Annotated in this window: 128 protein-coding genes and 1 tRNA gene (2 of these 129 running past the window's edge); 41 read left to right on the top strand and 88 right to left on the bottom strand. The window is 66.7% G+C overall.

Going from position 1 to position 106,432, the window contains the following annotated elements:
• On the bottom strand, positions 1-118 hold the beginning of the coding sequence (locus OM960_RS03425) for an NAD-glutamate dehydrogenase (protein WP_264771069.1). The gene continues 4,715 nt to the left of window position 1, outside the view; the window shows 118 of its 4,833 coding nt (coding positions 1-118); its start codon is at positions 116-118; the stop codon falls past the left edge of the window.
• Between the two features lie 298 nt (positions 119-416).
• On the opposite strand from OM960_RS03425, the gene OM960_RS03420 reads away from it, so the two are divergent.
• Entirely contained in the window at positions 417-1,730 is a 1,314-nt protein-coding gene (locus OM960_RS03420) for an alpha/beta hydrolase (RefSeq protein ID WP_263335620.1), read from the top strand.
• A 290-nt stretch (positions 1,731-2,020) separates the two neighbouring features.
• On the opposite strand, the gene OM960_RS03415 is transcribed toward OM960_RS03420, so the two are convergent.
• Both OM960_RS03415 and OM960_RS03410 read right to left on the bottom strand, forming a co-directional pair.
• A tRNA-Arg gene (locus OM960_RS03415) sits at positions 2,021-2,097 on the bottom strand.
• A 95-nt stretch (positions 2,098-2,192) separates the two neighbouring features.
• On the bottom strand, positions 2,193-3,593 hold the full coding sequence (locus tag OM960_RS03410; protein ID WP_263335623.1) for a sensor histidine kinase: 1,401 nt from the start codon (positions 3,591-3,593) through the stop codon (positions 2,193-2,195).
• A gap of 294 nt (positions 3,594-3,887) precedes the next feature.
• On the opposite strand from OM960_RS03410, the gene rpmH reads away from it, so the two are divergent.
• From rpmH to OM960_RS03390, 4 genes are read left to right on the top strand one after another with little or no spacing between them, the layout of a single operon-like run.
• Positions 3,888-4,022 (top strand): 50S ribosomal protein L34, encoded by a 135-nt coding sequence (rpmH, locus tag OM960_RS03405; protein WP_128186791.1) that lies wholly within the window; start codon positions 3,888-3,890, stop codon positions 4,020-4,022.
• Between the two features lie 22 nt (positions 4,023-4,044).
• The gene (gene rnpA, locus OM960_RS03400) at positions 4,045-4,464 is read left to right on the top strand and encodes a ribonuclease P protein component (protein ID WP_264771068.1); all 420 of its coding nucleotides are present in this window, start codon (positions 4,045-4,047) and stop codon (positions 4,462-4,464) included.
• Positions 4,461-4,691 (top strand): membrane protein insertion efficiency factor YidD, encoded by a 231-nt coding sequence (yidD, locus tag OM960_RS03395; protein WP_263335630.1) that lies wholly within the window; start codon positions 4,461-4,463, stop codon positions 4,689-4,691. The genes rnpA and yidD overlap by 4 nt, the downstream gene beginning before the upstream one ends.
• Positions 4,692-4,731: 40 nt before the next feature.
• Positions 4,732-5,784 (top strand): PLP-dependent cysteine synthase family protein, encoded by a 1,053-nt coding sequence (locus tag OM960_RS03390; protein WP_263335632.1) that lies wholly within the window; start codon positions 4,732-4,734, stop codon positions 5,782-5,784.
• A 7-nt stretch (positions 5,785-5,791) separates the two neighbouring features.
• Here OM960_RS03390 and OM960_RS03385 read toward each other — a convergent pair whose 3' ends face one another.
• On the bottom strand, positions 5,792-6,742 hold the full coding sequence (locus tag OM960_RS03385) for an alpha/beta hydrolase (protein WP_264771067.1): 951 nt from the start codon (positions 6,740-6,742) through the stop codon (positions 5,792-5,794).
• 118 nt (positions 6,743-6,860) lie between these two features.
• Here OM960_RS03385 and ttcA point away from each other — a divergent pair, with 118 nt between their 5' ends.
• From ttcA to OM960_RS03345, 8 genes are all read left to right on the top strand, one after another.
• Positions 6,861-7,739, top strand: a complete 879-nt coding sequence (ttcA, locus tag OM960_RS03380; RefSeq protein ID WP_264771129.1) for a tRNA 2-thiocytidine(32) synthetase TtcA — start codon at positions 6,861-6,863, stop codon at positions 7,737-7,739.
• A gap of 75 nt (positions 7,740-7,814) precedes the next feature.
• Positions 7,815-9,335 carry a putative bifunctional diguanylate cyclase/phosphodiesterase gene (locus OM960_RS03375; RefSeq protein ID WP_264771066.1) on the top strand — a complete coding sequence of 507 codons (1,521 nt, stop codon included), beginning with the start codon at positions 7,815-7,817 and terminating at the stop codon, positions 9,333-9,335.
• 261 nt (positions 9,336-9,596) lie between these two features.
• Complete coding sequence (gene yidC / locus OM960_RS03370) at positions 9,597-11,417, top strand: membrane protein insertase YidC (RefSeq protein ID WP_264771065.1); 1,821 nt, start codon at positions 9,597-9,599, stop codon at positions 11,415-11,417.
• Entirely contained in the window at positions 11,414-12,169 is a 756-nt protein-coding gene (locus OM960_RS03365) for an MOSC domain-containing protein (protein WP_264771064.1), read from the top strand. The genes yidC and OM960_RS03365 overlap by 4 nt, the downstream gene beginning before the upstream one ends.
• Positions 12,166-12,816, top strand: coding sequence for a ribosome biogenesis GTP-binding protein YihA/YsxC (gene yihA, locus OM960_RS03360; protein WP_264771063.1), 651 nt, complete (start codon positions 12,166-12,168; stop codon positions 12,814-12,816). Before OM960_RS03365 ends, yihA begins: the two co-directional genes overlap by 4 nt.
• An 84-nt stretch (positions 12,817-12,900) precedes the next feature.
• Positions 12,901-13,779, top strand: coding sequence for an acetylglutamate kinase (gene argB / locus OM960_RS03355; RefSeq protein ID WP_263335764.1), 879 nt, complete (start codon positions 12,901-12,903; stop codon positions 13,777-13,779).
• Positions 13,776-14,429, top strand: coding sequence for a ferredoxin (locus OM960_RS03350; RefSeq protein WP_264771062.1), 654 nt, complete (start codon positions 13,776-13,778; stop codon positions 14,427-14,429). Before argB ends, OM960_RS03350 begins: the two co-directional genes overlap by 4 nt.
• A complete protein-coding gene (locus tag OM960_RS03345) occupies positions 14,426-14,944 on the top strand; it encodes a SixA phosphatase family protein (protein WP_264771061.1) in 519 nt (172 codons plus the stop codon). The genes OM960_RS03350 and OM960_RS03345 overlap by 4 nt, the downstream gene beginning before the upstream one ends.
• Before the next feature lie 55 nt (positions 14,945-14,999).
• Here OM960_RS03345 and OM960_RS03340 read toward each other — a convergent pair whose 3' ends face one another.
• The 11 genes from OM960_RS03340 to OM960_RS03290 all read right to left on the bottom strand — a co-directional run bounded on the left by OM960_RS03340 (position 15,000) and on the right by OM960_RS03290 (position 25,344).
• A complete protein-coding gene (locus tag OM960_RS03340; RefSeq protein ID WP_290428525.1) occupies positions 15,000-15,794 on the bottom strand; it encodes an amino acid ABC transporter ATP-binding protein in 795 nt (264 codons plus the stop codon).
• 11 nt (positions 15,795-15,805) lie between these two features.
• Positions 15,806-17,125, bottom strand: coding sequence for an amino acid ABC transporter permease (locus OM960_RS03335; RefSeq protein WP_263335657.1), 1,320 nt, complete (start codon positions 17,123-17,125; stop codon positions 15,806-15,808).
• Position 17,126: 1 nt separating this feature from the next.
• A complete protein-coding gene (locus OM960_RS03330; RefSeq protein ID WP_264771060.1) occupies positions 17,127-18,404 on the bottom strand; it encodes an amino acid ABC transporter permease in 1,278 nt (425 codons plus the stop codon).
• 137 nt (positions 18,405-18,541) lie between these two features.
• Positions 18,542-19,558 (bottom strand): amino acid ABC transporter substrate-binding protein, encoded by a 1,017-nt coding sequence (locus OM960_RS03325; RefSeq protein WP_263335660.1) that lies wholly within the window; start codon positions 19,556-19,558, stop codon positions 18,542-18,544.
• Between the two features lie 203 nt (positions 19,559-19,761).
• Positions 19,762-20,478, bottom strand: coding sequence for an ATP12 family chaperone protein (locus OM960_RS03320; protein WP_264771059.1), 717 nt, complete (start codon positions 20,476-20,478; stop codon positions 19,762-19,764).
• Positions 20,475-21,149, bottom strand: coding sequence for an HAD-IA family hydrolase (locus OM960_RS03315; RefSeq protein ID WP_263335664.1), 675 nt, complete (start codon positions 21,147-21,149; stop codon positions 20,475-20,477). Before OM960_RS03315 ends, OM960_RS03320 begins: the two co-directional genes overlap by 4 nt.
• Positions 21,146-22,192: an RluA family pseudouridine synthase gene (locus OM960_RS03310; RefSeq protein WP_263335666.1), complete on the bottom strand. Its 1,047-nt coding sequence runs from the start codon at positions 22,190-22,192 to the stop codon at positions 21,146-21,148. Before OM960_RS03310 ends, OM960_RS03315 begins: the two co-directional genes overlap by 4 nt.
• Positions 22,189-22,566 carry a fluoride efflux transporter CrcB gene (gene crcB, locus OM960_RS03305; RefSeq protein WP_263335668.1) on the bottom strand — a complete coding sequence of 126 codons (378 nt, stop codon included), beginning with the start codon at positions 22,564-22,566 and terminating at the stop codon, positions 22,189-22,191. Before crcB ends, OM960_RS03310 begins: the two co-directional genes overlap by 4 nt.
• Positions 22,567-22,677: 111 nt before the next feature.
• Entirely contained in the window at positions 22,678-23,988 is a 1,311-nt protein-coding gene (locus OM960_RS03300) for a replication-associated recombination protein A (protein WP_264771058.1), read from the bottom strand.
• A gap of 91 nt (positions 23,989-24,079) precedes the next feature.
• Positions 24,080-24,670: an acyl-homoserine-lactone synthase gene (locus OM960_RS03295; RefSeq protein ID WP_263335674.1), complete on the bottom strand. Its 591-nt coding sequence runs from the start codon at positions 24,668-24,670 to the stop codon at positions 24,080-24,082.
• A 62-nt stretch (positions 24,671-24,732) separates the two neighbouring features.
• The gene (locus OM960_RS03290; RefSeq protein ID WP_411709797.1) at positions 24,733-25,344 is read right to left on the bottom strand and encodes an autoinducer binding domain-containing protein; all 612 of its coding nucleotides are present in this window, start codon (positions 25,342-25,344) and stop codon (positions 24,733-24,735) included.
• A 77-nt stretch (positions 25,345-25,421) separates the two neighbouring features.
• On the opposite strand from OM960_RS03290, the gene OM960_RS03285 reads away from it, so the two are divergent.
• Complete coding sequence (locus tag OM960_RS03285; protein WP_263335676.1) at positions 25,422-25,604, top strand: hypothetical protein; 183 nt, start codon at positions 25,422-25,424, stop codon at positions 25,602-25,604.
• A 99-nt stretch (positions 25,605-25,703) separates the two neighbouring features.
• On the opposite strand, the gene rplQ is transcribed toward OM960_RS03285, so the two are convergent.
• The 33 genes from rplQ to OM960_RS03120 form a co-directional block, all read right to left on the bottom strand.
• Positions 25,704-26,123 (bottom strand): 50S ribosomal protein L17, encoded by a 420-nt coding sequence (gene rplQ, locus OM960_RS03280; RefSeq protein ID WP_263335679.1) that lies wholly within the window; start codon positions 26,121-26,123, stop codon positions 25,704-25,706.
• Between the two features lie 140 nt (positions 26,124-26,263).
• Positions 26,264-27,280, bottom strand: a complete 1,017-nt coding sequence (locus OM960_RS03275; RefSeq protein ID WP_263335682.1) for a DNA-directed RNA polymerase subunit alpha — start codon at positions 27,278-27,280, stop codon at positions 26,264-26,266.
• Between the two features lie 116 nt (positions 27,281-27,396).
• Complete coding sequence (gene rpsK / locus OM960_RS03270; RefSeq protein WP_263335683.1) at positions 27,397-27,786, bottom strand: 30S ribosomal protein S11; 390 nt, start codon at positions 27,784-27,786, stop codon at positions 27,397-27,399.
• Positions 27,787-27,801: 15 nt separating this feature from the next.
• Entirely contained in the window at positions 27,802-28,170 is a 369-nt protein-coding gene (gene rpsM, locus OM960_RS03265) for a 30S ribosomal protein S13 (RefSeq protein ID WP_263335685.1), read from the bottom strand.
• Positions 28,171-28,360: 190 nt separating this feature from the next.
• Positions 28,361-29,008 (bottom strand): adenylate kinase, encoded by a 648-nt coding sequence (locus tag OM960_RS03260; protein WP_264771057.1) that lies wholly within the window; start codon positions 29,006-29,008, stop codon positions 28,361-28,363.
• A gap of 104 nt (positions 29,009-29,112) precedes the next feature.
• Complete coding sequence (secY, locus tag OM960_RS03255) at positions 29,113-30,474, bottom strand: preprotein translocase subunit SecY (protein WP_263335689.1); 1,362 nt, start codon at positions 30,472-30,474, stop codon at positions 29,113-29,115.
• A 102-nt stretch (positions 30,475-30,576) separates the two neighbouring features.
• Complete coding sequence (rplO, locus tag OM960_RS03250) at positions 30,577-31,050, bottom strand: 50S ribosomal protein L15 (RefSeq protein WP_263335690.1); 474 nt, start codon at positions 31,048-31,050, stop codon at positions 30,577-30,579.
• A 215-nt stretch (positions 31,051-31,265) separates the two neighbouring features.
• Positions 31,266-31,706: a GFA family protein gene (locus OM960_RS03245; protein ID WP_263335692.1), complete on the bottom strand. Its 441-nt coding sequence runs from the start codon at positions 31,704-31,706 to the stop codon at positions 31,266-31,268.
• A 204-nt stretch (positions 31,707-31,910) separates the two neighbouring features.
• The gene (locus tag OM960_RS03240) at positions 31,911-32,060 is read right to left on the bottom strand and encodes a hypothetical protein (RefSeq protein WP_263335694.1); all 150 of its coding nucleotides are present in this window, start codon (positions 32,058-32,060) and stop codon (positions 31,911-31,913) included.
• Between the two features lie 225 nt (positions 32,061-32,285).
• Entirely contained in the window at positions 32,286-32,768 is a 483-nt protein-coding gene (locus tag OM960_RS03235; RefSeq protein WP_264771056.1) for a GFA family protein, read from the bottom strand.
• Between the two features lie 236 nt (positions 32,769-33,004).
• On the bottom strand, positions 33,005-33,196 hold the full coding sequence (gene rpmD / locus OM960_RS03230; RefSeq protein ID WP_263335700.1) for a 50S ribosomal protein L30: 192 nt from the start codon (positions 33,194-33,196) through the stop codon (positions 33,005-33,007).
• 12 nt (positions 33,197-33,208) lie between these two features.
• Entirely contained in the window at positions 33,209-33,766 is a 558-nt protein-coding gene (gene rpsE / locus OM960_RS03225) for a 30S ribosomal protein S5 (protein ID WP_263335702.1), read from the bottom strand.
• 123 nt (positions 33,767-33,889) lie between these two features.
• Positions 33,890-34,249, bottom strand: a complete 360-nt coding sequence (rplR, locus tag OM960_RS03220) for a 50S ribosomal protein L18 (RefSeq protein ID WP_263335704.1) — start codon at positions 34,247-34,249, stop codon at positions 33,890-33,892.
• 11 nt (positions 34,250-34,260) lie between these two features.
• The gene (gene rplF, locus OM960_RS03215; protein ID WP_264771055.1) at positions 34,261-34,794 is read right to left on the bottom strand and encodes a 50S ribosomal protein L6; all 534 of its coding nucleotides are present in this window, start codon (positions 34,792-34,794) and stop codon (positions 34,261-34,263) included.
• Between the two features lie 10 nt (positions 34,795-34,804).
• A complete protein-coding gene (gene rpsH / locus OM960_RS03210) occupies positions 34,805-35,203 on the bottom strand; it encodes a 30S ribosomal protein S8 (protein ID WP_263335707.1) in 399 nt (132 codons plus the stop codon).
• Between the two features lie 12 nt (positions 35,204-35,215).
• Positions 35,216-35,521 carry a 30S ribosomal protein S14 gene (rpsN, locus tag OM960_RS03205; RefSeq protein ID WP_263335709.1) on the bottom strand — a complete coding sequence of 102 codons (306 nt, stop codon included), beginning with the start codon at positions 35,519-35,521 and terminating at the stop codon, positions 35,216-35,218.
• 18 nt (positions 35,522-35,539) lie between these two features.
• The gene (rplE, locus tag OM960_RS03200; protein ID WP_263335711.1) at positions 35,540-36,100 is read right to left on the bottom strand and encodes a 50S ribosomal protein L5; all 561 of its coding nucleotides are present in this window, start codon (positions 36,098-36,100) and stop codon (positions 35,540-35,542) included.
• Positions 36,100-36,405: a 50S ribosomal protein L24 gene (gene rplX / locus OM960_RS03195; protein WP_263335712.1), complete on the bottom strand. Its 306-nt coding sequence runs from the start codon at positions 36,403-36,405 to the stop codon at positions 36,100-36,102. The genes rplE and rplX overlap by 1 nt, the downstream gene beginning before the upstream one ends.
• Positions 36,405-36,773 carry a 50S ribosomal protein L14 gene (gene rplN / locus OM960_RS03190; protein ID WP_035714274.1) on the bottom strand — a complete coding sequence of 123 codons (369 nt, stop codon included), beginning with the start codon at positions 36,771-36,773 and terminating at the stop codon, positions 36,405-36,407. Before rplN ends, rplX begins: the two co-directional genes overlap by 1 nt.
• A gap of 83 nt (positions 36,774-36,856) precedes the next feature.
• Positions 36,857-37,090: a 30S ribosomal protein S17 gene (gene rpsQ / locus OM960_RS03185; protein WP_263335719.1), complete on the bottom strand. Its 234-nt coding sequence runs from the start codon at positions 37,088-37,090 to the stop codon at positions 36,857-36,859.
• A gap of 11 nt (positions 37,091-37,101) precedes the next feature.
• Positions 37,102-37,305 (bottom strand): 50S ribosomal protein L29, encoded by a 204-nt coding sequence (gene rpmC, locus OM960_RS03180; RefSeq protein WP_263335720.1) that lies wholly within the window; start codon positions 37,303-37,305, stop codon positions 37,102-37,104.
• A 173-nt stretch (positions 37,306-37,478) separates the two neighbouring features.
• Positions 37,479-38,084 (bottom strand): biosynthetic peptidoglycan transglycosylase, encoded by a 606-nt coding sequence (locus OM960_RS03175; protein ID WP_264771054.1) that lies wholly within the window; start codon positions 38,082-38,084, stop codon positions 37,479-37,481.
• 204 nt (positions 38,085-38,288) lie between these two features.
• A complete protein-coding gene (rplP, locus tag OM960_RS03170; RefSeq protein ID WP_263335723.1) occupies positions 38,289-38,702 on the bottom strand; it encodes a 50S ribosomal protein L16 in 414 nt (137 codons plus the stop codon).
• A gap of 12 nt (positions 38,703-38,714) precedes the next feature.
• A complete protein-coding gene (rpsC, locus tag OM960_RS03165) occupies positions 38,715-39,425 on the bottom strand; it encodes a 30S ribosomal protein S3 (protein WP_263335725.1) in 711 nt (236 codons plus the stop codon).
• On the bottom strand, positions 39,425-39,805 hold the full coding sequence (gene rplV, locus OM960_RS03160) for a 50S ribosomal protein L22 (RefSeq protein ID WP_263335727.1): 381 nt from the start codon (positions 39,803-39,805) through the stop codon (positions 39,425-39,427). The genes rpsC and rplV overlap by 1 nt, the downstream gene beginning before the upstream one ends.
• A gap of 3 nt (positions 39,806-39,808) precedes the next feature.
• Complete coding sequence (gene rpsS, locus OM960_RS03155) at positions 39,809-40,087, bottom strand: 30S ribosomal protein S19 (RefSeq protein ID WP_263335730.1); 279 nt, start codon at positions 40,085-40,087, stop codon at positions 39,809-39,811.
• Positions 40,088-40,090: 3 nt separating this feature from the next.
• Complete coding sequence (gene rplB / locus OM960_RS03150; protein ID WP_263335735.1) at positions 40,091-40,927, bottom strand: 50S ribosomal protein L2; 837 nt, start codon at positions 40,925-40,927, stop codon at positions 40,091-40,093.
• 119 nt (positions 40,928-41,046) lie between these two features.
• Entirely contained in the window at positions 41,047-41,343 is a 297-nt protein-coding gene (locus tag OM960_RS03145) for a 50S ribosomal protein L23 (RefSeq protein ID WP_263335738.1), read from the bottom strand.
• The gene (gene rplD / locus OM960_RS03140) at positions 41,340-41,960 is read right to left on the bottom strand and encodes a 50S ribosomal protein L4 (RefSeq protein ID WP_263335740.1); all 621 of its coding nucleotides are present in this window, start codon (positions 41,958-41,960) and stop codon (positions 41,340-41,342) included. Before rplD ends, OM960_RS03145 begins: the two co-directional genes overlap by 4 nt.
• Positions 41,957-42,838, bottom strand: a complete 882-nt coding sequence (gene rplC / locus OM960_RS03135) for a 50S ribosomal protein L3 (protein ID WP_264771053.1) — start codon at positions 42,836-42,838, stop codon at positions 41,957-41,959. The genes rplD and rplC overlap by 4 nt, the downstream gene beginning before the upstream one ends.
• A 14-nt stretch (positions 42,839-42,852) precedes the next feature.
• Complete coding sequence (gene rpsJ / locus OM960_RS03130; RefSeq protein WP_036639457.1) at positions 42,853-43,161, bottom strand: 30S ribosomal protein S10; 309 nt, start codon at positions 43,159-43,161, stop codon at positions 42,853-42,855.
• A 75-nt stretch (positions 43,162-43,236) separates the two neighbouring features.
• Positions 43,237-44,412 carry an elongation factor Tu gene (gene tuf, locus OM960_RS03125; RefSeq protein ID WP_264771052.1) on the bottom strand — a complete coding sequence of 392 codons (1,176 nt, stop codon included), beginning with the start codon at positions 44,410-44,412 and terminating at the stop codon, positions 43,237-43,239.
• Between the two features lie 92 nt (positions 44,413-44,504).
• Positions 44,505-45,101, bottom strand: a complete 597-nt coding sequence (locus OM960_RS03120; protein WP_263335775.1) for a hypothetical protein — start codon at positions 45,099-45,101, stop codon at positions 44,505-44,507.
• 117 nt (positions 45,102-45,218) lie between these two features.
• On the opposite strand from OM960_RS03120, the gene OM960_RS03115 reads away from it, so the two are divergent.
• From OM960_RS03115 to OM960_RS03105, 3 genes are all read left to right on the top strand, one after another.
• Positions 45,219-46,583: a cytochrome P450 gene (locus tag OM960_RS03115; RefSeq protein WP_264771051.1), complete on the top strand. Its 1,365-nt coding sequence runs from the start codon at positions 45,219-45,221 to the stop codon at positions 46,581-46,583.
• Positions 46,584-46,676: 93 nt separating this feature from the next.
• Positions 46,677-47,006 (top strand): hypothetical protein, encoded by a 330-nt coding sequence (locus tag OM960_RS03110; protein ID WP_264771050.1) that lies wholly within the window; start codon positions 46,677-46,679, stop codon positions 47,004-47,006.
• Positions 47,007-47,153: 147 nt separating this feature from the next.
• On the top strand, positions 47,154-47,522 hold the full coding sequence (locus OM960_RS03105) for a 4-helix bundle domain-containing protein (protein ID WP_264771049.1): 369 nt from the start codon (positions 47,154-47,156) through the stop codon (positions 47,520-47,522).
• Positions 47,523-47,562: 40 nt separating this feature from the next.
• Here OM960_RS03105 and OM960_RS03100 read toward each other — a convergent pair whose 3' ends face one another.
• The 3 genes from OM960_RS03100 to OM960_RS03090 are packed head-to-tail and all read right to left on the bottom strand — an operon-like array spanning position 47,563 to position 52,261.
• Entirely contained in the window at positions 47,563-48,690 is a 1,128-nt protein-coding gene (locus OM960_RS03100; RefSeq protein ID WP_264771048.1) for a M48 family metallopeptidase, read from the bottom strand.
• Positions 48,687-49,892, bottom strand: a complete 1,206-nt coding sequence (locus tag OM960_RS03095) for a DUF898 family protein (protein WP_264771047.1) — start codon at positions 49,890-49,892, stop codon at positions 48,687-48,689. The genes OM960_RS03100 and OM960_RS03095 overlap by 4 nt, the downstream gene beginning before the upstream one ends.
• Before the next feature lie 23 nt (positions 49,893-49,915).
• On the bottom strand, positions 49,916-52,261 hold the full coding sequence (locus OM960_RS03090; protein WP_264771046.1) for a DNA topoisomerase IV subunit A: 2,346 nt from the start codon (positions 52,259-52,261) through the stop codon (positions 49,916-49,918).
• A gap of 136 nt (positions 52,262-52,397) precedes the next feature.
• Here OM960_RS03090 and OM960_RS03085 point away from each other — a divergent pair, with 136 nt between their 5' ends.
• The 4 genes from OM960_RS03085 (at position 52,398) to OM960_RS03070 (ending at position 54,678) form a co-directional block, all read left to right on the top strand.
• Complete coding sequence (locus tag OM960_RS03085) at positions 52,398-52,913, top strand: SH3 domain-containing protein (protein ID WP_264771045.1); 516 nt, start codon at positions 52,398-52,400, stop codon at positions 52,911-52,913.
• Between the two features lie 68 nt (positions 52,914-52,981).
• On the top strand, positions 52,982-53,809 hold the full coding sequence (locus tag OM960_RS03080; protein ID WP_263335794.1) for an SDR family NAD(P)-dependent oxidoreductase: 828 nt from the start codon (positions 52,982-52,984) through the stop codon (positions 53,807-53,809).
• A gap of 87 nt (positions 53,810-53,896) precedes the next feature.
• Positions 53,897-54,106 (top strand): twin transmembrane helix small protein, encoded by a 210-nt coding sequence (locus OM960_RS03075; RefSeq protein WP_263335797.1) that lies wholly within the window; start codon positions 53,897-53,899, stop codon positions 54,104-54,106.
• A complete protein-coding gene (locus OM960_RS03070; RefSeq protein ID WP_263335800.1) occupies positions 54,106-54,678 on the top strand; it encodes a cob(I)yrinic acid a,c-diamide adenosyltransferase in 573 nt (190 codons plus the stop codon). Before OM960_RS03075 ends, OM960_RS03070 begins: the two co-directional genes overlap by 1 nt.
• Positions 54,679-54,766: 88 nt before the next feature.
• Here the strand turns inward: OM960_RS03070 and OM960_RS03065 are convergent, their stop codons facing one another.
• A complete protein-coding gene (locus OM960_RS03065; RefSeq protein WP_264771044.1) occupies positions 54,767-55,126 on the bottom strand; it encodes a VOC family protein in 360 nt (119 codons plus the stop codon).
• Positions 55,127-55,317: 191 nt separating this feature from the next.
• Between OM960_RS03065 and OM960_RS03060 the strand changes: the two genes are divergently transcribed.
• Positions 55,318-56,079 carry an electron transfer flavoprotein subunit beta/FixA family protein gene (locus OM960_RS03060; RefSeq protein WP_264771043.1) on the top strand — a complete coding sequence of 254 codons (762 nt, stop codon included), beginning with the start codon at positions 55,318-55,320 and terminating at the stop codon, positions 56,077-56,079.
• Positions 56,079-57,005 (top strand): electron transfer flavoprotein subunit alpha/FixB family protein, encoded by a 927-nt coding sequence (locus OM960_RS03055; protein WP_263335806.1) that lies wholly within the window; start codon positions 56,079-56,081, stop codon positions 57,003-57,005. Before OM960_RS03060 ends, OM960_RS03055 begins: the two co-directional genes overlap by 1 nt.
• A 56-nt stretch (positions 57,006-57,061) precedes the next feature.
• Here OM960_RS03055 and OM960_RS03050 read toward each other — a convergent pair whose 3' ends face one another.
• From OM960_RS03050 to OM960_RS03040, 3 genes are all read right to left on the bottom strand, one after another.
• Positions 57,062-57,583: a c-type cytochrome gene (locus tag OM960_RS03050; RefSeq protein ID WP_263335809.1), complete on the bottom strand. Its 522-nt coding sequence runs from the start codon at positions 57,581-57,583 to the stop codon at positions 57,062-57,064.
• The gene (gene soxC / locus OM960_RS03045; RefSeq protein WP_263335811.1) at positions 57,570-58,862 is read right to left on the bottom strand and encodes a sulfite dehydrogenase; all 1,293 of its coding nucleotides are present in this window, start codon (positions 58,860-58,862) and stop codon (positions 57,570-57,572) included. The genes OM960_RS03050 and soxC overlap by 14 nt, the downstream gene beginning before the upstream one ends.
• Before the next feature lie 160 nt (positions 58,863-59,022).
• The gene (locus OM960_RS03040; RefSeq protein WP_264771042.1) at positions 59,023-59,820 is read right to left on the bottom strand and encodes a DUF6473 family protein; all 798 of its coding nucleotides are present in this window, start codon (positions 59,818-59,820) and stop codon (positions 59,023-59,025) included.
• Positions 59,821-59,982: 162 nt separating this feature from the next.
• Between OM960_RS03040 and OM960_RS03035 the strand changes: the two genes are divergently transcribed.
• On the top strand, positions 59,983-60,858 hold the full coding sequence (locus tag OM960_RS03035; protein ID WP_263335815.1) for a 3-hydroxybutyryl-CoA dehydrogenase: 876 nt from the start codon (positions 59,983-59,985) through the stop codon (positions 60,856-60,858).
• 13 nt (positions 60,859-60,871) lie between these two features.
• Here the strand turns inward: OM960_RS03035 and OM960_RS03030 are convergent, their stop codons facing one another.
• The 7 genes from OM960_RS03030 to OM960_RS03000 are packed head-to-tail and all read right to left on the bottom strand — an operon-like array spanning position 60,872 to position 66,234.
• Positions 60,872-61,741, bottom strand: a complete 870-nt coding sequence (locus OM960_RS03030) for a lysophospholipid acyltransferase family protein (RefSeq protein WP_264771041.1) — start codon at positions 61,739-61,741, stop codon at positions 60,872-60,874.
• 22 nt (positions 61,742-61,763) lie between these two features.
• On the bottom strand, positions 61,764-62,048 hold the full coding sequence (locus tag OM960_RS03025; protein ID WP_263335817.1) for an HPr family phosphocarrier protein: 285 nt from the start codon (positions 62,046-62,048) through the stop codon (positions 61,764-61,766).
• Positions 62,045-62,446: a PTS sugar transporter subunit IIA gene (locus OM960_RS03020; RefSeq protein ID WP_263335819.1), complete on the bottom strand. Its 402-nt coding sequence runs from the start codon at positions 62,444-62,446 to the stop codon at positions 62,045-62,047. The genes OM960_RS03025 and OM960_RS03020 overlap by 4 nt, the downstream gene beginning before the upstream one ends.
• Positions 62,443-63,363, bottom strand: a complete 921-nt coding sequence (gene rapZ, locus OM960_RS03015) for an RNase adapter RapZ (RefSeq protein WP_264771040.1) — start codon at positions 63,361-63,363, stop codon at positions 62,443-62,445. Before rapZ ends, OM960_RS03020 begins: the two co-directional genes overlap by 4 nt.
• Before the next feature lie 11 nt (positions 63,364-63,374).
• Positions 63,375-63,809 (bottom strand): HPr kinase/phosphorylase, encoded by a 435-nt coding sequence (locus tag OM960_RS03010; RefSeq protein WP_263335822.1) that lies wholly within the window; start codon positions 63,807-63,809, stop codon positions 63,375-63,377.
• Positions 63,806-65,536, bottom strand: a complete 1,731-nt coding sequence (locus OM960_RS03005; RefSeq protein ID WP_263335824.1) for a sensor histidine kinase — start codon at positions 65,534-65,536, stop codon at positions 63,806-63,808. Before OM960_RS03005 ends, OM960_RS03010 begins: the two co-directional genes overlap by 4 nt.
• Positions 65,533-66,234 carry a response regulator transcription factor gene (locus OM960_RS03000; RefSeq protein WP_263335826.1) on the bottom strand — a complete coding sequence of 234 codons (702 nt, stop codon included), beginning with the start codon at positions 66,232-66,234 and terminating at the stop codon, positions 65,533-65,535. The genes OM960_RS03005 and OM960_RS03000 overlap by 4 nt, the downstream gene beginning before the upstream one ends.
• Positions 66,235-66,608: 374 nt before the next feature.
• On the opposite strand from OM960_RS03000, the gene OM960_RS02995 reads away from it, so the two are divergent.
• Positions 66,609-68,207, top strand: a complete 1,599-nt coding sequence (locus OM960_RS02995; protein ID WP_263335827.1) for a phosphoenolpyruvate carboxykinase — start codon at positions 66,609-66,611, stop codon at positions 68,205-68,207.
• 96 nt (positions 68,208-68,303) lie between these two features.
• Here OM960_RS02995 and OM960_RS02990 read toward each other — a convergent pair whose 3' ends face one another.
• Positions 68,304-69,062: a sulfite exporter TauE/SafE family protein gene (locus OM960_RS02990; RefSeq protein ID WP_264771039.1), complete on the bottom strand. Its 759-nt coding sequence runs from the start codon at positions 69,060-69,062 to the stop codon at positions 68,304-68,306.
• A gap of 164 nt (positions 69,063-69,226) precedes the next feature.
• Between OM960_RS02990 and OM960_RS02985 the strand changes: the two genes are divergently transcribed.
• The gene (locus OM960_RS02985; RefSeq protein ID WP_263335831.1) at positions 69,227-70,891 is read left to right on the top strand and encodes an acyl-CoA dehydrogenase family protein; all 1,665 of its coding nucleotides are present in this window, start codon (positions 69,227-69,229) and stop codon (positions 70,889-70,891) included.
• 14 nt (positions 70,892-70,905) lie between these two features.
• Here the strand turns inward: OM960_RS02985 and OM960_RS02980 are convergent, their stop codons facing one another.
• Positions 70,906-72,132, bottom strand: a complete 1,227-nt coding sequence (locus tag OM960_RS02980) for an MFS transporter (RefSeq protein ID WP_264771038.1) — start codon at positions 72,130-72,132, stop codon at positions 70,906-70,908.
• Between the two features lie 133 nt (positions 72,133-72,265).
• Here OM960_RS02980 and OM960_RS02975 point away from each other — a divergent pair, with 133 nt between their 5' ends.
• Entirely contained in the window at positions 72,266-72,664 is a 399-nt protein-coding gene (locus OM960_RS02975) for an META domain-containing protein (protein ID WP_263335834.1), read from the top strand.
• On the opposite strand, the gene recO is transcribed toward OM960_RS02975, so the two are convergent.
• The 12 genes from recO to folK all read right to left on the bottom strand — a co-directional run bounded on the left by recO (position 72,655) and on the right by folK (position 82,332).
• Positions 72,655-73,377 carry a DNA repair protein RecO gene (recO, locus tag OM960_RS02970; protein WP_263335837.1) on the bottom strand — a complete coding sequence of 241 codons (723 nt, stop codon included), beginning with the start codon at positions 73,375-73,377 and terminating at the stop codon, positions 72,655-72,657. The genes OM960_RS02975 and recO overlap by 10 nt on opposite strands.
• Positions 73,378-73,485: 108 nt before the next feature.
• Entirely contained in the window at positions 73,486-73,827 is a 342-nt protein-coding gene (locus tag OM960_RS02965) for a DUF1491 family protein (protein ID WP_264771037.1), read from the bottom strand.
• The gene (gene era / locus OM960_RS02960) at positions 73,817-74,740 is read right to left on the bottom strand and encodes a GTPase Era (RefSeq protein WP_264771036.1); all 924 of its coding nucleotides are present in this window, start codon (positions 74,738-74,740) and stop codon (positions 73,817-73,819) included. Before era ends, OM960_RS02965 begins: the two co-directional genes overlap by 11 nt.
• Entirely contained in the window at positions 74,733-75,422 is a 690-nt protein-coding gene (gene rnc / locus OM960_RS02955) for a ribonuclease III (protein WP_263335843.1), read from the bottom strand. The genes era and rnc overlap by 8 nt, the downstream gene beginning before the upstream one ends.
• On the bottom strand, positions 75,419-76,201 hold the full coding sequence (lepB, locus tag OM960_RS02950; RefSeq protein ID WP_263335845.1) for a signal peptidase I: 783 nt from the start codon (positions 76,199-76,201) through the stop codon (positions 75,419-75,421). Before lepB ends, rnc begins: the two co-directional genes overlap by 4 nt.
• Positions 76,202-76,257: 56 nt before the next feature.
• Positions 76,258-76,668 carry a holo-ACP synthase gene (gene acpS / locus OM960_RS02945; RefSeq protein WP_263335847.1) on the bottom strand — a complete coding sequence of 137 codons (411 nt, stop codon included), beginning with the start codon at positions 76,666-76,668 and terminating at the stop codon, positions 76,258-76,260.
• Positions 76,665-77,648: an NADPH:quinone reductase gene (locus tag OM960_RS02940; RefSeq protein WP_264771035.1), complete on the bottom strand. Its 984-nt coding sequence runs from the start codon at positions 77,646-77,648 to the stop codon at positions 76,665-76,667. Before OM960_RS02940 ends, acpS begins: the two co-directional genes overlap by 4 nt.
• A complete protein-coding gene (locus tag OM960_RS02935; RefSeq protein WP_263335851.1) occupies positions 77,645-78,391 on the bottom strand; it encodes a pyridoxine 5'-phosphate synthase in 747 nt (248 codons plus the stop codon). The genes OM960_RS02940 and OM960_RS02935 overlap by 4 nt, the downstream gene beginning before the upstream one ends.
• Positions 78,392-78,469: 78 nt before the next feature.
• Complete coding sequence (locus OM960_RS02930; RefSeq protein ID WP_263335853.1) at positions 78,470-79,138, bottom strand: DUF2062 domain-containing protein; 669 nt, start codon at positions 79,136-79,138, stop codon at positions 78,470-78,472.
• 21 nt (positions 79,139-79,159) lie between these two features.
• Positions 79,160-81,280, bottom strand: coding sequence for a RelA/SpoT family protein (locus tag OM960_RS02925; RefSeq protein WP_263335855.1), 2,121 nt, complete (start codon positions 81,278-81,280; stop codon positions 79,160-79,162).
• 30 nt (positions 81,281-81,310) lie between these two features.
• On the bottom strand, positions 81,311-81,664 hold the full coding sequence (rpoZ, locus tag OM960_RS02920) for a DNA-directed RNA polymerase subunit omega (RefSeq protein WP_263335858.1): 354 nt from the start codon (positions 81,662-81,664) through the stop codon (positions 81,311-81,313).
• A gap of 80 nt (positions 81,665-81,744) precedes the next feature.
• Positions 81,745-82,332: a 2-amino-4-hydroxy-6-hydroxymethyldihydropteridine diphosphokinase gene (folK, locus tag OM960_RS02915; protein ID WP_354003539.1), complete on the bottom strand. Its 588-nt coding sequence runs from the start codon at positions 82,330-82,332 to the stop codon at positions 81,745-81,747.
• 103 nt (positions 82,333-82,435) lie between these two features.
• Here folK and OM960_RS02910 point away from each other — a divergent pair, with 103 nt between their 5' ends.
• The 5 genes from OM960_RS02910 (at position 82,436) to OM960_RS02890 (ending at position 85,729) form a co-directional block, all read left to right on the top strand.
• Positions 82,436-83,008: a LabA-like NYN domain-containing protein gene (locus OM960_RS02910; protein ID WP_263335864.1), complete on the top strand. Its 573-nt coding sequence runs from the start codon at positions 82,436-82,438 to the stop codon at positions 83,006-83,008.
• Positions 83,009-83,112: 104 nt separating this feature from the next.
• Positions 83,113-84,060, top strand: coding sequence for a 4-hydroxy-3-methylbut-2-enyl diphosphate reductase (gene ispH, locus OM960_RS02905; RefSeq protein WP_264771034.1), 948 nt, complete (start codon positions 83,113-83,115; stop codon positions 84,058-84,060).
• A complete protein-coding gene (locus OM960_RS02900) occupies positions 84,057-84,650 on the top strand; it encodes a class I SAM-dependent DNA methyltransferase (protein WP_264771033.1) in 594 nt (197 codons plus the stop codon). The genes ispH and OM960_RS02900 overlap by 4 nt, the downstream gene beginning before the upstream one ends.
• On the top strand, positions 84,643-85,122 hold the full coding sequence (rnhA, locus tag OM960_RS02895) for a ribonuclease HI (RefSeq protein WP_264771032.1): 480 nt from the start codon (positions 84,643-84,645) through the stop codon (positions 85,120-85,122). The genes OM960_RS02900 and rnhA overlap by 8 nt, the downstream gene beginning before the upstream one ends.
• Positions 85,109-85,729 (top strand): trimeric intracellular cation channel family protein, encoded by a 621-nt coding sequence (locus OM960_RS02890; RefSeq protein WP_264771031.1) that lies wholly within the window; start codon positions 85,109-85,111, stop codon positions 85,727-85,729. The genes rnhA and OM960_RS02890 overlap by 14 nt, the downstream gene beginning before the upstream one ends.
• Here OM960_RS02890 and OM960_RS02885 read toward each other — a convergent pair.
• The 5 genes from OM960_RS02885 to def (OM960_RS02865) all read right to left on the bottom strand — a co-directional run bounded on the left by OM960_RS02885 (position 85,726) and on the right by def (OM960_RS02865) (position 88,584).
• Entirely contained in the window at positions 85,726-85,968 is a 243-nt protein-coding gene (locus OM960_RS02885; RefSeq protein WP_264771030.1) for a GlsB/YeaQ/YmgE family stress response membrane protein, read from the bottom strand. The two genes, OM960_RS02890 and OM960_RS02885, sit on opposite strands and share 4 nt — an antisense overlap.
• Before the next feature lie 75 nt (positions 85,969-86,043).
• The gene (locus tag OM960_RS02880) at positions 86,044-86,493 is read right to left on the bottom strand and encodes a YybH family protein (protein ID WP_263335879.1); all 450 of its coding nucleotides are present in this window, start codon (positions 86,491-86,493) and stop codon (positions 86,044-86,046) included.
• A 105-nt stretch (positions 86,494-86,598) separates the two neighbouring features.
• A complete protein-coding gene (gene fmt / locus OM960_RS02875; RefSeq protein ID WP_264771029.1) occupies positions 86,599-87,495 on the bottom strand; it encodes a methionyl-tRNA formyltransferase in 897 nt (298 codons plus the stop codon).
• Positions 87,496-87,562: 67 nt separating this feature from the next.
• Positions 87,563-88,066, bottom strand: a complete 504-nt coding sequence (gene def, locus OM960_RS02870; protein WP_263335883.1) for a peptide deformylase — start codon at positions 88,064-88,066, stop codon at positions 87,563-87,565.
• A complete protein-coding gene (gene def / locus OM960_RS02865; protein ID WP_264771028.1) occupies positions 88,063-88,584 on the bottom strand; it encodes a peptide deformylase in 522 nt (173 codons plus the stop codon). The genes def (OM960_RS02870) and def (OM960_RS02865) overlap by 4 nt, the downstream gene beginning before the upstream one ends.
• A 98-nt stretch (positions 88,585-88,682) precedes the next feature.
• Here def (OM960_RS02865) and OM960_RS02860 point away from each other — a divergent pair, with 98 nt between their 5' ends.
• On the top strand, positions 88,683-89,855 hold the full coding sequence (locus OM960_RS02860) for a MalY/PatB family protein (protein ID WP_264771027.1): 1,173 nt from the start codon (positions 88,683-88,685) through the stop codon (positions 89,853-89,855).
• Positions 89,852-90,400 (top strand): L,D-transpeptidase family protein, encoded by a 549-nt coding sequence (locus OM960_RS02855; protein WP_263335889.1) that lies wholly within the window; start codon positions 89,852-89,854, stop codon positions 90,398-90,400. Before OM960_RS02860 ends, OM960_RS02855 begins: the two co-directional genes overlap by 4 nt.
• Positions 90,401-90,468: 68 nt before the next feature.
• Here OM960_RS02855 and OM960_RS02850 read toward each other — a convergent pair whose 3' ends face one another.
• Entirely contained in the window at positions 90,469-90,819 is a 351-nt protein-coding gene (locus tag OM960_RS02850; protein WP_263335892.1) for a hypothetical protein, read from the bottom strand.
• Positions 90,820-91,039: 220 nt separating this feature from the next.
• On the opposite strand from OM960_RS02850, the gene OM960_RS02845 reads away from it, so the two are divergent.
• Positions 91,040-92,011, top strand: a complete 972-nt coding sequence (locus OM960_RS02845) for a glutathione S-transferase family protein (RefSeq protein WP_264771026.1) — start codon at positions 91,040-91,042, stop codon at positions 92,009-92,011.
• A 6-nt stretch (positions 92,012-92,017) separates the two neighbouring features.
• On the opposite strand, the gene OM960_RS02840 is transcribed toward OM960_RS02845, so the two are convergent.
• Positions 92,018-92,380 carry a response regulator transcription factor gene (locus OM960_RS02840; RefSeq protein WP_264771025.1) on the bottom strand — a complete coding sequence of 121 codons (363 nt, stop codon included), beginning with the start codon at positions 92,378-92,380 and terminating at the stop codon, positions 92,018-92,020.
• Between the two features lie 159 nt (positions 92,381-92,539).
• On the opposite strand from OM960_RS02840, the gene OM960_RS02835 reads away from it, so the two are divergent.
• Positions 92,540-93,703, top strand: coding sequence for a lytic murein transglycosylase (locus tag OM960_RS02835; RefSeq protein ID WP_264771024.1), 1,164 nt, complete (start codon positions 92,540-92,542; stop codon positions 93,701-93,703).
• Between the two features lie 66 nt (positions 93,704-93,769).
• On the opposite strand, the gene OM960_RS02830 is transcribed toward OM960_RS02835, so the two are convergent.
• Together OM960_RS02830 and smc are read right to left on the bottom strand one after the other, a co-directional pair.
• Positions 93,770-94,843, bottom strand: coding sequence for a Hint domain-containing protein (locus OM960_RS02830; protein ID WP_264771023.1), 1,074 nt, complete (start codon positions 94,841-94,843; stop codon positions 93,770-93,772).
• 234 nt (positions 94,844-95,077) lie between these two features.
• Positions 95,078-98,533 (bottom strand): chromosome segregation protein SMC, encoded by a 3,456-nt coding sequence (smc, locus tag OM960_RS02825; RefSeq protein WP_264771022.1) that lies wholly within the window; start codon positions 98,531-98,533, stop codon positions 95,078-95,080.
• A gap of 192 nt (positions 98,534-98,725) precedes the next feature.
• Between smc and OM960_RS25630 the strand changes: the two genes are divergently transcribed.
• A complete protein-coding gene (locus OM960_RS25630; RefSeq protein ID WP_432759505.1) occupies positions 98,726-99,574 on the top strand; it encodes a GNAT family N-acetyltransferase in 849 nt (282 codons plus the stop codon).
• 83 nt (positions 99,575-99,657) lie between these two features.
• Complete coding sequence (locus OM960_RS02810) at positions 99,658-100,203, top strand: NADPH-dependent FMN reductase (protein ID WP_263335905.1); 546 nt, start codon at positions 99,658-99,660, stop codon at positions 100,201-100,203.
• On the opposite strand, the gene OM960_RS02805 is transcribed toward OM960_RS02810, so the two are convergent.
• Positions 100,200-101,240, bottom strand: a complete 1,041-nt coding sequence (locus tag OM960_RS02805; protein WP_264771021.1) for an NAD(P)/FAD-dependent oxidoreductase — start codon at positions 101,238-101,240, stop codon at positions 100,200-100,202. The two genes, OM960_RS02810 and OM960_RS02805, sit on opposite strands and share 4 nt — an antisense overlap.
• 44 nt (positions 101,241-101,284) lie before the next feature.
• Here OM960_RS02805 and mnmC2 point away from each other — a divergent pair, with 44 nt between their 5' ends.
• Both mnmC2 and OM960_RS02795 read left to right on the top strand, forming a co-directional pair.
• Positions 101,285-101,971, top strand: coding sequence for a tRNA (5-methylaminomethyl-2-thiouridine)(34)-methyltransferase MnmC2 (gene mnmC2 / locus OM960_RS02800; RefSeq protein WP_264771020.1), 687 nt, complete (start codon positions 101,285-101,287; stop codon positions 101,969-101,971).
• Entirely contained in the window at positions 101,968-102,840 is an 873-nt protein-coding gene (locus tag OM960_RS02795) for a DMT family transporter (RefSeq protein ID WP_264771019.1), read from the top strand. Before mnmC2 ends, OM960_RS02795 begins: the two co-directional genes overlap by 4 nt.
• Before the next feature lie 2 nt (positions 102,841-102,842).
• Here OM960_RS02795 and OM960_RS02790 read toward each other — a convergent pair whose 3' ends face one another.
• Complete coding sequence (locus OM960_RS02790) at positions 102,843-103,811, bottom strand: DMT family transporter (protein WP_263335914.1); 969 nt, start codon at positions 103,809-103,811, stop codon at positions 102,843-102,845.
• Positions 103,812-103,909: 98 nt separating this feature from the next.
• On the bottom strand, positions 103,910-105,856 hold the full coding sequence (locus tag OM960_RS02785) for a lytic transglycosylase domain-containing protein (protein WP_263335917.1): 1,947 nt from the start codon (positions 105,854-105,856) through the stop codon (positions 103,910-103,912).
• Positions 105,857-106,002: 146 nt separating this feature from the next.
• On the opposite strand from OM960_RS02785, the gene dapA reads away from it, so the two are divergent.
• Positions 106,003-106,432 carry the 5' end (the start) of a 4-hydroxy-tetrahydrodipicolinate synthase gene (dapA, locus tag OM960_RS02780; protein WP_264771018.1) on the top strand. It continues 446 nt past the right edge of the window, so the window shows 430 of its 876 coding nt (coding positions 1-430); its start codon is at positions 106,003-106,005; its stop codon lies off the right edge, out of view.

Genomic DNA, 106,432 nt, shown 5'->3' with positions numbered 1-106,432 from the left:
AAAGCTGATCCAGGGCCTTAAGGAAGCTCTCGCGTTCCGCCTTGCCGAGCCGCTCGGCGCCGATCTCGCGAACCGCCTGGAGTTTTTCGGTCAGAAGGCTTTGATCTTTCTGGCCCAAGGCTTGTCCCCCGCTGCTTGCATGTCTGTTACGCCGCAGGGAATCTCACCCTGTCTGGGGTCCGGGATCGCTGCGACCTTTCTGGGCAGGTTCAGGTTGTGCCGCAATTGCGCTTGGCGTCAAGTTCCGCGTTCCGACAAGGCCGATCGCCGCCATCGGCGCTCCCTTTCCCGACGCGCAGTCAAGCCGAAAACCGGCTGTACTCAGTGCCCGGAAACTTGACGCCGGTCAGTTTTACGGCCCAACCTCAACAGGCCCGACAGAACGCACGCAGTCCGGACCACAAACGGGGAAGACCGTGAAAGCAGAACAAATTGTCGCGACGATATCGCATGTGGCGCTCGTGGTTTCCACATTTCTCCTCGCGGCATGCGGCCCCAATATCTACGACGTGGTCGAGCTCATGCCGTCGCCGACGATCTACGCAGAGGCCAATGCCGACCCCTTCGAAGGCGTCAACGCCGGAAACGTGTACGACCGCGCCAAGCTCTTCTACGCGACGGACAGGGCACCTTCGGGACGGGATGATCCGCAAGCGTATTACTCGAACGAGCGAGGACACGTCCTGCGGGGCGGCGTCGCCAGGGTTAGGATCGACCCGCCGCTCGACACCTGGGCTGATATCCGGCGGGTGACCCTGGTGAGCGACCGCGACGCGACCTACAGGCTGCGGCTGTCCGAGGTGCAGGAGTTCGGCGTCTTTCCCTTTAGCCTCACGCGTTACTTCGCGGATGCACCCTCGCAACAGGAGATGCAGTCCGCCGGTCGCGAGTTCGCCGCCCAGATCGACGCGCAACTGGCGAGGTCCCGAAACAAGGACATCTTCATCTACACCCACGGCTACAACGTGGACTTCGACTACTCGACCCTTGTCTCCAAGGAGTTGCAGCACTTCCTGGGGTATCAGGGCGCCTTCGTCAGCTACAACTGGACGGCGACACCAAGCCGGTTCGCCTATTTCCGGGACCAGGAATCTGTTCTTTCGACACGCCGCAATCTGCGGTCACTGATTGAATACCTGTCGGCGAATACCCGTGCGCGCCGCATCCACCTCGTGGGCTACAGTGCCGGCACACGGCTCGCGTTCGAAGCCGCCTATCAGATCGCGCTCCAGCCCGAACCGAAACCCCGGCTGGGACGGCTGATCCTGATCGGGAGCGATCTCGACGCCTCCTTCGTGCTGCAGGCGCTCGAGGACGGTCTTATGGATGCAGTCGAGGACGTGACGTTCTATCAGTCGCAGACCGACTCGGCGCTCGCCATGTCGCGCTTCGTTTTCGGGCGCCAACGGATCGGCCAGACGGCAACGAAAGGTACGGTTGCTCGGTCGATCGCGGAGGGCCTGGCGAAGACCGACGGCCTGCACATCATCGATGTAACCGCCGCCGAGGCGGCAGATACGGGCAACGGCCACTGGTACTTCCGGTCCTCGCCCTGGGCCAGCAGCGACCTGTTCATTTCGCTGCTGACAGACCGAAATCCAGGCCAGCGCGGTCTGGTACGCGCGCCAGGTGAGGTGGTCTGGAGATTCCCGCCCAACTACCCGGAAATCTTGAAGTCTCGGAAATCAGTTGCGACCGCGTCGACGCTGCGGAACGCACAACCGTTCTAGTCGCGTCCGTCGAACCTGGACCGGCGACTCACTGCGGATATCCGAGAGGTTTCCTTGCAGAGATCACTCTGCAGCCGTAACCAATTGTTGGTGCCGGCGCGGTCAGCCGGCCTCGGGAAGATAGGCCACGACTTGCCGCAACATCTGCCAGAACGCCTCGGGGCGCACCGCTGTCTTGAGACAGGGCGCACTTACAATACGACGGCGACGGGCACGCCGCCATGCTGGCGCAATAGCGCTGTCGCACAAAGGGAGGATCGTCCCTGCAAACGATTGTAATTCAGGAAAAATGGCGCACCCGAAGAGATTCGAACTCCTGACCCCCAGATTCGTAGTCTGGTGCTCTATCCAGCTGAGCTACGGGTGCGTGGCGTGGCATTTAGCTGCCCGTTCGCGGCAATGCAAGGGCAAACCTCGCGAAATCGACACGAAGATTGCAGGAGCTTTCAAAGCGCGCTGCGGTCAGTGCACGGCCGAAGGGACAAGCTCGCGCGGCAGGTGGATCATGAACTCGGAGCCCTCGGAATCGGAGCGCACCAGCTCCAGCCGCCCGCCGTGGCCGCGGACGAGTTCCGCCGAAATCGCGAGACCGAGGCCGCTGCCGCCCTTGCGGGTGCCGCCCTGGAACGGCTGGAACAGGTGCTCACGCGCGCGCTCGGGCAGGCCGGGACCGGTGTCGCCGACCCGGATCCACCAGCCCTGGTCGTCCTCGCCGGCGGCGATCTCGATCGTGCCGGCGGTTCCGGTCGCCTCGATCGCCTGCCGCGCGTTGCGCACGAGGTTGGTGAGAACCCGGTGCAACTGCTCGTGATCGGCGCGGATCGAGAGATTGGCGGGAACGTCGGTCACGAACTCGGCGCCGGATGCTTCCGACGCCAGCGTCTCGCTTTCGACCACGTCCTTGACGAGCGTCGACAACATGAAGCGGGTCAGCACCGGCGGCGGCTCCTCGGCTTTGCCAAAGACGAGCGTCGATTCGCAGAGGCCGACGGCCCGGCTGATCGAATTCACGAGCTTCGGCGCGGCGCGCTTGACCATCGGGTCGGCGCTCGACTCCATCCGGTCGGCGAAGAGCTGCGCGGTGGTGAGGATATTGCGCAGGTCATGGCTGATCTTCGCCACCGCGCCGCCCAGCTGGGCCAGCCGATCCTTCTGCCGGAGCGCGCCGGTCAGCTGGCGCTGCATCGACTGCAGCGCCTCCTCGGCCTCGCGCAGTTCGACCACGCGCGCCTGCGGCTCGATGAAGCGGCGGGCATCCTCGGGGGCCTCGGCATAGACGCTCATGTGGCTGACGACCCGGTGAATCGGCGCGACCAGAAGCCGCCGTACAGCGAGGAAGAGAAGGACGGCCGTCACGCCGGAGATCACCAGCGACAGCAGGAAGATCCGGAACCCGTACTCGATCATCGCGGTCCGCAGCGGCGCGGTCTCCATCGTCGCCTCGATCAGGAGGCCGGCTTGGCGCACCGGCGCGCCGATCACCCGGATGATTCGGTTCCTGGGATCGACGAGGGTCACCAAAGCATCGCGGATCAGCTCCCAGGCCGGGGCGTCGCGCAGGTCGTAGCTCGCCTCGATCGGCGCGGGGATCGGCGAGGAGAGGACGAGCTGGCGCACCTCGTCGCGGCGCAGGACGACGTTGAACACCTCGGCATTGTCGAGAAGCTCGCGTTCGAGGTTCGCGTCGATCATCTCGTCGGTGGCCAGAAGCGCGAGCGAGGCAATCTGGGCGCGTTCGAGACGCGACAGGATGTAGTCCTCGCGAAACCGCGCCACCGACGGCACGAAGATCAGCACTTCGGCCAGCATGACGAAGAGCATCGTCAGGAGCAGGAAGCGGCCGGACAGTGTGTTGAACAACATCAAACGATTCCGTTTCCGACGTCCGCTATCCATGCCCCGGGGTGCAATTTCCGATTGTGCAATCCTTCGTCCGATCCGAAGATAGCCCTTCGCTGCGGCGTGTTAAACCTCCGATTGCCGAAGTCGTTCTGGCGACACGCGAAATCCGCCCTGACGATTCGGGGCCCACGACGAGGAAAAAACTCCGCCGCCCGAGTTGACTTGATGCGCGGGCCCGTCTAATAGCCGGGCTTCGAATGACAGCGGCCTTCGAATCCCGAAGGGTTTGGGCCGCCCCCAACCGGAGTTGAAGCGATGAAGCGCACGTTCCAGCCGTCGAACCTCGTTCGCGCCCGCCGTCACGGTTTCCGTGCGCGCATGGCGACCAAGGGTGGCCGCAAGGTGCTGAACGCCCGCCGCGCCAAGGGCCGCAAGGTCCTGTCGGCCTGAGGCCAGCCCGACCGCAATCGGCATGACACCGCCGGAGGCACCCGTGCAAGGCCCAATCGGCCGGGGCACGGAAACGCCGCCGGCGGTTTCCGTTTGCCTGATATTGTCCAAACGCGCCGATTTCCTGCGCGCCGCGCAGGCCCGCCGCCAGGGCACGCCGGCCTTCCTCCTCCAGGCCCGCCAGCGCCGCGAGGGGGAGGCCGATCCGCAGGTGATCCGCGTCGGTTTCACCTGCTCGAAGAAACTCGGCAATGCCGTGGCCCGCAACCGTGCCAAGCGGCGGCTCAGGGAAATCGCCCGCGCCGTGCTTCCGGCGCAGGGTCAGCCCGGCTGGGACTATGTGCTCGTCGGCCGCCCTGAAGCTACCGCGACCCGCGATTTCGCGCTGATGCGCGCCGATCTTGAGCGCGCGCTCCGCCAGATCCACGGGGCCGGAAAATGACCCCGCTCGCCCATCTCCTCGCCCTGCCGGTGCGCGCCTACCGGCTCCTTCTCAGCCCCTGGCTCGGCCATTCCTGCCGCTACCAGCCGACCTGCTCGGCCTATGCGCTCGAGGCGCTCGAAAAACATGGCGGGCTAAAGGGCGGATGGCTCGCCGCGCGGCGCATTGGCCGTTGCCATCCCTGGGGCGGTTCGGGCTACGATCCGGTACCAGACAAGAAAAAGTGACGGGCGCCGCGTCGCGTGACCGCCCGCGGGGAGGACAGCAATGCGGTCGTGGATGCATGAGGCGATCAACCGGATCGAGGCGGATTTCCAGCGCTCGGCCGACACCCATCTCTTCCGGCTCGACCTACCGGGGATCGAGGGCGTCGATCTCTATCTCAAGGACGAGAGCACACATCCGACCGGCAGCCTCAAGCATCGGCTTGCGCGGTCGCTCTTCCTCTACGCACTCTGCAACGGCAAGCTCCGCGAGGGCCGGCCGGTGATCGAGGCCTCCTCGGGCTCGACCGCGGTCTCGGAGGCCTATTTTGCGAGGATGCTCGGCCTGCCGTTCGTCGCCGTGATGCCGAAGAGCACGGCGCGCAGCAAGATCGCGCTGATCGAGTTCTACGGCGGGCGCTGCCATTTCGTCGACAGTGCGCCCGAGATGCACGACGCCGCCGTGGCACTGGCCGCCGAGACCGGCGGCCATTTCATGGACCAGTTCATGTATGCCGAACGCGCCACCGACTGGCGCGGCAACAACAACATCGCCGAGAGCATCTTCACCCAGATGGCGCGCGAACCGCATCCCGTCCCCGCCGCCATCGTGATGAGCGCCGGGACCGGCGGCACCTCGGCCACGCTCGGGCGCTATGTGCGCTACCGCGGCTACGACACCGAGCTGGTCGTCGTCGATCCCGAGAACTCGGTCTTCTACGACAGCTACATGACCGGCGACCGCACGCTCAGGCGCGCCTGTTCGAGCCGGATCGAGGGGATCGGCCGTCCGAAGGTCGAGCCCTCGTTCCAGCATGACGTGATCGACCGCATGATCCAGGTGCCCGACGCCGCGAGCGTAGCGACGATCCACTGGCTCGAGGAGCGGATCGGCCGCAAGGCCGGGGCCTCCACCGGCACCAATCTCTGGGGGGCGCTCGTGGTCGCGCGCGAGATGATGGCAGCGGGGCGCAAGGGCTCCATCGTCACGCTGATGTGCGACAGCGGGCGACGATATCTCGACACCTATTACGACCCGGACTGGGTCGCGCGCTGCCTGGGCGACCTTGGATCCTATCGTGGCCAGTTGCCCGGCGAGGATGCCGGCCCGATCTGAGCGGCCGTCACGGCGCCTTCAGCGCGAGGTTGCCGAGCGTCGTCGGCGCCCGGGTCGGAAACTCGTGGCGGTCGAGCTGGCCGGAAATTGCCAAGTGGACGTCCTGCATGAAGACCGCATCGTCGAAATACCAGGTATGCCCGGCGGTGATCCCGGTGCCGTAGAGGTGCTGGTTCGCCCGGAAATGCGCGCCGCAATAGACGTTCACGGCCTTCGCGACCGGCGGCTCGTCCAACCCCACGCGCCCCGCCCGCCGCGCCACGCCAATCCGCTTCACCGCCGAGATCGAAAGCACTTCGTCGAGGGGATTGTAGTAGTTCGTAAGCCGCACGCAGTGGCGGTAGAGCGAAGAGGACTTCGGATTGCCATCGTCCAGCGACTGGACCGAGACGTCGGCAGCGAAGAGCAGGACCTGGCTGACCGACCAGTTGTGCGCTGCGACCGCCATCCGGTCGTCGGCATCGTCGAAGGCCTCTCGCACGACGTAGGCCCCCGTCGAATGTGCGAGTACATGCATGTCGATGCGGCAGTCGGGTTCCTGCAGCCTGGCGAAAGGAGCGATGCCCTCGGTCACCAGCTGGTGCGCCGCGCTCTTCGCGTCGTCGCGGTCCTCGAGGTAGTTCAGCGCGGAATCCGCGCTCGGCCAGTCGAAGCTGACCACGATGCCCGCGAACCCCTGCGCCGCCAGCGCCGCGCGGATCTTGCGATGGCGTTCGAGAACCAGCGCCTGGGAATTGTTGAAGCCGTGGACGTAGAACACGATGTCGCCCTTGGTCAGGCCGCTCGGCGTTCCGCCCCTGGCCGCCTCCATCACCGCGCGGCGCCACGCGGTCTTGGCGATTCTGTGGGACCAGAGGATGTCGCCGGAGGTCTCGGGAACCGCCACGAAGTGGCTCGCTGCCGGTTCGTCGCCGAATGAATCGCCCTTCTTGGTGCGGGCCACGAAGAGATAGTCCATCGTCTCCTCCCTTGTCGCCGTTCCGGATCTTCACAGGATGCCACCGCCGGGCGCATTCTCAAAATCCGCGCCCCGACGCCAGCTTGCCCGAACCCCGCCGATGGAGTATCGCAGCGCCATGTTCGACGAAGCCGACGATATCCATCCGCTGTTCCACGGCGCGCCCGCCTCGACGGAGTTCAAGGAGCTGCGCAAGCGGATCGTGCGCGAGGTGCGCGAGGCGATCGAGGCCTACGGCATGATCGAGCGCGGCGCTCGCTGGCTCGTCTGCCTCTCGGGCGGCAAGGACAGCTACACGCTTCTCGCAGTGCTCCACGAGCTGAAATGGCGCGGCCTCCTGCCGGTCGAGCTTCTGGCCTGCAACCTCGACCAGGGTCAGCCGGGCTTTCCGGCCACCGTGCTGCCGGAGTTTTTGACGAAGATGGGCGTCACCCATCGGATCGAGTACGCCGACACCTATTCCATTGTCACCGACAAGATCGCGCCGGGCGGCACGATGTGCTCGCTCTGCTCACGGCTGAGGCGCGGCAACCTTTATCGCATCGCGCGCGAGGAAGGCTGCTCGGCGGTGGTCCTCGGCCATCACCGCGACGACATTCTCGAAACCTTCTTCATGAACCTCTTCCACGGCGGGCGGCTCGCCACGATGCCGCCGAAGCTCGTGAACGAGGATGGCGATCTCTTCGTCTACCGGCCGCTGGCCTTCGTCGCCGAGGCCGATTGCGAGAAGTTCGCCCGCGCGATGAACTATCCGATCATTCCTTGCGACCTCTGCGGCTCGCAGGACGGGTTGCAGCGCCAGCAGGTCAAGCAGATCCTCGATGGCTGGGAGGCGCGCAGCCCCGGCCGCCGTCAGGTGATGTTCCGGGCGCTGATGAACGCCCGGCCCTCGCATCTGCTCGACCCGAAACTCTTCGATTTCGCCGGGCTCGCGCTCGGAGACCCGGATGCGGCGAATTCTAACGAAAACGGCTTCAGATTGCCCGGGCGCGATTAATCTTCCGGTCATGCCGACGGCATAGCGTCGGCGCGACGAGGCCCGGATGGCGGGCCGAAACGGAAGGAACCTGCCATGTTCCGACAGGGTCGCGGCGAATACTGGCGACACCGCGCCGCGCGGCTGATCCAGCCGGATTACCTCGCCCTGGCTCCGGCTCTCGTGCTCGGCTGGCTGTGGTTCGGCCCCGAAGGCGCCGCGATCGCCGCCGCGGGCCTCCCCGCGGTCTGGCTCGCGCGGCGTCCCGCGCGTGCCGGCGGGACAGGATGCGTGCCTCCGGTCGGGACGGATCGCGACGCGATCATCGCGGCGCTCGACCACGCCTATGAGGCCGAGGAGGCGACAGGAAAGAGGTCCGCCTGCCTCGTGGTCGGGCTCGACGAACCGGAAAGGCTGACCGAGACCTACGGGCTGACGGCGCTCGACCGGGTGTTGTCGCGGCTCACGGAGCGGCTCGGCGGCGTTCTGCGCGAGCAGGATGAGATGGCGCGGATCGACGGCAACCGGTTCGCGGTCGCCCTGGCGCCCGCACGTCGGCTGGACCTGGAGACCGTGATCCAGATCGCGGGCCGGCTGAAGTCCGCCGTGGCCGAGCCGGTCAGCATCGACGCCGCCACGGCCTATGTCACCGCCTCGGTGGGCTTTTGCCTGAGCGCGCGGTCGCCGGCACGCTCGGGAACGGATCTGCTCACGGCGGCGGAACTGGCGCAGGAAGAGGCAATCCGCAACGGCCCCGCAGCGATCCGCGCCTATTCGGCCGATATCGGCCGGGCCGCGCGCGACCGCGACGCGCTGTCCGACCGGATCGAGGCGGCGCTGGAGACCGGCGAGATCGTGGCTTATTTCCAGCCGCAACTTTCGACCGATACCGGGGATGTCGACGGGTTCGAGGCGCTCGCCCGCTGGCAACATCCCGAACGCGGCGTGTTGCCGCCCGCCGAATTCCTGCCGGTCGTGCAGGCCGCAGGTCTTGGGGAGCGGCTCGGCGAGGTCATCCTCGGCCACTCGCTGGCGGCCTTGCGCGGCTGGGACAGGGCCGGGATCAAGGTGCCGAGCGTGTCCGTCAACTTCGCGAGGGCGGAGCTGTGCAATCCGAGCCTTGTCGCGAAGCTGAAATGGGAGCTTGACCGGTTTGACTTGGCTCCCCGGCGGCTTACGGTCGAGGTTCTGGAGTCGGTCGTGGCGGAAGCCGGCAACGATCTCGTCGTGCGCAATATCGCCGCACTGGCAGAACTCGGCTGCGGGATCGATCTCGATGACTTCGGCACCGGGCATGCCTCGCTGGCCGCGATACGCCGCTTTTCCGTGCAGCGGATCAAGATCGACCGCTCCTATGTCACCCGCGTCGACCTGGACCCTTCGCAGCAGCGGATGGTCACGGCGGTTCTGTCGATGGCCGATCGGCTCGGCATCAAGACGCTGGCCGAAGGTGTCGAAACGATCGGTGAGCACGCGCTTCTAGCGCAGCTTGGCTGCAGCCACGTCCAGGGCTTCGCGATCGCGCGGCCCATGCCGTACCAGGCGACCGCAGAGTGGCTGCGAAAGCACCGGTCCAAGCTAACGGCAACGCCCGGCATGTCGCGTCGCTCGGGCTGAGGCCGCCCGGCTACCACGGCCGGCCTAGGCCGCCGCCGCCACGCCGCGACGAAAGTAGCTGTGGCCCCGGGGCGCCCGGGTTCGGCGAGATCGTCAGTTCGAATGGACCGGAGGAAAACTGGCCGCCGCCGCCGCGGAGCCCGACGCAACGGGTTCGAATACCGGATCGGGGCCAGTGCAATCAGGGGAAAACCGCTTGACCTTTCGCTGCCCGTTCTGTTGAACCTGCCCAACCCTTTGCCGGACAGGTGGTGTGTCGTCATGGACGATCAGAACAAGAACCTCATCCTCGCGACAGTGCTGTCATTCCTGGTGATCCTGATCTGGTTCACGCTCTTCCCGCCTCCCGAGCAGGCGCCGGCCCCGGACGCTCCGGCCGCGGTTCAGACCGCTGGCGATACCGCGCCCGGCGGCAGCGCGACCGCGCCTGCCGCAACGGCGCCCCAGACAGACGTCGCCGCGGCCGAGATCGCGGCCGCGCCGCGAATCTCGATCGACACGCCGCGGCTGGCGGGGTCGATCTCGCTCCTCGGCGGCAGGATCGACGACCTCTCGCTCAAGGACTACAAGGTCGCGCTCGACGAAGGCTCACCGAACATCCGTCTTCTGGCGCCGATCGGCACAACGGATGTCGAGGCAGTCAAACCCTATTACGCCGTCCACGGCTGGTCACCGGCCGGCGGGCTCGATCCTGCGCTCGTGCCCGGCGCGAAGACGTTGTGGGAGGCGGAGTCCGGCGCGACGCTAGCACCCGGAAAGCCGGTGACGATTCGCTGGGACAACGGCGCGGGACTGGTTTTCCACCGCAAGATCGAAATCGATGACAACTACCTCTTCACCGTCACCCAGTCGGTGGAGAACAACACCGGCGCCGCGGTGCGGCTCGCGCCCTACGGCATCGTCGCGCGTCACGGTATCCCCAAGACCCAGAGCGTCTATGTCCTTCATGAAGGCGTGGTGCGGAGCTCGGATGGCAAGCTCGAAGAGCTGAAATACAAGGAGTTGCCCGATCTGACCGTCGATACCCGCGAGGGTGCCCCGACGTCGGCAGCTGCTGTCGCCGCCGATGGCTGGATCGGTTTCACGGACAAGTACTGGATGACGACGCTCGCCCCTGCCCCGGGACAAGCCTTCACCTCGGTCGTGAAATACGTCCCCACTGCCGACATCTACCAGACCGAGGCGCGGCTGCCTGTCATGGAGGTCGCGCCCGGCGCGACCGCGCAGGCGACGACAATGGTCTTCGCCGGCGCCAAGGAATGGGAAGCGATCAAGCACTACGAGGACGAGACGGGCATCAAGGGCTTCGTCAACTCGATCGACTGGGGCTGGTTCTTCTTCCTCACCAAGCCAATGTTCCGGCTGCTGCACTGGCTCCACGGCGCGATCGGCAACATGGGCTGGGCGATCATCGCGCTGACCGTGATCATCAAGCTCATCGTCTTCCCGCTGGCGCGCAAATCCTATGTCTCGATGGCAAAGATGAAGGAACTGCAGCCCGAGATGGAGAAGCTCAAGGAGCAGGCCGGAGAGGACCGCCAGAAGCTCCAGCAGGGCATGATGGCGCTCTACAAGAAGGAGAAGGTGAACCCGGCCTCCGGCTGTCTGCCGATCCTGCTGCAGATCCCGATCTTCTTTTCGCTCTACAAGGTGATCTACGTCACGATCGAGCTATACCACGCGCCCTGGGTCGGCTGGATCAAGGACCTGTCGGCACCCGATCCGTCCTCGATCCTCAACCTCTTCGGGCTCCTGCCGTACGCCACGCCCGGACAGGAAAGCATCTTCTTCATCTTCTCGCTCGGAGTGCTGCCGATCCTCCTTGGCATCTCGATGTGGTTCCAGCAAAAGCTGAACCCGGCCCCGACCGATCCGACGCAGCAGATGATCTTCGCCTGGATGCCGTGGGTCTTCATGTTCATGCTGGGATCCTTCGCCTCGGGCCTCGTGCTCTACTGGATCGCGAACAACACGATCACGTTCATCCAGCAGTACACGATCATGTCGATGCACGGGAAACGCCCGGACCTCTTCGGCAACATCCGGAGCGGCTTCAAGCGCGACAAGCCGGCCTCGAAGTGACCCCGACCGTCGCCTCCCTGCAGCGCCACCCGCTGAAGTCGCACGGGCGAGAGGCCCTGTCCGCGGTCACGCTGACCGCCGGCGCGGGCCTGCCCTGGGACCGCCGCTGGGCCGTTGCCCATGACGCCGCGAAGATCGTCGAGGGGGAATGGTCGCCGTGCCAGAACTTCTCGCGCGGCTCCAAGGCGCCGAACCTGATGGCGATCAACGCCCGGCTCGACGAGGCGACGGCGACGCTGACGCTCAGCCACCCGGACCGGCCCGATCTGGCGTTCCGCCCCGACGAGGCCGCCGATGTCGCGCGGTTCCTCGACTGGGTTCGCCCGCTCTGCCCGGCGGACCGCGCGCAACCAGCGCGGATCTATGGGGTCGACGGGCGTGGCATGACCGATACCGACTATCCCTCCGTGTCGCTGATATCGCTCGCATCCAACCGGGCGCTCGGGGAGCATCTCGGTGTCGCTCTTTCGCCCTTGCGTTGGCGCGGCAACATTTGGCTCGAAGGGCTGCGGCCCTGGGAAGAGCGCGACTGGATCGGCCGCAGGCTGCGCCTGGGCACGGCGGTGCTGGAGATCGTCGAACCAAAGGAGCGTTGCCTCGCGACGACCGCGAACCCGGCGACCGGGCGTCGCGATGCCGATACGCTCCAGGCGCTCAGGGCGATTCATGGTGACCAGGATTTCGGGCTCTACGCCAAGGTGATCGAGTCCGGATCCGCGAGCGTCGGCGACAGGGCGGAATTACTGGCATGACAATCGCCTTTCCCCTTGCAGAGGATCCCGAGGAAGCTGCGCGCGAAAAAGGCCGGCTGATGTTCGCGGGCCCGGTCGATTTCCTCAAGGGCGTTGTCGCGATGGAGGGCCTGCCGCCGGCCGACCGGGTGGAGGTCTGCTTTGCCGGCCGTTCGAACGTGGGCAAGTCGTCGCTGATCAACGCGCTGACCGGGCGGAAGTCGCTCGCGCGGGCGTCGAACACGCCGGGGCGGACGCAGGAGATCAACTATTTCACCGCCGGCGACAGCCATTACCTCGTCGATCTTCCTGGCTACGGCTATGCCGAGGCGCCCGTCGCGGTGGTGGCGAAGTGGCAGCGCCTGCTCAAGTCCTATCTCGGCGGACGCCAGACGCTGCGCCGCGCCTTCGTGCTGATCGACATGCGCCACGGGATCAAGGCGGTGGACGAAGAAATCCTGACGCTGCTCGACCGCTCTGCCGTGACCTTCGAGGTCGTGCTCACCAAGGCCGACAAGGTGAAGGCCGCCGACCACGACAAGATCATCGCCCAGGTCCGCGCGGCGCTTCAGAAGCATACCGCCGCCTATCCCGAGATCGTCGTGACGTCGTCGGAGAAGGGCGACGGAATCGAAACGCTGCGCGCGATCATCGCGACGATGGCCTGATCCGGCTTTCGCTTGGCAGAGCAGCTCCGGACGGGATAACAAACGATCAGCGCATGAGGTTTTCCGCCAATGAGAAAGCAAGACATGAACCGTGACTGGATCGCCACCGCCCGGACGCTCTCCGAAGCGCTTCCCTATCTGCAGCGCTACACCGGCGCGATCGTCGTCATCAAGTTCGGCGGCAACGCGATGGGCGACGACGAGGCGATGGCCGAATTCGCCCGCGACGTCGTGCTGATGCGCCAGGTCGGCGTGAACCCGGTCGTGGTGCATGGCGGCGGGCCGATGATCAACGACCTGCTGAAGAAACTCGGCATCCAGTCGGAGTTCGTGCGCGGCAAGCGCGTGACCGACAAGGCCACTGTCGAGGTGGTGGAGATGGTGCTGACCGGCCTCGTCAACAAGCGCATCGTTCAGGCGATCATGGATCAGGGCGGCCGCGCAGTCGGTCTGTCGGGCAAGGACGACGACCTCATGGTCTGCGTCGCCGACGACCCGGAGCTCGGCTTCGTCGGCAAGCCGGTCGAGATGAACGTGCAGGTTCTGCGCGACCTCTTCACCGCCGGGATCATCCCCGTTGTCGCCCCGGTGGCGACCGGCATGGATCCGAACGAGACCTTCAACGTCAACGGCGACACCGCCGCAGGCGCGATCGCGGCGGCCCTCAAGGCCGACCGGCTGCTGCTCCTAACCGACGTGTCCGGCGTCAAGAACGAAGCTGGCGAGGTGATGACCCAGCTCACCCCCGAGGAGGTCCGCGAACTGACGGAGAAGGGCGTGATCGCCGGCGGCATGATCCCCAAGACCGAGACCGCGCTCGCCGCGCTCGACGGCGGCGTGCGGGCGGTCGTGATCCTCGACGGCCGGGTGTCGAACGCCTGCCTCCTGGAGCTGTTCACCGATCACGGCGCGGGCTCGCTCATCCGCTCGACCGAGCCGCGCGTGAAGCCCAGAACAAAGTGACGACGCTCGCCGCGATCGCGGAGCGGGCGGCGGCTGAACGGCTCGCCGTCTTCGGGGCGTTCCACCCCGCCGACGGGGACGAGCTCGAAGGCGCCGAGACCTTGATCCTGTTCGGTCCCGCCGAGCCCGGCTTCTGGGGTCACCTCACCTCACAGCCGGAATGGCGCGACGGGGCGCCGGATCCGATCGACCGCTGGTCGGCGCGGGTGCTCGGCAACTTCGCGCAAAGGCTCGGCGGGCGCGCGATCTTTCCCTCCGACGGACCGCCCTACCCGCCTTTCTTCCGCTGGGCGTTGAGGACCGGCCGGGCCTGGCCCTCGCCGGTGCAGCTTCTGGTGCATGACACGGCAGGGCTGATGGTCTCCTACCGGGGGGCGATCGCCCTGCCCCAGCGGCTCGCCCTGCCCGACGCACCGACCGCCTCACCGTGCGCCGATTGCACGGCGCAGCCCTGTCGCACCGCCTGCCCGGCCGCCGCACTGACCCCGCAGCACTACGACCTGCCCGTTTGCCACGCCTTTCTCGACACCCGGGAGGGGCAGGACTGCCTTTCTCGCGGCTGCGGTGTGCGTCGTGCTTGCCCTGTATCGCGCGCCTATGGCAGGCTGGCCGAACAATCGGCCTATCATATGAGGCGCTTTCACCCATGACACCTGCCGGCCATCGCCGACTGATCCTCACCCGCCACGCGAAATCGGCCTGGGACGACCCCGCGCTCGAAGACCACGACCGGCCATTGAACACGCGCGGCAGGCGGGCCGCATTGGAGCTTGGTGAATGGCTCGACTCGCGCGGCTACGAACCGGACGAGGTGCTGTGCTCGACCGCCGCGCGGACTCGCGAGACCTGGACGAAGATCGCCGCCGCGCCGCTCGAGGTGATGCCGGAGGTTCAGTACCTGCGCGCGCTCTATCAGGCTTCTCCCGTCGAGCTGGTCGAAGCCTTGAAGGGCGCGACGGGCGACTGCGTGATGATCATAGGCCACAATCCCGGCATCGCGACCTTCGCGGCCTCGCTGTCGGCCCGGCCGCCGATAGATCCGGATTTCGCCCGCTACCCGACCGCCGCGACCCTGGTCGTCGATTTCCAGATCGAGACCTGGGCCGACGTCCAGCCGGGCTCGGGCAGCGTGCTCGACTTTTTCGTTCCCTCCGGACGCGGCTGAGGATTCAAATACAAAAGGCCCCGGCGCATCGCCGGGGCCTTTGTCGTTTTCGACGTCAGTGGCCGAGGATCTGGCTCAGGAACAGCTTGGTCCGGTCCGATTGCGGATTGTTGAAGAACTCCTTCGGCTCGTTCTGTTCCACGATCTGGCCCTGGTCCATGAAGATCACGCGGTTCGCCACGGCCTGGGCGAAGCCCATCTCGTGGGTCACGCAGAGCATCGTCATTCCCTCCTCGGCGAGCTCGATCATCGTGTCGAGCACTTCCTTGATCATCTCGGGGTCCAGGGCCGAAGTCGGCTCGTCGAAGAGCATGATCCGAGGCTTCATGCAGAGCGAGCGGGCGATTGCCACCCGCTGCTGCTGGCCGCCCGAGAGCTGGCCGGGGTATTTATGGGCCTGTTCGGGGATCTTCACCTTCTCGAGGAAATGCATCGCGGTTTCCTCGGCTTCCCGCTTTGGCACCTTCCTGACCCAGATCGGCGCGAGCGTGCAGTTCTCGAGGATCGTCAGGTGCGGGAAGAGGTTGAAGTGCTGGAACACCATCCCGACCTCGGAGCGCACCTTGTCGATGTTCTTGAGGTCCGAGGTCAGCTCGATCCCGTCAACGACGATCTGGCCTTTTTGATGCTCCTCGAGGCGGTTGATGCAGCGGATGAGCGTGGACTTGCCCGAACCGGAGGGACCGCAGATGACGATCCGCTCCCCCCGGTTGACGGTCATGTTGATATCGCGGAGCACATGGAACGCCCCGTACCACTTGTTCATTCCGGAAATCTGGATCGCCACCTCGTCGCTGACCTGCATATGGCTGCGGTCGATCTTACGGGTAACGGCATGCGGGTCCGACATGGGATTACTCCTTAACGGTGTTCACGCTGCAGCTTGCGCTCGAGATACATCGAGTAGCGCGACATGCTGAAGCAGATGAGGAAGAAAATGCCGCCGACGAAGATGTAGGGCTCCCAGTAGATGCCCTTCCATTCGATGGAGGCGCGCACGGCGTCGGTGATGCCTTTCAGCGGATCGAGAAGGCCGACGAAGATCACGAGGGTCGTGTCCTTGAAGAGCCCGATGAAGGACGACACGATGCCGGGAATCGAGATCTTCAGCGCCTGCGGCATGATGATTAGCCGCTGCGCCTTCCAGTAGTCGAGCCCGAGCGCGTCGGCCGCCTCGTACTGGCCGCGCGGAAGCGCCGCGAGGCCGCCCCGGATCACCTCGGCGATATAGGCCGCCGAGAAGAGCGTGACCATGATGATGACGCGCAGGATGATGTCGAAGTTGGTGCCCGGCGGCAGGAAGTAGTTCAGGAGCAGCGAGGCAGTGAACAGGAGCGTGATCAGCGGCACGCCGCGGATGAACTCGATGAAGCCGACGCAGAGCGCCTTGACCAGGAGCATGTCCGACCGCCGGCCGAGCGCGAGGATGATCCCCATCGGCAGCGAGAAGGCGATGCCGGTGATGCCGATCGTGAAGGCGAGGACGAAGCCGCCGAACTTGTCGGAGCGGACCGCCTCGATCCCGATGGGCAAGATCGCCTGCAGCTGCTGCGCGACCGGCCCGGCGAGCAGGAGCCACCACAGGATCGGCACGACCACGGCCGCGATGGTGGCGAGGATCGTGCCGCCGATGGGCTGCAGGACGCGAAGCGCGAGCCAGCCGAGGGCGAAACCGGCCATCGCCACGACCGGGATCCAGATCGTCCCACCCCACAGGAGCCAGAAGCCGAGCGCGGGATAGAGGATGCTGAACCACAGCGACTTGCGCGGCAGATGGGTGAACAGCACCGGCGCGAGCGCTGCGAGCAGAAGCAGGAAGGCCAGGACCGGCCGCCAGTAGAGATGCGACGGGTAGAAGCCGAAGATGAACTGCGTCCAGCGTTCGCGGATCACCGCCCAGCAGGCGCCGGTCGCGCCTTCGCCGAAGGTGGCCGTGATGATCGAGCGGCATTCGCCGAGCGAATTTGCGACCCAGACCGAACGGAACAGCCACGGCAGGATCCCGGAAAGCACCGAATAGATCGCCACGAGCCCGACGAGAGTCAGGATCGTGTTCAAGGGCCCGGAGAACAGGTTCTCGCGTAGCCACTTGATGATCCCGGTTTCCATCGCCGGCGGGTGTTCCGCCGGCAGCATGGCGTCGCGGACATAGACGGCCGAATTTGCTTGTGAGTTGCTCATCTCAGCGCTCCTTCAGCCGGACGGCATTGTTGTAGACGTTCATCCCGGCCGAGATCATGAGGCTGATCGCCAGGTAGATGAGCATCATCAGCAGGATGCATTCCAGCTCCTTGCCGGTCTGGTTCAGCGTGATTCCGCCCAGCGTACCGCGCAGGTCCATGTAGCTGACCGCGATCGCGAGAGACGAGTTCTTGGTCAGGTTGAGGAACTGAGAGATCAGGGGCGGAATGATGACCCGCAGCGCCTGCGGCAGGATGACGAGGCTCATCGTCCGGCGCGGACGCAGGCCGAGCGCGTAGGCTGCCTCGGTCTGGCCCTTGGAGATGGCCATGATCCCGGCGCGCACGATCTCGGCGATGAAGGCCGCGGTGTAGAGCGTCAGCCCGAGCCACAGCGCCATCAGCGCGTTCGAGATGTTGATGCCGCCAGTGAAGTTGAAGCCCTTGAGCTCGGGATAGCCAAGGTGGAAGCCCAGCGCCCAGAGCACCGCGACAGGCGGCACGATGGTCACGAGGAGGCTCTTCCACAAGGTCTTCGGCCGGACGCCGGTGGCCTCCTGGACCTTGGTCGCATGGGTGCCGATCGCCCGGTAGGCGAGGAACCCGCCGATGACGGCGGCGAGGAAGGCGAGAAGGTCGATGCTGATGAGGAAAATCCCGATGTCGATGTTGCCGAGGCTGCGGGAGAACAGCGGCTCGGGCACATAGGTGCCGCGGTTGGTGATCGCGACGCTGTCGAAGAGCAGCATCGACGCCTTGGGCGCCTCGCCCGCCGCGATCATCTCGTCGGTTGCGCGGAAATCGCGCGGCTGCGGTGTGACATCTGTGAAGATCGCGAGCGCGATCAGGATCCACAGGAGCACCGGCACGTTGCGGAAGACCTCGACATAGACGGTCATGATCCGCGCCACGAGCCAGTTCTTCGAGAGCCGCAGCACGCCGACGAAGATGCCGATGACCGTCGCGGCCACGCAGCCCATCGCAGAGACGAGGAGCGTGTTCAGCAACCCGATCAGCAGCGCCCTGCCGTGCGTGCTGTCATTGGTATAGGCGACCAGCACCTGGTTGATGTCGTAGCCGGCCCGGTTCCACAGGAAGGCGAAGCTGAAATCCTTGCCGAGCGTGGCGAGGTTCTTGATCGTGTTGTCCACAAGCCAGGCGGCGCCCGCCATGAACAGGAACAGAACGACGATCTGGATGGTCATCGAACGATAGCGGGTATCGTAGATGAGCATGCTCAACCGAAAGCCAGGCTTCGGTGCGTCAGTCATTGTTGTCATGTTTTTTCCCCAGTCCGGGGCGCGGGTCTGGCGTTCGCCAGTTCAACGGGGTCTTTGTGCCCCTCGCGCGCCGGCTCTCCCTGATGCCGAGGCGGAAGGGGCGCACCCTTGCGGACGCGCCCCTCGATCTTTTCCGATCAGCGGAACGGCGGCGCGTAGAGCAGGCCGCCCTGGGTCCACTGCGCGTTCAGGCCGCGGGCGAGACCGATTGGCGTCGCTTCGCCGATATTGGCGGCGAAGATCTCGCCGTAGTTGCCGTTAGCGGCGATGACGCGCTTGGCCCACTCGTTGTCGAGGCCCATCATAGCGCCGAGATCGCCCTCGGTGCCGAGCAGGCGGTTGATCTCGGGGTTCTGCGTCCCCTTCGAGAGCTCTTCGACGTTGGCCGAGGTCACACCGTACTCTTCCGCCGCGACCAGCGCGTTCAGCACCCAGCGGTTGATGTCGGCCCACTGGTCGTCTCCGTGGCGAACGAGCGGCCCGAGCGGCTCCTTGGAGATGATCTCCGGAAGGATGATGTGGTTCTCCGGGTCGGCGAAGATCGCCCGCGTCGCGGCGAGGCCCGACGCGTCGGTCGTATAGGCGTCGCAGGCGCCGGCGAGATACTGCTGCTCGCCCTCGGCGTTGGTCTGGATCGGAACCGGCTGGTAGGTCATGTTGTTGGCCTTGAAGTAGTCGGCCAGGTTCAGTTCCGTGGTGGTGCCGGTCTGGATGCAGACGGTGGCGCCGTCGAGTTCCTTGGCCGAGGACACGCCGAGGTCCTTGCGGACCATGAAGCCCTGGCCGTCATAGTAGTTCACGCCGGTGAAGGTGAACTTGAGGTCAGCGTCACGCGAATAGGTCCAGGTCGTGTTGCGCGCGAGCAGGTCCACCTCGCCCGAGGCGAGCGCGGTGAAGCGGGTCTCGGTCGTGGTCGGGACGTACTTGACCTTCGAGGCATCGCCCAGCACGGCGGCCGCGACGGCCTTGCAAATCGCGACGTCGAAGCCCTGCCAGTTGCCGCTGGCATCGGGCTGCGCGAAACCGGTGAGCGCGGTGTTCACGCCGCAGAACAGCTCGCCTCGGGCCTTGACGTCGTCGAGAGTGGCCGCCGACGCGTATCCAGCCAGCAAAGCGGAAGCCGCCAGCGTTCCGAGGAATACGGATTTTTTCATACTTACCTCTTCCTGAGTTTCCGCCCTCCCCGAGCGGATTGATAGGCCAGGTGGTCCTGGCGCCGATTATAGGGGGTTGCCCCCACTACGCGCAGTGTTGACAGATGGCTGTCGCCCGTCAAGCGGGCATTCGCGCCAAACTCTGCACTTACCGCAATTCGGTAACGGCGGACCGGTCGCGCGGAAGACGCGGCGAAAGATTGTTATCGTCTATCTTCCGAAATGTTCCAAAAATGCCGCGCGAACAGGAAATCGTCCCGTTTCATCCGGGCGGCCGCCACGGCTTCTTCGTCCTCGCCCCACTGCTCCGTCTGCCAGTCCTCGTCGAAACGCGAGTGCCGCCAGAGGGTCTCGGAATCGAACTCCGGCCGCGTCGCCGCGAGGCCGAGGACGAGCGAGCCGCTGAGACTGACGAGGTCATGCAGCGCGGTAAGCTCGAAGGGGCTCAGGGCGCGGACGGCCGCCGTGAGCCGGACAAGGCTTTCGGCCGGTTGGGCGACCGGCACCACACCTCGGGTAACGTTGAGCCGGGCTCCGTATTCGCGGGCCGCCCAATCAAGAAGCGGATCCCATGCCGCGGCCTGCGCCTCGGCCAGCGCCTCGGGCGCTACGGCACGGTAACAGAGAAGATCGGTGCCGCCATAGGCCGCTATCAGCGTCGCCACCTCGTCGAACTGCGGCGCCACCTTGTCAATGGCGGCGTTGGCGGCGCGGGTCACCGGCATCCGGCGCGGATCGACCTCTTTCTCGACAGCCTCCCACTCGGCGGCGATGGCCTCGGCCATGGCGCGCGTGGGCAGGACGAGCGCACACTTGGCCGGCGTGCGAACCGGGCGCGCGTCGAGTGTGACGCCGTAGCCGCCCTCGGCCTCGACGACCGCAACCGTTTTCCAGAACCGCTTCGCCTTCCAGCCGCTCATGACGCCTCCCAGATCCGTTCCAATGCCGGCAGGAGGGCGGCGAAGTCCGCGATCACCTGCCCCGCCCCAGCCGCTTCGAGCGCCTCGCGCCGATGGTAGCCCCATGTGACGCCGATCGTGTGGAACCCCGCGGCACGGCCCATCTCGATGTCGTAGCTCGTGTCGCCGATCATCACCGCGCGTGCCGCCGGGGCCCCGGTTTCGGCGAGTGCCGCGTGCAGCATCGAGGGATGCGGCTTTGACGGATGGTCGTCGGCGACCTGGGCGGTGACGAAATGCCCCGCCAGGCCGTGCGCGTCGAGGATATGCCTCAGCCCGCGCCGCGACTTGCCGGTCGCCACGCCGAGCAGCACGTCCGGCCGTTCGGCGAGCGTCGTCAGCATGTCGACCGCGCCTTCGAAAAGCGGTGAGAGTGGACCGGCGCGGAGCGTGGCAAAGCTCTGCTTGTAGGCCTCGACAAGCTCCGCACGGGTATCCGGGCCATGCTCCGGCACCAGCCGGGCCATCGCCTCGGGCAGGGACAGGCCGACGATCGCGAGGATGCGGTCGCGCGGCGGCAGGTGCAGGCCGATGGAAGTGAAGGCATGGCTCATCGCGGCGTGGATATGATTCTGGCTATCGACGAGCGTGCCGTCGACATCGAAGACGACGAGCCTGAGGTCTTCCGTCATGTCTCGTCCGCGAACGGGTCGGCGGGCGCCTCAGCCTCGGACCAGCCCACAGTCTTCCAGGTGCGCTTCATGTGGTCCGGCAGGGGCGCGGTCAGGGTGATGCGCTTGCCGGTGATCGGGTGGTCGAAGCCGATGGAGCGGGCGTGGAGATGCAGCTTGCGGCTGATCTCGCCGCCGAGCTGGGCGCCCCAGCCGTCGCCGAGGTTCTCCTGCCCCGAGCCGCCGTACTTGCCGTCACCGACGATCGGGTGGCCAAGCTCTGCCATATGGGCGCGGAGCTGGTGGGTGCGCCCGGTGATCGGCACCAGCGCGACCCAGGCGGCGCGGGTGCCGAGAGCGTCGAGCACCGCGTAATCGGTCGTGGCGCGCTTGGCGCCCTCGGTCGCCTCGACCTTCGAAGGATGGATGGCGACCATCTTCTCGCCCTCGCCGCCGCGGCCGTGGCCCGGTGCCTTGACGAGGCCGAAGCGCACGGTGCCCATCCGCGGATTGGGCAGGCCGGCGACCGCGGCCCAGTAGATCTTGCGCGTCGTGCGGGCGCGGAACGCCTCGCTGAGGGCGCGGGCGACGCGGTCAGTGCGGGCAAGGAGCAGGACGCCAGACGTGTCCTTGTCGAGCCGGTGGACCAGCTTCGGCCGGTCCTTGTAGCCGAACATCAGGGCGCCGGTCAGGCCGTCGACGTGGCGGTTGCCCTGCCCGGATCCGCCCTGGCTCGGCAGGCCGGGCGGTTTGTTGAGCGCGATGATATGCTCGTCCTTCCAGAGAACGGCGGCCTGGATCATCTTCGCGTCCGCGTCACTGATGCCGGCCTCGGGCTTCGGCGCGGACGGCGCGGAGGCCTGCAGCGGCGGGACCCGGACTTGCTGGCCCGGCACGACCCGGGTCGAGGCCTTGACGCGGCCGCCATCGACGCGGATCTGGCCGGTGCGGCAGAGCTTCTCGACCGCACCTTGCGTGATCTCGGGGAAGCGTTTCTTGAGCCAGCGGTCGAGCCGGCTCTCGCCCTCGTCGGCAGCGACGGTCAGCATCTTCACCCCGCTCATGCGTAGATCCCCCGAACTGCGGCCATGCCGGCGACGATGGCGGCGAGCGAAAGCGTGACCGAACCCAGCACATAGGCGGCGGCGAGCATGGTCTGGCCGCGCTCCCAGATCGTCAGCGCGTCGAGCGAGAAGGCCGAGAACGTGGTGAAGCCGCCGAGCACCCCGGTCATCAGGAAGGGCGCGAGCCGCATCCCGTCGCGATGCGCGAGAAAGACCACGAGCGCGCCCATGAGGAAGGAGCCGACGACGTTGACCGTGACCGTGCCCCAGGGAAAGCCGGGGCCGATCAGCCGCATCGCGGCGACGTTCGTCATGTAGCGGGCCGAGGCGCCGATCGCGCCGCCGAGGGCCACCTGGAGAAGGGTCAGGATCATGGCGCCTTCCTCTTCCGCCGGGCGCGCAAAGTCAACCGGGCAAGGGGGCTGTCTGCCCCCTCTTGGCCTTCGGCCAGTTCCCCTCTGAGGATATTTCGTCCAAGTGGAAGATCAGGCGCCGCGCTTGTCGCGGAGCTTGGCGAACCATTCGACGCGCTTTTTCAGCTCGCGCTCGTAGCCGCGTTCGACGGGGTAGTAGAAGACCGGGCGCTTCATCGTCTCGGGGAAATAGCTCTGGCCCGAGAACCCATCCTCGGCGTCGTGGTCATAGGCGTAGCCGCTGCCGTAGCCCTGTTCTTTCATCAGCGTCGTCGGCGCGTTCCGGATGTGTTTCGGCGGCGGCTCCGACCCGGTTGCGCGAGCGGCGGCGCGGGCGGCCTTGTAGGCGACATAGCCCGCGTTCGATTTCGGCGCGAGCGCGAGATAGGTCACGGCCTGGGCCAGCGCCAGTTCGCCCTCCGGGCTACCGAGCCGCTCATAGGTCTCCCAGGCATGGAGGCAGACGGTCTGCGCCTGCGGATCGGCGAGGCCGATATCCTCGACCGACATCCGGGTGATGCGGCGGGCGAGGAAGCGCGGATCCTCGCCGCCCTCGAGCATGCGGGCGAACCAGTAGAGTGCCGCGTCGGGATCGGAGCCGCGCACCGATTTGTGCAGGGCGGAGATGAGGTTGTAATGTTCCTCGCCGGACTTGTCGTATTTCGCGGCGCGGCGCATCAGCCGCTGGGCGAGCGCCTCGGTGCCGAGCGGCTTGTCGATCTTCCAGGCGGCGACCTGTTCGATGAGGTTGAGCAGCGCGCGGCCATCGCCATCGGCCATCTCCAGAAGCGCCTCGCGCGCCGCGGGCGCGAGCGGCAGGGCGCGGCCGAGTTCCTGTTCGGCCCGTTGCGAGAGGCGTTCGAGATCGGCGAGCGAGAGCCGTTCGAGCACAATCACCTGGGCGCGGCTCAGAAGCGCGGCGTTAAGTTCGAACGAAGGGTTCTCGGTCGTGGCGCCGACGAGGAGGATCGTGCCGTCCTCCATATGCGGCAAGAAGCCGTCCTGCTGGGCCTTGTTGAAGCGGTGGATCTCGTCGACGAAGAGGAGCGTGCCGCGGCCCTGGGTGCGGCGAAGCTTCGCCGCCTCGAAGACCTTGCGAAGCTCCGGCACGCCGGTGAAGATCGCGCTGATCTGGACGAAGGCGAGATCGGTCGCGTCGGCAAGGAGCCGGGCGATCGTAGTCTTGCCCACGCCGGGCGGCCCCCAGAGGATCAGCGACGACAGGCTGCCGGAGGCGAGCATCGCGCCGAGCGGCCCGTCGGGCGACAGCACCTTGTCCTGGCCGATGACCGCGTCGAGCGCGGCCGGCCGAAGCCGGTCGGCCAGGGGGCGCAGCGCGGACGGCGCGGCTCGGGATGCGGGTTGGTCGAACAGGTCTGACATGTGTCGTTCTTACTGCCGCCAACGGGGCCGAGGAAGAGGCGATAGAAATATCCCCAGAGACCCGCTGGACGGAGTGGCAACCGCGATCAGGTCAATGCAGCTTCGACGCGAGCTCGATCTGCACGCACTGGTAGTCGCCGTCATCGATGTACATGACCGGCCCGATTCCCTTCGCGGTGAGACCGCAGCGGCCGTACCAGCGCGGCCAGTTCGCCGGCGTGATTGCGATAAGCTGGGTCGCGCCGAGTTCGCGCGCCGACTTGACCATGGCCTCGACCATGTAGGCATGGACGCGACGCCGGATCATCTGCGGCGTCGAGTGGAGCACGAAGACCCGCGTGCATTCCCAGCAGTATGGATCGACCGGCGCCTCCTCGTAGAGGAGGTCCGCCGACAGCGACGAGAGCAGCCCGCGCTGAGCGTCACGGATCATGTAGGAGTAGATGCCGCAGCGCGCCGTGGTCGGGGTCAGGCGAATGCCGGCATAGACCTGGCCTACCTCGTCGTGAATCGCGATCCAGCGGCTGGCCGGCGTGTCGTACTGATCGTACTCCATGTCCAGCGCCTCGGGCAGATCCCATCGCTTTTCGACGATGAAGGACTGCTTGCGCGCCCGGAACAGATTGGCGAACAGCTCTCCGTGGTTATGAAGATTCTCGAACGAGAGGACGGTGGTTTGCATGTAGAGTCTCCAGCTTGGTTGATTTCTCTAACCCTGCATGCAAACGAAAGACCGACATCTGGTTACATCAGCCTGTAATCTTTAGCGCGCTGGATAGCCTCCGCTGTCGTGCGGGCGAGCAGTTTTTGCCGTGCAGACATCAGACGCGCCTTTAGCGCACTCTCGGAGATTTTCAACTTGGCTGCTGCAGCCGCGTGCCGGTCCCCCGCCGCGATGAGCTTCAGGGCTTCGATCTGTGCCGTGGTCAGGCTTTCCGGCGGCTCGGTTATGTCGTGAAGTCGCCGAACAAGTTCCGAGATCTTTTCGATCTCGGAATCCGTGAAGTCGCGGTCTGCGCGCGCAAAACTCGATATCGTTCGGGACCGGACCGGTCCGCAAGAGACCGTCAGCCCGAATTTCAGTCCGAATTCCTTGGCTTCCCGGAACAGGCCGAACGGATCGGGAATGTCGATCTCGCTCCAGCGGCATGCGCCCTCAGTACTGAATCCCCATGCAATCGTCGGATCCCGCAAAGCGAAAGCCTTCTCCGTATAGTGATCCAGCCAGTCCTGATTGTAGTTCGAGAACTGCATCAGGGGTGATGCGTAGCGGATGTGCAGACCGATGAAATAGCCAGCGGGCGCCATCAACGCCAACGAGTGTAGTACCGGATCAAGTATTGGCATTTCGGACATGTCCTTTTAGACAAGTTGCCTTGCGGGCAGTCAACCGTAAATTGAACGATGTTGGCTGCGTTGTTAGAGGCATTACATTGCGTACGATCAATCCCGGCCTCTTTGCAAGACTCATGCGGTTGCCTGAAACCGCCCGAACGGACTTGTTGGAGTTCCTCGGTGCAACGCCGATTGCCGATGCACAGCTTTCCTCCATGATCGACACGATGGCGGAGAAGGTCGGCACCGATCGGCGGAGCGCGCGTTTCGAACCGAACTGACGAGCGCTGTTTATCGTGTAAAGAGTATCATTATGTTTAATGAGGAAACCCCGCCGCTTTCGCGACGGGGTTTTTTCTTACACTCGGTCAACCGGATGCTTACGCCTCGGAGGCTTCCTCGGCTTCCGTGCGAGCCCGGTCGGCAGCGCCCTTGGCCGAGGTGTCGCGATCGACGAATTCGATGATCGCCATCGGCGCCATGTCGCCGTAGCGGAAACCCGCCTTCAGCACGCGGACATAGCCGCCCTGGCGCTCCTTGTAGCGCGGCCCGAGGATCTCGAACAGGCGCGCGACATGCTTGTCCTGCTTGAGCTGAGCGGCCGCCTGACGGCGGGCATGCAGGTCGCCGCGCTTGGCGAGTGTGATCAGCTTTTCGATGATCGGACGCAGTTCCTTCGCCTTCGGAAGGGTGGTCTTGATCTGTTCGTGTTCGATGAGCGACCCGGCCATGTTGGCGAAGAGCGCCTTGCGGTGCTCATGGGTGCGGTTCAGACGGCGGTAGCCGCGAGCGTGACGCATTGTAATCTCCTGGTCTGCGTTTTGCTTTGTCCGGCGGCCGTGGTCCTCGGTCCGCTCTCCTTGGGGCCGTCGGCCCTTGTTTTCCCCGGCATTCCGGGCATTTAGGGGGGCCGTTTAGGCGACGGCCCCCGCAAAGTCAATCAGAACTGGTCTTCGAACCGCTTGGCGAGATCCTCGATGTTCTCCGGCGGCCAGTCCTCGACATCCATGCCGAGGTGAAGGCCCATGCCCGAGAGCACTTCCTTGATCTCGTTGAGCGACTTGCGGCCGAAGTTCGGGGTGCGCAGCATCTCGGCTTCGGTCTTCTGGATCAGATCGCCGATATAGACGATGTTGTCGTTCTTGAGGCAGTTCGCCGAACGTACCGAAAGCTCGAGCTCGTCGACCTTCTTGAGCAGGAGCGGGTTGAACTCCAGCCCCTCGTCGGCCTCGCCCTTCTGCGCCGATTCCGGCTCGTCGAAGTTGACGAAGATGCCGAGCTGGTCCTGCAGGATGCGGGCGGCATAGGCCACCGCGTCGTCCGGCGTCAGCGAGCCGTCGGTCTCGATCTTCATCGTCAGCTTGTCGTAGTCGAGCACCTGGCCCTCACGGGTCGGCTGCACTTCGTACGACACCTTCTTGACCGGCGAGTAGATGGCGTCGATCGGAATGAGGCCGATCGGCGCATCTTCCGGGCGGTTCTTGTCGGCAGCGACGTAGCCCTTGCCGGTGTCGACGGTCAGTTCCATGAAGAGATCCGCGCCCTCGTCGAGGTGGCAGATCACATGGTCCTTGTTCAGAACCTCGATGCCGTTCGACTCAGAGATGTCGCCCGCGGTGACGACGCCCGGCCCCTTGGCGGAGATCGAAAGGCGCTTCGGCCCCTCGACTTCCATCTTGAGCGACACACCCTTTAGGTTGAGCACCACGTCGGTGACGTCCTCGCGCACGCCCGCGATCGAGGAGAACTCGTGCAGGACGTTGTCGATCTGGACGCTGGTGATGGCCGCGCCCTGGAGCGAGGACATCAGCACCCGGCGCAGGGCGTTGCCGAGCGTCAGGCCGAAGCCGCGCTCAAGCGGTTCGGCGACCAGCGTCGCCTGGCGCTGCGGGTCGTTGCCCGGCTTCACGTCAAGCTGCTGCGGCTTGATCAACTCGGCCCAATTCTTGTGGATCATGCGTTCTGCCTCCATACCTGTTCCCGGTCCATGTCCGAAATCCGGGAACGCCCGAGGATAAAAACGAAAGCGACCCGGGCCGCGCTTGCCGCGCGGCCCGGGCTGCAAAAAGCCTGTCAGACGCGGCGGCGCTTCGGCGGACGGCAGCCGTTGTGCGCGATCGGCGTCACATCACGGATCGAGGTGATGTTGAAGCCGACGGCCGCGAGCGCGCGGAGCGCCGATTCACGGCCCGAACCGGGGCCCTGAACCTCGACCTCGAGGGTCTTGACGCCGTGCTCCTGCGCCTTCTTGCCGGCGTCTTCGGCGGCCATCTGGGCGGCGTAGGGGGTCGACTTGCGCGAACCCTTGAAGCCCATCGTGCCGGCCGAGGACCACGCGATGGCGTTGCCCTGGACGTCGGAGATCAGGATCTTGGTATTGTTGAACGAGGAATTCACATGAGCAACGCCGGCGGCGATGTTCTTGCGTTCCTTCTTCTTCATGCGGGTCTTGTCACGAGCCATGTCTCTGCCCTCCCCTTACTTCTTCTTGCCGGCAATGGCTTTTGCCGGGCCCTTGCGGGTGCGGGCGTTGGTGTGGGTCCGCTGACCGCGGACGGGCAGGTTGCGGCGGTGACGCAGGCCACGGTAGCAGCCGAGGTCCATCAGACGCTTGATGTTCATCTGGACTTCGCGGCGGAGATCGCCCTCGACCGTGTAGTTGGCGTCGATATGCTCGCGGATCGCGAGCACTTCGGCGTCCGAAAGCTCGTTCACACGGCGGGTGGTTTCGATGTTGACCGCCTCACAGATCTTGTGGGCAACGTCGTTACCGATGCCGTGGATATACTGAAGGGCGATGGGGACGCGTTTCCCCGTCGGGATGTTGACGCCAGCGATACGTGCCACGCGTTCTGTCCTTTCGTTGCGGTTCCGTAGCGCCGGAACCTTTTTTCACAACAGTGGCCCGAGGGTGCGACACCATCGGGCCGGCTCTTTTCCTGATTGATTCGGTCGGGCCAAAACCCGTCAAATCAAGACGATTCTCAAACGAGACGCCGTGACCTAGTGGGTTTCCCCGCCGAGGTCAAGCCATCGGTCACCGATCCAGCACGGCAGCGACGGATTTCGCAACGTCATCAATCGCAGCCAGCCCGTCGACGGTCGCGAGGTTGCCGGCATGGTAGTAGTAGCCGATGAGCGGCGAGGTCTTCTTGTAGTATTCCATCAGGCGCTGCCTGAGGCTCTCGGCATTGTCGTCGGCGCGGCGCTTGAGGTCGGTCGAGCCGCATTCGTCACACGTCCCCTCGATCTTCGTCGGCTTGGTGGTGTCGTGATAGACCTCGCCGCAGGCACCGCAGGTGAAGCGGCCGGAGATCCGGTCCACGAGGGCCGCGTCGTCCACCCGCATCTCGATCACCGCGTCGAGCGTCTCGCCCTTGCGCGCGAGCAGCGCGCCGAGCGCATCGGCCTGCGCCAGCGTGCGCGGGAAGCCGTCGAAGATGAAGCCGCCGACCTTCTCGCCGTCGAGCTTCTCCTCGATCAGGCCGATGACGATCTCATCCGTCACGAGATCGCCGCGCGCCATGACGTCGGCGACGATCTTGCCCATCTCGGTGCCGGAGTCCTTGGCCTCGCGCAGCATGTCGCCGGTCGAAAGCTGCACCAGCCCGCGTTCCTCCACCAAGCGGCGGGCCTGGGTTCCCTTGCCCGCCCCCGGCGGTCCGAGAAGGATGATATTCGTCATGCGTCCCCCTTTTGTCGCGGGCGGGGTTCAATACGAATCCGCCGTCGAGTCACCGCCCGCATACAATCGGATACCGAACGCCCCGGCAAGAGCCGGGGCGCATGTTAACGACGCGCGGGCGCCTTCTTCGCGCCGCCGCGCTTCTTGCCGCGCAGCTGCGACTTCTCGATCAGCCCCTCGTACTGGTGGGCCAGGAGATGCGACTGGATCTGGTTGATCGTGTCCATCGTGACCGAGACCACGATCAGCACCGAGGTGCCGCCGAAGTAGAACGGGATCGCCAGCTGCGAGCGTAGGATCTCGGGCAGGAGACAGACAGCGGCGAGATAGGCGGAGCCGACCACGAGGATGCGCGCCACGACATAATCGAGATAGTCGATCGTCTTCTGACCCGGCCGGATACCCGGGATGAAGCCGCCCTGGTTCTTCAGGTTCTCGGCCACGTCGTCGGATTTGAACGAGACGTTGGCCGTGTAGAAGTAGGCGAAGAACACGATCATCGCCACGAAGAAGAGAAGATAGAGCGGCTGGCCGGGGCCGAAATAGGCCAGGATCGTCGACATGATCGGCCCGGTCTGCGCCCCCGAGAAGGTCGAGATCGTGGTCGGCAGCAGCAGCAGCGATGAGGCGAAGATCGCCGGGATCACGCCCGCCGGGTTGACCTTGATCGGCAGGTGCGAGGACGAACCATCATAGATCTTCATGCCGACCTGGCGGCGCGGATACTGGATGTGGATCTTCCTCAGCGCGCGCTCCATGAACACGACGAAGGCAATGACCGCGACGATCATGAGGATCACACCGATGATCGCCGGCGCAGAGATCGCGCCGATCCGGCCCTGTTCGAAGAACTGGGCCAGCGCGCCCGGAACTTCGGCGATGATGCCGACGAAGATGATCAGCGAGATGCCGTTGCCGACGCCGCGGGCGGTGATCTGCTCGCCGAGCCACATCAGGAACATCGTGCCGCCGACCAGCGTGATGACGCAGGCCGCCTCGAAGAAGAGGCCGGGATCATGCGCGAGGCTGCCTGCCTCGATGCTCTTGGCAAGGCCGTAAGCCTGGAACGTGGCAAGAAGGACGGTGCCGTAGCGGGTGTACTGGTTGATCTTCTTGCGGCCCTGCTCGCCCTCTTTCTTGAGCTGCTCCAGCGCCGGCACCATCGCGGTTAGAAGCTGGACGATGATCGAGGCCGAGATGTAGGGCATGATGCCGAGCGCGAAGATCCCCATTCGGCCGAGCGCGCCGCCGGTGAACATCTGCAACATGCCGCCAATGCCCTGGCCTGCGCTCTGCATGAACTCCCGCAGCGCGACCGCATCGATGCCGGGCACCGGAATATAGGTGCCGAGGCGGTAGACGATCAGCAGTCCGATGGTGAAGAAGATGCGTTGGCGAAGGTCTGTGGCCTTGCCGAGGGCCCCCCAGCTCAGGTTCGCCGCCATTTGCTCTGCAGCAGATGCCATTCCGGTCTCTCTCATGTGAGAGCGCCGCCGAACCGTTTTCCGGTCGGCGGCGCTTGGAAAACTCGTGCCTATGTAAGCGCCGCGCGGGCTGCCCACAACACCTTATTCGGCCGCAGCCACCGTCGCGACCGAAAGCGAGCCGCCGGCCTTCTCGACCGCTTCGATCGCAGCCTTGGAGGCGCCGGTGACGGCGAGCTTCAGCTTGGCCTTGATCTCACCCTTGGCGAGCACGCGGACGCCGTCGAGCTTGCGGCGGACGACACCCGAGGCAACCAGCACGTCCTCGGTGATCTCGGCCTTTGCGTCGAGCTTGCCGGCATCGACGAAGGCCTGGAGCTGGCCGAGGTTGACCACGGCGAAGGATTTGGCGTTCGGCTTGGTGAAGCCGCGCTTCGGCAGGCGCCGGTAGAGCGGCATCTGGCCGCCTTCATAGCCGCCGATGGCCACGCCCGAACGGGATTTCTGACCCTTGATGCCGCGACCGGCGGTCTTGCCCTTGCCCGAGCCCGGGCCGCGCGCGACGCGCTTGGATTTCTTGGCGGCGCCGGGATTGTCCCGGAGTTCATTCAGTTTCATGTCGCTTCTCCTTGGCCGGAAGAGCCCCGCCAGCGACGGATGGGGCCACACGGCATTTCTTGATTGGTGAATCGGGTCCGGATGGACCACCGGGGGCGTATAGACGGGAAGATGCCGCGATGCAAGACTTGCCTCCACGGGCCGCCGGCAGGCGAGGACGCCGCGAGCATGATGCCACGCGGCGTCCCTTGTCTATGTTGCGAGTGCGAGGTGGCTCATGCCCCCTTCGGCCAAACGAAGCTGGGCTGAAGCCCCTCGTAGACCGGGCGGCCGTCATCGGGCTTCGGGTAGCCTTTCGACTCGTCCCAGAACGCGTGGTAGCTCGCCTTCGGGAACTTCGCGTCGTCGTAGCCCATCACATTCGGCACCGCGACGCGGATGCGCTTTTGCTTGTCGTCGAGCATCAGCACCGCGTTGCACTTCTCGCACAGGCAGATCTCGAGGGGGCCGTTGGGGTTGTCGGCGTTGAACGGCACGCGCTTCATCGCCGCCTCGTTGTCGGTCTTGATGTCGCCGTGGTTGAAGAACGCCACATGGGTCGTGTGCTGCCCGGTGACCTTCTTGCAGACATTGCAATGGCATTCGTGATTGTCGATCGGTTCGGCCGAAACACGCACGGGATGATGTTCGCAGCCGCCGGAATAATGTTGAGACATGGTTCCCCCCTGAGAATCGCTCTGGTGTGACGGATATGCTCCGTAACCACCAGAACGGTGCACCGTAGAAGGGCGCAAGTCTAGCACAGCACCGGGGTCTACGAGAAATCCTTCAGGAAAATCATCGGGTGTCGTCCTTAGCCGCCCCGAACGGAAACGCCCCGGACAAGCCGGGGCGTGTTTCTCCTGCGCGGGACGGTCGGCTCAATAGCCGCGCTTCTGGTCTTCGCGCAGGTAGTCGGTCCAGTACGGGGCCGGCTCGGCAAGCGTGACCGCATTGAGGCGGCCGAGCGTTTCGCGGACGAGGCGGAGCGTGTCCGCGATCAGCCCGGGCGTTTGGGAAAGGGTAAGCATGAGAGTACTTTCTGTGGCCTGTTTGCGTTACCGCATGCATAGGCCGCCGACGCCGGGTCGGCTACAGACAATCCCGAAGGGCCGCATTGCGTCCGGCGCAATGCATGTCGCAGAGCAAATTGGCTCAATCGGAAGCCGTGGCGGTGCGGGTTCCGCGTGTCGCAGATGGTGTCGTGGGATCGCACTGATGCGGGACATGCGTGTTGGTCCGGCGATAAGCCCAGCTTACGGAGCGCCGAAGCGCTCCAGGATCGCCTTCCGTTCGTCAGGGCTTCCGTCTGAGAGAATGTCAATGAAATTATCTTCGTACTTCTCATGCGGAAGCTCGCCCTGCGGGTCGAACCACGGAATCCGGCTCTCGCTTCCATAATGTCGCCGGGGGGAAAGCTCCTCCGGATGATCGAGGCATGCAATCGTGATGATCATCCAGTTCGACCATTCCGCGATAAGCGGTCGGTAAATGAGATACGTGCCGCAATCCTTGCAGAAACCTCGCTCCGCCACGGCCGACGACCGAAAGTACCGGGGCTTGCCGCGGATGATCCGAAACTCGGTTCGCGCAATAAAGGCGCCCGCAATTGCCGGCGCGCCGGCGGCTTTCTGACATGAACGGCAGTGGCAGTAGTGCGGATCATATGGTGGGGCGCTGATTTCATACCGTATAGCGCCGCAAAGGCAGCCGCCGGCGAATGGTGGCGTCGACGTCATGGCGATTTCCCTCCCGTACCGATGGTGCCGCCGATCTTACCTTGGAATCCGAACCTCGGGCTTCCCATCGGTTGCCGGCACGTCCGCAGGTACAACGGTGGAATTGAAGTTTTCGGGGAGCGTGCCGTTTCGACGGACACGTCGGGCCTCGACATGCATTTGTTCAAGTCGCAGCCAATAAAAAAACGCCCCGGTTTCCCGGGGCGTTCCAATCCTCCTCCGAGGATTTCGAGAGGTCAGCCGCGCTCTTCGACGATGGTCACGAGATGCGGGATCTTGTTGACCATGCCGCGCACCGAGGGCGTGTCCTCGAGCTCGCGGGTGCGGTTGATCTTGCCGAGGCCGAGCCCTTTGAGCGTCGCGGCCTGGACGGCGGGACGGCGGGCGGGCGAGGCGATCTGCTTCACGACGATGGTTTTCTTGGCCATGGTCCGGTCTCCTTACGCTTCGGCCGCTTCGGCGGCTTCCGGCTTCTTCAGGATGTCGCCGACCTTCTTGCCGCGACGCTGCGCGACCATGCGGGGGCTCGCTTCCTGCTTCAGACCGTCGATCGTGGCGCGGATCATGTTGTAGGGGTTCTGCGAGCCGAGCGACTTGGCGACGACATCCGCGACACCGAGCATCTCGAACACGGCGCGCATCGGGCCGCCGGCGATGATCCCGGTACCGGCCGGAGCCGTCCGCATCACAACCCTGCCGGCGCCGTGACGGCCCTCGATGTCGTGGTGCAGCGTGCGGCCATCGCGCAGCGGCACGCGAACGAGCGAACGCTTCGCCTGTTCGGTCGCCTTGCGGATCGCTTCCGGCACTTCCTTGGCCTTGCCCTTGCCGAAGCCGACGCGGCCGCGCTGGTCACCGACCACCACGAGTGCTGCGAAACCGAAGCGCTTGCCGCCCTTCACCGTCTTCGACACGCGGTTGATCGCAACAAGGCGATCGGCGAATTCCGGGGTTTCCTCGCGTTCGCGGCGATCCCGGCGCTGTTCTCTCTCTGCCATAAGGCATTCCTTCCGTGATGGCGCGGCATGGCGCCGTTAGGTCCAATCCAGGTGCCCCCGACCGGATCGGGGGCCCGGATCATCGGGGTGGCGCGTCCGTAACGGAAGGCGCCACCCGCATTATCAGAACTTCAGTCCGCCTTCGCGGGCCGCGTCGGCGAGCGCCTTGATCTTCCCGTGGAACAGGAAGCCGCCACGGTCGAAGTAGCAGGCTTCGACGCCGGCCTTCTTCGCCCGCTCGGCGATCGCCGCGCCGATCTTCTTCGCCGCTTCGACGTTGTTCTTGCCGACGACACCCAGATCCTTCTCGAGGCTGGAGGCCGAGGCGAGCGTCACGCCGTTGACGTCGTCGATCAGCTGGACGCTGATGTTCTTGGAGGAGCGATGAACCGAGAGACGCGCGCGCCCGTCGGCCATCTTGCGAAGCTTGTTCCGGACGCGCAGGCGGCGCTTGAGGAACAGTTCCCGTTTGCTGTTTGCCATTGTCCCGGTCCTTACTTCTTCTTGCCTTCCTTGCGGAAGATGAACTCGTTCTTGTACTTGATGCCCTTGCCCTTGTAGGGCTCGGGAGCACGCCATTCGCGGATATTGGCCGCGACCTGGCCGACGAGCTGCGGGTCGATCCCCTCAACGACGATCTCGGTCTGCTTCGGGGTCGTGACGGTCACGCCCTGCGGGACCTCGAAGTTCACCTCGTGGCTGTAGCCGAGCGACAGTTTCAGGACATTGCCCTGCATCGCGGCCCGGTAGCCGACGCCGTTGATCTCGAGTTCCTTCTTGAAGCCCTTGGTCACGCCTTCGACGAGGTTCGCCACCATGGAGCGCGACATGCCCCACTGCTGGCGCGCCCGCTTCGAGGTGCCGCGCGGCTTCACCAAGATTTCGTTGCCTTCGAGCGTGATCGTCACGTCGTCGGTCGCGGTGAACGAAAGCGCGCCTTTCGGGCCCTTCATGTCAACCTGCTGACCCGACACCGTGGCGGTGACGCCGGCGGGAACGGTTACGGGTTTCTTGCCAATACGAGACATCGAACCCTCCTTAGAACACGGTGCAGAGCACTTCGCCGCCGACATTGGCGCTCCGTGCGGCTGCATCCGACATCACGCCCTTCGGCGTGGAGACGATGGAGACACCCAGGCCCTGGCGGACCGACGGGATCTCCTTGACGCCGGCATAGACCCGGCGGCCCGGCTTCGAGACGCGCTTGATCTCGCGGATCACCGGCGTGCCTTCGAAGTACTTGAGGCTGATTTCCAGCTCCGGCTGGCCATTGGCCGCCGTCGCAGTTTCATAACCCCGGATATAGCCCTCGTCCTTGAGCACATCGAGCACCCAGGCGCGGAGCTTGGAGGCCGGCGTGCGGACGGTGGACTTGCCGCGCATCTGCGCGTTGCGGATGCGGGTCAGCATATCGCCGAGAGGATCGTTCATCGACATATCTCGACCTCCTTACCAGCTCGACTTCACCATGCCCGGGATCTGCCCCATCGAGGCGAGATCGCGCAGCATGATGCGGCTGAGCTTGAGTTTGCGGTAATAGGCGTGCGGACGGCCCGTCAGCTGGCAGCGGTTGTGGATCCGCGTCGCCGAGGAGTTGCGGGGCAGCTTCGCCAGTTTCATCGAGGCCTTGAAGCGCTCTTCCATCGGCTTCGACTGGTCTTCGATGATTTCCTTCAGTGCGGCGCGCTTGGCGGCGTATTGCTCGACCAGCTTGGCGCGCTTCACTTCGCGGTTCACCATGGATTTCTTAGCCATATCGTCGTTCCTCCGCGATCAGCTGGTGAAGGGCATGTTGAATTGCTTCAACAGCGCCTTCGCTTCCGCGTCAGTTTTCGCGGTGGTGCAGATGATGATGTCCATGCCGAGAACTTCGTCGACCTTGTCAAAGTCGATCTCGGGGAACACGATGTGTTCCTTCAGGCCCATCGCGTAGTTGCCGCGGCCGTCGAACGAGGAGCCCTTGACGCCGCGGAAGTCGCGGACGCGCGGCAGCGCGATCGTGATCAGGCGGTCGAGGAATTCGTACATCCGGTCGCCGCGCAGCGTGACCTTGGTGCCGAGCGGCATCTCTTCACGGACGCGGAAGCCGGCGATCGACTTCTTGGCCTTGGTGACGACGGCCTTCTGACCGGCGATGAGCGTGAGCTCCTCGGAGGCCTGCTTGACCTTCTTGGTGTCCTTCACGGCCTCGCCGACGCCCATGTTGAGAACGATCTTCTCAAGCTTCGGGATCTGCATCTCGTTCTTGTAGGAGAATTCCTCCTTCAGAGCGGCGCGGATCTTGTCCTTGTAGGCGGCCTTGAGGCGCGGGGTGTAGTTGGCTGCGTCGAGCATCAGATCACGTCCCCCGTGGTCTTGGCGAAACGGACCTTCTTGTCGCCTTCCATGCGGAAGCCGACGCGGGTCGCTTTGCCGTTCTTGTCCATGAGCGCGAGGTTCGACAGATCGACCGGCATCGCCTTCGGCTGGCGGCCGCCCTGGCTCTGCTGGGTCTGGCGCTGGTGGCGGATGGCGATGTTGATGCCCTCGACCACGGCCTTGTTGGCCTTGGGATCAACGGACTGGATTTCGCCCTGCTTGCCCTTGTCCTTGCCGGCAAGGACGACGACGGTGTCGCCTTTTTTCAGTTTCGCAGCCATCAGAGCACCTCCGGAGCCAGCGAGATGATCTTCATGAAGTTCTTGGCGCGCAGCTCGCGCACGACCGGCCCGAAGATACGGGTGCCGACCGGTTCGCCCTGGTTGTTCAGGATGACGGCGGCGTTGCGGTCGAAGCGGATCGACGTGCCGTCTTCGCGACGGACTTCCTTGGCGGTGCGCACGACGACGGCCTTGCGGACGTCACCTTTCTTCACGCGGCCGCGCGGGATGGCTTCCTTGACCGACACCACGATGATGTCGCCGACGCTGGCGTAGCGGCGGTGGGAACCACCCAGGACCTTGATGCACTGAACCCGGCGCGCGCCGGAGTTGTCAGCGACATCCAGATTGGTCTGCATCTGGATCATTTGGTTTCTCCCGACCTTTGGGGTTTGTTCCGGTCGTCCGGACCCCCAGGGTTTCGTTCAGAAGGAGGACGTGGGGTTAGGCCTCAGGCCTCCGTCACGACCGTCCAACGCTTGGTCTTCGAGATCGGCGCGCACTCTTCGATGCGAACGGTGTCACCGACCTTGAACTGGTTCTGCGCGTCATGGGCGCGGTACTTCTTCGACTTCCGCACGGTCTTGTGCAGCAGCGGGTGCTTGAAGCGACGCTCGACGAGGACGGTGATCGTCTGCTCGTTCTTGTCCGAGGTCACGACGCCTTGCAGGATACGTTTGGGCATGTCTCGTTTCCTCAGTTCGCCGCCGCTTCAGCGGCTTTCTGGTTCAGGACCGTCTTGATGCGGGCGACGTCGCGGCGGACGGCGCGCATGCGGGCGGTGTTCTCGAGCTGGCCGGTGGCCTGCTGGAAGCGGAGGTTGAAGGCCTCCTTCTTGAGCGCGACAAGCTCGTCACGGAGCTGGTCGGGCGTCTTCGCGTTCAGTTCCTGGGCGTTCATTTCGCCGATCTTCCTTTCAACATCACCGGAAGGCCCTTGCGGGTGACCTGATGCCCGGTGGAGTCAATGATGGACCCACGAATCCGGGAGCCCGGAATCGCAGGATGCGTTCCTATAAGGGAGGGGGGAGGACAGGGCAAGGGAAAGTTTGATTGGCCTACAGTGAAGGTGCGTCACTTCAGTTCGCAGCCTTGCGCGGGCTGGCGAATACCCAGGGACGTATCGGCAGCATCGGTGGCTTCAGATACAGTCAGGAATCCCGCCTCTTGCATCTTGTTGAGTACCTGATTTCGCCTTTCCATCGCTTTTTCAGGCACACGAATAGGATCATATTTCATCGGAGTTTGGACGAGAGCGGCCAGCAAGGCGTAGTCCTGAACATCCAAATCGCCTACGTCCTTGCCGAAATACGCCTTGCCAGCCGAGGGAAAACCAAAACAGAAATTGCCCAGCCAGACTTCTTGAGCGTACCAATTCAAGATTTCGGAATGCGTCAGTTCGCGAGCCATGATCGTGGCATTGTGAAACGCGGTGATCCTGAACAGAAGCGACCGCATGACAACAACGATATAGCGCTTCCCGAGCTGGATCGTGATCGTTGAGTTCTGAGCGGGCTTTGAAAAGAATTCGGGATCTTCCGCCGCCACTATCGCGTTTAGTGCAACTTCGGGGATCGACACCCAGGTTTTAGCATGTTCTTCAAAGTCCGACCGAACTTCTTCCGTTGTAAGCAACGGCACGTTTGCTTTTTCAGCACACGCTTGCTCAGCGAACGACATGACAAGAACCGTAGCCACGCACCAGATATGGGCTTTCCGAAGCGACCGAGAAGCTTTGATAGTGTGCGTCATTACGAATGCCTGAAACTCAACCCTTCTAACACCCAACACCCGCCCACCACAATCCATAGGAGAATATTCCCATTGTTCGGTTAAAAAAAAGCGCGCCTCGCGGCGCGCTTTGTTCGTTTCATTCGGTCGGCTTTACCAGTCTTCGCGCACGACGACGCGAGTCTTGACCGGGAGCTTCATCGAGCCGAGGCGGAGCGCCTCGCGGGCGATGGTCTCGTTCACGCCGTCGATCTCGAACATGATCCGGCCCGGCTTGACCTTGGCCGCCCAGAAATCGACGGAGCCCTTGCCCTTACCCATCCGGACTTCCGTCGGCTTCGACGACACCGGGGTGTCCGGGAAGACGCGGATCCAGACCCGGCCCTGACGCTTCATGTGGCGGGTGATCGCGCGGCGGGCCGCTTCGATCTGCCGCGCGGTGATGCGCTCGGGCTCGGTTGCCTTGAGGCCGAAGCCGCCGAAGTTCAGTTCAAAACCGCCCTTGGCTTCGCCGTGGATCCGGCCCTTGTGCTGTTTGCGGAACTTTGTCCGTTTCGGTTGCAGCATCTTTTCTACTCCTTACCGGGCGTCGCGGCGCGGGCCGCGCGGAGCCGGGCCTTCCTGGGCCTCTCCCGCCTTGCGGTCGTGGGCCTGGGGGTCATGCTCCATGATCTCGCCTTTGAAGATCCAGACCTTCACGCCGATGATCCCGTAGGGGGTCGTCGCTTCGGCCAGAGCATAGTCGATGTCGGCGCGCAGCGTGTGCAGCGGAACGCGACCCTCGCGGTACCATTCGGTCCGGGCGATCTCGGCGCCGCCGAGACGACCGGCGACGTTCACTCGGATCCCGAGCGCGCCCATGCGCATCGAGTTCTGCACGCCACGCTTCATCGCGCGGCGGAACGAGACCCGGCGCTCGAGCTGCTGGGCGATCGACTCGGCCACCAGCATGGCGTCCAGTTCCGGCTTGCGGACCTCGACGATGTTGAGGTGCAGCTCGCTGTCGGTGAAGTTCGCCAGCTTCTTGCGCAGCGTCTCGATGTCCGCGCCCTTCTTGCCGATGATGACACCGGGACGGGCGGTATGGATCGTGACGCGGCACTTCTTGTGCGGACGTTCGATGATGACCTTCGAGACGCCGGCCTGCTTGCACTCCGCATGGATGAAGTCGCGCATCTTGAGGTCTTCAAGAAGCAGGTTGCCGTAGTCTTTCTTGTCGGCGTACCAGCGGCTGTCCCAGGTGCGGTTGACCTGGAGGCGCATGCCAATCGGATTGACCTTCTGACCCATTACGCTTGCTCCTCGACTTGCCGCACCTTGATGGTCAGCTCGCTGAACGGTTTCATGATCTTGCCGAACCGACCCCGGGCACGCGGGCGGCCGCGCTTGAGGGTGATGTTCTTGCCGACATAGGCTTCGGCGACGACGAGACCGTCGACGTCGAGCCCGTGGTTGTTCTCGGCGTTCGCGATTGCCGACTGCAGGCACTTGCGCACGTCCTCGGCGATCCGCTTCTTGGAGAAGGTCAGGTCGGCGAGCGCCTTCTCGACCTTCTTGCCGCGGATCATCGCGGCGACGAGGTTCAGCTTCTGCGGCGAGGTGCGAAGCATCTTGGACTTGGCCATCGCTTCGTTGTCGGCCACGCGGCGCGGATTCTTTTCCTTGCTCATGGCTTACTTCCTCTTGGCTTTCTTGTCGGCGGCGTGACCGTAGTAGGTCCGCGTCGGCGAGTATTCACCGAACTTCTGGCCGATCATCTCCTCAGTCACGTTGACCGGGATGTGCTTGTGACCGTTGTAGACCCCGAACGTGAGGCCGACGAACTGCGGCAGGATGGTGGAGCGGCGCGACCAGATCTTGATCACTTCCGATTTGCCCGAGGCTTGCGCCTTTTCCGCCTTCTTCAGAAGGTAGGAATCGACGAAGGGGCCCTTCCAGATAGAACGAGACATGGATTAACGCCCTTTCTTCGTGTGGCGCGACCGGACGATGTACTTGTCCGTCTTCTTGTTCGACCGGGTGCGGTTGCCCTTGGTGCCCTTGCCCCACGGGGTAACCGGGTGACGGCCACCGGAGGTCCGGCCTTCGCCGCCGCCGTGCGGGTGGTCGATCGGGTTCATCGCGACGCCGCGGACGGTCGGGCGGATGCCCATGTGCCGCTTGCGGCCGGCTTTCCCGAGGTTCTGGTTCGAGTGGTCGGCGTTCGACACCGCGCCGACGGTCGCCATGCATTCCTGGCGGACCATGCGCAGCTCGCCCGAGGAGAGGCGGATCTGGGCGTAGCCGCCGTCACGGCCGACGAACTGGGCATAGGTGCCCGCGGCGCGCGCGATCTGACCGCCCTTGCCGGGCTTCATCTCGACGTTGTGAACGATCGTGCCGATCGGCATGCCGGAGAAGGGCATCGCGTTGCCGGGCTTCACGTCGGTCTTGGCGCCGGCGATGACCTGGTCGCCCACGCCGAGGCGCTGGGGGGCGAGGATGTAGGCCTGCTCGCCGTCCTGGTAGCGAACCAGCGCGATGAAGGCGGTGCGGTTCGGGTCGTATTCGATCCGTTCCACGGTCGCCGGGACGTCGAACTTGCGACGCTTGAAATCAACGATGCGGTAGAGGCGCTTCGCCCCGCCGCCCTTGTGCCATGAGGTGACACGTCCGGTGTTGTTCCGGCCGCCCGTCTTGGTCAGACCCTCGGTGAGGGCCTTGACCGGGCGACCTTTCCAAAGCTCCGAACGGTCGATCAGAACCAGCCCACGCTGGCCCGGCGTCGTCGGTTTATACGACTTGAGTGCCATGCTCTCTGTCTTCCGTAGCTTTGGACCTGTCGGTCCGTTGGGTGTAGGGCCCCGAAGGTCCCCGGTTTAGAAAATCGAGCGGCCCCGGAACCCGGGGCCGCGAGATTCGGCGCCTTCTATCAGAGCCCCGAAGAGACGTCGATAGTGTTCCCCTCTTCGAGGGTCACATAGGCCTTCTTCACGTCGCTCCGCACGCCGGGCTGGCCGCGGAAGCGCTTGGTCTTGCCCTTGGTGACGGTGGTGTTGACCGCCTTCACCTTCACGCCGAAGACCGCCTCGACCGCTTCCTTGATCTGCGGCTTGGTCGCATCCTTGGCCACCTGGAAGACGACCGCTCCGGCCTCGGAGGCCATGGTCGCCTTTTCGGTGATCAGGGGCTTCACGATCACGTCGTAGTGTTCAGCTTTCGCGCTCATTTCAGGCGAGCCTCCAGAGCTTCGACACCCGCCTTCGTGAGCACGAGCGTGTCACGCTTGAGGATGTCATAGACATTGGCGCCCATCGAGGGCAGCACATCAATGCCCTGGATGTTCGCGGCGGCGCGGGCGAAGTTCGCATCCACCTCGGCGCCGTCGATGATCAGGACGCGCTTCCAGCCGAGTTCCTTCGCCGCCTTGGCGAGGGCCGCGGTCTTGGCTTCCTTCATGTCGAGCGAGTCGAGGATGATGAGCTGGCCAGCCCCGGCCTTCGCCGACAGCGCGTGCTTCAGACCGAGCGCCCGGAACTTCTTCGGGAGGTCATGGGCGTGGCTGCGCGGGGTCGGGCCCTTGTAGGTGCCGCCGTGACGGAAGGTCGGCGCCTTGCGGGACCCGTGGCGAGCGCCGCCGGTGCCCTTCTGGCGGTAGATCTTCTTGGTCGAGTACGACACGTCCGACTTGCCGAGGACCGAGTGGGTGCCCTGCTGCGCTTTCGCGCGCTGCCAGCGCACGACGCGGTGCAGGATGTCGGCGCGCGGCTCGAGCCCGAAGATCTCGTCGGAGAGATCGATCGAGCCAGCCTTGCCGGCGTCGAGCTTGATCACATCGAGTTTCATTCTTTCTCTCCTTCGGGCGCGGCATCGCCGGACTGCTCGCCTTCGCCGGCAGCCTTCTCGGCCTTGATCGCCTCTTCGGCGGCCTTCAGCGCGGCTTCCTGTGCGGCGGCTTCGGCTTCGGCAGCGGCGAGACGCGCGGCTTCTTCCTCGGCGGCGGCGGCGGCAGCGGCCTCTTCAGCGGCCTTGCGGGCGGCGTCGGCGGCGGAGCGCAGCGCGGCGGGCAGGATGACGTTCTCGGGCAGCGGCTTCTTCACCGCGTCCTTGATCGTGACCCAGCCACCTTTCGAGCCCGGAACCGAGCCCTTGACCATGATCAGGCCGCGGTCGCTGTCGGTGCGCACGACCTGCAGGTTCTGCGTGGTCACGCGGACGGCGCCGAGATGGCCGGCCATCTTCTTGCCCTTGAACACCTTGCCGGGGTCCTGGCACTGGCCGGTGGAGCCATGCGAACGGTGCGAGATCGACACGCCGTGCGAGGCGCGCAGACCGCCGAAGTTGTGACGCTTCATCGCACCGGCGAAGCCCTTACCGATCGAGGTGCCGGCGATGTCGACGAACTGACCCTCGAAATAGTGGTCGGCGGTGATTTCCTCGCCCACTTCGATCAGGTTTTCCGGCGACACCCGGAACTCCGCGACCTTGCGCTTCGGTTCCACCTTCGCCTTGGCGAAGTGGCCCCGCATCGCGGCCGTGGTGCGCTTGGCCTTGGCGGTGCCGGCACCGAGCTGGACGGCCGAATAGCCATCCTTCTCGGCCGTGCGCTGCGCCACGACCTGCAGGTTGTCAAGCTGGAGAACGGTGACCGGAACCTGGCGGCCGTCCTCGAGGAAGAGCCGGGTCATGCCCAGCTTCTTTGCGATCACTCCAGAGCGCAACATGGTCGGTGCCCTCCTCAGACCTTGATTTCGACGTCGACGCCGGCGGCGAGGTCGAGCTTCATCAGCGCGTCCACGGTCTGCGGGGTCGGATCGACGATGTCGAGAAGACGCTTGTGCGTCCGGATTTCCCACTGGTCGCGCGACTTCTTGTCGATGTGCGGACCACGGAGAACCGTGAACTTCTCGATCTTGTTCGGCAGCGGAATCGGACCGCGGACCTGGGCACCGGTGCGCTTGGCCGTGTTGACGATTTCCTGCGTGCTGGCGTCCAGCACGCGGTAATCGAAGGCCTTGAGCCTGATGCGGATGTTTTGACCAGTCATTGTCTTGCCTCTTGCGGGGGCTACTGATTGAGAGGCAGACCGGGCCTCATGCCCGGCCTGCGTCGAACCAGGGTCTTACTTGATGATTTTCGAGACGACGCCGGCGCCGACGGTGCGGCCGCCCTCGCGGATGGCGAAGCGGAGCTTCTCTTCCATCGCGATCGGGGCGATCAGCTCGACCTCGAACTTCAGGTTGTCGCCCGGCATCACCATCTCGGTGCCTTCCGGCAGCTTCACCGTCCCGGTCACGTCCGTCGTGCGGAAGTAGAACTGCGGACGGTAGTTGGCGAAGAACGGCGTGTGGCGGCCGCCTTCTTCCTTCGTCAGGATGTAGGCCTCGGCCTCGAAGTGGGTGTGCGGCTTCACCGAACCCGGCTTGCAGAGAACCTGGCCACGCTCGACGCCGTCACGGTCGATGCCGCGCAGCAGCGCGCCGATGTTGTCGCCCGCCTCACCACGGTCAAGCAGCTTGCGGAACATCTCGACGCCGGTGCAGACCGACTTCTTGGTGTCGCGGATGCCGACGATCTCGACTTCGTCGCCGACGTTGATCACGCCGCGCTCGACCCGGCCGGTGACCACGGTGCCGCGGCCCGAGATCGAGAACACGTCCTCGATCGGCATCAGGAACGGCTGGTCAACCGCGCGCTCGGGCGTCGGGATGTAGCTGTCGACGGCGTCGATCAGCGCGCGGATCGAGTTCTCGCCGATCTCGGCGTCGCGGCCCTCGAGCGCGGCCAGAGCCGAACCCTTGATGATCGGAATGTCGTCGCCCGGGTAGTCGTAGGACGACAGAAGCTCGCGCACTTCCATCTCGACCAGCTCCAGGAGCTCCTCGTCATCCACCTGGTCGACCTTGTTGAGGTAGACGACCATGTAGGGGATGCCGACCTGGCGGCCGAGCAGGATGTGCTCGCGGGTCTGCGGCATCGGGCCGTCGGCCGCGTTCACCACGAGGATCGCGCCGTCCATCTGCGCCGCACCCGTGATCATGTTCTTGACGTAGTCGGCGTGGCCCGGGCAGTCGACGTGCGCGTAGTGGCGCGTCGGGCTCTCGTATTCCACGTGCGCGGTCGAGATCGTGATCCCGCGCGCCTTCTCTTCCGGCGCCGCGTCGATCTGGTCATAGGCCTTGAAGTCGCCGAAATACTTCGTGATCGCCGCCGTCAGCGTCGTCTTGCCGTGGTCAACGTGACCGATGGTCCCGATGTTCACGTGCGGTTTCGTCCGTTCGAATTTTGCCTTTGCCATATCGCGGGCGCCTCATGATCTGGGGGGGCCCGGTCGGGACCCCGTGTCAACATCGCCGGCTGCGTATCGGCTGGAGTTGGAAAAATCAAGCGTCAGTTGGTCGTCGCGGGGGGCTTCGGCGCGGTGCCCTCGGCTGCGGCGAGCGCGGCGCGTGCGGCCACCGCCTCGGGCGTGAACCAGGCCTTGTTCCGCAGGAGCCAGTCATTGATGTCGTCGGCCGCGTTGGCCGCGAGATCCTCCATCTGCTCCTTCCGGTTCTGGGTCAGGCCGGAGCCGATCACGGTCTCGCCCGAGAGGCTCTGGAACACGGTCAGCTGCTCCGGCTCGGCGTTGATCTTGCGACCGGCGGTGTCGTCCCAGACGTTGACGTTGATCGCGAGCACCGATTTCGGGTTGAGCACCACCGGCACGCCCGGAATCGCCAGCGCATAGGCGTCGACCGTGACGCCGATATGGTAGAGCTTGTCGCCGTCGTAGCGGCCGAAATGCTTGTCGAGCGCCGTCTTCAGCACATGTTCCCATTCCCTGGCCGTGGCCTGGCGCGACGGCCCCACGGACTGGGCGTTCTTGGCCACGACGATCGTATACCCGACCGCGAAATCGCCGAGCGGTTCCGGCGGCCGGCTCAGATCCTCGGCCGCGCAGGCGGTGAGGAGGAGGACCGAAAGGGCGGCAAAGAAACGGCGCATGGGCGGGGTATTCTCCTCTGGCATCTGCTCCTGCCTTATCCGAGCCGGCCCGCGTGGGCAATCCGCCGCGCTTGGCGCGGCGCCGGTGTGGTCTATATTGGCAACGGGAGGAGCGCGATGGATCAGGTGGCGCAGACCGAAGGGATACCGGTGCAGGTGCCGCTCGCGACGCGGCCGCTCGGGGTCTGGGCGAGCATGAAGACCGGCCAGCGCAACCTCCTCGAACTGATCCCCGAGATCGCGACCCGGCAGCCGATGGTCTCGGGCCGCACGGTCAAGCGCTGGCACATGGTGATGGATCCTGGCGCCAACCGGCGGATCCTCAAGGACGCGGTGGAGGATTACCCGAAATCCGACGTGACCAAGCTGATCCTCGGCCCGGCGATCGGCGAGAGCCTGTTCATCGCCGAGGGCGCGCACTGGCTCTGGCAGCGCCGCGCCGCCGCGCCGGCCTTCTCGGCACGGCATGTCCAGGCGCTGGCCCCGGTGATGACCGCTGCCGCCGAACGCTCGGCGGCGCGAGTCGCGGCGCAGGCGGGGCGCGCGGCCAACCTCTTCACCGAGACGATCGCGGCGACCTTCGAGGTCATCACCGATGTCACGCTCTCGGGCGGCCGGGCCTTCGACCGCAACGCGATCCATGCCGCCTTCGACGCCTATATCGCCTCGGCGGCACGGATCACGCTCCTCGACGTGATCGGCGCACCGATGTGGGTGCCGCGGCCCTCGCGGCTCTTCTCCGCCCCGGCGATGCGTGAGATGAAGGCGATGGCCGACCGTGTGATCGACGAGCGGCGCGCGGAAGGCGCGCATGATGTGCCCGATCTTCTCGACCTTCTCCTCGACGGCGCCGATCCCGAGACCGGCCGCAAGATGAACACGGCGGAGCTGCGCGACAACCTCCTGACGTTCATCGTCGCCGGCCACGAGACGACGGCGCTGACGCTCGCCTGGGCGCTCTATCTCTGCGCCTTCGACCTGGCCGTGCAGGACCGCGCGCGGGCCGAGGCGAAGGCCGCGCTCGGCAATCGCGCCGCGACGGTGGCGGACCTCGCCGCCTTGCCCTACTGCCGCCAGATCGTCGACGAGGCACTCAGGCTCTATCCGCCGGCGGCCTTCCTGTCCCGCACCGCGCGCGCCCATGACACGCTTTGCGGCCGCGAGATCCGGCCCGGCGACACGGTGATGCTGCCGATCTACGCTCTCCACCGCAACCACGCGCTCTGGCCCGATCCGCACCGCTTCGACCCCGACCGCTTCGCCGATCCGAAGGCGATCGACCGCTTCGCGTATCTGCCCTTCGGCGGCGGGCCGCGGATCTGCATCGGCGCCTCGTTCGCGCTGCAGGAGGCGGTGATCATTCTGGCAACGCTCCTTGCCCGGTTCCGCTTTGCTCCGGTTCCGGGGCGCGACCCGAAACCGGTTCTGATCCTGACGCTGCGGCCAGATGGCGGGGTTTGGTTGAACGTCGAGGAAGCCTGAACCGGCTGCTCCAAAGATTCGGAGAACTATTCCGACAACAACAGTCGGAATACTCTTGGCCGAGCCGCGCCAAGGCCGCCAATCCCGGCGCGAATGACGGAGCAACTGGAGACGAACATGGTCGATTCTTCCCATTCCCCGCGCCGCGTCGCGCCCCGCAAATGGCCGGCACTGACGGCAGGCGCCGCGCTCGGGCTCGCCTTGGCCAGCGCCGCGCAAGCGGCTGGCACGCAGGGCGTCGACACCACGGGGCCGGAGAAGCTCTGGCTCGCCCAGAGCCAGGGCGGTGAATCCGGCCACGCCGACGAGACTGGCATGGCGGTGGAAATCCTCACCGATCTCGGCCTCGTCGAGGGCCATCTGCGCGCCGGTGTCGCGCTCTATCAGGCCGGATTCGCCGATCAGGCCGCGCGCCACATGTAGCATCCTCAGGACGAGATCTATGCCGATCTCGCCGCACATCTCGAAGATGCCGGGATCGCGGGCTTCGCCGACGAGCTGACCGCGCTCGCCACGGCGGTTGAGGGCAGCGCGGAATCGGACGACGTCGAAGCCGCTTTTGCCGCGGTGATGACGAAGGTCGAGGAGGCGCGCGGCGCGGCCCATGCCGGCACCGCGGGCGAGGCGCAGGCGCTCCTGACGCTCGTCCGGACGGCGGCCGAGCAATACCATGAAGGCGTCGCCGGTGGCGCGGTGACGGAGCTGTTCGAATACCAGGATGCCTGGGGCTTCGTTCAGGTCGGCCGCGCGATGGCCGACCACATGGCGGCCGAATCCGACGACAGTGAGAAGACGTTCGGCAAGAAGGCACTTGCCGCGCTCGACGAGATCGCAGCGGCCCTGCCCGGCGTCTCGCCCAAGGGCCAGAGCCTCGGCGATGCCGGCATGGTACTCGCCGCGGCGGCGAAGATCGAGCTTGCCGCCTACAGGCTCAAGTAAGCGATGCTCATTGCGACCGAAGGGGGGCTCCGCCGCCCCTTCAGTCCTTGCAGATACCGCGCAGCGCCTGCCACTCGGCGGCGTTGAGAACCGGCGCCGTCGCCGTCTGGGCGGCGGCATTCACCCGCGCGGCCTCGGCGCGGCCGGCACTCAGGGGGTGGGACGACAGGTACTCCGGCAGGAGATCCGTCATCTTCGCGATCCGGTCGAAGAAGCCCGCCATCGGCTCGCTGCTGATACCGGCCTCGTTCAAGAGCCTGTAGGCAAAGGCATCCGCCGCCGTCTCCGCCTCGCGGGTGTAGGAGGTCTGCAGCACATGCTCGCCCGCTGCCGCGATCACCGTGCCGCCGGTGACGTCGCCGAGGATCAGCGACAGGATCCCCGCCGAGCCTACCGCCCGGAGCGTGAGCCGGATCGGGTCGCGCGCCACGACATGGCCGATCTCGTGGCCGAGGACCGCGGCGACCTCCTCGGCGCTTTCGGCCTCGTCGATCAGCCCGCGGAAGATCACGACCTGGCCGCCCGGCGCGGCGAAGGCATTGACCATCTCGTGGTCGAAGACCCTGAGTTCGATCTCGTAGCCAAGGTCTCGCTCGCCGACGAGCCGCGCCTTCATCGCATCAAGCGCGGCCAGCCCCTCGGCATCGGTGCAGGCAAGGTCGGCGCCGGACTCGTCGCTCACGATCCATTCGACCTGGCGCATCACCGAGCGGCCGAAGGCGACCTCGGTCTCGCGCGGCAGGTGCTCGGCAAGGTAGTCGGCGAGCCCCGGCAGGATGACGTAGAGCATCATCACGACCGCCGCCACCGCGCCGCCGAGCCAGAGTGCCACCTTGCGGAAGGTGCCCGCGCGCAGGTCGCGGCGCATCAGCCCCGGCCGCGTGCGCAGGAGCCAGGCGACGGCGGCCGGATCGGTGACGACGAGCCGCGCGGGATCGCGCGGCGCCTCGTCCTCGGTCTCGGCCAGCACCGTCAGCGTCAGCCGCGTTGCGTCGGACTCGTCGGCGAGCGCGCGGAGCCGGTCGAACCGCCAGCTAAGGGGTGCGGCGCCCTCACGCAGGATGACGAGCGAGAGCCCGTCCGGCGCCGGGGCGATCCGCGCGGCCCAGCGCCTCGCGGTCATCCCGTCGAAGAAGGCGGCCTCGACCGGCCCCTCGGGTCCCGTCACACCGCCGCACCGAGGTCAAGCGCGTCGGCAAAGCCCTCGGCATCGGCGCCCGCGTCATGGGCGCGCTGACGCACGGCGTCGAGCGCGGCGGGGTTGAGGACGGTCATCGTCTCGGTGAAATGGGCGATGACGGGCTGGATGATGAAGACCAGCGCCAGCGCGCCGAGCATCGCCAGCGCCACGAGATAGAGCGCGGCAATGATGACGATGGAACCCGCTCCGGGCGTTGCACCGTTCTCCGCCGCAGCCACGCTCACAGCGAAAACGCCGCCGATGACGCCGAAGATGAAGGAAACGATGAGGCCGACGACCAGCGCGCCGACGATGTAGATGCCGAGAACCCGTCCGGTGCGCGGCAGGGCGAGAAAGCCGACCGCGCCGGCGAGCGTCTTCTGTGCCGTCAGGTAGCGGAAGCTGTGAACCCGGTAGTAAACAAAGCCAAACCCAAACACGGCCAAGAGTCCGAGAGGCAAAAACTGGGCGACAGCGATCCGATCGGCTGAACCCAGCCTCGACATGGCTATGTAAACGATGCTCGCGACGAGAAGAGCAAACCCAAGGAAATAGCCCCTCATCGCCGGATAGAGCGCGGTCCACTTGCCGCCCTGCACAAATCGCGTGTCGCCGTAATGGCTGCGGTCGGTCTTGTACTTTTCGAGCCAGAAGGTCTGGCGCGGCAGCAGCAGGCCGAGGCTCAGGAACGTCAGGATCCCGTGCCCGATCGCGCGCCAGACATAGCCCCAGGCGGCCTTGTCCATGCCGAAGCGGATGCCCCGGAACCGGGTCCGCGCCAGCATGTAGCGCCGCGCCCGGTAGCGCGCGAAGAGCATCAGCGGCACCAGCGCGAAGAACGAGAGGTAGAAGACCGACATCTGCATGAGGATCTCGGCCTCGGTCTGCGGCTCCACCACGAAATGCAGGCCGAAATAGAAGAGGACGAGTTGCACGAGGCCGAGATAGACCGCGAGCACCACCACCGCGACGAGGAAGCCGAGGAACTTCTCAAGCCCGGTGCCGGTATATTCCAGCGTGTCGCCCCCGAGCCGGATCGAGGACCAGATGTATTTGCGGATCCGCGTCTTGGCCCAGAACCGGTAGATGCCGAGGGTGAGAAGGGTCAGGAGGGCGGTCCTGAAGGCGAGGCCGAACAAAGGCCCCCGGCCGCCCGAATAACTTGCCGTCAATCGGTCGTTGAAACTCATCAAATGGTCCTTCTGGTTACGGGTCAGGTAAACCGGTTGTCGCGCGGAAAGCCGTGCGGCGGGGTCTTGCCGACCCCGGCGCGGCGGCCGATCCACTCGGAAATTCCCATCTCGCGCCGGGTCTGGCCGTTCGGCGTCGACCAGGTCAGCCCCTCGGCCAGCGTGAAGGTGGTGACGTCGGAAAGCCCGCCGTCAAGCTCCAGCACTCCCTGTCGGCCGCGCGCCATGTTGTACTTCTGGAGCCGCACACCCTTGCCGCGGGTCATCTCCGGCAGCTCGTCGAGCGGGAAGACCAGCAGCTTGCGGTTCTTCGAGACCACGGCGACATGATCGCCCGCGACCCGCTTGCAGACCGCCATCCGGTTGCCCTCGGAAAGGTTCATCACCTGCTTGCCGGCCCGGGTCTGCGCCACGACCTCGTCGGCCGGCACGGTGAAGCCTTCACCAGCCGTCGAGGCGACGATCAGCTTCTCGCCCGGCCGGTGGATCAGGAGATCGACGATCTCCGCCTCGTTCGGCAGGTCGACCATGAGGCGCACCGGCTCGCCCATGCCACGCCCGCCGGGCAGGTTGGCGCCGAGAAGCGTGTAGAAGCGGCCATTGGCGGCGACGAGCAGGATCTTGTCGGTGGTCTCGGCGTGGAAAACGAAGCGGCCCTCGTCGCCGTCCTTGAACTTGACCTCGGCATCGAGCGGCTGATGCCCCTTCATTGCCCGGATCCAGCCCATCTTCGAGCAGATCACGGTGATCGGCTCGCGCTCGATCATCGCTTCGAGCGGCACCTCCTCGACTTCCGCAGCATCGGCGAAGGTGGTGCGCCTCGCGCCACCCGGCGCGCCCTGGCCGAAGGCCTTGCGGGTCTCGCGCAGCTCCTCGGCGATCCGCGCCCATTGCAGCGCCTCGGAGGCCAGAAGATCCTCGAGCCCGGCGCGTTCGAGCATCAGCGCGTCGCGCTCCTTGAGAAGCTCCATCTCCTCGAGCTTGCGCAGGCTCCTGAGGCGCATGTTGAGAATTGCCTCGACCTGCACCTCGCTGAGACCGTCCGCGGCATGCGGCAGCGTGAGCGGCGAGACGTAGTCCTGCTCGGTCGCGGCACGGCCCCGCTTCAGGCTCCAGTCCTCGGCCATCAGCGCGGCCTTGGGATCGGCATCATAGCGGATGATGTCGATGACGCGGTCGAGGTTCAGGAAGGCGGTGATGAAGCCCTCGAGGACTTCCAACCGGTGGTCGATCTTGTCCATCCGGTGCCGCGAGCGGCGGATGAGCACGTCGCGCCTGTGGTCGAGGAAGGCGCGCAGCACCTCCTTCAGCGAGCAGACCTTCGGCGTGCGGCCGTCGATCAGCACGTTCATGTTGAGCGAGAACCGCGTCTCGAGGTCGGAGTTGCGGAACAGCATCCCCATCAGCATCTCGGGATCGACGTTCTTCGAACGCGGCTCCAGCACGATGCGGATGTCGTCGGCGCTCTCGTCGCGCACGTCCGCCAGGAGCGGCACCTTCTTGGTCTGGATCACCTCGGCCAGGCGCTCGATCAGCTTCGACTTCTGCACCTGGTAGGGAATCTCGGTCACGACGATCTGCCAGGTGCCGCGGCCCTGGTCCTCGATCTCCCAGCGCGCGCGGAGCCGGAACGAGCCGCGACCCGTCCGGTAGGCGTCGAGGATCGACTCGCGCGGCTCGACGATCACGCCGCCGGTCGGGAAATCCGGGCCGGGGATCATGTTCACCAGCGTCTCGTCGCGCGCCTCCGGCGTCTTGATCAGGTGCAGGCAGGCCTCGATCAGCTCATGGAGGTTGTGCGGCGGGATGTTCGTCGCCATGCCGACCGCGATGCCCGAGGCGCCGTTCGCCAGAAGGTTCGGGAAGGCCGAGGGCAGCACCACCGGCTCTTCCAGCGTGCCGTCGTAGTTCGGGCGGAAGTCGACCGCGTTCTCGGCGAGGCCCTCCATCAGCGCCTCGGCCGCCGCGGTCAGCCGCGCCTCGGTGTAGCGCGAGGCCGCCGGGTTGTCGCCGTCGATGTTGCCGAAGTTGCCCTGCCCGTCGACAAGAGGATAACGGACGTTGAAATCCTGCGCGAGCCGCGCCATCGCGTCGTAGATCGCGGCATCGCCGTGCGGGTGATAATTCCCCATCACGTCGCCCGAGATCTTCGCCGACTTGCGGAACCCGCCGGTCGAGGAGAGCTTCAGCTCCCGCATCGCGTAGAGGATGCGGCGGTGGACCGGCTTCAGCCCGTCGCGCGCATCCGGCAGCGCCCGGTGCATGATCGTCGAGAGCGCATAGGTCAGGTAACGCTCGCCGATCGCACGGCTGAGCGGTTCGGACAGGGTTGCGGGCAGGATGTTGCGGTCGTCGGTATCGTCACTCATGTATGTGGTGTAAATCGCGGGCGCCATCCGGTCCAGCCGGAATTTCCCCGAAGCAAGCCCGCGACGCGCGAATCGCGTCCACTTTTCACCCGTTCCGGTGTAGACTGATTGTCATTGATTTGCGGGGGGAAGGCACATGCTCCGTTGGAGCCTATGCCTCTGCGCCGCCATGTATTTGACGATGCTGATTGGCGGCCAGAGAATGGACGCGGTGCGGGTTACTACACCGGCGGACCTTGACGAAACACCCGTTCCCGACGCCCCGGCCCCGGCCAATCTGGTCGTGCCGGTCGCGGTCGAAACCGGCGCGCCCGAGCCCGCGCCAGCCGACTCGCGCCCGGAGCCTGTCGAGCAGATCACGGTTACGGACACCTCCGCGACGCTGCCTGCCGCGCCCGGGCCGAGCGCCGCCACGCTCGAGGCGAGTCCGGTCGATCTGCCGACACTCTGGCGCGTTACCGCGCGGCGGCTCAACATCCGCGCGGGCCCGTCGGCCCGCCATCCCGTGTTCGGGGCGCTCGCGGGCGGCGACACGGTCTGGGTGCACGGCCCCACGGACGGCGCCTGGCTCGAAGTCCGGCTCGGCATCGGCGGGCGCACCGGCTTCGTCTCGCGCCGTTACATGGAGCCGGTCGAGATCGCCGCGAACTGATCTCCGACGATCGCGAATTGCCAGCGCCGCCGAAACCGCCTAGCCAGAGGCGGCGGCAGGGGACAGGCATGACCAGAAGCATTCTCATCACCGGCTGTTCCTCCGGGATCGGCTACGACGCGGCGCACGGGATGAAGCGCGCGGGCTGGCGAGTATTCGCGACCTGCCGCAAGGAGGCGGATTGCGAGCGGCTCCGCGCCGAGGGGCTGGAAAGCTTCCGGCTCGACTACACCGACGAGGCGAGCATCGGTGCGGCGGTGGACGAGGTTCTGGAGCGCACCGGCGGCACGCTCGACGCGGTCTTCAACAACGGCGCCTACGGCTGCCCCGGCGCGGTCGAGGACCTGCCCACGGGCGCCCTGCGCGAGATTTTCGAGACCAACCTCTTCGGCTATCACGAGCTGACCCGGCGCATCGTGCCGGTGATGCGCAAGCAGGGCCACGGGCGGATCGTCAACTGCTCCTCGGTGCTCGGCCTCGTTCCGATGCGCTGGCGCGGCGCCTATGTCGCGACCAAGTTCGCGATGGAAGGCCTGACCGAGACCTTCCGGATCGAGATGGCCGATACGCCGATCAAGGTGATCCTGATCCAGCCCGGTCCGATCACCAGCCGGATCCGCGTCAACTCGATCCCGCATTTCGAACGCTGGATCGACTGGGAGCACTCGCCCAGGGCCGAACAGTACCGGACGACGTTGCTCAAACGGCTCTACGAGGGCCGCGGCTCCGACAGGTTCGAGCTTCCGGCCGCGGCGGTGACGGCGAAGCTCCGGCAGGCGGTCGAGGCGCGCAATCCCGCGCCGCGCTATTTCGTGACGACACCGACCTACCTGATGAACGCGGCGCGCCGGCTCCTGCCGACGCGCGCGCTGCACTGGCTTATCGGCCGCGGCTGATCACGAGAAGATGCGCGCGGCCAGCCTGCGCGGCGCTGGCGTGCGCCGCGCGCCCGCGCTAGAACACTTTCGACCCAGGGAGGCAGCATGACCAAGGACCCGCTCTTTCTCATCGCGGCATTCGCCTGCCTCGCCGTGCTCGTCATCCTGATGATCGGGATCGGCGGCTTCGCGAAGGGCGGCGAGTTCAACCGCAAGCACGCCAACCGGATCATGCGCTACCGGATCATCGCCCAGGCGATCGCAGTCGCGCTGATCCTCGCCTTTGTCATCTTCGGCGGACGGGGAGGTCTTTGATGGTCGTTCTCAACAAGATCTACACCAGGACCGGCGACAAGGGCGAAACCGCCCTCGGTGACGGCAGCCGGGTCGCCAAGCATTCGGCCCGCGTGACCGCCTACGGCACCGTGGACGAGGTGAACTCGGTCCTCGGCCTCGCGCGGCTGCACGCGACGGGCGAAATGGACGCGGCACTTGCCCGGATCCAGAACGACCTCTTCGACCTCGGCGCCGATCTCTGCCGGCCCGAGATGGAGAAGGACGGCGAGGCGGGCTATCCGGTGCTGCGCATGGTCGACGCGCAGGTCGCCCGGCTCGAATCCGAGATCGACGCGATGAACGCGAAGCTCTCGCCGCTCAGGAGCTTCATCCTGCCCGGCGGCTCGGCCCTTGCCGCGCATCTGCACCTTGCGCGCACGGTGTCGCGCCGGGCCGAGCGGATGGCGGTGGAACTGGCGGGCGCGGAATCGGTGAACCCGGCGGCGGTGAAATACCTCAACCGCCTTTCGGACTGGTTCTTCGTTGCCGCGCGTATCGCCAATGACGACGGCCGCGCCGACGTGCTCTGGGTTCCGGGCGCGAACCGGTAGCGATGCGGACGGCGGGGCCGCCAGTGGCGGCACCGGCGCCCGGAAAGGCGGAGCCCCGGCCCGGAGGGCGGGCGCGAACCGGTAGCCGTCAGGCCGGCTCCCACAACTCGATCGGATTGCCCTCGGGGTCGTGGATGCGGGCGAACCTGCCGATTCCATCCATCGTCATCTCGTTGCTGACGGCGATTCCCGCCTGGTGGAGCTGCACCAGCATCGCGGCGAGGTCGGCGACGCGGAAATTCAGCATGAATGCACGGTCGGGCGGGAAATAGTCCGTGTCTTTCGGGAAGGGTGCGAAAACGACGACACCCTCGGAGCTTCGCCAAGGCGGCGCCTCCATGTCCGTCGGCGCGGGGGCGATCCCGAGGTAGGTCTCGTACCACGCCGCGAGCGCCGCCGGATCCTCGGCCCGAAAGAAGAAGCCGCCGAAGCCCAGAACCTTTTCCATCGTGCAGACCCTCCGCTTGCTGCCCCGAGACTACGACATTTCGCCGCGCCAAGGTATATCGTGGCGTCCCCGCGACCGTTCGTGTCGATTTTGCACTGTTTTCCTTGTCGCAGAATCGCTAAGGGGTCGTCCGAGAGCTTGTCTTGCCGCTCCCGACGGGGGCGGTGTCCGGTTAAGGGAGATTGCTGGCCATGAAGGTGCTCGTGCCTGTGAAGCGGGTGATCGATTACAACGTGAAGGTTCGCGTGAAAGCGGACGGATCGGGTGTCGATCTCGCCAACGTCAAGATGTCGATGAACCCGTTCGACGAGATCGCCGTGGAAGAGGCGATCCGCATCAAGGAACGCGGTGAGGCCGAAGAGATCGTCGTGGTCTCGATCGGCGTGAAGCAGGCGCAGGAAACGCTGCGCACCGCGCTCGCCATGGGTGCAGACCGCGCGATCCTGATCGAGGCGGCCGACGACGTCCACACCGACATCGAGCCGCTCGCGGTCGCGAAGCTCCTCAAGGCCGTCGTCGAAGCCGAAAGCCCGGGTCTGGTGATCTGCGGCAAGCAGGCGATCGACAACGACATGAACGCCACCGGCCAGATGCTGTCGGCGCTCCTCGGCTGGAGCCAGGCGGCCTTCGCTTCCGAGCTCAAGCTCGAGGGCGGCAATGCCGTCGTCACCCGCGAGGTCGATGGCGGCCTGCAGACGATCAAGGTCAAGATGCCCGCCATCGTGACCGTCGACCTGCGCCTCAACGAGCCGCGCTACGCCTCGCTGCCGAACATCATGAAGGCGAAGAAGAAGCCGCTCGAGGAAAAGACCGCCGCCGATTACGGCGTCGACGTCTCGCCGCGCCTCACCGTCGTCAAGACGGCGGAACCGGCCGGCCGCAAGGCGGGCGTGAAGGTGGGCTCGGTCGACGAGCTGATCGCGAAACTCAAAGACGAAGCGGGGGTGCTCTGATGGCTGTTCTTCTTCTGGGCGAAGTGACCGACGGCCAGCTCTCGGTCGATGCCACCGCGAAGGCGCTGACCGCGGCCAAGATGCTCGGCGACGTGACCGTGCTCTGCGCCGGCGCGAAGGCCGCCGATGCGGCCGCCGAGGCAGCGAAGCTCGACGGCGTGAAGAAGGTGCTCTGCGCCGAGGACCCGTCGCTCGGCCACCGTCTCGCCGAGCCAACCGCGGCGCTGATCGTCTCGCTCGCCGGTGACTACTCGCACATCGTCGCCCCGGCGACGACGGACGCGAAGAACGTGCTGCCGCGCGTGGCCGCGCTGCTCGACGTGATGGTGATTTCGGACGTCTCCGGCGTCGTCGACGCCGACACGTTCGAGCGCCCGATCTATGCCGGCAACGCGATCCAGACCGTGAAGTCCTCGGACGGCAAGAAAGTCGTCTCGATCCGCACCTCGACCTTCGATCCGGCCGCCGCTGGCGGTTCGGCTTCGGTCGAGACCATCTCGGCGGCCGCCAATCCGGGCCTCTCGGAATGGGTCGAGGACAAGGTCGCCGCGTCTGACCGTCCGGAGCTGACCTCGGCCGGCATCGTCGTCTCGGGCGGCCGCGGCGTCGGCTCTCAGGCCGACTTCGCGCTGATCGAGAAACTCGCCGACAAGCTCGGCGCGGCCGTGGGCGCGTCCCGCGCGGCGGTCGACTCGGGCTACGCCCCGAACGACTGGCAGGTCGGCCAGACCGGCAAGGTCGTGGCGCCGCAGCTTTATGTCGCCGTCGGCATCTCCGGCGCGATCCAGCACCTCGCCGGCATGAAGGACTCCAAAGTCATCGTCGCGATCAACAAGGACGAAGAGGCGCCGATCTTCCAGGTCGCCGATTACGGCCTCGTCGCCGACCTCTTCACCGCCGTGCCGGAACTGACCGAGAAGCTCTGAGACCTAGGCCGCGCTGGCAAATGTTGGAAAGGCCCGCCCTTCGGCGGGCCTTTTCGTCACCAGGGCGTCGCGCCCTGCTTGGCCCAAACGTCGAGGAAGTTGTCGCGATTGGGCATCTCGACCTTCGGCAAGCTCTCGGCATCCATCGTGTCGCCCTCGCCAATCACGCCATTGGCGGCAAGGATGAACGCCGCGAGCGCATAGGCCTCGTCGTCGCTCAAGGATTTCGGCGCGTCGAGCGGCATGGCCCGGCGGATATAATCGAACAGCGTCGTCGCATAGGGCCAGTAGCGCCCGGCCGGCTTGGCCCAGATATCGTTCGGACCGACCGGCGGCATGACCGGCCCCTCGATCCCCGTCGCGCCGTGGCAGGTGGCGCATTTCTCGGCATAGATCGCGGAGCCCGTCGCGGCGGTGCCGCCGCCTTCGGGCAGGCCGCGGCCGTCGGGCATGACATAGCGCGCGTAGAACGGGATCTCCTCGTCCGAAAGCGGCTGGCCGAGGCCGGGCCCCTCGGCGGAGGCGGCACCGGACATGACGGCGAGAAGGGCGGCAGCAAGGAGATTACGCGTAGACATTCTGCACCTCCCCGTTCGCTGTGATCTGCCAGGCCTGAATGGCGTTGTAGTGGAGGAAATTCGACGCATCGTAGCGCGCCTTCCACGCCTCACGCGTCGGCTGCACGGCGCCGGTCGCATCTTCCGCCCGGCTCATCAGCAGGGAAGGTGCCCCCTCCCAGGCCCAGGGCAAGCGGAACCGGGTCAGGGCGCGTGGCAGGACCGGCCCCTGAAGCTCCGCCTCGGCCCAGCTCGCCCCGCCATCGGCCGAGACCTCGACCTTGCGGATCGGCCCCGCGCCCGACCAGGCGATGCCGGAGAGCTCGTAAAGGCCCGAACCACTCATCGTCATCGTCGCCGAGGGATGGGTGATGACCGACTTCACCCCCATCGCGAAGGTGAACTTCACCGAGGAGCCATCGGCGAGGATCTCGGTATATTCGCCGGATTCATGCTTGGTATGGGCCGGCGCGTCGGTGGCCCAGAGGCTCGTCAACCACTTGACGTTCATGTTGCCCTCGAAGCCCGGCAACAGGAGCCGCATCGGGTATCCCTGCTCGGGACGGATCCGCTCGCCGTTCTGGTAGAGCGCGAGCATCCCGTCCTCCATCAGCTTCTCGACGGGGATCGAGCGCGCGAGGCTCGGCCCGTCGCCGCCGGTCGCGACCAGCCAGCGCCCCTCCGGTTTCACCCCGGCCTCGTCGAGGAGCACGTTCATCGGGATGCCGGTCCATTCGGTGTTCGACAGAAGCCCATGCAGAAGGTCGCACCCCGCCTGCATCGGGTCCGGCATGATCGCGTTGAAGAGGCTGTTGCCAGAGCATTCGAGGAAATGCGTCGCCGTCACCATCGGATAACGTTCGAGCGCGCCGAGGTCGAACTGCAGGGGCCGCTCGACAAGGCCGTGGATCATCAGCCGGTGGCGCTCCGGGTCGATATTGGGCCGGCCACCGTGATGAACCTCGAAATGAAGGCCGTTCGGCGTGATCGTGCCGCGCAGCCGGTGATGCGGCGTGCCCGAGAGGCTGAACTGCGGCGCGACATCCGCGAAGGGTTCGAGAATCGCGCGCTGGACATGGGCTTCGGCCTCGGCGGGCATGCCGTAGCCGCGGGCCCGCTCCCCGGCGACGGTCGCCCATTCGGGGATCGCCCCCTGCGCCCGCGCGGCTCGCGGCATCGTGGCGCCGGCAAGGGCCGCGCCGCCACCGGCAACGGCGCCCTGAAGCAAGAGCCGCCGGTTAAGGAGCCCGCCGCCCGCGACATGGTCGAGGACCGAGGGATGGTCGGTTGCGCGTTTCATGAGATGTCCCTCCCGCTGCTGATCGGATCTGCTCGGCGGGCCTCCGGCCGCGGTCTTGAAAGCCGCGTGGCCCGCAGGATAGCACAGACCTGCGTTATCGCGGAGGACGGGCCGGAACTGGCCTATTTGGCGCGGGGACTACGCCCCGCGGCAAGCCCGGTCAGAGCAGCCGCCGCAGGACCGGCCCCAGTACGTCGGCGACTTCGCGGTGGACCAGGGGACCGGGCATCGTCGCGGCGGCGGGTTCCTCCAGCGGAGCGAAATGCATCCCCTCGGTGCCGCTCATGCGCGCCGCGGCACTCGGCGTGACACGAAGGAAGTCGGTCGCGAAGGGCCGGATCGCCGCGATCATGGCGTCATTCAGCACTAACGGGTCAGCGGAGTTCCCGGCCTGCAGCCAGAGGATCACCGTCGGCGTGTCGATCTTCTGCAGGAGATGCCGCATCCGCGCGGTCCAGGCGGCTTTCAGCTCCTCTGCCACGAGCCGGAACCTGTCGGGCGCCGCCTCCTTGAGTGTGCCGAGCATGTGGCCGGTGAAGTTGAACTCGGTGAAGTCGATATCGGGGAAGATCGACTTCATCTGCGCAGAGGCGCGCAGGAACCGGTCGTTGCGGCGGGGGTGGACGGCGTAGAACCGATTCGTGATGTTCTGGGCACCCATGAGCTGGATCACGGTCACCCGTGCCCGGGCGCAGGCCGACAGGATCACCGGCTCTGCCAGGAAGGCGTCGGGGCCGGCGTTCATGCAGCCGAAATTCACCACCGGCAGGTCGAGCGCCTTTTCCATAAGCGCGGGATAGGGCTCCTCGATGAACTTGCCGTATGTCTCGGTCCCGCCGAGCACGGCGACGTAGCGGCCATCGAGCCGGCGGCGTTGCCCCCGGAACATCACTTTCGACTGTCCATAGCGGCAGGGGAAGTAATCCAGCGCCGTAACGCGCACGAACTCGCAGGTCATCGGATCGCACCTTGATTTCGACTCATCCGGGTTCAATTTGCGCCACAGGCCTTGCCAAAAGCCTAAGGCGCGTTTTCGAAGGCCGGGTGACGGCGGGATATGCCTTGCGCCCGGACGCCGGCGGTGCCTATGGTCTTGCGCAAATCGCAGCGAGGTTGGGCAATGGAAATCACATCGGTCGGAATCGTCGGCGCGGGCCAGATGGGCAACGGCATCGCCCATGTCTTCGCACTCGCAGGCTTCGACGTGCTGATGACCGATATCAGCCAGGACGCGCTCGACAAGGCGGTGGCGCTGATCGACCGCAACCTGGACCGGCAGCTGTCGCGCGGCAAGATCTCCGAAGAGGACAAGGCGGCGGCGCTGAAGCGGATCCGGACGACCCTGAAGCTCACCGACCTCGGCCAGACCGACCTCATTATCGAGGCCGCGACCGAGCGCGAGACCGTCAAGCAGGCGATCTTCGAGGACCTGCAGCCGCATCTAAAACCCACGACGATCCTGACCTCGAACACCTCCTCGATCTCGATCACGCGGCTTGCCTCGCGCACCGACCGACCGGAAAAGTTCATGGGCTTCCACTTCATGAACCCGGTGCCGGTGATGCAGCTCGTGGAACTCATCCGCGGCATCGCCACTGACGACGCGACGTACCAGGCGATGCTGAAGGTCGTGGAAAAGCTCGGAAAGACCGCGGCGAGCGCCGAGGATTTCCCGGCCTTCATCGTCAACCGCATCCTGATGCCGATGATCAACGAGGCGGTCTACACGCTCTACGAGGGCGTCGGCAACGTGCGCTCGATCGACGAGAGCCTCAAGCTCGGCGCCAATCATCCAATGGGGCCGCTGGAGCTGGCGGATTTCATCGGGCTCGACACCTGCCTGGCGATCATGAACGTTCTGCACGAGGGGCTGGCCGACACCAAGTACCGGCCCTGCCCGCTCCTGACGAAGTACGTCGAGGCCGGCTGGCTTGGCCGCAAGACGAGCCGCGGCTTCTACGATTATCGCGGCGAGGTACCGGTGCCGACGCGCTGACCCGGCGATCGGGTTAGTCCTTCAGCGCGAGGGTCGTCTCGCGCAGCCAGGCGAGCATCCCGCGGGTGTCGCCCGCCCAGTTTCTTACCACTTCGGGCGGGATCGGGTGGCCGATCACAGGCGACTGCGGCTTGTAGAGCGCGCGACGAATCTCGTGCAGCAGCAGCCCCTGTCGGAACGTCGCGGAGATCTTGTCGGCGACGTGGTAGAGCCGCGTGTTCTCGCCGGGAAAGTAGATTGGCAGAATGGTCGCGCCGGAACGCGTGGCCATCTTCGCGGTGAAGGGGTTCCATTCCGGCTCGATCGCGGGGCCGAAGAAGCCCTTTGTCGTCGCGACCTTGCCGGCCGGAAAGAGAACGATCACGCCGCCGGCCTTCAGATGCGCCATGCAGCGGTTGCGCATGTCGAGGCTTAGCTCGCGGGCATTGTCCTCGTGCGGGAACGGCACCGGGATCAGGAACTCCTCGATCTCCGGGATGCCGGTGAGGAGCGAGCGGGTGAGGATCTTGTAGTCGGTCCGCACCCGGCCGATCAGCTCGGCCATCACCATGCCGTCGACGAGCCCGTGCGGATGGTTGGCCACCACGATGACCGGGCCGGTCGGGGGGATCCGGGCGATCTGCTCGGCCGGGGTCCGGATCTCGATCCCCATCGCCGCCATCGCCTTGGGCCAGAACGGCTGGCCGAAGGGCACTCCGGAGCGTTCGAACGCGCGGATCTTGCGCAGGAGGTGGAGCTTGCCGGTCATCCATTCGATGGTGCGGATCGTACCCGCCTTGACCGGGTTCTTGAAGGTGCCAGCATAGGACAGCCGCCGCATCTCGTAAGGCTTGGATTCGGGCGGGGTCGTCACTGTCTTGCGTCGGTCGTCCAAGATCCGCATGTCCTCCGGTGCCGATCCGGGCTCAGTAATCCTCGCCGAAGCGGTTGGCAACCAACGCCTCCAGCGCATCGGCGAGTTTCGCCGCCTCGTTGCCGGAGGTGGTGACCTCGATCGAAGTGCCCCTGGAGGCCGCGAGCATCAAGAGCCCCATGATCGAATCGCCCGAGACGCTCATCCCGTCGCGGCTCACCTCGGCCGAGGCGTCATGCGCCTCCACCACCTCGACGAACTTCGCCGAGGCGCGGGCGTGCAGGCCCTTCTCGTTGACGATCTTCAGGCTGCGCCCCGCCGCCGTGTCCGCGCTCATTTGCCGCCCTGCCCAGAACCCACGTAGGTATTGATGTATTTGCGTCCCGCATCGAGCGCGGAGGCAGCGGCCTGCGGCACGCTGAGATGGCGCGACTTGGCCAGCTTGATCAGCATCGGCAGGTTGGCGCCATAAAGGATCTGGCGGTCGTCCTGCAGGCAGGCGCCGAGGCTGAGATTGGAGGGCGAGCCGCCGAACATGTCGGTCACCACCACCACCCCGTCGCCGGTATCGACGGCGTCGGCGGCAGCGCGGATCTCGGCCTGCTTGGCGGCGCGGTCATGGTCGTCCTCGATCGCGATGGCGCGCATGCCGGGCTGCTTGCCCACGACATGCTCGACCGCGGAAAGATATTCCCGCGCCAGTCCGCCATGTGCGACGATCACGATCCCGATCACGCCCTCTCACCCTGCCAAGTTCCAGGCGACCCACCCGCCCGACGTTCCAATTCACGGTGCCTCTTAGACACCTGCCATCCGGAAGCCGCAAGCGCCTTGGCCATCTTTTCCGCCACGGCAACGGAGCGGTGTTGCCCTCCGGTACATCCGAACCCAATCACCAGGTGGCTCTTGCCCTCCTCGACATGGGCCGGCAGCACCAGGAGCAGGAAGTCGCGGATCCGCGCGAAGAACTCGGCGAATCGCGGATCGGCCTCGACGAAGGCGGCGACCGCGGCATCGTGGCCATCGCGGGTGCGCAGTTCGGGCTCCCAGTAGGGATTCCGCAGGAACCGGCAGTCGAACATCATGTCGAGCCCGCGCGGCACCCCGCGCTTGTAGGAGAAGGAGTGAACCGAGACCGAAAGCCGCGCATCGGCGCCGGGCGCGAACCAGCGGGTGATCTCCGCCTTGAGGTCATGCGGCGTGAGATCGCTGGTATCGACCAGGATCTCGGCCCGTGCCCGGATCGGGATCAGGAGGTCGATCTCGCTCCTGACACCTTCGGCGGGGCTCTCGGCGCCGGACAGGGGATGGCGCCGCCGGGTTTCACCGTAGCGGCGCACCAATTCCTCCTCCCGGCAATCGAGATAGAGCACCTCGGGCGCAAGCTCCGGCAACCGCGTCAGCCGGTCGATCAGTTCGATCAGCGCGTTGGCCGAGAAATCGCGGTTGCGCACGTCGATGCCGAGCGCAACGGGGCGGTTCAACGGCGGGCCATCCATGAGGCGGGGGATGAGGCTGAAGGGCAGGTTGTCGATGACCTCGTACCCGAGATCCTCGAGCGCGTGAATCGCTGTCGAGCGCCCGGCGCCGGAGGGGCCGGTCACCAGCACCACGCGCTGGCCGGCCTGTGCGCTATGTCCGTCGGTCTTCACCCGTTACTCCGTTACGCAGCACGCCCTGCCTTAAGATATTGCAGGATCGCCGCAGGGAAATGGGGGCTCTCGACCCTGTGAAGAAGGGGCAGCTCGATTCCAAGCACCTCGTGCACATGCCATGGCGGCAGCCGTTCGGGCTCCAGATGCGCGAGATCGACGACGAGCGCAAGTTCGGCGTCCAACGCTGGCTCGGCGGCGAGCAGACCGACTCCGCGCGCCTCGATCCGGCCGCGGATCGGCTGCGGCGAGGTGGCGACGAGTGTGCCCTCGCGCACCGTGACCAAGGTGCGGTCATCACTGACGAGGTCGCAGCCAAAGGCCATGAGCTGCAGCGCCAGCGCCGACTTGCCGGAGCCAGAAGGGCCGAGGATCAGCGCACCCCGCCCGTTCAGCGCGACGCAACCGGCGTGAAGGATGACGCCCTCTGCCCCCTCGCCACTCATATCGGCAAGCCCACGACGAAGCGCGCGCCGAGCGGGTCGGAGGTGAGATCCGCATCGGTGGGCCGGATGTTCTCGGCCCAAATCACGCCGCCATGCGCCTCGACGATCTGCCTGGAGATCGCGAGGCCGAGGCCGGAATGCTCGCCGAACTGACCTTCAGGGCGCTCGGAATAGAAACGCTTGAAGATCTTGGTCAGCGCCTGGTCGGGAATGCCGGGCCCGGTGTCCTCGACCACCACGAGCACGCGGTTCTCGCGCTTGCGCGCCCAGACCCGGACCGCGTCGCCCTGCTGGCAGAACGAGATGGCGTTGGTGATGAGGTTGACGAAGACCTGCGCAAGCCGGCCTTCGAGGCCCTGGATGACGATCGGCTCGGCCGGCAGGTCGGAGATGAAATCGACACCCCTGGCCTTCGCCTCCTGCCCAAGGTACTCGGTGAGGTTCCCCAGCATCTTCAGCAGGTTGAAGGTCTCCTCCTCCTCCTTCACAAGCTCGCTGTCGAGCCGCGAGGCGTTGGAGATGTCACTGACCAGCCGGTCGAGCCGGCGGACATCATGGTCGATGACATGCAGAAGTTTCTCGCGCTGGTCGTCGCGCTTGGCGACGTGCAGCGTGCCTACCGCCGAGCGCAAGGATGCGAGCGGGTTCTTGATCTCGTGGGCGACGTCCGCGGCGAATTGCTCGTTCGCCTCGATGCGCTCGTAGAGCGCGGCGACCATGCCACGCATCGCGCCCGACAGCCGGCCGATCTCGTCGGGTCGCGCGGTGAGGTCGGGGATGCGCACCCGGTTCGGGCTCATCTTGCGGGCATTCTTGTCGCGGCCGAGCTCGGCGGCGGCGGCAAGATCGGAAAGCGGGTTGGCGATCGTCGAGGCAAGGACCAGCGAGAGGCCGATCGACACCAGAATCGCGATCACGAACATCTGCAGAACCTGTTCGCGCTCGACCCGGACGAGCTGGTCGATCTCACCGGCGACGGAAGTGAGCGCGACGACGCCGATCACGGTGTCGCCGTTGCGGATCGGCGTGGCTACGGTGAAGATCGCCGCGCCGGCGGAATCGCGGCCGGTGTGGATCTGGGTCTCGCCTGCAAGTGCGCCGGGGACGAGATCGCGGGCCTTGTCCTCGGTCGCGAATATTGTTTCCTCCGTGCCTTCCGGGGCGAGCAGTCCGGCGATCGCCTCCCAGACCGTGTTTAGGATGTCGGTGATCAGGGTCGAGCGGTGATCGCGGCTCAGCCCCGCGACCTCTTCGGGCACCGGACGCTCCATGCCGACGGTCGAGACGACGAGGTTCTCCATCGTGTCGAAGACGAAGATCTCGGCGCCCTCAGGCAGCTCGATCCCACTCACGGTGCGGTGCGCGTCGATGCCATCTCCGGAGGCAAGGTTGATCGGGCCGGTCTGCGGCAGCTGCGCCTCGAACACGTCGGCGAGCAACTGCGTCTCCGCGACGAGACCGCTTTCCCGCTGCAGCACGAGGCTGTCGCGGAACGGGTTGAGATAGAGTACGCCACCGACCAGGACGATCATCGCCATCAGGTTGAAGGTGATGATCTTGCGGGCAAGCGGCGAGCGATTGAGCGAGATCAGGCCGCGCCGCTCGCGACCGGCGCGGATCTCGGAATCGACGATTCCGTCGGGCGCGATCCAGTCCTCGCCAAGGACCACATCCGCGCGGCGAGGTTCAGCTTGGTCGCGCAAGATGTTCCCCGTGGCGGCGTTCATTCTTCGTTGTAACGATACCCGATCCCATAAAGAGTTTCGATCGCACTGAACTCGTCATCCACCGTCCGCATCTTCTTTCTCAGCCGCTTGATGTGGCTGTCGATCGTGCGGTCATCGACATAGACCTGATCGTCATAGGCCACATCCATCAGCTGATCACGGCTCTTGACGAAGCCGGGCCGCTGGGCAAGCGCCTGCAAAAGCAGGAATTCGGTCACGGTCAGCGCCACGTCACGGCCCTTCCAGCTCACCGAATGGCGCAGGGGGTCCATGACGAGGCTGCCGCGCGTCATGATCTTGGTTTCCTCGGTCGTCGCCACCTCGCCGGTCGCGATCGCCTCCTGCCGGCGCAGGAGCGCGCGGATCCGCTCGACGAGGAGCCGCTGCGAGAACGGCTTCTTGACGTAGTCGTCAGCCCCCATCCGAAGGCCCAGCACCTCGTCGATCTCGTCGTCCTTGGAGGTCAGGAAGATGACCGGCATCGACGTCCGCTGCCGGAGCCGCTGGAGAAGGTCCATCCCGTCCATCCGCGGCATCTTGATATCCAGAACGGCCATGTCTGGCAGACGCTTGTTGAAGGCGTCCAGCGCGGATTGTCCGTCATTGTAAGTTTCGACTTCGAAGCCCTCGGCTTCCAGCGTCATCGAGACCGACGTCAGGATATTCCTGTCGTCGTCGACCAGTGCGATCCTCGACATGTTCATTTCCTTATTCTGCTCTCAATTGCCTTGTTTTATGGTCCATAGTCCGATTTCCGGGCGCGCGACGCAACCGATATGTGCGAATCGGCGCGGCAAGGGCGAATCAGGCGCGACGGAAAAAGCACGAAACTGACCGATCTGCCGCAGTTTTCGACATATCCGCCATTTCGCCGCCGACGAGGCGCGCATGATTGCGCTAAACCCGAACTGGTGGCGCTAAACCGTACTATGCCTTCTGTTCCAAGCTTCTAGCGACATGATATAGGGGCCGCGTCGACCCCGCGCCGGGGTCTGGCCGGCGCCCCGACAGGCCGGGGCGCGTGCACATTCGAACCCAGTTATCGCCGCGCGACGGCATCGGGAGCATGCATATGACAAATGGACGGGTGAACCCCTCGCACCGCTTGGAAGACCAGGGCATCGCGGGGCTCGGTAACGTCTATTACAACTTCCTCGAGCCGGCGCTGGTCGAGGTGGCGTTGAAACGCGGCGAGGGCACGCTCGGCAAGGGCGGTTCGTTCCTCGTCACCACAGGAAAGCACACGGGCCGGTCGCCCAAGGACAAGTTCGTGGTGCGCACCGCCTCGGTCGAGGACTCGATCTGGTGGGAAAACAACAAGCCGATGGCGCCCGCGGCGTTCGACCAGCTCCACGCCGACATGATCGCCCACATGAAGGGCGGCGACTATTTCGTGCAGGACCTCTATGCCGGCGCCGATCCCGAGCACCGGCTCGACGTCCGGGTGGTGACGGAACTGGCCTGGCACGGGCTCTTCATCCGCCACCTGCTGCGCCGTCCCGAGCGCGCCGAGCTCGACACGTTCGTCCCCGAATTCACCATCATCAACTGCCCGTCGTTCAAGGCCGATCCCGAGCGCCATGGCTGCCGGTCGGAAACGGTGATCGCGCTCAACTTCGACAAGAAGGTGATCCTCATCGGCGGCACCGCCTATGCCGGCGAGAACAAGAAGTCGGTCTTCACGCTCCTGAACTACATCCTGCCCGGCAAGGGCGTGATGGCGATGCACTGCTCGGCCAACCACGCGATCGGCAGGCCCGAGGACACCGCGGTGTTCTTCGGCCTCTCCGGCACCGGCAAGACCACGCTCTCGGCCGATCCCTCGCGCACGCTCATCGGCGATGACGAGCATGGCTGGTCGGAGAAGGGCACCTTCAACTTCGAGGGCGGCTGCTACGCCAAGACGATCTCGCTTTCCCGCGAGGCGGAGCCCGAGATCTACGCCACCACCGAGAAGTTCGCGACCGTGATCGAGAACATGGTCTTCGATGCCGAGACCAAGGACCTCGACTTCGAGGACTCGAGCCTGACGGCGAACATGCGCTGCGCCTATCCGCTCGACTACATCTCGAACGCCTCGGCGACCGCACTCGGCGGGCATCCGAAGAACATCGTGATGCTGACCTGCGACGCCTTCGGCGTGCTGCCGCCGATCGCCCGGCTGACCCCGGCGCAGGCAATGTACCACTTCCTGTCCGGCTTCACCTCCAAGGTCGCGGGCACCGAGCGCGGCGTGACCGAGCCGGAGCCGACCTTCTCCACCTGCTTCGGCGCACCGTTCATGCCGCGCCGGCCGGAGGTCTACGGCAAGCTCCTGCAGGAGAAGATCGCGGGCCACGGCGCGACCTGCTGGCTGGTGAACACCGGCTGGACCGGCGGCGCCTATGGCAAGGGCTCGCGGATGCCGATCAAGGCGACCCGCGCGCTCCTCTCGGCGGCGCTCGACGGCTCGCTCGCCAAGGCGGAATTCCGCAAGGATCCGAATTTCGGCTTCGAAGTGCCCGTGAAGGTGGCCGGCGTGGCCGACATCCTGCTCGACCCGCGCCGCACCTGGGGCGACGGCGAGGCCTATGATGCGCAGGCGAAGAAACTCGTCGCGATGTTCGCCGAAAACTTCGCGCAGTATGTGCCGTTCATCGACGCCGACGTGAAGGCGGCGGCGATCGGCTGAGGCCTCGGCGTGGGGGCGCTGCCCGTCGCCATTGGTCGCTTGAACCAATGGCGCAACCAATGGCAACCCCCCGGGGTATTTCGGCAATGAAGAAGATCAGAGCGTCAACGCGCGGCGGACGAGGTTGAGCCCGGTCGCCGCGAGCACCACGAGTGTCCAGCGGCGGAACCGGCGCGCGTCGAGACGATCCTGGATGGCGAAGCCGAGCCAGAGCCCGGCAAGCGCCGGTGGCGTCAGCAGCGCCGAGAGCGACAGCGTCTCCGCGTCGGCGACGCCCGAGCCGAGATGCGCGGCCAGGAGCATCGCCGAGCCGATCAGGTAGACCACGCCCTGCACCCGCACACTCTCGCGCTTGTCGACGTCGAGCGAGATCAGAAGCGCGATCGTCGGCGGCCCCCAGACCCCGGAGATGCCGCCGAAGAAGCCGCCGACGAGGCCGGTCAGGATTTCGGCCCGGCCGCGGTTGTGGGCGTCGAAGCGGAGCTGCCAGCCGGCGAGCTGCGACAAGGCGAAGGCGGTGATCGGCAGGCCGAGCGTGGCGAGCAGGATCGCCTGCGGCATCACCGGGACAAGCTGTGCCGCGACGAGGATGACGAGGCAGAGCGCGACCAGCAGGCGGCGGTACTCGACCGTGGTCGCGATGGCGGCACCGGGCCCCTGGCGCAAAGCCTGGGCGAGATTGGTCGCGAGCGTCGGCAGGATCAGCGCCGCGAGCGCGGTGTCGGCGGGCAGGAAGGACGCGAGGCCGGAGATCATGATCATCGGCATCGCGAAGCCGACCGCGCCCTTCACCACGGCGGCGAAGAGCGTCACGGCGAGCGCCATGGCGAGTACGGTCAGGTCGTATCCGATCATGGCGCCGGAGCCCTCCTCCGCGTGCTATACCGTGTGGCGGCGGACCCCGCATCCGGATTTCTCCCGCGACACTTTCGTGCTGCACCTGCATCATTCACGAATTATTATTGCGCTGCGACTGCAAAATCCCTATGAGGGTGCGACTGCAGAAAAGGAGCCGCCCGATGGCGCATGACGGAGCCGAGATGCCGAACGCCGTGACCCTTCCCGACCTCCTCGCCCTGACCGAGGCGGCACTGCCGCCGGTCGAGGCGCTTCTTTCCGAGGCCACCGCCGGATTGCGCGCCCGCGTCAGCCGCGACGGCAAGATTTCCGGCGCGGCACTCGAGACCCACCAGTTCGCCGCCCACGCGCTTTCGTGGCTCGCGACTTACGTCGAATCGCTCCGGCAGATGCGGGCCTGGGCGGGGCGGATCTCGGCGGCGGGCGGCTTCGGCGAGATGGAAGGCCTGATCCTGCAGATCGGGTTCGGCGAGTACCTCGCGCAGATCGCCGGCGGCATCCCGATGAGCCAGGGCGAGACCGCGCGGCTCGCCGATCTCGGTCTGTCCTGGGCGCCGGAGGGCGCGGCGGCGACGCTGATCGCCGGCGGCAACACCGCGGCGGCGCGGGCGCGGCTCGTCCAGCTCATGCGCGACAATCACGGCCGGGCGACCTTCGGCGCGACCGGGCTCGACGAGGATCTGGAGATGATCCGCGACCAGTTCCGCCGCTACGCCGAGGAGCGGGTGGTGCCGAACGCGCATGACTGGCACCTGAAGGACGAACTGATCCCCATGGAGATCATCACCGAACTCGCCGATCTTGGCGTCTTCGGCCTGACGATCCCGGAGGAGTTCGGCGGGCTCGGGCTCTCCAAGGCGTCGATGGTGGTGGTGAGCGAGGAGCTCAGCCGCGGCTATATCGGCGTGGGCAGCCTTGGCACGCGATCCGAGATCGCGGCGGAACTGATCCTCTGCGGCGGCACCGACGCGCAGAAAGCGCAGTGGCTGCCGAAGCTCGCCTCCGGGGAGATCCTGCCGACCGCGGTCTTCACCGAGCCCAATACCGGCTCGGACCTCGGCTCGCTGCGGACCCGCGCGGTGAAGGAGGGCGACGACTGGGTCGTGACCGGCAACAAGACCTGGATCACCCATGCCGCGCGGACCCATGTGATGACGCTCCTGGCGCGCACCGATCCGGCGACGACCGACTATCGCGGCCTTTCCATGTTCCTTGCCGAGAAGACCCCGGGCACCGATGCCGAGCCGTTCCCCACGCCGGGCATGACCGGCGGCGAGATCGAGGTGCTGGGCTACCGCGGCATGAAGGAGTACGAGCTCGGCTTCGACGGCTTCAGGGTGAAGGGCGAGAACCTTCTCGGCGGCGTGCCGGGACAGGGCTTCAAGCAACTCATGCAGACCTTCGAGAGCGCCCGGATCCAGACCGCCGCGCGCGCGATCGGCGTGGCGCAGTCCGCGCTCGAGATCGGGATGCAATATGCCGAGGACCGCAAGCAGTTCGGCAAGAGCCTGATCGAGTTCCCGCGGGTCGCCGGCAAGCTCGCGATGATGGCGGTCGAGATCATGATCGCGCGCCAGCTGACCTATCATTCGGCCTGGCAGAAGGACCACGACAAGCGCTGCGACCTCGAGGCGGGGATGGCCAAGCTCCTCGGCGCCCGCGTCGCCTGGGCGGCGGCGGACAACGCGCTGCAGATCCACGGCGGCAACGGCTTCGCGCTGGAATACCGGATCAGCCGGGTGCTCTGTGACGCGCGGATCCTCAACATCTTCGAGGGCGCGGCCGAGATCCAGGCCCAGGTGATCGCGCGGCGGCTGCTCGACTAGGGCGGCCGGACGGCTCAGGCGGGTTGCTCGGACTTCGCGCCGCGCGGCTCGCCGAGGCGCGGGTGGATCCGCCCGGCCAGCGCGATCATTGAGGCGAGCCCCCCGGCACAGGCGGCGAAGACGCCGGTGATCGGCAGCGCCAAGAGCACGAGCCAGGCGACGCCGGGCGAGAGAATGCCGGAGACGTCGCGGTAGCTCGAATACACCGCAGACATCTCCGTCCGCTCGGCCGGCCGCACCGCCATCAGGAACGGCAGGCTGCCGAAGGCGTCGAGCATGACGAGAAAGAGCGACGAGGTGAAGAGCGCGATCACCGCGAGTGGCGGCCAGACCTGGCCGAAGGCGGCGAGAAGGAAGCAGGCGGCGCAAGCGGCGAAGGTGATCCGGATCGCCCGCTTCAGTCCGCGCCGCTGCATCCAGCGCAGCATCAGCGGCGAAAGGAACAGGAAGGTGTTCGAGACCGAGAAGGCGGCGCTCGCCACCTGGTCGCCGAGGCCCGCCTCGATGCAGAAGATCGGCAGGTAGACGATATAGACCCACCAGCCCGAGGAGCGCAGCACCGCGAAGAGCCAGCCCGCGATCAGCCGCGGCTGGCGGAAGAACCGGGCGAGATAGGCGAGCGGGTTGGGGGCCGGCGCGCGGGCGCGTGTGATCAGTTTGCCGTTGCCGAGCCGCATGTACCAGAAGGTCGCAAGCAGCAGCGCGGCGAAGCCCATCGCGGCAAGGAACGGCAGCGGCTCCCAGTATTTCCAGAGCATCACGCCGATCACCGGCCCGGCGGCCCATGAAACCGCGGCATAGATCATCTTCAGCGACTCGCCGCGGCCGAGGTCGTGGCGGGCGATGTAGTCCATCACATAGGCATTGGTGCAGATGGAAACGGTCACGGTGGCGAGGCTCGTGAGCAGAAGCGCCAGCGGGGTCAGCACCGGTCCGCCGAGGATCGCGAGCGGGCAGCCGATCAGGTAGAACCCGACGCCCGCGGTATAGACCCAGCGCCGCGGTAGAAAGCGGCCGATCCAGGGCACCATCAGCCCGAAGAAGAGCGAACTCACCCCGATGCCGAAGTAATAGAGGCTCACCGCCGCCGCGTCGTCGGAGAGCGCCCGGTAGAGCACCAGCGGCCAGATCGAGACCAGCAGTCCGCGCAGCGAGGCCTCGATCCCGTTCAGAACGGCGAATCCCTTCACGCCGGGAATCCGGGCGTGGCGCAGGATGTCGGGAATATTGCGACTGAACATGGAAAGCCTCCGGGGTCAGAAGCCGCAGCCGGGGGCCTGTTGTCGCGACCGAATGCGACACCGATGTCGCTCCGCCACCGGTCGGGCCGGAAACCGCTTGCGGCGGCGCCGGGTTTGTCGGAACACTCGGGCCATGCGCCTTCCCCTCGCCTCCGCCGCCGCCCTTGCCGTCCTCGCCGCCTGCCAGGGCGACGAGACGATATCGGGCTATGCCGGGACCGACACGGCCTGGCGGCTGGTCGAGATCGACGGTGCGCCCTTCACGGCGCGAGCCGTGATCCGGTTCCCCGAAGCCGGGCAGGTCGCGGGCGAGGCGCCCTGCAACACCTTCTCGGGCCGGCAAAGCGCGCCCTATCCCTGGTTCAAGGCCGAGGCGCTTGCCGTGACGCGGCGCGCCTGCGACGCGCTCGCCGAGGAGACCCGGTTCTTCGCCGCCTTCGGCCGGGTGAGCCTCGCCGAGGTGCAGGGCGATATGCTGATCCTGTCCGATCCGGACGGGCCGGAAATGGTGTTCGAGAAGGTTCAGCCCTGACGGGCGAGCATCTGCACGAAACGCCGCCGCGCCTCGGGCAAGGGCCTTGTGCCGAGGTCGTGGGCGAGGTGGTGTTCAAGGAAGTGGCCGGTGAGCCGCAGCCCCTGCCCCAGCTCCACCGGCGTGGCCCCGCCCTGACCGAGCAGGCAGGCAGGCAGCGGCAAGAGCCGGTCGGCCCATTCCCCCGCCGCCGCCCGCGCCACGGCACGGCCCGATTTGGGGCTTACAAAGGCCAGGTCCTCGCGACTGCCTGTCACGGCGCAACGGCTGAGATCCAACCCGTAGCCGAGGTCCTCGAGCAGCAAGAGCTCCCAGCGCAGATAGGAGAGCACCCAGTCCGGCTCCGCGCCGAGCCGGTCGAGAAGCGCCACCGAGGCGGCGTAGAGGCCGGGATGCGCTTCGCGCTCGGGAAGCGCGAAGCGCAGGAGCGCGCAGACCGAATTGAGACCGGCCAACGCCAACCGGTCATCGAGGAGGCCGGTGCGCGACTGCAGCGGCTCCACGGTGAAGGTGCCGAGATGCTCCTCGAGCCGGCCGCGCCAGGTCACGTCGAGCTGGGCGCCGGGTTGCAGCACCGGCGCGAGCCGGCGCGAGGTGCCGCCTCGCACGACGCCCGCGTGGCGGCCGTGCGCGGCGGTGAAGACCTCGATGATCGCCGCGTTTTCGCCATGCGCGCGCACCGACAGAAGTGCGCCCTCGTCCCGCCAGTCCATCGCCCCTCCCGTCAGCCTGCGAGAACTATCCCCGGGCGTCGTGCGAATGTCCATGTCGCGCCGGGGGCGCTGCCGCCCGGAAACTTGCGGCAAGATGAAGGAGCGGGATCAGTTCGCGAGCCCGTCCTCGTCGAGGAGCGTGCGCCCCGCGCGGCTCTCTATCTCGATCACCCAGAGGTCGGGATCGGTGCGGCGCTGGCGGGCGATGGCGGCATCGACCTCGGGCTCCGCGCCCTCGGCCAGCACGACCCAGGCGCGGGCGCCCGTCATCAGGTCGAAGCTGCGCTGGTAGAGCCGGCCGTTGCCGTCGAGCGTGGCGAGCTTGACCAGCACCGCGCCCGCCGTGGGATCGCCCTTTGCGGTGACATAGGCCGGGATATGCGCCGCGCCGAGCCGCGCGAGATAGGCGCGGACCCAGAAATCCGCGGTCAGCCGCGGCTCAGTCACCATCCTTGAACTCGAGCCCCATCTCGGAATAGCGCTCCTTCTCCTCGAGCCAGTTCGGACGCACCTTGACCTGGAGGAAGAGGTGGACCGGCCGGCCGAGGAACTCCATGAGCTCGGCCCTGGCCGCCTGACCCACCGCCTTGATCGTCTCGCCCTTGTGACCAAGGATGATGCCCTTGTGGCCGTCGCGGGCGACATAGACGATCTGGTCGATCCGCGCCGATCCGTCCTCGCGCTCCTCCCAGCGCTCGGTCTCGACGGTGAGCTGGTAGGGCAGTTCCTCGTGCAGCCGCAGTGTCAGCTTCTCGCGCGTGACCTCGGCGGCGATCATCCGCATCGGCAGGTCGGCGATCTGGTCCTCGGGGTAGAACCACGGGCCCTTCGGCAGCTCGGCGCCGAGCCAGGCTTTCAGGTCGTCGACGCCGTGGCCGCGCTCGGCCGAGATCATGAAGGTCTTCTCGAACGGATAGGCGTCGTTGAGCTTCTGCACGAGCGCCAGCAGCGCCTCGGCCTTGACCCGGTCGATCTTGTTGATCGCGAGCGCCACGCGCTGGCCCTCGCCCATCCGCTCGCGAAGCGTGTCGAGAATGGCTTGCACGCCGGGCGTCAGCCCGCGATGCGCCTCGATCAGGAGAACGACGATATCGGCATCCGCAGCCCCGCCCCAGGCGGCGGCGACCATCGCCCGGTCGAGCCGCCGGCGCGGCCGGAAGAGGCCCGGCGTGTCGACGAAGACGATCTGCGCGTCGCCCTCCATCGCGATGCCGCGGATCCGGGTGCGCGTGGTCTGCACCTTGTGGGTGACGATCGAGACCTTGGCCCCGACCATGCGGTTGAGCAGCGTCGACTTGCCGGCATTCGGCTCGCCGATCAGCGCCACGAAGCCGGCGCGGGTTGTGGGTTCGGCCTCAGCCATTCGGGTTCTCCATCCGCGCCAGAAGCGCCTTTGCCGCCGCCTGTTCGGCCTGTCGTTTCGCTCCGGCCCGCGCCGTCTCGGCCTCGCCCGTCGCCAGCCGCACCTCGACGGTGAAGACCGGCTGGTGGTCCGGCCCCTCGCGGCCGAGCTCGGTATAGGCGGGGGGCTGCAGGCCGCGCGCCTGGGCCCATTCCTGCAGCGCGGTCTTGGCGTCGCGGGCATCGGCCTCGACCGCGCCGATCCGGTTTCCCCAGAGCCTCAGGACCACGCCGCGCGCCGCCTCGAAGCCGGCATCGAGATAGACCGCGGCGATTACCGCCTCCATCGCGTCGCCGAGAAGCGCCTCCTTGCGCCGGCCGCCCGACATCATCTCCGACCGGCCGAGTTTCAGAACATCGCCGACCCCAACCTCACGCGCGACGGCGGCACAGGTCTCCTTGCGGACGAGCGTGTTGAAGCGGGGGGCAAGCTGGCCCTCGCTGGCCGACCTGTCGGCGGCGAGCAGCGCCTCGGCCATGACGAGGCCGAGCACCCGGTCGCCGAGAAACTCCAGCCGCTGGTTGTCCGGCCGGGTCGGCGTGGCGATCGAGGCATGGGTGACGGCGCGCACCAAAAGGTCGGCGCGCGCGAAGTCGTGCCCGATCCGGGCCGCGAAGGCCTGAAGGTCGGCCCCGAGCCTCACTCCACCGCCTTGAAGAAGCGGTCGGACCGCCAGGTCCAGAAGTAGAAGAGCGAACGGCCGGCGGAGGAGAACATGATCCGGTCGGCGCGGCCGATCAGGTATTCGGCGGGCAGGAAGCCCACCCCGTTCGGCAGCGCGAAACGGCTGTCCTGGCTGTTGTCGCGGTTGTCGCCCATGAAGAAGTAGTGGCCCTCGGGCACGGTGAAGATCGGCGTGTTGTCCGCCGCGCCGTTACGGATGTTCAGGACGTCGTGGCGCACGCCGTTCGGCAGCGTCTCGATCCGGCGCTCCTTGATGCAGGTGCCGCCTTGGCCGACCGGGTCGTTGGCGCATTGCGGCATATTGCCCTGCGAGCCCTGCGGCTGCTTGATCTCCTCGAAGGTGCCGGCATCCTCCTGCGGCACGGGCTGGCCGTTCAGCCACAGGACGCCGTCCTTCACCTGCACGGTGTCGCCGGGCAGGCCGATCAGGCGCTTGATGAAATCCGCGCCGTTCGCAGGATGGCGGAAGACCACGACGTCCCCGCGCTCGGGCTCGGAGCCGAAGAGACGGCCGGAGATCGGGCAGGCCGAGAACGGGCAGGAATAGGCCGAGTAGCCATAGGCCATCTTGTTGACGAAGAGGAAGTCGCCGATCAGGAGCGTGTCCTTCATCGACCCGGAGGGGATCCAGAACGGCTGGTAGAACAGCGTGCGGAACACGCCCGCGATCACGAGCGCCCAGAATACCGTCTTGATCGTCTCGACGACCCCCTCGGTCGCCTTCGCCTTCGCCGCCATGATCCTGCCTGTCCCTGTTTTGGCCCCGCGCTACATGATCGCCCGCGCGGAAGGTGTCAAGTTACGCCCGCCTCCGGCCGGGCCTCGATCACCACGAAGGCCTGCGCCCAGGGGTGGTCGTCGGTCAGCGTGACGTGCACGATCGCCGCGTGGCCCGGCGGCGTCATCTCGGCGAGCCGCTCGGCGGCCCAGCCGGTCAGATGCATCACCGGCTGGCCGGTCGCGAGGTTCGAGACGGCCATATCCTTCCAGGAGATCCCCATCCGGAGCCCGGTGCCGAGCGCCTTCGAGCAGGCCTCCTTCGCGGCCCAGCGCTTGGCATAGGTGCCGGCGCGATCCTTGCGCCGCTCTGCCTTGCGCTGTTCGACCTCCGTGAAGACTCGGTTCAGGAACCGCTCGCCGAAGCGGTCGAGCGTGGCCTGGATGCGGTCGATATTGGCGAGGTCCGTGCCGATACCGAGGATCATCCTCCCCACTCCATCACCGCGGTGCCGAGCTTCGTGCCGGCCTCGACCATTTCATGCGCGGCGGCGCAATCCGCGAGCCCGCCCCCGGGCACGACCGCGTGAGAGAGCGCACCGGCCTCAAGCCATTCCGTCAACTGCGCCTCGCCCCGGCGCCGCGTCGCGGGATCGAGGAGATAGACGAGGATCATGCGCAGGGTGACGTTCTTGAACATGAATGGATAGAAGTCGAGTACCGGCCGCATCTGGGAGGCCGAGGCATAGGTCGCGATCACGCCGCCGGGCTTCAGGAGCGCGAGTGACGCCGCCTGGTTGGCGGCGAAATCGATCTCGACGATGCGATCCACGCCTTCGCCGCCGGTCATCTCTATCACCGCTCCGGCGACATCGCTGTCGCGGTAGTTGACCCATTCGGCCGCGGTCGAATGCGCGGCCTTCTCGGCAGAGGAGACGGTCGCGATTACCCGCGCGCCGCCGAGCGCGGCCATCTGGCAGGCATAGCGCCCGACCGTGCCCGCGCCGCCGGTGACGAGCACCGTCTTGCCCGCGACCGGGCCGTCGGCAAAGACCGCGTGCCAGGCGGTCATGGCGGGGATGCCGAGGCAGGCGCCTTCGGCGAAACCCGCCGCCTCGGGCAGCCGCACCGCCTGCTCGGCCGGAAGCGCGATCAGTTCGGCCGCCGTACCGAACTGCCGCTGCCAACCGCCGTTCCAGATCCAGACCCGATCGCCGATCCGGGCGCTATCGACGCCCGCCCCCACGGCCTCGATCACGCCGGCGCCGTCGGAATGCGGCACGATCCTCGGCCAGGCCATGACCGCGCCCGCCCGCGCCCCGGCGCGGAGCTTGACGTCCGAGGGGTTCACGCCCGAGGCGCGGAGCCGCACCAGCACCTCGCCCGGCCCCGGCACGGGATCGGGCAGTGCGCCGACCGTCAGCACCTCGGCCGCGGGGCCGAACGCCTCGTACCAGACGGCCTTCATGCCTCGGGCCGCGCCGCGTCCATCAGGCGGCGCATCTCCGCGATCGCGGGCTGGAGGCCGGTGAAGATCGCCTCGCCGATGAGAAAATGACCGATGTTGAGTTCCCGCACCTCGGGAAAGGCCGCGACCGGACCCACGGTGTCATAGGTCAGCCCGTGGCCGGCATGGACCTCGAGCCCGAGCGAATGGGCGAAGGCCGACATCTCGCGCAGCCGCGCCAGTTCCGCATCGCGCTCGGCGACCTTCCCCTCGGCGTGGAAGTCGCAATAGGCGCCGGTGTGAAGCTCCACCACCGCCGCGCCGATCCGGTGGGCGGCCTCGATCTGGGCGGCGTCGGCGGCGATGAAGATCGAGACGCGGCATCCGGCCTCGGCCAGGGGCGCGATGAAATGCGCGAGCCGGTTCTCCTCGCGCGCGACCTCGAGCCCACCCTCGGTGGTCCGCTCCTCGCGCTTCTCGGGCACGATGCAGACCGCGTGCGGCCGGTGGCGGAGCGCGATCCGCTGCATTTCCTCGGTCGCGGCCATCTCGAAGTTCAAGGGCACCGACAGCGCCTCCATCAGCCGCTCGATGTCGGTGTCCGTGATGTGGCGGCGATCCTCCCTCAGATGCGCGGTGATACCGTCGGCCCCGGCCTCCTCGGCCAGTTTCGCGGCGCGCACCGGGTCAGGATAGGCCGATCCGCGCGCGTTTCGCACGGTCGCCACATGGTCGATGTTCACGCCAAGCCGCAGATGGTCCACGCGCCGTCCTCCCCTTCGTTGATCCTGCCCGAGACTAGACCGCCCGCCCCCGCGCTGTGAACGGCCGATATGTGACGGTTACGATTCCCGCTCCGCCTTCTCGTGCCGCTCCTCGACGCGGGCGTGGAGCTTGGCCTTGAGCTTCTCGAACCGGTCCTTGAGCCGCTTGCGGCGGTGCTTCTGATAGGCGGCGATCAGCGGCTCCGACAGGTAGTAGCAGGCCACGCCGGCCACGATACCGGGCAGCAGGCCGCCGACGAGATAGGGCAGGAACACTTCGTTCCAGAAATTGTAGAGCCCGTGCCAGCGCGTCGTCTCCGGCGTGAAGATGGCAATGAAGTTATGCTTCAGATCCTTGCCCGCATCGGCGAACTTGCCGAAGAGAGTCGCGTGCTGGGTCTCGTCGAAATCGGTGCCGAGGATCAGGTGACCGAGCTTCATCGAGGTGAAGGCGATAATCGGAAAGGTCAGCGGGTTGCCGAAGAAGGTACCGAGGAGCGCCGCGAGGATGTTGCCGCGAACCGCCTTGGCAACAAGCGCCGCGCCGATGAAGTGGAGACCAAAGAGCGGCGTGAAGCTGATGAAGACGCCCGCGCCCACGCCACGCGCGATCCGGTCGGCGCGGTCGGGCAGTCGGCGGACGCGGTGCTTGACGTAGTGGAAGGCGCGGGTCCAGCCGCCGCGCGGCCACAGGGCCTCGGCTAGGATCCTGAGGTAAGACCTCGGATTGCGGCGCTTGAAGACCAATTCCCGTTCCCCTTCCGCCCCTCAGGGCTTGCGACCGAGGTCGCGGTAACGCTCCACTTGCGCAACGTCGCTTTCCGCCTCCAGCGCGGTCAGCACCATGTGCAGATGCTCGGCATCCCTTAGATCGACTTCCACAATAAGACGGTAAAAATCCGGCTTTCTGTCGACGAAAGTCAGATCGGAGATATTGGCCTTCTGCTCGCCGATCAAGGTGCAGATGCGCCCCAGCACACCCGCGTCGTTGGCAATCGTGAGGTTGAGGCTGACGGAATGGACCGGGGCATGACGGCCCGAATGCCAGCGCAGGTCGACCCAGCGGGCCGGTTGCTCCTCGAACTCGGCAAGCGCGGGGCAGTCGATCGCATGGACGACGACGCCTTGGCCGCGATAGGTGATGCCGACGATGCGCTCGCCCGGCACCGGCTGGCAGCAGTTGGCGCGGCGGAAGGACTGGTCGGCCATCAGGCCCACGACCGGGCGGCGGGCGTCGACCTCCTCGACGGGCTGGGTCGCGAGCTCGGGATAGATCGCCTCGATCACCTCGCGCGCGGTCAGTTCTGCGCTGCCAAGGCGTGCCAGAACCTCGGTCTCGTCGGAGAGCCCGAGCGTCTTCGCCGCAGTCCTGAGCGCCTTTTCGGTGGCCTTGCGGCCGTGATGCTCGAAGGCGACGCGCGCGAGTTCCTGGCCGAGCTTGACGAACCGCTCGCGGTCCTCTTCGCGCAGGCTGCGGCGGATCGCCGACTTGGCGCGCCCGGTTACCACGATGTCGATCCAGGTCGCCTGCGGGCGCTGGCCGGTGGCGGTGATGATCTCGACCGACTGGCCGTTCTTGAGCCGGGTCCAGAGCGGCACCCTGATGCCGTCCACCTTGGCGCCGACCGTCGAATTGCCGATCCGCGTGTGGATCGAATAGGCGAAGTCGATCGGCGTCGCGCCCTTCGGCAGCTGCACCACGTCGCCCTTCGGCGTGAAGCAGAAGACCTGGTCGGAATACATCTCGAGCTTCACGTTCTCGAGGAACTCGTCGTGATCCTCGCCATTGTCGAAGCGTTCGGTCAGCGAGGCGATCCACTTCGCCGGATCGACCGCGAACGGGTTCCGCGCCCGCTCGCCGTCGCGGTAGGACCAGTGCGCGGCGACCCCGGCCTCGGCGACCTCGTGCATCTGGCGGGTGCGGATCTGCACTTCGACGCGCTTGCCGTCGCGGCCCGAGACGGTCGTGTGGATCGAGCGGTAGCCGTTCGATTTCGGTTGGCTGATGTAGTCCTTGAACCGTCCCGGCACCGCCCGCCAGCGGCGGTGGATCGCGCCGAGAATGCGGTAGCAGTCGGCCTCGTTGCGGCAGATCACCCGGAAGCCGTAGATGTCTGAGAGCCGCGAGAAGGCGAGCTGCTTCTCCTGCATCTTGCGCCAGATCGAATAGGGCTTTTTGGCCCGTCCGAAGACATCGGCCTCGACGCCCTCCTTCTCCATCTCTGCGCGAATGTCGGCGGTGATCTTGTGGATCACGTCGCCGGTTTCCTTCTGCAGCGTGATGAAGCGGCGGATGATCGAGGAGCGCGCCTCGAGGTTGACGACGCGGAACGAGAGATCCTCAAGCTCCTCGCGCATCCACTGCATGCCCATCCGGCCGGCGAGCGGCGCGAATATGTCCATCGTCTCGCGCGCCTTGCGAACCTGCTTCTCATGAGGCAGCGACTTGATCGTGCGCATGTTGTGCAGCCGGTCGGCGAGCTTGACGAGGATGACGCGCAGATCCTTCGACATCGCCATGAACAGCTTGCGGAAGTTCTCTGACTGCTTCGATGCCGTGGACGAAAGCTGCAGATTGGTCAGCTTGGTGACGCCGTCGACAAGCTCGGCGATATCGGTGCCGAACCGCTCCTCGATCTCGGCATAGGTCGACTTGGTGTCTTCGATCGTGTCGTGCAGGAGCGCGGTGACGATCGAGGCGTCGTCGAGCCGCTGCTCGGTCAGGATCGCCGCAACGGCGACGGGATGGGAGAAGTAATCCTCGCCGGAATGGCGCTTCTGCCCCTCATGCATTTCCCGGCCGTAGTCGTAGGCACGGCGAATCAGGTCGGCATTGGTACGGGGATTGTAATTGCGGACCAGCGCGATCAGGTCTTCGACATCGATCATTCCGGTCCGCGCGCCTCGGCTAGAGTGGGCTCAGCCCTGCCCCTGCGCTTCCATCAGCGCCCGGAGCAGTTTCTCCTCCGACATATCGTCGGCCTCGGGCCGGTCGACCTCGGCACCCATCAGGAGCGCCATCGAATCTTCCTCGGGCTCGTCGACCTCGATCTGGGTCTGGTTGCTTTCGATCATGCGCTCGCGCAGGTCTCCGGCGGTCTGGGTCTCGTCGGCGATCTCGCGCAACGAGACGACGGGGTTCTTGTCGTTGTCGCGGTCGATCGTGAGCGGGGCGCCGGCAGCGATCTCGCGCGCCCGATGCGCGGCGAGCATCACCAGCTCGAACCGGTTCGGAACCTTGTCAACGCAGTCTTCAACCGTCACGCGGGCCATTCGGAGCTCCAATCGGATTGGGAGATATGGAGCCCGCTATTTAGGCGCTCCGCTCCCCCTTGACAAGCGAAGTTTCCCTGTCAAAGCGGGCAAATCTCCGCTTTCTCGGCCTCCGGCAGGGCATCTGCCATCTCTGCCACGCTTTGCCCCGTCGCCGGATGGCGCCAGCCGGGCGCGATCTCGGCGAGGGGAATCAGCACGAAACCGCGATCCTGCAGCCGCGGATGCGGCAGGATCAGCCGGTCCGGCGCCTCGGCGCGCTGACGCTCGGGCGGCAGCCCGACCCAGGCGGCCTGGGTCTCCGGATCGGGCGCGACCCGGTCGCCGAGCCACAGCAGGTCGAGGTCGAGCGTGCGCGCACCCCAGCGCCGCAACCTCTCGCGACCGTGGCGCGCCTCGATCTCGTGCAGCACGGCGAGCACCTCCTCTGCCGCGAGGCCGGTTTCCACGATTGCCGCGGCATTGACGAAGTCCGGGCCCGAACCGGCCGGGAAGGCCGGGGTGCGGAAAAACCGCGACACAGCGGCGAGCGGCCCGATCCGCCCGGCGATCTCGCGGAGCGCCGAAACGAGCGTTTCGGACGGATCGCCAGACGGTGATGGCTCGTTGCCTCCGAGCGCGATTGCTGCTAGCCTATCCTTTTGGACAGATACCCTTTTTTGTGTCACTCTGTCTAAGTCCTAAGCAAGGGGAAGAACGTCGTCGTAGGTCCAGTTTGCCCACCCAAACGTTTAATGGATCATCGGCGGCGATATTTGAGAGGACCCATTGATGTTCTACAAGGACGAACGGCTCGCGCTGTTCATTGACGGATCGAATCTATACGCGGCCGCCAAAGCACTCGGATTCGACATCGACTACAAGCTCCTTCGTCAGGAGTTCGAGCGCCGCGGAAAGTTGTTGCGCGCATTCTACTACACCGCACTGCTCGAGAACGACGACTACTCACCGATCCGGCCACTCGTCGACTGGCTCCACTACAACGGCTTCACCATGGTGACGAAGCCCGCGAAGGAATACACCGACAGCCAGGGCCGGCGGAAGGTCAAGGGCAACATGGACATCGAGCTCACGGTCGATGCGATGGAGCTTGCGCCGCGCGTCGACCATATCGTGCTGTTCTCGGGCGACGGCGACTTCCGCCCGCTGGTCGAGAGCTTGCAGCGCCAGGGGGTTCGGGTCTCGGTCGTCTCGACGATCCGCTCGCAGCCGCCGATGATCGCTGACGAGCTGCGCCGTCAGGCCGACAACTTCATCGAGCTCGACGCGCTCCGCGAGGTAATCGGTCGCCCCCCGCGCGAGACCCGCTTCGAGCGCGAGGAAGCGACCGCGAGCAACGGCTGACAACGGATCCGGGGCCTCCGTGCCCCGGTTTCATCTTTCCGGGGCTGGACGCGAGACGCCGGGCCGCATAGGTCTGTGGCGCACGTCGAGCCGCGGACCCTGCCATGCCCAAGCCCCTCACCCTTTATCTCGCCGCGCCGCGCGGCTTCTGCGCGGGCGTCGACCGCGCGATCAAGATCGTCGAGATGGCGCTCGAGAAATGGGGTGCGCCGGTCTATGTGCGCCACGAGATCGTGCACAACAAGTTCGTCGTCGACGGGCTCCGCGCCAAGGGCGCTGTCTTCGTCGAGGAGCTCGACGACTGCCCCGCCGACCGCCCGGTGATCTTCTCCGCCCACGGCGTGCCGAAATCGGTTCCGGCCGAGGCCGAGCGGCGCGCGATGACCTATGTCGATGCCACCTGCCCGCTGGTCTCCAAGGTCCATATCGAGGCCGAACGACATTTCCAGAACGGGCTCCAGATGGTGATGATCGGCCATGAGGGCCATCCCGAGACACTCGGCACGATGGGCCAGCTTCCCGAGGGCGAGGTGCTGCTGGTCGAGACGGTCGCGGACGTGGCTCGGATCGCCCCGCGCGATCCCGAAAGGCTCGCCTTCATCACCCAGACGACGCTTTCGGTCGATGACACCGCCGGAATCGTCGCGGCGCTGAAGGCGCGGTTCCCCGCCATCGTCGGGCCGCACAAGGAAGACATCTGCTACGCCACGACCAACCGCCAGGAGGCGGTCAAGGCGATCGCGGCGAGGATCGACGCGCTTCTCGTGATCGGCGCGCCGAACTCCTCGAACTCGAAGCGCCTCGTGGAAGTTGGCCGAGCCGCGGGCTGCGCCTATGCCCAGCTCGTGCAGCGCGCCACGGATATCGACTGGCGCGCGCTCGACGGTATCCGCGCGGTCGGCGTGACCGCGGGCGCCTCGGCGCCGGAAGTGCTGGTGAACGAGGTGATCGACGCATTTCGCGACCATTTCGACGTGACCGTGGAACTCGTGGAAACCGCGCGCGAGCGCGTCGAGTTCAAGGTGCCGCGCGTGCTGCGGGAACCGGCATGAGCGCCGACGAACGTACCCTGGCCGTCTACGACGCGAAGGCCGCGGACTATGCCGCACGGTTCGCCGCGGAGCGCCCCGACCGGCACCTCGCGGGCTTCATCGCCGCACTGCCGAAGGGCGCGCGGGTGCTCGACCTCGGCTGCGGCCCGGCCGATGCCTCGGCCTTCATGCGCGCGGCCGGCCTCCTCCCCGATCCGGTCGACGCCGCCCCGGCAATGGTCGCGCTCGCCAACGCGCGCCACGCGATCGGCGCCCGGCTGGCGACCTTCGACGATATCGACGCGATCGCGGCCTATGACGGCATCTGGGCGAACTTCTCGCTGCTCCACGCGCCGCGCGCCGACCTGCCGCGCCACCTCGCCGCGCTGCACCGGGCGCTGACAGCGGGTGGCCTCCTCCATATCGGCATGAAGACCGGCACCGGCGAGGGGCGCGACACGCTCGACCGGTTCTACACCTATCTCGGCCGCGACGAGCTTCTCGGCCTGCTCGCGGCGGCGGGGTTCACCGTCACCGACACCGACGAGGGCGTCGAGACCGGCCTCGCCGGAACGCCCGACCCCTGGATCATCGTCCGCGCCCATGCCTGAGCTCTTCGCCTATACCGACGGGGCCTGCTCCGGCAATCCCGGCCCCGGCGGCTGGGGCGTCCTGATGATCGCCAAGGACGGCGAGACCGTGCTCAGGACCCGCGAGCTGAACGGGGGCGAGCCGGAAACCACCAACAACCGGATGGAGCTGCTGGCCGCGATCTCGGCCTTGGAGGCGCTGACGCGCGCCTCTGTGATCACCGTCGTCACCGACAGCGCCTATGTTAAGAACGGCGTGAGCCAATGGATCCACGGCTGGAAGCGCAACGGCTGGAAGACCGCCGACAGGAAGCCCGTGAAGAACGTCGATCTCTGGCAAAGGCTCGACGCGGCGCAGGCGCGGCACAAGGTGCGCTGGGAATGGATCAAGGGCCATGCCGGCCACCCCGAGAACGAGCGCGCCGACGAGCTCGCGCGGGCGGGGATGAAGCCCTTCAAGCCAAAGAAGAAGGCCGCCAATGACGGTGCTTGAGCTTCTCGACTACGCCTCGGTCTTCATCTTCGCGCTGACCGGCGCGCTGGTGGCGAGCCGGGCGCAGCTCGACATCGTCGGCTTCGGCTTCGTTGCGAGCCTGACGGCCGTCGGCGGTGGCACGCTGCGCGACGTGATCCTCGACCGCAACCCGATCTTCTGGGTCGCCGAGCCCGCCTTCGTCGCGGTCGCCATCGCCGCGGCGGTGCTCGTCTTCTTCACCGCCCATCTCTTCGAAAGCCGGCTCACGGTGCTGACCTGGCTCGACGCCTGCGCGCTCGCCGTCGCGGTCCCGGCGGGAACGGGCGTCGCGCTGGCGCTCGGCCAGCATTGGGGAATCGTGCTCCTGATGGGGGTCGCGACCGGCTGCTTCGGGGGATTGATGCGCGACGTCGTGTGCAACGAGGTGCCGCTGGTCCTGAAGCAGGGCGAGCTTTACGTCACCGCCGCCTTCGCCGGCGCCTCGGCCGCGCTTCTCGCGACCGGGTTCCTGCCGACCGGGCTCGCGCTCCTGGTCTGCGCCGGCGTGACCTTCACGCTCCGCGCCGGGAGCCTGGTCTTCGGCTGGAGTCTACCGGTCTACAAGTCGCGTCCGCCGCGCCGCTAGCGGCCCTTCGGCCCGTAGCTCCGCCACAGCCAGATCAGAGCCATCGCACCGAGCACGGCCCCGACGAAGCCGCCGAGCCAGCCCGAAACCATCAGGATGAACCGGATCACCAACCCGCCGGCGAGCGCACCGAGCACACCGATCGCCACGGTCGAGACCGGATCGGCCTCGATCCCCATCAGCCGGGTCGCGATGAAGCCCGCCGCCGCCCCGATGATGATCAACCCGATAATCGCCATGCCGACCTCCGTCCCGCCACGCACTCCAATATGGGGCGCGGCCGGCCGGAAGTGAATGGCGCCGGCTTCCGACGCTCAACCGGCCGGATCGGCGTTCCAGATGTCCCAGTGAAGGTTCCAGGCCCCGGCCTCGTCGCGCTTCCAGATAACGATATACTTGCCGGCGACGGACTGCATGCCACCGTTTCCGTCCGGAACCGAGAGCGTGAACGTCCCGATCTCGTTGGCCATGTCGCCCGCGAGGTCGAGCGTCACCGTGGTCAGGTCGAGATCGGTGGCCCCCGCCTCGATGAAGCCCGCCCACAGGGCTTCGGCGCCCTCGCGCCCGTTCACCATGGCCATGTCGGGCGGCATGAGCACCGCGTCGGCGGAGTAGAGTGCGGCAACCCCAGCCGCGTCGCCGCCGTTGAATGCGGCCTCGAAGGCGGCATTGCGTTCCCCGATGGCGGCACCGTCATCCGCCCAGGCGAGTGTCGGAACGAGGATTGCCCAGACGAGGGCAAGGTTGCGTGTGGTCGTCTTCATCGGCCCCTCCCATTATCGGTCTGCCCGGAACTCCGACTCGGAGCCCGGGCACATGACAGGCGGCAAGCATACAACAGACGACCCGAGGGTCCGAGCGCAACCGCCTCAGCCAAGCCGGTCGGGAAGCGTCAGCCCGCGCAGGATCTCCGCCGCCAGCATCGGCTTCTTGCCCTCGCGCTGAGCCTCGAGGATCTCGACCGCGCCGGTCCCGCAGGCCACGGTGAAGCCTGAAAGCACCGCGCCCGGCGCGCCCGCGCCAGTCGCCAGCCGCGACCGCAGAAGCTTCACCCGCTCGCCCGCGATCTCGCACCAGGCGCCAGGAAACGGCGAAAGCCCACGGATCTGCCGGTCGACGTCCTCTGCCGCGCGGCTCCAGTTCACCCGCGCCTCGGCCTTGTCGATCTTGGCGGCATAGGTCACGCCCGCCGCCGGCTGCGGCTCGGCCACGAGCGCATCGAGCCTCGCCAGCGCCTCGACGATGGCCCGCGCCCCCATCGCCGAAAGCCGGTCATGCAGTTCCGCCGTCGTCTCCTCCGGCCCGATCGCGGTGCGCTCGCAGAGCAGCACCGGCCCGGTGTCGAGCCCCGCCTCCATCCGCATGATGCAGACGCCGGTCTCGGCGTCGCCCGCCATGATCGCCCGGTGGATCGGCGCCGCCCCCCGCCAGCGCGGCAGCAGCGAGGTATGGATGTTGAGACAGCCCCTCGCCGGCGCGTCGAGCACCGCCTGCGGCAGGATCAACCCATAGGCCACGACCACCGCGACATCGGCCCGAAGTGCGGCGAACTCCGCCTGCGCGTCCGCCCCCTTCAGGTTCACCGGATGACGCAACGTCAGGCCCAGCGCCTCGGCCCGCGCCTGAACCGGGCTCGGCCGGTCCTTCTTGCCGCGACCGGCGGGGCGCGGCGGCTGCGTGTAAACGCAGACCACCTCATGCGCGGCATGCACCGCCTCCAGCGCGGCGACGGAAAACTCCGGCGTGCCCATGAATACGACGCGCATGCCCCGCCCCTTCTTCATTGCCCAAATACCCCGCGGGGGGTCCGGGGGGCGCGAAGCCCCCCGGCCGCTATCCGCGCTTTCTCAGCTTCTCGGCCTTGGCGACCAGCATCTTGCGGCGCATGGGCGAGAGGTGGTCGAGATACATCTTGCCATTCAGATGGTCGATCTGGTGCTGCACTGAGGTCGCCCAGAGCCCGACGAAATCGCGCTCCTCCAAGTCGCCCGCCGCGTTAAGGAATCGCACCGTCACCGCCCGCGGCCGCTCGATCGAGGCGAAGACGCCGGGCAGGTTCGGGCTCGCCTCGTCATGGCGGCGAAGCTGGATCGAAGCGTGGAGCACTTCCGGATTGGCCATCCGCACCGCCTGGCCGCGCTTGTCCGAGCAATCGACGACGGCGAGCCGCAGCATGATCCCGATCTGTGGCGCGGCGAGCCCGTAGCCCGGCATCGCATCCATCGTCTCGACCATGTCGTCCCAGATCATGCCGATCGTCTCGGTGACGGCGGCAACCGGCTCGGCCGGGGTCCGGAGCCGCTTGTCGGGATAGGGAACGAAGGCCCTGACCGTCACAGCCGCGCCTGCTCGCGCTTAAGCTTCTGCATCTTGCGGGTGATGAGCTGGCGCTTCAGCGGCGTCAGGTAGTCGATGAAGAGCTTGCCATCGAGATGGTCAATCTCATGCTGGACGCAAGTCGCCCAGAGCCCGTCGAACCGCTCCTCCTCAGCCGTGCCATCGAGCGTGAGCCACCGCACCGCGACCTCCGCCGGACGCGTCACCTCGGCATACTGCTCGGGGATCGACAGGCAGCCCTCCTCGTAGGTGTTCAGCGCCTCCGAGGACCAGGTGATCTCGGGGTTGATCAGCACCATCGGCTTCGGCGCCGCGTCGGGATCCTTCACGCAGTCCATCACCAGGATGCGCTTCATCAGCCCGACCTGCGGTCCGGCAAGGCCGACCCCCGGCGCGTCATACATGGTCTGGAGCATGTCATCGGCGGCCCTGCGCAACTCGTCCGTGATGTCGGTCACGAGGTCGCAGCGCTTCTTCAGGCGCGGGTCGGGATGGATCAGGATCGGGCGTATCGTCATGCGGCTGATTTAGGCCAAGCCCGTGCCGCGCGCAATGCCCGCCTCTTGCGCCCGGCGCGGCGATCACTAACCTCGCGCGCGGACCAGAGGGGCATTCCATGAAATTCGACGAGATCATCGACTTCCGCGGCAAGCACACTTCGAAATGGGACACGATGGAGAAGAACCTCGGCGTCGCGCCCAAGGACGGGCTCGCCATGTGGGTTGCCGACATGGAGTTCCGCCAGCCACAGGGCATGATCGACGCCGTCAAGCGCGCCGCCGACAACGCGCTCTTCACCTATTTCGGCGATGCCGGCGACTACAACGCCTCGATCCAGTGGTGGATGCGCGAGCGTCACGGCTGGGCGGTCGACGAGAAGGCGATCTTCACCACCCACGGCCTCGTCAACGCGGTGTCGATGTGCCTTGAAACCTACACCAGCCCCGGCGACGGCGTGGTGATCTTCACCCCCGTCTACCACGCCTTCGCCCGCGTGATCCGCGCCAATGACCGGCGGCTCGTCGAATGCCCGCTCGCGATCCGGGACGGCGTCTACCAGATGGACTTCGACACCTGGGACGCGCAGATGACCGGCACCGAGAAGATGGCGATCCTCTGCTCGCCGCACAATCCCGGCGGCCGGGTCTGGACCCGGGCCGAACTGCAGGGCATGGCCGATTTCGCCAAACGCCACGACCTCATTCTGATCTCGGACGAGGTCCATCACGACCTCGTCTATCCCGGCCAGAAGCACATCGCGATGCCGCTCGTGGATTCCTCGATCGCGAACCGGCTGATCGTGCTCACCGCGACGTCGAAGACCTTCAACGTCGCGGGCATGCATTGCGGCAACGCGATCATCCATGACGAGGGCCTGCGCGCGGCCTATGCCAAGCGCATCCATCAGCTCTCGGTCTCGCCGAACTCGCTTTCGATGCACATGACCCCGGCGCTCTACTCGCCCGAGGGCGCGGCCTGGGTCGACGAGCTCACCGCCTATCTCGCCGGCAACCACCGGCTCTTCCTCGACGGGATCAACGCGATTCCGGGTCTCAGGATGTTGCCGATGCAGGCCACCTACCTCGCCTGGGTCGATTTCTCTGGTACCGGCATGATGCGCGAGGAATTCGCGGCCCGCGTCGCCGGCGACGCGAAGATCGCGGCCAGCCCCGGCCCTGTCTTCGGGGCGGGCGGTGAAAGCTTTTTGCGCTTCAACATCGCCATGCCGCGGGTGCGGATCGCGGACGCCGTGGAGCGGATGCAAAGGGCGTTCGGCGACCTGCAATGAGCTGGCTCCGGCGGATCTTCCAGCTCACCCTCCTCATGATGGCGCTGGCGCTCGGGATGCTCGCACTCTACCAGCACCGCTTCCCGGCGCCACCAGCGCCGCCCCGGCCGCTGCCACCCCTCACCGGCACGATCGATCGCATCCTGATCGAGAAATCCGCCCGCCGCCTCACCGTCTTCCGCGACGGGGAGGCGCTGCGCAGCTACGGGATCGCGCTCGGCTTCGCGCCCGAGGGCGACAAGATCCGGCAGGGCGACGGCAAGACCCCTGAAGGCCGGTTCCGCATCAACCGGCGAAACGCCGCCAGCGCCTTCCACCTCTCGCTCGGCCTCGACTATCCCCAGCAGAACGACCTGATCCGCGCCGCGGCGGGCGGCTATTCCCCCGGCGGCGACATCTTCATCCACGGCCAGCCGAATGCGCTCTTCGGCAAGGCGACCCTGCGCCACGACTGGACCGAGGGGTGCATCGCACTCGCCGATACCGAGATCGAGGAACTCTGGCGCATCGCACCGATCGGCACCACGGTCGAGATCCGACCCTGACCGCTCCTTCATCTTGCCCGACATATCCCGACCGGCGGCATCCCAAGCGGAGCTGGGCGACCGGCCGATCACTCGCCCGGCAAATACCCCACCGGCGCGTTCTCGTCGCGCACATAGTCGAGCGCCGGACGGTCCCGGGCCACGGTCGAGCGCTTCATCGTGCAGATCAACTCGCCCTCCTCGACGCCCGAAGCGACGATCAGGCACTGGTACAGGTGGCGCGGACCGTCATAGATATCCACGAGCCCCCTCAGATGGACAACCTGATCGGCATCGAGCGCGAACCCGGTCTCCCAGAACCGCAGAATCGGGTAAACGTCGTCGCCCGCGAACACCCTCAGCCGCGCGCGCCTGCGCAGATCCCGCTTGCGGGCTTCGTCCAGCCCGGCCCGGACTTCCTTTGGCAGATAATCAGTCATCACACATCTTCCCCCTCGTGCCAGCATGACCCATCAGCGCCGAAAATCAAGTTAACCATTTGAGTTACAAGGAAAGGGTCACAAAGCGTCGCGTTGCGGTCACGATACCGCGGCGACGTAACGGGATTGTGCAGGCATGCAGACCGGGTTTGCGCGGGAGCCGGTTTCATCGCCGCGCGGCGGAACCTAAATCGGCATAAGCCGAGAGGAGGGCTGCCGCATGGGCATGCTGGTCGACGGGCAATGGACGACGGGGCGGGGTTACGCATCCGGGGACGGCACGTTCCGACGTCACGACGCGGTGTTCCGCAACTGGATCACGCCGGACGGCGCCGCAGGCCCGACCGGCACGGCCGGTTTCAAGGCCGAGGTCGGGCGCTACCATCTCTACGTCTCGCCCGCCTGTCCCTGGTCGCACCGCGCGATGATCTTCCGCGCCCTCAAGGGGCTCGAGGACCTGGTCCCGATGTCGGTCGTGCATCCCGACATGCTCGACGACGGCTGGAGCTTCGCCCGAGACTTTCCCGGCACCACCGGCGACCGGCTCCACGACCTTCCGTTCCTGCGCGACCTCTATCTCCGCGCCGACCCGCATCACACCGGCCGCGTCACCGTTCCGGTGCTCTGGGACCGCCAGCGTGACACCATCGTCTCGAACGAGAGCGCCGACATCATCCGCATGTTCGACACGGCCTTCGACGGGTTGACCGGAAACAGCGACGATCACCATCCCGCCGACCTGCGCACGGAGATCGGCGCGCTCAACGCCCGGATCTACGAAACCGTGAACAACGGTGTCTACCGCGCCGGTTTCGCGAGCCGCCAGGCGCCTTATGACGCCGCCGTGACCGCGCTTTTCGAAACGCTCGACTGGCTCGAAGACCGGCTCGCGCACAGGCGCTACCTCACAGGCAACCGGATCACCGAAGCGGACTGGCGGCTCTTCCCGACGCTGGTCCGCTTCGATCCCGTCTATCACCTGCACTTCAAGTGCAACCGCCGCAGGCTGATCGACTACCCGAACCTCTGGGCCTATACGCGCGCCCTCTACCAATGGCCGGGCGTGGCGGCGACGGTGCATTTCGACCATATCGTGCGCCACTACCATTACAGCCACGAGAGCATCAATCCGCACCGGATCATCCCGATCAACCCGGTCCTCGATTTCACCGCGCCGCATGGCCGCGGCTGAGCTGCTTCAGCCGGTCGTGCCGTAATGCTCCACCACCGCCGCGAGATCCTCCGGCGGCGTGGCCGATGGCAGGAAGGCGCAGGCGTTGGGGATGTGCCGGAAGATCGAGCCGTCCGAGAAGAAGCTCGTGTTGGTGACGAAGACGATCCGCGACGCCGGGTGACGATAGCTCGCGTAATCGGCCACCGCGAGCGCGCTGCCCTCGGCGAGCACCAGGTCCAGCACGATCACATCGGCCGGTTCCCGGTCGAGGAACGAGACCGCCGCCGCCTGCCCATCGGCAAGATGCACGTCGGTCGCGAACCGTTCCAGGTGCCGCTTCCAGAGCCAGCCGAGATTCGGGTCGCTCTCGACGATCAGAACCCGCATGCTCCCTCCAGCGCCGCGAACGGGCGGTTCCCCGCTGCCTTCCTCGACTCTTGTTAGAAGTTCGTCAACACTTCCAATGCAATTGCTACACTGTCCCGGCGATGGGTGGCAAACGCCCGTTCCAACGCGGGTCCGATCCCGCCCCAGCAGGAGACCCCGATGCGCCCCGAACTCGCCGCCCTCGTTCTCGCTGTTCTCGCCGGCCCGGCCTCGGCCTGCGGCGGGAACTTCGGCGGCTTCGTCTCGGATCTGAAGTCCGAGGCGGTAGCGCGCGGCCATGCGCCCGCGACGGTCGACCGCTTCTTCGCCGGCGCCCGGCAGGATCCGAAGGTGCTGCGCGCGGACCGCGCCCAGGGCGTGTTCCAGAAGGACTTTATCACCTTCTCGCGCGCGCTGATCAGCAAGAACCGGATCGTCAACGGCCAGCGCAACGCGCAGAAATACGCCTCCACCTTCCAGCGCATCGCCCGCGACTACGGCGTCTCTCCCGGTGTCCTTCTCGCCTTCTGGGCGCTCGAGACCGATTACGGCGCGGTGCAGGGCGATTTCAACACGCTGAACGCGCTCGTGACGCTCTCCCACGACTGCCGCCGGCCCGAACTTTTCCGACCGCAGGTCTTCGCCGCGCTGGAACTTTATGAGCGCGGCGATTTCGACCCGGCTGGCACCCGCGGCGCCTGGGCGGGCGAGATCGGCCAGGTGCAGATGCTGCCCGAGGACATCCTCAGGAACGGCGTCGATGGCGATGGCGACGGCCATGTTTCGCTCAAGACCTCCGCGCCGGATGCGCTGATGTCGGGGGCGAAGATGCTTCGTGGCCTCGGCTGGCGGCCAGGAGAGCCCTGGCTGCAGGAGGTGGTGGTGCCCGAGGGGGTCGACTGGTCGCGGACCGGGCTCAACCATCAGCTTTCGGTGGCAGAGTGGTCGCGGATGGGGGTGAAGGGCCGCTCGGCGCCGCTGGCGAAGGGATTGAACGGGTCGATCCTGCTGCCGATGGGGCGCAAGGGGCCGGCCTTCATTGCGTACCCCAATTTCCGCGTCTATTTCGAATGGAACAAGAGCTTCGTCTACGTCACCACGGCCGCCTATTTCGCCACCCGCCTCGAAGGCGCGCCGGTCTTCGACCCCGGCAATCCGGAGCCGGGCCTGTCGGGGGGCGAGATGAAGACGCTGCAGAAGAAGCTGCAGGCCCGCGGCCATGACGTGGGCGGTATCGACGGCATCCTCGGCGAGAAGACCCGCGAGGCGGTGCAGAAGGAGCAGATCCGCCTCGGCCTGCCGGCCGACGCCTGGCCGACACGGGCACTTCTCGGTCAGCTTTGATGGCGTCCCCGGAAACGGAGAAGGGCCGGCGATGCCGGCCCTGTCTCATTCACTGCGAAAGGTCGCTCAGGCGACGGCCTTGACCTCGCCCGCGCCCAGCGGCGCCATCTTCGTCCAGAGCGCCTCGGCCTCGCGCGCCGTCAGCGTACGCCGTGCGGTGGGTCCGTAGAGCGTCCAGTCGCCGGCATAGTCGGGGAACACCCGCGCCATCTCGGCCCGGCCGTCCTCGGTCAGGCTGGCGATCGCGGTGTCGCCGGGGAAGAGGCTCTCGGTCTCGATCCCGTTCGACAGCACGATGTCGTGGCTGTCGAGCATCAGGTGGAAATATTCCACCGTCTCGGGACGCGCCGGACGGCGCAGGGTCGGCGCGAACTTCAGATGCTTCGCGGCGACCAGCACCTCGTCCTGGCCGAAGAGCATCTCCGGCTCCCAGCCGCGCACCAGCACCCGGTGCTGCGGCGAGACCCAGAGATCGGCGCGCGGCAGCCCCTCGCCCATCGCGCCCTGCGGGATGCAGACCGGCCGCATGTCCGGGTTGAGCAGAAGCTCCATCAGCGTCAGCTCGCGCGCGGCGGCGAACCGCACGGTGGCGGTGGCGCCGGAGGCAGTGAGCACCTCGTCCCCGGCCTTCAGCGCCTCGACCGGAACCTCGCCCTTCGGCGTCGCGATCAGCGTGCCGCGCAGGAAGCAGACCGGGTTGGGCGTGGTGGTGACGCCAGTCAGCGGAATCGCACCATTGCCAATATCGTTCATCAACGTCTGCGTCCCCGAGCCGTCGGTCACGAAGAAGAGTTCAGTATTCACTCCGCTCGTCGGATAGTTGAGCACGGTGATCACGCTGACCTCCTTGCCCACGAGTGCGGCGGGAACCTGAGAGTTGCTGGGCAGCGTGCCGGTCAGGTCATATTGGAACTGATACTCCACCCCCCCGATCCAGACCGTCGTGTCGGGGTCGAAACCACCACTTCCGTTCTCGAGAGTCAGATCGCCCGTCGTGTTCGTACCGATCGTGCCGCTTTCGAAATAGATCTCAGTCGCCGGAAAAGCGCCGGCACCGCCGCTCGACTTGATCGGGTTCAGGGTCGCGTTGTTCGCCGTGATACTGTCGGACCGCGCCCAAAAAGTCGCTGAAGTTACCATGCCTGTTCGCCTCCACAAAATAACCAGCGGAACAATCCGCCCCGCGCCACGATTCCGGCAGTCTTTGCCCTACTACACCGTCAATTCGGACGAATTTGTGACCCGAAGCGTTCTTTCGGGTCGACTGCGCCTGTAGAGCCCACAAAGAACGCGGGAATGTAGTCAAATTCAACCCGTTGCGGAAGAAACCGCAGGGCTGTTCCGATTTGGCTACAGGTCCGCGGCCGGGCACCCTCATGCCACCAGCGCCTCGGCCTTCTTGAGGTCGACCGAGACGAGCTGGCTCACCCCCTGTTCCTGCATCGTCACGCCGAAGAGCCGGTCCATCCGCGCCATCGTCACCGCGTGGTGGGTGATGATCAGGAAGCGGGTGTCGGTGCGCCGGGTCATCTCGTCGAGGAGGTCGCAGAACCGGGTGACGTTGGCGTCGTCCAAGGGCGCGTCGACCTCGTCGAGGACGCAGATCGGCGCCGGGTTGGCAAGGAAGACCGCGAAGATTAGCGCCAAGGCCGTCAGCGTCTGCTCGCCGCCCGAAAGAAGCGACAAAGTCGCAAGCTTCTTGCCCGGCGGCTGGCACATGATCTCGAGCCCAGCTTCCAAGGGATCGTCGCTCTCGACCAGCACCAGATTGGCCTCGCCGCCGCCGAAGAGATGGGTGAAGAGCAGCCGGAAATTGGCGTTCACCTGCTCGAACGCGGTCAGCAGCCGCTCGCGGCCCTCGCGGTTCAGCCCGGCGATGCCGCCGCGGAGCTTCTTGATCGCCTCCTCGAGGTCGGCCTTCTCCATGACCAGGTTGTCGTGCTCGGCCTGCACCTCCTTGGCGTCCTCCTCGGCGCGCAGGTTGACCGCACCGAGCCCGTCGCGCTGGCGCCTCAGCCGCTGCACATCGGCGTCGAGCGCCTCTGCCGCGGGCATCCGGTCGGGATCGGCGTCGAGACTTTGCAAGAGCGCCGCCGGCTCCTTCTCGGTCTCCTCGCGGATCCGTTCGGCGGCATGGGCGACGGTGTCGCGCGCGGCCTCGGCGCGGGCCTCGGCGCGGGCGCGGGCCTCGCGCGCCTCGGAGGCGGTGCGCTCGGCCTCGCGCTCGGCATCGGTGGCCTGTCGCAGGAGCGACTCGCCCTCGGCGAGCCGGTCAGCGGCGCCGATGCGTCGGGCCTCGGCGGCCTCGATCGCCTCGGACAGTTCCTCGCGCTTGGCCGCGATCTCGGCCGGCGCGGCGGAGGCGTCCTTCAACTCGGCCTCCGAGGCGACCTTGCGCTCGGCAAGCTCGGCCGACCGCTTCTCGGCGGTCTCGAGCCGGTGCTTCCAGCCCGAGATCTCCTTGGTGATCTCCTGCCGGCGCCTGGTCCGCGCCTCGCCCTCGCGGCGGATCTCGTCATGGGCCGAGCGCTTGGCCATCATCGTCATCCGCGCCGCCTCGACGGTCAGCTTGACATCCTCGACCTCTTGGCGCGCGGCGTCGAGGTTCGGCAGCGACCGCACCCCGACTTCCGCCTCGCGGAGCCGCGTACGGGCGCCGAGCGCTTCCTCCTCATGCCGGGCGACGGCAAGGCGAGCACTTTCGAGTTTGCCGCCGGCGATCGAGCGGTCTGCCTCGGCCTTCGACAGCGCGCGCGAGGCCTCGGCCACGCGCCGGTCCGCCTCGCGGCGCGCGTCACGGGCGCGGCGGTCGGCCTCGGTCGCATCGGCAAGGCGACGGATCAGGAGGTCATGCGCCTGCCGCGCGCCCTCGGCACGGCCGTTGACCTCCTCGAGGTCGCGCTTGAGGTCGGTGAGCCGGTTGAGCTGCTGGAGCCGGAGCGCGGCCGCGGTCGGCGCGTCCTCGGCCCCGGCGCGGAACCCGTCCCAGCGCCAGAGATCGCCCTCGACCGTCACCAGCCGCTGGCCCGGCTTCAGGAGCGGCTGGAGCCGCGCGCCGTCGGCCTTGTCCACAAGCCCGATCTGGCCGATGCGGCGGGCCAGAACCTCGGGCACGGTGACATGGTTCGAGAGTGCCGCCACGCCCTCGGGCAGGGACTGGGGCTGGCCGTAACCCGGCAGCACCGCCCAGCCCGAGGCTGCCTCGTCGGCGATCTCGGGCGCGCGGAGATCATCGGCGAGCGCGGCGCCCAGCGCCTTCTCGTAGCCCTTCTTCACCTCGACCCGGTCGAGGAGCTGCTTGCCGGTCGCCGCCTCGCGCTCGACGAGCTTCTGCAGCGCCGCCGCCTCGGCCTTGAGCGCCCCGGCCTCGCCCTCGGCCTCCGACATCACCGCGCGGGCTTCGGTCTCGCGCGCCTGGGCGTCGCCCCGCGCCTCGTCGGCGGCGATCAGCGCCTCCTCGGCGGCCTCGGCGGCGGCGGCGGCCTCCTCCTGCGCTTCCTCGGCGGCCTCGTGATCGGCGGTGGCGCGGGTCAGCGCCGCCTCGGCCTCCGCCGCGGCGGCCTTGGCGCGAGCTGCCTCGGCCTCGTTCTTCTCCAGCGTGGCGCGGCTGTCGGACAGAAGCCGGTGCGCCGACTGGTGCCGGGCCGAGAGCCGGGCCACATCCTCGGTCAGTTCCGAATGCGTGGTCTCGCGGTCCGAGAGCACGCGGGCGGCATCCTGCGCCGCCTCGACCGCCTCGGCGAGCCTTGCATCCTGCCCCTCGGCCGCCTTGGCGATCTGCGCCTGCTCCCAGTCGAGCCGCTGGATCGTCTCGCCCGCGTCGCGGTTGAGCCCCGCCTCGCGCTCCATGTCGCGGGCAAGCTGCTCGATCCGGCCCTTCAGCGTCTCGATGGTCTGGAGCGCGCGCGCCTCCTGGTCCTTCAGCGTGTCGCGCTGGACCTGCAGGCGTTGCAGCACGGCGGCGGCGATCGCCTCCTCCTCGCGCAGGGGCGGCAGCGCGTCCTCGCGCGCCGCACGGGCCTTGGTCGCGGCGCGTGCCGCCGTCTCGCCCTGCGCGGCAAGCTTCGTGCGCTCGGTCAGGTCGGCCTCGGCGGTGGCGCGAGCCTGGTCGGCCTCGCGCCACCGGCGGTAGAGGAGCATCCCCTCGGCGCGCCGCAGTTCCTCGCCGATCTCGCGGTAGCGCGCCGCCTGCCGCGCCTGCCGGGCAAGCTGGGCGAGCTGCGTCGCGAGGTTCTCGACCACGTCCTCGACCCTGAGAAGGTTCTGCTCGGTCGCGGCGAGCTTCAGCTCGGCCTCGTGGCGGCGCTGGTAGAGGCCGGAGATGCCCGCCGCCTCCTCGAGGATGCGGCGGCGGTTCTTCGGCTTGGCGTTGATCAGCTCCGAGATCTGGCCCTGCCGCACCAGCGCCGGCGAATGCGAGCCGGTCGAGGCGTCGGCGAACAGCATCTGCACGTCGCGCGCTCGCACGTCCTTGGTGTTGGCCTTGTAGGCCGAGCCTGCGTCGCGGGTGATGCGGCGGGTGATGTCGAGCTGGTCGAGATCGTTGAACCCGGCCGGCGCCAGCCGCTCGGAATTGTCGATCGTCAGCGAGACTTCGGCGAAATTGCGCGCGGGGCGCGTCGCGGCCCCGGCGAAGATCACGTCCTCCATCCCGCCGCCGCGCATCGCCGAGGGACGGTTCTCGCCCATCACCCAGCGCAGCGCCTCGAGAAGGTTCGACTTGCCGCAGCCGTTCGGCCCGACGACCCCGGTCAGCCCCTCATGGATCAGGAGATCCGTGGGGTCCACGAAGCTCTTGAAGCCGTTCAGTCTGAGTCGGGTGAAACGCAACGTCGGCGCCTTCGAATGATTCCTACGGATCTGCCATCCTTGGGCCGACGGCGCTGCGAGTCAATGCCGGAACCCTGCATATGGAGGGCGCAGGCGGGTTTTCCACAAGATATCGAAAATAGCGCGCCGTTTCCGCGACCTTGACCGGCCATATCCCGGCGCGCAGACTGGCCGCCGGTCGAGGAGAACACGATGGACGGCGGCTCGGGACACTGCCTTTGCGGCGCGGTGCGGTTCAGCTTCGAAGGCGCACCGAACTGGCAGGCGCATTGCCACTGCGAAAGCTGCCGGCGCGCGACGGCCTCGCCGTTCACGAGCTTTCTCGGCGTTAGCCATTCCGGTTTTCGCTGGACCGGGACGCCTCCGGCCGAGCGTGAAAGCTCGCCCGGCGTGCGGCGCTTCTTCTGCGCCACTTGCGGTACGCCGATGGCCTATCAGAGCCCAACCCGGCGGCAAGAGATCGACCTCTATGCCGCGACACTCGACGATCCGTCGAGCTCCGCGCCGACCCGCCACGTCCACTGGAACGAGCGCCTGCCCTGGGTCAAGCTTTGCGACGGGCTCCCGGTCCACCGTACGCCGCGGCGACTGACCGGAGACGAGGACATGGCGCCCGTCCTCAACCTGCTCCATGCCGCCTTCGCCTACATGGAGGGCGTGATCGATCCGCCCTCCTCGCTGCACCGCCTGACCGTCGAGGGCGTCGCCCGGCAGGCCCGAGCGGGTGAGATCTGGGTGCTCGACGATGCCGGCGCGCCGGTCGCCTGCCTCTTCCTCACGCCTGAGCCCGAGCGGCTCTATGTCGGCAAGCTCGCCGTGGCCGACGTTTTCCGCGGCGCGGGCCTCGCACGGCAGCTCATGTTGCTCGCCGAGGAGCGGGCGCGGGCACTCGGGCTTGGGCGGCTGGAGCTGCAAAGCCGGGTCGAGCTCGCCGCCAACCATGCCGCCTTCGAGGCGATGGGCTTCGAGAGGACAGGCGAGACCGCGCATGAGGGCTATGACCGCCCGACGTCGTTCACCTTCACCAGGCTGCTTGGCTGAGGTCACAGACCCTGTTCAGCCATGCGCATTGAGACGGATGCCGGCAGCGCCCATCTCTTCGGACGCATACTGACGGAGGCCCGATGACCCGCCCCACCCTGCTCGGAATCGCCGGCGCGCTGCGCTCAGGCTCGACCAACCGCAAGCTCGTGCGCGAGGCAGCGCGGCTCTTCGGACCCGGCGACTTCGCCGAGGCCGACCTCCGGCTGCCGCTCTATGACGGCGATCTGGAGGCCGAGGGCACCCCTTCCGCCGTGACGCGGCTTGCGGGACAGATCAACGAAACCGACGCGGTGGTGATCTCGACACCGGAATACAACAGCGCCCTGTCGGGGGTTCTGAAGAACGCGCTCGACTGGGTCAGCCGCACCGAGGGCAATCCCTGGGAGGACAAGCCGGTGGCCATCGTTTCGGCGGCGGCGGGCCGCGCCGGGGGCGCGCGGGCGCAATCCTCGCTGCGCCTCGCGATGACGCCGTTCCGGCCCCGGCTTCTGACCGGCCCGGAAGTGATGATCGCCGATGCGCGGAACGCCTTCGACGAGGATGGACGGCTGACCAATGAACGGTCGCTCACGACACTCGGAAAGCTGATGACGGCGCTCAGGTCCGAGGCGCTGCGCGCCGCCTAGAGATTGTCCTCGACGCGGAAGCCTGCCGGGATTGCGTCGCGGCCGTCGAGCACGAGGTCGGCCATCACCTCGGCCACCTTCGGCGCCACTCCGAAGCCGATCTTGAAACCGCCGTTGGCGATGTAGTGGCCCGGCCGGTCCGGCCAGCCCCCGAGCATCGGCGCCCGGCTTCTCGCGCGCGGCCGCACTCCGGCCCAGCGTTCGATCACCTTTGCGTGGCACAGGACCGGCAGCGCCGCCTCGGCCTTCGCGATCACCGCGTCAAGCTGCGCGTCTGTGCTCTCGGCGCGGTCGAACTCGCGCTCGGTGGTCGATCCGATGCCGATCGTGCCGTCGGCATGGGGCACGATATGGATGCCGTCGGCGAAGATCTGCGGCAGGTCGCGCGCATCGAGGGCCAGGAGCGCCGACTGGCCCTTCACGCCGGTTCCGACCGGGGCGCCAAGCTCGCGCGCAAGGTCGAGAAGGCCGCGATAGCCGGTGGCCCAGACCACGGCGCCCTCGGGCGGCGCGGGGTCGTGCAGGATCGCCGCCCCCCGAGCGGCAAGCGCGGCGGCGAGGCTTTCGACGGCCTGCCTTGGATGCAGCCGCGCGGTCAGCGTGTCGTGGACGAGATAGCCGCTCGGCGCGTCCGGCGCCCAGCGATCGGACCCGGCCGCGATCACCCGCCACTCGGCCCGACCCTGCCAGAGATCGCGCGCCGAGACCTCGCGCGCCCGCGCCAGCGTGATGGCCTCCGCATCGGCGAGGGGTTGCAGCCGCCCGGTGCGCCCGTAGCCCGAGGACCGGCCCGAGACCGCGTCGACCTCGGCCCAGAACGCCTCGGCCATGATCAGGCTCCCGAACTGGAAGGCTTTCTTGGCATTCCAGTTCTCCGGCGTATGCGGCGCGAGCGCGCCGACGGTGCCGCCGCTCGCCCCGGCGCCGGGCCGGTAGGGGTCGATCACCCGGACCTTCGCGCCGCGCTTGAGGCAGGCCCAGGCGACCGAAAGCCCGAAGATCCCCGCTCCCATCACCGTCACATCCGCGATTGCCATTGCCCCCGCCCTTCGCCTAACTGCCGGCGAAAGGGGTAAGCCAGATGACGGCAAAGGACCAGAGCGAGAGGGTAACCTGGAGGGACGGCGGCACGCCGGTCTCGACGCTCTTCGACGACCCCTACTTCTCGCTCGCCGACGGGCTGGCCGAGACGCGCCACGTCTTCCTTGCCGGCAATGACCTGCCGGAGCGGTTGCGGGACGGGTTCCACATCGCCGAGCTTGGCTTCGGCACCGGGCTGAATCTCATCGCCTCCTGCCTTGCCTGGGAAGGCTCGGGAACGCCGGGACGGCTCCGTTTCACGAGCTTCGAGGCCTTCCCGATGCCGGCCGCCGACATGGCGCGCGCGCTCGCCGCCTTTCCCGAGGCAGAGGCGGTCGCCGGCCCGCTTCTGCCACATTGGAGCGCGGGCCGGCGGCGCTTCGCGCTTGGACCGGTAGATGTCGAGATCGTCGAAGGCGACGCGCGCGAGACACTGCCCCGCTGGCCGGGGCGCGCCGATGCCTGGTTTCTCGACGGTTTCTCGCCCGCGAAGAACCCCGAGCTCTGGTCCGAGGCGCTGATGCAGGAAGTCGCCCGCCACACCGCGCCGGGCGGCAGCTTCGCCACCTACACGGCGGCGGGCTTCGTGCGGCGGGGCTTGGCTTCGGCGGGGTTTCAGGTAGAGCGGGCCAAGGGCCACGGCCACAAGCGGCACATGAGCCGCGGTTTCCTTCGCGGGGCGACATGAACGAGCAGAACTTCCGCCTCGGCGCGATCCTGATGACCGCGACCGCCTTCGTCTTCGCGATGCAGGACGGGATCTCGCGCCACCTTGCCGGCGAATACAACGTCTACATGGTGGTGATGATCCGCTACTGGTTCTTCGCCGCCTTCGTCATCGCGGTGGCGGCGCGGCGAACCGGCGGCATCGCGGCGGCGCTGCGCCCGCGCTACCCGCTCCTGCAGATCTTCCGGGGCGTGCTCCTCGCCGCCGAGATCTGCGTGATGGTCACCGCCTTCACGATCCTCGGCCTCGTCGAGAGCCACGCGGTCTTCACCTGCTACCCTCTTCTCGTCGCCGCACTGTCCGGCCCGGTTCTCGGCGAAAAGGTCGGCTGGCGGCGCTGGACCGCGATCGGCATCGGCTTTCTCGGCGTGCTCATCATCCTCGAGCCCGGCTTCCGGGTCTTCGCCCCGGCCGCGCTGATCCCGCTTCTCGCGGCCTTCATGTTCGCGCTCTACGGGCTTTTGACGCGCTATGTCGCGCGGGGTGACCGCGCCTCGGTCAGCTTCTTCTGGACCGGAATTTCCGGCGCCGTGGTGATGACCGCCGTCGGCCTCTTCCACTGGGAGCCGATGGTGCCCCGCGACTGGGCCTGGATGGCGCTTTTGTGCTGCACCGCGGCCTCCGCGCACTGGCTGATGATCAAGGCGCTCGAGGTTGCCGAGGCGAGCGCGATCCAGCCCTTCGCCTATCTCCAGCTCGTCTTCGCCACGGCGCTCGGCATGACCGTCTTCGGCGAGACGCTGGAGACCAATGTCGCCATCGGCGCGGTGATCGTCGTGGCGGCGGGTCTCTTCACGCTCTGGCGGGCAAGGGTCAAGGCCGCGGACTGAGGTCAGCGCCGGCCCGAGGCGCGCTTGGCCGAGGGCGGCAGCCGCCGCGCCCGCTCGCGCAGCGCGACGAAGACGCCCGAGCCGAGAATGAGCGCGATGCCCAAGCCCGAGACCGCTCCCGGCACCTCGCCCCAGATCGCGAAGCCCCAGAACGCCGCGAGCACCAGTGCGGTGTATTCGAACGGCGCGACCAGCCCGGCGGCGCTGCAGCGGTAGGCCTGGCCGATCAGGTAGCCCCCGGTCGCGCTCGCGGCCCCGGCCAGCGCGAAGAGGCCGAAGTCGACGGGGGTTGGCCAGACCCAGGCCCTGAGCAGGAACTCGGCCGCCGGATGGCCGGTGCCGGCCCAGTCGCCGCGGCCGAAAACCAGACCCATCACCGAGCAGAAGACGACGAAGGAGAGCTGGATGTAGATCGACAGGGTCAGCGCCGATTCCGAGAGCCCCATGTTGCGGGTCATCGTGTGCATCCCGGCATAGGCCAGCGCCGAGAGCGCCGGCAGCAGGACCGCCCACTGGAAGCTGATCGAGCCGGGCTTGATGATGAGGAGCACGCCCACCATGCCGACGGCAAGCGCCAACCAGCGCAAAGGGCCGACATGCTCGCGCAGGATCACCGCCGAAAGCGCCGTGATCAGAAGCGGCGCGACGAAGAAGATCGCCGAGGCCTCGGCCAGGGGCAGCGCCGCGAGGCCGGCGAAATAGGTGACGTTGGAGATCACGACGAAGAGCCCGCGCGCCGCATGGGCCAAGGGGCGCCGGGTGCGCAAAGCCGCGCCAAGGCCTTGGCCGCGCGCGAAGATCATGAGGATGAAGGCGAGGCCGAAGAAGGAACGGAACAGCACCACCTCCGCCAGCGGCAGGCTCGCGCTGAACGACCGCACGGTGATGTCGCTGATCGAAAAGGCGAGCGAGGCGCCGATGGCGCAGGCGATGCTGAAGGATGCCAGATCGGTCGTTTCGGTATGCGCCATTCGCTTCTCCCTTTCGGGGAGAGCGAATGCGACAATGCCGGTCCTGTCATGCCCGATTGCGACCGCGACGGCGCAAACGGAGCATGGCGGACCGCCGGTCAGCGCCCCTTCAGCTCCTCGCTGAACCGCAGGGGCCCGGTCTGGCCCGAGAGCCGGGCGCGGTAGACGGGCAGGCTTTCGGCCACGCGCATGATGTAGTTCTGGGTCTCGCGGTAGGGGATATGCTCGATCCAGTCGACGACATCGACCTTGTCGGAGCGTGGGTCGCCAAGCTCGGCGATCCAGCCGCGCGGCCGGCCGGGACCGGCATTGTAGCCCGCCGCGACCAGAACCGGCGAGGTGCCGAACTCGTCGATCAACTCGTCGAGATAGGCCGCGCCGAGCCGGGCGTTGTACTTCCAGTCCGAGGTCAGCTTGCCGCCGTCGTAGCCGAGCCCGATCTTCTTCGCCATCATCTTCGCGGTGTTCGGCATGACCTGCATCAGCCCCCGCGCCCCGGCATGGGAGACGACGGCGGGGTTGAACTCGCTCTCGCGCCGGGCGATCGACAGCGCCAGTTCCCGCGCGACCGGCAGGTCGACGCCTTCCATGCCATTCGTCGGGAAATAGGCCGAGGGCCAGACGACGCCCTTCTCCGCCGCCGCCTTGGCGAGGAGCAGCGCGGCATTGGCGTCCTTCCACTCGAGCGCGAGCCCGGCGAGCGCGCCGATCTCCTCGCCCGAGAGGCTTTCGCCGAGATGCAGCATGAAGCGCAGCGCGAGGTCGCGTTCGCCCGCCGCCTGCAGGAGCTGCGCCGCCTGCAGCACATCGGACCCCGCGAAGCGCGACTGGCGCCAGTCCGGGTAGGGCTCGCCGCCGGCCATCGAGGGGGCGAGCGGCAGGCCGACCTTCTCGGCGGAAAGAAGGCCGTAGAAGGCGGTCTGGTAGCGTGCGCCCTCGGCATAGGCGGCCTGCGCCTCGGCGGTCCGGCCCAGCGCCTCATAGGCGCGGCCGGTCCAGTAACCGGCGCGGGCGCGGCTGATCGGACCGTTCACCGCCTTTCCGAAGCGATTGAAATGCACCAGAGCCGTGTCGGCATCGCCGAGCTTGCGCAGCGCGATGTAGCCGGCGAGCCATTCAAGATCGGCATAGTCCGCGCCGCTCGTCAGGTGATGCGAGGCCGCCATCCGGTAGGCTCTCTTGGCACTGCCCACCCGCATCTCGCGCCGCGCCAGCTTGCGCCGCCAGTCGGCCCATTGATCGGGATCGCCGAGGCTTTCGGCGCTCGCCGAACGTTCGAGCATGAGCTCCGAGGCGCTGTCGTAGAGGTCCTTGCGGATCCGCCAGCGGAACCGGTCATAGGCGAGCCCGGTCGAACCCGCCATCGCCGCCGGCACCTTGGCGACCAGCCCGTCGACACCGGGCGCCACCGCCTGCAACGCGACCCGCGCCTCGGCCACCGCGCGGGTATTGGCACTGTTCAGGACCAGCATCCGCCGCACATCGGCAAGCCGGCCCGCGCGCAGCATCGCCGCGGTACGGCCGTCGTGGTGGTCGGCCAGGAGCTTGCCGTATCCGGCGAGGAAGCGCTTGTGCTCCTCATCCGTCAACGGAAGGCTGCGCCAGGCGCGGATCACTTCCTGTTCGGCGACATCCCCCTGCCCCGACGCACGGAACGTGGCAGCGAGCGCGAGGCTGCCCGATCCGGTCCGGGGCGGTTCGGCACCGAAATAGGCGATGACGGCGGAGGGGTCCTGATCGGCGGCGATCACCGTCTCGCCCTTGTCGCGCAGAAGCGGCAGGCCGGGCCAGTCGGGATGGCGGGCAAGGAAGTCGACGTAGTCGCCGAAGCTGCCCTCGCCGTCGCGGAGCCGCTGCCACTCGATCACCGTCGCGGCGACCGGCCCGGCGGCGCGCGCCTCGGCCGCGGCCTTCGCCCAGTCGCCGGACGCGCCGGAGGCAAGCGCGGCCTTCAGGCCCGCCGGATCGTCGGCACGGGCGGTCGTCGTCAGGGGAAGTAGCATCGCCAGCGCAAGGGGCGCGGCACGCACGAGATCGCGGATCATTTTTGTCACTGCTTCGATGTTTTGCCGGAAGGATAACGCGGCCGGTGCCGCCCGCAACAGGGAAACTTGGCAAGGCCCGCGCTTGGCTATAGGTTCCGCGCGATTCTCACGGGGCCGGTCGGCCCTTCACACCAAAGGAGCGTGTCATGTTCAAAGGGTCCTTCCCAGCCCTCGTCACGCCGTTCAAGGACGGCGCGCTGGATCTGGACACGCTCAAGAAACTCGTGGAGTGGCACATCGCCGAGGGCTCGCACGGCCTCGTGCCGGTGGGCACCACGGGCGAGAGCCCGACGCTCAGCCACGAGGAGCATATCCGGGTGATCGAAGAGGTGGTGAAGGCCGCCGCCGGCCGGGTGCCGGTGATCGCCGGCGCCGGGTCGAACTCGACCGAGGAGGGGATCGAACTGATCCGCGCCGCCGAAGCCGTCGGCGCGAATGCCGCCCTCGTGGTCACGCCCTACTACAACAAGCCGACGCAGCGCGGAATGTACGCCCATTTCAAGGCGATGCACGACGCCTGCACGCTGCCGATCATCATCTACAACATCCCCGGCCGCTCGGTCGTCGACATGACGC

It is taken from the genome of Defluviimonas salinarum (assembly GCF_026013545.1).
Lineage (GTDB): Bacteria > Pseudomonadota > Alphaproteobacteria > Rhodobacterales > Rhodobacteraceae > Albidovulum > Albidovulum salinarum.
Note: the sequence above shows the minus strand (reverse complement) of the source record. Positions and strands in the feature narration are given on the sequence as shown.

What these genes read in the sequence shown, in the direction of transcription:
- OM960_RS03410 (WP_263335623.1), bottom strand. Translation starts at nt 3,593, where the DNA reads ATGTTGTTCAACACACTGTCCGGCCGCTTCCTGCTCCTGACGATGCTC.
- rpmH (WP_128186791.1), top strand. Translation starts at nt 3,888, where the DNA reads ATGAAGCGCACGTTCCAGCCGTCGAACCTCGTTCGCGCCCGCCGTCAC.
- rnpA (WP_264771068.1), top strand. Translation starts at nt 4,045, where the DNA reads ATGACACCGCCGGAGGCACCCGTGCAAGGCCCAATCGGCCGGGGCACG.
- yidD (WP_263335630.1), top strand. Translation starts at nt 4,461, where the DNA reads ATGACCCCGCTCGCCCATCTCCTCGCCCTGCCGGTGCGCGCCTACCGG.
- OM960_RS03390 (WP_263335632.1), top strand. Translation starts at nt 4,732, where the DNA reads ATGCGGTCGTGGATGCATGAGGCGATCAACCGGATCGAGGCGGATTTC.
- OM960_RS03385 (WP_264771067.1), bottom strand. Translation starts at nt 6,742, where the DNA reads ATGGACTATCTCTTCGTGGCCCGCACCAAGAAGGGCGATTCATTCGGC.
- ttcA (WP_264771129.1), top strand. Translation starts at nt 6,861, where the DNA reads ATGTTCGACGAAGCCGACGATATCCATCCGCTGTTCCACGGCGCGCCC.
- OM960_RS03375 (WP_264771066.1), top strand. Translation starts at nt 7,815, where the DNA reads ATGTTCCGACAGGGTCGCGGCGAATACTGGCGACACCGCGCCGCGCGG.
- yidC (WP_264771065.1), top strand. Translation starts at nt 9,597, where the DNA reads ATGGACGATCAGAACAAGAACCTCATCCTCGCGACAGTGCTGTCATTC.
- yihA (WP_264771063.1), top strand. Translation starts at nt 12,166, where the DNA reads ATGACAATCGCCTTTCCCCTTGCAGAGGATCCCGAGGAAGCTGCGCGC.
- argB (WP_263335764.1), top strand. Translation starts at nt 12,901, where the DNA reads ATGAACCGTGACTGGATCGCCACCGCCCGGACGCTCTCCGAAGCGCTT.
- OM960_RS03345 (WP_264771061.1), top strand. Translation starts at nt 14,426, where the DNA reads ATGACACCTGCCGGCCATCGCCGACTGATCCTCACCCGCCACGCGAAA.
- OM960_RS03340 (WP_290428525.1), bottom strand. Translation starts at nt 15,794, where the DNA reads ATGTCGGACCCGCATGCCGTTACCCGTAAGATCGACCGCAGCCATATG.
- OM960_RS03335 (WP_263335657.1), bottom strand. Translation starts at nt 17,125, where the DNA reads ATGAGCAACTCACAAGCAAATTCGGCCGTCTATGTCCGCGACGCCATG.
- OM960_RS03330 (WP_264771060.1), bottom strand. Translation starts at nt 18,404, where the DNA reads ATGACAACAATGACTGACGCACCGAAGCCTGGCTTTCGGTTGAGCATG.
- OM960_RS03325 (WP_263335660.1), bottom strand. Translation starts at nt 19,558, where the DNA reads ATGAAAAAATCCGTATTCCTCGGAACGCTGGCGGCTTCCGCTTTGCTG.
- OM960_RS03320 (WP_264771059.1), bottom strand. Translation starts at nt 20,478, where the DNA reads ATGAGCGGCTGGAAGGCGAAGCGGTTCTGGAAAACGGTTGCGGTCGTC.
- OM960_RS03315 (WP_263335664.1), bottom strand. Translation starts at nt 21,149, where the DNA reads ATGACGGAAGACCTCAGGCTCGTCGTCTTCGATGTCGACGGCACGCTC.
- OM960_RS03310 (WP_263335666.1), bottom strand. Translation starts at nt 22,192, where the DNA reads ATGAGCGGGGTGAAGATGCTGACCGTCGCTGCCGACGAGGGCGAGAGC.
- crcB (WP_263335668.1), bottom strand. Translation starts at nt 22,566, where the DNA reads ATGATCCTGACCCTTCTCCAGGTGGCCCTCGGCGGCGCGATCGGCGCC.
- OM960_RS03300 (WP_264771058.1), bottom strand. Translation starts at nt 23,988, where the DNA reads ATGTCAGACCTGTTCGACCAACCCGCATCCCGAGCCGCGCCGTCCGCG.
- OM960_RS03295 (WP_263335674.1), bottom strand. Translation starts at nt 24,670, where the DNA reads ATGCAAACCACCGTCCTCTCGTTCGAGAATCTTCATAACCACGGAGAG.
- OM960_RS03290 (WP_411709797.1), bottom strand. Translation starts at nt 25,344, where the DNA reads ATGTCCGAAATGCCAATACTTGATCCGGTACTACACTCGTTGGCGTTG.
- rplQ (WP_263335679.1), bottom strand. Translation starts at nt 26,123, where the DNA reads ATGCGTCACGCTCGCGGCTACCGCCGTCTGAACCGCACCCATGAGCAC.
- OM960_RS03275 (WP_263335682.1), bottom strand. Translation starts at nt 27,280, where the DNA reads ATGATCCACAAGAATTGGGCCGAGTTGATCAAGCCGCAGCAGCTTGAC.
- rpsK (WP_263335683.1), bottom strand. Translation starts at nt 27,786, where the DNA reads ATGGCTCGTGACAAGACCCGCATGAAGAAGAAGGAACGCAAGAACATC.
- OM960_RS03260 (WP_264771057.1), bottom strand. Translation starts at nt 29,008, where the DNA reads ATGACGAATATCATCCTTCTCGGACCGCCGGGGGCGGGCAAGGGAACC.
- secY (WP_263335689.1), bottom strand. Translation starts at nt 30,474, where the DNA reads ATGGCATCTGCTGCAGAGCAAATGGCGGCGAACCTGAGCTGGGGGGCC.
- rplO (WP_263335690.1), bottom strand. Translation starts at nt 31,050, where the DNA reads ATGAAACTGAATGAACTCCGGGACAATCCCGGCGCCGCCAAGAAATCC.
- OM960_RS03245 (WP_263335692.1), bottom strand. Translation starts at nt 31,706, where the DNA reads ATGTCTCAACATTATTCCGGCGGCTGCGAACATCATCCCGTGCGTGTT.
- OM960_RS03240 (WP_263335694.1), bottom strand. Translation starts at nt 32,060, where the DNA reads ATGCTTACCCTTTCCCAAACGCCCGGGCTGATCGCGGACACGCTCCGC.
- OM960_RS03235 (WP_264771056.1), bottom strand. Translation starts at nt 32,768, where the DNA reads ATGACGTCGACGCCACCATTCGCCGGCGGCTGCCTTTGCGGCGCTATA.
- rpmD (WP_263335700.1), bottom strand. Translation starts at nt 33,196, where the DNA reads ATGGCCAAGAAAACCATCGTCGTGAAGCAGATCGCCTCGCCCGCCCGC.
- rpsE (WP_263335702.1), bottom strand. Translation starts at nt 33,766, where the DNA reads ATGGCAGAGAGAGAACAGCGCCGGGATCGCCGCGAACGCGAGGAAACC.
- rplR (WP_263335704.1), bottom strand. Translation starts at nt 34,249, where the DNA reads ATGGCAAACAGCAAACGGGAACTGTTCCTCAAGCGCCGCCTGCGCGTC.
- rplF (WP_264771055.1), bottom strand. Translation starts at nt 34,794, where the DNA reads ATGTCTCGTATTGGCAAGAAACCCGTAACCGTTCCCGCCGGCGTCACC.
- rpsH (WP_263335707.1), bottom strand. Translation starts at nt 35,203, where the DNA reads ATGTCGATGAACGATCCTCTCGGCGATATGCTGACCCGCATCCGCAAC.
- rpsN (WP_263335709.1), bottom strand. Translation starts at nt 35,521, where the DNA reads ATGGCTAAGAAATCCATGGTGAACCGCGAAGTGAAGCGCGCCAAGCTG.
- rplE (WP_263335711.1), bottom strand. Translation starts at nt 36,100, where the DNA reads ATGCTCGACGCAGCCAACTACACCCCGCGCCTCAAGGCCGCCTACAAG.
- rplX (WP_263335712.1), bottom strand. Translation starts at nt 36,405, where the DNA reads ATGGCTGCGAAACTGAAAAAAGGCGACACCGTCGTCGTCCTTGCCGGC.
- rplN (WP_035714274.1), bottom strand. Translation starts at nt 36,773, where the DNA reads ATGATCCAGATGCAGACCAATCTGGATGTCGCTGACAACTCCGGCGCG.
- rpsQ (WP_263335719.1), bottom strand. Translation starts at nt 37,090, where the DNA reads ATGCCCAAACGTATCCTGCAAGGCGTCGTGACCTCGGACAAGAACGAG.
- rpmC (WP_263335720.1), bottom strand. Translation starts at nt 37,305, where the DNA reads ATGAACGCCCAGGAACTGAACGCGAAGACGCCCGACCAGCTCCGTGAC.
- OM960_RS03175 (WP_264771054.1), bottom strand. Translation starts at nt 38,084, where the DNA reads ATGTCGTTCGCTGAGCAAGCGTGTGCTGAAAAAGCAAACGTGCCGTTG.
- rplP (WP_263335723.1), bottom strand. Translation starts at nt 38,702, where the DNA reads ATGCTGCAACCGAAACGGACAAAGTTCCGCAAACAGCACAAGGGCCGG.
- rpsC (WP_263335725.1), bottom strand. Translation starts at nt 39,425, where the DNA reads ATGGGTCAGAAGGTCAATCCGATTGGCATGCGCCTCCAGGTCAACCGC.
- rplV (WP_263335727.1), bottom strand. Translation starts at nt 39,805, where the DNA reads ATGAGCAAGGAAAAGAATCCGCGCCGCGTGGCCGACAACGAAGCGATG.
- rpsS (WP_263335730.1), bottom strand. Translation starts at nt 40,087, where the DNA reads ATGTCTCGTTCTATCTGGAAGGGCCCCTTCGTCGATTCCTACCTTCTG.
- rplB (WP_263335735.1), bottom strand. Translation starts at nt 40,927, where the DNA reads ATGGCACTCAAGTCGTATAAACCGACGACGCCGGGCCAGCGTGGGCTG.
- OM960_RS03145 (WP_263335738.1), bottom strand. Translation starts at nt 41,343, where the DNA reads ATGAGCGCGAAAGCTGAACACTACGACGTGATCGTGAAGCCCCTGATC.
- rplD (WP_263335740.1), bottom strand. Translation starts at nt 41,960, where the DNA reads ATGAAACTCGATGTGATCAAGCTCGACGCCGGCAAGGCTGGCTCGATC.
- rplC (WP_264771053.1), bottom strand. Translation starts at nt 42,838, where the DNA reads ATGTTGCGCTCTGGAGTGATCGCAAAGAAGCTGGGCATGACCCGGCTC.
- rpsJ (WP_036639457.1), bottom strand. Translation starts at nt 43,161, where the DNA reads ATGACTGGTCAAAACATCCGCATCAGGCTCAAGGCCTTCGATTACCGC.
- tuf (WP_264771052.1), bottom strand. Translation starts at nt 44,412, where the DNA reads ATGGCAAAGGCAAAATTCGAACGGACGAAACCGCACGTGAACATCGGG.
- OM960_RS03120 (WP_263335775.1), bottom strand. Translation starts at nt 45,101, where the DNA reads ATGCGCCGTTTCTTTGCCGCCCTTTCGGTCCTCCTCCTCACCGCCTGC.
- OM960_RS03115 (WP_264771051.1), top strand. Translation starts at nt 45,219, where the DNA reads ATGGATCAGGTGGCGCAGACCGAAGGGATACCGGTGCAGGTGCCGCTC.
- OM960_RS03110 (WP_264771050.1), top strand. Translation starts at nt 46,677, where the DNA reads ATGACGGAGCAACTGGAGACGAACATGGTCGATTCTTCCCATTCCCCG.
- OM960_RS03105 (WP_264771049.1), top strand. Translation starts at nt 47,154, where the DNA reads ATGACGAAGGTCGAGGAGGCGCGCGGCGCGGCCCATGCCGGCACCGCG.
- OM960_RS03095 (WP_264771047.1), bottom strand. Translation starts at nt 49,892, where the DNA reads ATGAGTTTCAACGACCGATTGACGGCAAGTTATTCGGGCGGCCGGGGG.
- OM960_RS03090 (WP_264771046.1), bottom strand. Translation starts at nt 52,261, where the DNA reads ATGAGTGACGATACCGACGACCGCAACATCCTGCCCGCAACCCTGTCC.
- OM960_RS03085 (WP_264771045.1), top strand. Translation starts at nt 52,398, where the DNA reads ATGCTCCGTTGGAGCCTATGCCTCTGCGCCGCCATGTATTTGACGATG.
- OM960_RS03080 (WP_263335794.1), top strand. Translation starts at nt 52,982, where the DNA reads ATGACCAGAAGCATTCTCATCACCGGCTGTTCCTCCGGGATCGGCTAC.
- OM960_RS03075 (WP_263335797.1), top strand. Translation starts at nt 53,897, where the DNA reads ATGACCAAGGACCCGCTCTTTCTCATCGCGGCATTCGCCTGCCTCGCC.
- OM960_RS03070 (WP_263335800.1), top strand. Translation starts at nt 54,106, where the DNA reads ATGGTCGTTCTCAACAAGATCTACACCAGGACCGGCGACAAGGGCGAA.
- OM960_RS03065 (WP_264771044.1), bottom strand. Translation starts at nt 55,126, where the DNA reads ATGGAAAAGGTTCTGGGCTTCGGCGGCTTCTTCTTTCGGGCCGAGGAT.
- OM960_RS03060 (WP_264771043.1), top strand. Translation starts at nt 55,318, where the DNA reads ATGAAGGTGCTCGTGCCTGTGAAGCGGGTGATCGATTACAACGTGAAG.
- OM960_RS03055 (WP_263335806.1), top strand. Translation starts at nt 56,079, where the DNA reads ATGGCTGTTCTTCTTCTGGGCGAAGTGACCGACGGCCAGCTCTCGGTC.
- OM960_RS03050 (WP_263335809.1), bottom strand. Translation starts at nt 57,583, where the DNA reads ATGTCTACGCGTAATCTCCTTGCTGCCGCCCTTCTCGCCGTCATGTCC.
- soxC (WP_263335811.1), bottom strand. Translation starts at nt 58,862, where the DNA reads ATGAAACGCGCAACCGACCATCCCTCGGTCCTCGACCATGTCGCGGGC.
- OM960_RS03040 (WP_264771042.1), bottom strand. Translation starts at nt 59,820, where the DNA reads ATGACCTGCGAGTTCGTGCGCGTTACGGCGCTGGATTACTTCCCCTGC.
- OM960_RS03035 (WP_263335815.1), top strand. Translation starts at nt 59,983, where the DNA reads ATGGAAATCACATCGGTCGGAATCGTCGGCGCGGGCCAGATGGGCAAC.
- OM960_RS03030 (WP_264771041.1), bottom strand. Translation starts at nt 61,741, where the DNA reads ATGCGGATCTTGGACGACCGACGCAAGACAGTGACGACCCCGCCCGAA.
- OM960_RS03025 (WP_263335817.1), bottom strand. Translation starts at nt 62,048, where the DNA reads ATGAGCGCGGACACGGCGGCGGGGCGCAGCCTGAAGATCGTCAACGAG.
- OM960_RS03010 (WP_263335822.1), bottom strand. Translation starts at nt 63,809, where the DNA reads ATGAGTGGCGAGGGGGCAGAGGGCGTCATCCTTCACGCCGGTTGCGTC.
- OM960_RS03005 (WP_263335824.1), bottom strand. Translation starts at nt 65,536, where the DNA reads ATGAACGCCGCCACGGGGAACATCTTGCGCGACCAAGCTGAACCTCGC.
- OM960_RS03000 (WP_263335826.1), bottom strand. Translation starts at nt 66,234, where the DNA reads ATGTCGAGGATCGCACTGGTCGACGACGACAGGAATATCCTGACGTCG.
- OM960_RS02995 (WP_263335827.1), top strand. Translation starts at nt 66,609, where the DNA reads ATGACAAATGGACGGGTGAACCCCTCGCACCGCTTGGAAGACCAGGGC.
- OM960_RS02990 (WP_264771039.1), bottom strand. Translation starts at nt 69,062, where the DNA reads ATGATCGGATACGACCTGACCGTACTCGCCATGGCGCTCGCCGTGACG.
- OM960_RS02985 (WP_263335831.1), top strand. Translation starts at nt 69,227, where the DNA reads ATGGCGCATGACGGAGCCGAGATGCCGAACGCCGTGACCCTTCCCGAC.
- OM960_RS02980 (WP_264771038.1), bottom strand. Translation starts at nt 72,132, where the DNA reads ATGTTCAGTCGCAATATTCCCGACATCCTGCGCCACGCCCGGATTCCC.
- OM960_RS02975 (WP_263335834.1), top strand. Translation starts at nt 72,266, where the DNA reads ATGCGCCTTCCCCTCGCCTCCGCCGCCGCCCTTGCCGTCCTCGCCGCC.
- recO (WP_263335837.1), bottom strand. Translation starts at nt 73,377, where the DNA reads ATGGACTGGCGGGACGAGGGCGCACTTCTGTCGGTGCGCGCGCATGGC.
- OM960_RS02965 (WP_264771037.1), bottom strand. Translation starts at nt 73,827, where the DNA reads ATGGTGACTGAGCCGCGGCTGACCGCGGATTTCTGGGTCCGCGCCTAT.
- era (WP_264771036.1), bottom strand. Translation starts at nt 74,740, where the DNA reads ATGGCTGAGGCCGAACCCACAACCCGCGCCGGCTTCGTGGCGCTGATC.
- lepB (WP_263335845.1), bottom strand. Translation starts at nt 76,201, where the DNA reads ATGGCGGCGAAGGCGAAGGCGACCGAGGGGGTCGTCGAGACGATCAAG.
- acpS (WP_263335847.1), bottom strand. Translation starts at nt 76,668, where the DNA reads ATGATCCTCGGTATCGGCACGGACCTCGCCAATATCGACCGCATCCAG.
- OM960_RS02940 (WP_264771035.1), bottom strand. Translation starts at nt 77,648, where the DNA reads ATGAAGGCCGTCTGGTACGAGGCGTTCGGCCCCGCGGCCGAGGTGCTG.
- OM960_RS02925 (WP_263335855.1), bottom strand. Translation starts at nt 81,280, where the DNA reads ATGATCGATGTCGAAGACCTGATCGCGCTGGTCCGCAATTACAATCCC.
- rpoZ (WP_263335858.1), bottom strand. Translation starts at nt 81,664, where the DNA reads ATGGCCCGCGTGACGGTTGAAGACTGCGTTGACAAGGTTCCGAACCGG.
- OM960_RS02910 (WP_263335864.1), top strand. Translation starts at nt 82,436, where the DNA reads ATGTTCTACAAGGACGAACGGCTCGCGCTGTTCATTGACGGATCGAAT.
- ispH (WP_264771034.1), top strand. Translation starts at nt 83,113, where the DNA reads ATGCCCAAGCCCCTCACCCTTTATCTCGCCGCGCCGCGCGGCTTCTGC.
- OM960_RS02900 (WP_264771033.1), top strand. Translation starts at nt 84,057, where the DNA reads ATGAGCGCCGACGAACGTACCCTGGCCGTCTACGACGCGAAGGCCGCG.
- rnhA (WP_264771032.1), top strand. Translation starts at nt 84,643, where the DNA reads ATGCCTGAGCTCTTCGCCTATACCGACGGGGCCTGCTCCGGCAATCCC.
- OM960_RS02890 (WP_264771031.1), top strand. Translation starts at nt 85,109, where the DNA reads ATGACGGTGCTTGAGCTTCTCGACTACGCCTCGGTCTTCATCTTCGCG.
- OM960_RS02885 (WP_264771030.1), bottom strand. Translation starts at nt 85,968, where the DNA reads ATGGCGATTATCGGGTTGATCATCATCGGGGCGGCGGCGGGCTTCATC.
- OM960_RS02880 (WP_263335879.1), bottom strand. Translation starts at nt 86,493, where the DNA reads ATGAAGACGACCACACGCAACCTTGCCCTCGTCTGGGCAATCCTCGTT.
- fmt (WP_264771029.1), bottom strand. Translation starts at nt 87,495, where the DNA reads ATGCGCGTCGTATTCATGGGCACGCCGGAGTTTTCCGTCGCCGCGCTG.
- def (WP_264771028.1), bottom strand. Translation starts at nt 88,584, where the DNA reads ATGACGATACGCCCGATCCTGATCCATCCCGACCCGCGCCTGAAGAAG.
- OM960_RS02860 (WP_264771027.1), top strand. Translation starts at nt 88,683, where the DNA reads ATGAAATTCGACGAGATCATCGACTTCCGCGGCAAGCACACTTCGAAA.
- OM960_RS02855 (WP_263335889.1), top strand. Translation starts at nt 89,852, where the DNA reads ATGAGCTGGCTCCGGCGGATCTTCCAGCTCACCCTCCTCATGATGGCG.
- OM960_RS02850 (WP_263335892.1), bottom strand. Translation starts at nt 90,819, where the DNA reads ATGACTGATTATCTGCCAAAGGAAGTCCGGGCCGGGCTGGACGAAGCC.
- OM960_RS02845 (WP_264771026.1), top strand. Translation starts at nt 91,040, where the DNA reads ATGGGCATGCTGGTCGACGGGCAATGGACGACGGGGCGGGGTTACGCA.
- OM960_RS02840 (WP_264771025.1), bottom strand. Translation starts at nt 92,380, where the DNA reads ATGCGGGTTCTGATCGTCGAGAGCGACCCGAATCTCGGCTGGCTCTGG.
- OM960_RS02835 (WP_264771024.1), top strand. Translation starts at nt 92,540, where the DNA reads ATGCGCCCCGAACTCGCCGCCCTCGTTCTCGCTGTTCTCGCCGGCCCG.
- OM960_RS02830 (WP_264771023.1), bottom strand. Translation starts at nt 94,843, where the DNA reads ATGGTAACTTCAGCGACTTTTTGGGCGCGGTCCGACAGTATCACGGCG.
- OM960_RS25630 (WP_432759505.1), top strand. Translation starts at nt 98,726, where the DNA reads ATGGACGGCGGCTCGGGACACTGCCTTTGCGGCGCGGTGCGGTTCAGC.
- OM960_RS02810 (WP_263335905.1), top strand. Translation starts at nt 99,658, where the DNA reads ATGACCCGCCCCACCCTGCTCGGAATCGCCGGCGCGCTGCGCTCAGGC.
- OM960_RS02805 (WP_264771021.1), bottom strand. Translation starts at nt 101,240, where the DNA reads ATGGCAATCGCGGATGTGACGGTGATGGGAGCGGGGATCTTCGGGCTT.
- mnmC2 (WP_264771020.1), top strand. Translation starts at nt 101,285, where the DNA reads ATGACGGCAAAGGACCAGAGCGAGAGGGTAACCTGGAGGGACGGCGGC.
- OM960_RS02795 (WP_264771019.1), top strand. Translation starts at nt 101,968, where the DNA reads ATGAACGAGCAGAACTTCCGCCTCGGCGCGATCCTGATGACCGCGACC.
- OM960_RS02790 (WP_263335914.1), bottom strand. Translation starts at nt 103,811, where the DNA reads ATGGCGCATACCGAAACGACCGATCTGGCATCCTTCAGCATCGCCTGC.
- OM960_RS02785 (WP_263335917.1), bottom strand. Translation starts at nt 105,856, where the DNA reads ATGATCCGCGATCTCGTGCGTGCCGCGCCCCTTGCGCTGGCGATGCTA.